The 115,343-nt window shown below is 38.5% G+C and carries 106 protein-coding genes, 2 tRNA genes and 5 pseudogenes (1 of these 113 running past the window's edge); 52 read left to right on the top strand and 61 right to left on the bottom strand.

Annotated features, from left to right (window positions below):
* Together EAL44_RS05115 and EAL44_RS05110 are read left to right on the top strand one after the other, a co-directional pair.
* Nucleotides 1-320, top strand: partial view of a hypothetical protein gene (locus EAL44_RS05115; protein ID WP_001973467.1) — the 3' portion only. The gene continues 19 nt to the left of window position 1, outside the view; 320 of the gene's 339 nt are visible here — the last part of the coding sequence; its start codon lies off the left edge, out of view; the stop codon is at nt 318-320.
* Nucleotides 304-864: a hypothetical protein gene (locus EAL44_RS05110; protein WP_121075441.1), complete on the top strand. Its 561-nt coding sequence runs from the start codon at nt 304-306 to the stop codon at nt 862-864. The genes EAL44_RS05115 and EAL44_RS05110 overlap by 17 nt, the downstream gene beginning before the upstream one ends.
* 101 nt (nt 865-965) lie before the next feature.
* Here the strand turns inward: EAL44_RS05110 and EAL44_RS05105 are convergent, their stop codons facing one another.
* The 3 genes from EAL44_RS05105 to pyrG are packed head-to-tail and all read right to left on the bottom strand — an operon-like array spanning nt 966 to nt 5,022.
* Entirely contained in the window at nt 966-1,847 is an 882-nt protein-coding gene (locus tag EAL44_RS05105; protein WP_121075438.1) for an RluA family pseudouridine synthase, read from the bottom strand.
* Nucleotides 1,847-3,397 carry a single-stranded-DNA-specific exonuclease RecJ gene (gene recJ / locus EAL44_RS05100; RefSeq protein WP_121075435.1) on the bottom strand — a complete coding sequence of 517 codons (1,551 nt, stop codon included), beginning with the start codon at nt 3,395-3,397 and terminating at the stop codon, nt 1,847-1,849. The genes EAL44_RS05105 and recJ overlap by 1 nt, the downstream gene beginning before the upstream one ends.
* An 8-nt stretch (nt 3,398-3,405) precedes the next feature.
* Nucleotides 3,406-5,022 (bottom strand): glutamine hydrolyzing CTP synthase, encoded by a 1,617-nt coding sequence (gene pyrG / locus EAL44_RS05095; RefSeq protein ID WP_000373200.1) that lies wholly within the window; start codon nt 5,020-5,022, stop codon nt 3,406-3,408.
* A gap of 258 nt (nt 5,023-5,280) precedes the next feature.
* Here pyrG and EAL44_RS05090 point away from each other — a divergent pair, with 258 nt between their 5' ends.
* The 8 genes from EAL44_RS05090 to EAL44_RS05055 are packed head-to-tail and all read left to right on the top strand — an operon-like array spanning nt 5,281 to nt 14,167.
* Entirely contained in the window at nt 5,281-5,943 is a 663-nt protein-coding gene (locus tag EAL44_RS05090) for a phosphatase PAP2 family protein (protein WP_121075431.1), read from the top strand.
* A 43-nt stretch (nt 5,944-5,986) separates the two neighbouring features.
* Complete coding sequence (gene fliF / locus EAL44_RS05085; RefSeq protein WP_121075428.1) at nt 5,987-7,690, top strand: flagellar basal-body MS-ring/collar protein FliF; 1,704 nt, start codon at nt 5,987-5,989, stop codon at nt 7,688-7,690.
* Nucleotides 7,691-7,702: 12 nt separating this feature from the next.
* Nucleotides 7,703-8,734, top strand: a complete 1,032-nt coding sequence (gene fliG / locus EAL44_RS05080; protein WP_000201859.1) for a flagellar motor switch protein FliG — start codon at nt 7,703-7,705, stop codon at nt 8,732-8,734.
* Complete coding sequence (fliH, locus tag EAL44_RS05075; protein ID WP_078267759.1) at nt 8,721-9,497, top strand: flagellar assembly protein FliH; 777 nt, start codon at nt 8,721-8,723, stop codon at nt 9,495-9,497. The genes fliG and fliH overlap by 14 nt, the downstream gene beginning before the upstream one ends.
* Before the next feature lie 2 nt (nt 9,498-9,499).
* The gene (gene dxs, locus EAL44_RS05070) at nt 9,500-11,350 is read left to right on the top strand and encodes a 1-deoxy-D-xylulose-5-phosphate synthase (RefSeq protein WP_162970367.1); all 1,851 of its coding nucleotides are present in this window, start codon (nt 9,500-9,502) and stop codon (nt 11,348-11,350) included.
* 14 nt (nt 11,351-11,364) lie between these two features.
* Nucleotides 11,365-13,155, top strand: coding sequence for a translation elongation factor 4 (lepA, locus tag EAL44_RS05065; RefSeq protein WP_162970371.1), 1,791 nt, complete (start codon nt 11,365-11,367; stop codon nt 13,153-13,155).
* Nucleotides 13,156-13,169: 14 nt separating this feature from the next.
* Entirely contained in the window at nt 13,170-13,928 is a 759-nt protein-coding gene (locus tag EAL44_RS05060) for a protein NO VEIN domain-containing protein (protein ID WP_121075418.1), read from the top strand.
* Between the two features lie 2 nt (nt 13,929-13,930).
* Nucleotides 13,931-14,167: a hypothetical protein gene (locus EAL44_RS05055; RefSeq protein WP_121075415.1), complete on the top strand. Its 237-nt coding sequence runs from the start codon at nt 13,931-13,933 to the stop codon at nt 14,165-14,167.
* A gap of 475 nt (nt 14,168-14,642) precedes the next feature.
* Here EAL44_RS05055 and EAL44_RS05045 read toward each other — a convergent pair whose 3' ends face one another.
* The 8 genes from EAL44_RS05045 to EAL44_RS05010 form a co-directional block, all read right to left on the bottom strand.
* Nucleotides 14,643-15,452, bottom strand: a complete 810-nt coding sequence (locus EAL44_RS05045; RefSeq protein ID WP_121075412.1) for a flagellar hook-basal body protein — start codon at nt 15,450-15,452, stop codon at nt 14,643-14,645.
* A 54-nt stretch (nt 15,453-15,506) separates the two neighbouring features.
* The gene (locus EAL44_RS05040) at nt 15,507-16,793 is read right to left on the bottom strand and encodes an MFS transporter (protein WP_121075409.1); all 1,287 of its coding nucleotides are present in this window, start codon (nt 16,791-16,793) and stop codon (nt 15,507-15,509) included.
* A 183-nt stretch (nt 16,794-16,976) separates the two neighbouring features.
* A complete protein-coding gene (locus EAL44_RS05035) occupies nt 16,977-19,562 on the bottom strand; it encodes a DNA translocase FtsK (RefSeq protein WP_162970365.1) in 2,586 nt (861 codons plus the stop codon).
* Nucleotides 19,559-21,895 carry an ATP-dependent deoxyribonuclease AddB gene (addB, locus tag EAL44_RS05030; RefSeq protein ID WP_121075402.1) on the bottom strand — a complete coding sequence of 779 codons (2,337 nt, stop codon included), beginning with the start codon at nt 21,893-21,895 and terminating at the stop codon, nt 19,559-19,561. Before addB ends, EAL44_RS05035 begins: the two co-directional genes overlap by 4 nt.
* Nucleotides 21,892-23,817, bottom strand: coding sequence for a transketolase (gene tkt / locus EAL44_RS05025; protein WP_121075399.1), 1,926 nt, complete (start codon nt 23,815-23,817; stop codon nt 21,892-21,894). Before tkt ends, addB begins: the two co-directional genes overlap by 4 nt.
* 46 nt (nt 23,818-23,863) lie before the next feature.
* The gene (locus tag EAL44_RS05020; RefSeq protein ID WP_121075396.1) at nt 23,864-24,706 is read right to left on the bottom strand and encodes a bifunctional riboflavin kinase/FAD synthetase; all 843 of its coding nucleotides are present in this window, start codon (nt 24,704-24,706) and stop codon (nt 23,864-23,866) included.
* Entirely contained in the window at nt 24,672-25,379 is a 708-nt protein-coding gene (gene tlyA, locus EAL44_RS05015; protein ID WP_121075393.1) for a 23S rRNA (cytidine-2'-O)-methyltransferase TlyA, read from the bottom strand. Before tlyA ends, EAL44_RS05020 begins: the two co-directional genes overlap by 35 nt.
* Nucleotides 25,379-25,894: a hypothetical protein gene (locus EAL44_RS05010; RefSeq protein ID WP_000523510.1), complete on the bottom strand. Its 516-nt coding sequence runs from the start codon at nt 25,892-25,894 to the stop codon at nt 25,379-25,381. Before EAL44_RS05010 ends, tlyA begins: the two co-directional genes overlap by 1 nt.
* Nucleotides 25,895-25,960: 66 nt before the next feature.
* Between EAL44_RS05010 and pyrB the strand changes: the two genes are divergently transcribed.
* The 8 genes and pseudogenes from pyrB (at nt 25,961) to EAL44_RS04970 (ending at nt 34,524) form a co-directional block, all read left to right on the top strand.
* On the top strand, nt 25,961-26,884 hold the full coding sequence (gene pyrB, locus EAL44_RS05005; RefSeq protein ID WP_121075390.1) for an aspartate carbamoyltransferase: 924 nt from the start codon (nt 25,961-25,963) through the stop codon (nt 26,882-26,884).
* Nucleotides 26,885-27,161: 277 nt separating this feature from the next.
* On the top strand, nt 27,162-28,601 hold the full coding sequence (gene hofB, locus EAL44_RS05000; RefSeq protein WP_121075387.1) for an outer membrane beta-barrel protein HofB: 1,440 nt from the start codon (nt 27,162-27,164) through the stop codon (nt 28,599-28,601).
* Nucleotides 28,602-28,691: 90 nt separating this feature from the next.
* Entirely contained in the window at nt 28,692-30,347 is a 1,656-nt protein-coding gene (locus EAL44_RS04995) for an ABC transporter ATP-binding protein (protein WP_121075384.1), read from the top strand.
* A complete protein-coding gene (locus EAL44_RS04990; protein ID WP_121075382.1) occupies nt 30,341-30,964 on the top strand; it encodes a neuraminyllactose-binding hemagglutinin family protein in 624 nt (207 codons plus the stop codon). The genes EAL44_RS04995 and EAL44_RS04990 overlap by 7 nt, the downstream gene beginning before the upstream one ends.
* A gap of 3 nt (nt 30,965-30,967) precedes the next feature.
* Nucleotides 30,968-31,537, top strand: coding sequence for a restriction endonuclease (locus EAL44_RS04985; protein WP_121075379.1), 570 nt, complete (start codon nt 30,968-30,970; stop codon nt 31,535-31,537).
* Nucleotides 31,538-31,669: 132 nt separating this feature from the next.
* Nucleotides 31,670-32,781: pseudogene (locus tag EAL44_RS04980) on the top strand (ATP/GTP phosphatase).
* A 28-nt stretch (nt 32,782-32,809) separates the two neighbouring features.
* Entirely contained in the window at nt 32,810-33,472 is a 663-nt protein-coding gene (locus tag EAL44_RS04975) for a DUF3226 domain-containing protein (RefSeq protein WP_121075376.1), read from the top strand.
* Nucleotides 33,473-33,528: 56 nt separating this feature from the next.
* The gene (locus EAL44_RS04970) at nt 33,529-34,524 is read left to right on the top strand and encodes a HoxN/HupN/NixA family nickel/cobalt transporter (RefSeq protein WP_121075373.1); all 996 of its coding nucleotides are present in this window, start codon (nt 33,529-33,531) and stop codon (nt 34,522-34,524) included.
* Between the two features lie 3 nt (nt 34,525-34,527).
* Here the strand turns inward: EAL44_RS04970 and EAL44_RS04965 are convergent, their stop codons facing one another.
* On the bottom strand, nt 34,528-35,043 hold the full coding sequence (locus tag EAL44_RS04965) for a flagellar FLiS export co-chaperone (RefSeq protein ID WP_121075370.1): 516 nt from the start codon (nt 35,041-35,043) through the stop codon (nt 34,528-34,530).
* Between the two features lie 134 nt (nt 35,044-35,177).
* Between EAL44_RS04965 and csd4 the strand changes: the two genes are divergently transcribed.
* Both csd4 and EAL44_RS04955 read left to right on the top strand, forming a co-directional pair.
* Nucleotides 35,178-36,494: a DL-carboxypeptidase Csd4 gene (gene csd4, locus EAL44_RS04960; protein ID WP_121075367.1), complete on the top strand. Its 1,317-nt coding sequence runs from the start codon at nt 35,178-35,180 to the stop codon at nt 36,492-36,494.
* A 217-nt stretch (nt 36,495-36,711) separates the two neighbouring features.
* Nucleotides 36,712-36,993: a hypothetical protein gene (locus EAL44_RS04955; RefSeq protein ID WP_121075498.1), complete on the top strand. Its 282-nt coding sequence runs from the start codon at nt 36,712-36,714 to the stop codon at nt 36,991-36,993.
* Nucleotides 36,994-37,148: 155 nt separating this feature from the next.
* Here EAL44_RS04955 and copP read toward each other — a convergent pair whose 3' ends face one another.
* From copP to EAL44_RS04920, 7 genes are read right to left on the bottom strand one after another with little or no spacing between them, the layout of a single operon-like run.
* Entirely contained in the window at nt 37,149-37,349 is a 201-nt protein-coding gene (copP, locus tag EAL44_RS04950; protein WP_121075364.1) for a copper-binding metallochaperone CopP, read from the bottom strand.
* Nucleotides 37,350-39,575, bottom strand: a complete 2,226-nt coding sequence (gene copA / locus EAL44_RS04945) for a copper-translocating P-type ATPase CopA (RefSeq protein ID WP_121075361.1) — start codon at nt 39,573-39,575, stop codon at nt 37,350-37,352.
* The gene (gene pssA / locus EAL44_RS04940; protein WP_001122188.1) at nt 39,572-40,285 is read right to left on the bottom strand and encodes a CDP-diacylglycerol--serine O-phosphatidyltransferase; all 714 of its coding nucleotides are present in this window, start codon (nt 40,283-40,285) and stop codon (nt 39,572-39,574) included. The genes copA and pssA overlap by 4 nt, the downstream gene beginning before the upstream one ends.
* The gene (locus tag EAL44_RS07900; RefSeq protein ID WP_121075358.1) at nt 40,275-40,529 is read right to left on the bottom strand and encodes a hypothetical protein; all 255 of its coding nucleotides are present in this window, start codon (nt 40,527-40,529) and stop codon (nt 40,275-40,277) included. Before EAL44_RS07900 ends, pssA begins: the two co-directional genes overlap by 11 nt.
* 2 nt (nt 40,530-40,531) lie before the next feature.
* A complete protein-coding gene (gene ftsH / locus EAL44_RS04930) occupies nt 40,532-42,430 on the bottom strand; it encodes an ATP-dependent zinc metalloprotease FtsH (protein ID WP_121075355.1) in 1,899 nt (632 codons plus the stop codon).
* Between the two features lie 8 nt (nt 42,431-42,438).
* Nucleotides 42,439-43,428 carry a 50S ribosomal protein L11 methyltransferase gene (gene prmA / locus EAL44_RS04925; RefSeq protein ID WP_162970369.1) on the bottom strand — a complete coding sequence of 330 codons (990 nt, stop codon included), beginning with the start codon at nt 43,426-43,428 and terminating at the stop codon, nt 42,439-42,441.
* A 12-nt stretch (nt 43,429-43,440) separates the two neighbouring features.
* A complete protein-coding gene (locus EAL44_RS04920; RefSeq protein WP_000772146.1) occupies nt 43,441-43,815 on the bottom strand; it encodes a chemotaxis response regulator CheY in 375 nt (124 codons plus the stop codon).
* A gap of 246 nt (nt 43,816-44,061) precedes the next feature.
* On the opposite strand from EAL44_RS04920, the gene EAL44_RS04915 reads away from it, so the two are divergent.
* Entirely contained in the window at nt 44,062-44,706 is a 645-nt protein-coding gene (locus EAL44_RS04915) for an outer membrane protein (protein ID WP_000348854.1), read from the top strand.
* A 15-nt stretch (nt 44,707-44,721) separates the two neighbouring features.
* On the opposite strand, the gene EAL44_RS04910 is transcribed toward EAL44_RS04915, so the two are convergent.
* From EAL44_RS04910 to panB, 9 genes are all read right to left on the bottom strand, one after another.
* Nucleotides 44,722-44,809 (bottom strand) — tRNA-Ser (locus EAL44_RS04910).
* A gap of 42 nt (nt 44,810-44,851) precedes the next feature.
* Complete coding sequence (locus tag EAL44_RS04905; RefSeq protein WP_120924369.1) at nt 44,852-45,259, bottom strand: hypothetical protein; 408 nt, start codon at nt 45,257-45,259, stop codon at nt 44,852-44,854.
* A gap of 2 nt (nt 45,260-45,261) precedes the next feature.
* The gene (locus tag EAL44_RS04900; protein ID WP_162970364.1) at nt 45,262-45,504 is read right to left on the bottom strand and encodes a PP0621 family protein; all 243 of its coding nucleotides are present in this window, start codon (nt 45,502-45,504) and stop codon (nt 45,262-45,264) included.
* On the bottom strand, nt 45,498-46,034 hold the full coding sequence (gene rsmG / locus EAL44_RS04895) for a 16S rRNA (guanine(527)-N(7))-methyltransferase RsmG (protein ID WP_121010633.1): 537 nt from the start codon (nt 46,032-46,034) through the stop codon (nt 45,498-45,500). Before rsmG ends, EAL44_RS04900 begins: the two co-directional genes overlap by 7 nt.
* The gene (queA, locus tag EAL44_RS04890; protein WP_121075346.1) at nt 46,031-47,068 is read right to left on the bottom strand and encodes a tRNA preQ1(34) S-adenosylmethionine ribosyltransferase-isomerase QueA; all 1,038 of its coding nucleotides are present in this window, start codon (nt 47,066-47,068) and stop codon (nt 46,031-46,033) included. The genes rsmG and queA overlap by 4 nt, the downstream gene beginning before the upstream one ends.
* Complete coding sequence (gene tatC / locus EAL44_RS04885) at nt 47,069-47,803, bottom strand: twin-arginine translocase subunit TatC (RefSeq protein WP_121075342.1); 735 nt, start codon at nt 47,801-47,803, stop codon at nt 47,069-47,071.
* The gene (tatB, locus tag EAL44_RS04880; protein WP_121075339.1) at nt 47,796-48,278 is read right to left on the bottom strand and encodes a Sec-independent protein translocase protein TatB; all 483 of its coding nucleotides are present in this window, start codon (nt 48,276-48,278) and stop codon (nt 47,796-47,798) included. The genes tatC and tatB overlap by 8 nt, the downstream gene beginning before the upstream one ends.
* A 67-nt stretch (nt 48,279-48,345) precedes the next feature.
* Complete coding sequence (ruvB, locus tag EAL44_RS04875; RefSeq protein WP_000664471.1) at nt 48,346-49,356, bottom strand: Holliday junction branch migration DNA helicase RuvB; 1,011 nt, start codon at nt 49,354-49,356, stop codon at nt 48,346-48,348.
* Nucleotides 49,357-50,169 (bottom strand): 3-methyl-2-oxobutanoate hydroxymethyltransferase, encoded by an 813-nt coding sequence (gene panB / locus EAL44_RS04870; protein WP_121075336.1) that lies wholly within the window; start codon nt 50,167-50,169, stop codon nt 49,357-49,359.
* A 148-nt stretch (nt 50,170-50,317) separates the two neighbouring features.
* Between panB and EAL44_RS04865 the strand changes: the two genes are divergently transcribed.
* From EAL44_RS04865 to hsrA, 14 genes are all read left to right on the top strand, one after another.
* Complete coding sequence (locus EAL44_RS04865) at nt 50,318-51,040, top strand: hypothetical protein (protein ID WP_000523303.1); 723 nt, start codon at nt 50,318-50,320, stop codon at nt 51,038-51,040.
* Nucleotides 51,030-51,872 (top strand): outer membrane beta-barrel protein, encoded by an 843-nt coding sequence (locus EAL44_RS04860; protein ID WP_121075333.1) that lies wholly within the window; start codon nt 51,030-51,032, stop codon nt 51,870-51,872. Before EAL44_RS04865 ends, EAL44_RS04860 begins: the two co-directional genes overlap by 11 nt.
* A gap of 11 nt (nt 51,873-51,883) precedes the next feature.
* Entirely contained in the window at nt 51,884-52,825 is a 942-nt protein-coding gene (locus tag EAL44_RS04855) for an outer membrane beta-barrel protein (RefSeq protein WP_205585220.1), read from the top strand.
* A gap of 9 nt (nt 52,826-52,834) precedes the next feature.
* Nucleotides 52,835-54,157: a M23 family metallopeptidase gene (locus EAL44_RS04850; RefSeq protein ID WP_162970363.1), complete on the top strand. Its 1,323-nt coding sequence runs from the start codon at nt 52,835-52,837 to the stop codon at nt 54,155-54,157.
* A gap of 2 nt (nt 54,158-54,159) precedes the next feature.
* Complete coding sequence (gene minC, locus EAL44_RS04845; protein ID WP_162970362.1) at nt 54,160-54,747, top strand: septum site-determining protein MinC; 588 nt, start codon at nt 54,160-54,162, stop codon at nt 54,745-54,747.
* Nucleotides 54,744-55,631, top strand: a complete 888-nt coding sequence (gene lpxC, locus EAL44_RS04840) for a UDP-3-O-acyl-N-acetylglucosamine deacetylase (protein WP_114991999.1) — start codon at nt 54,744-54,746, stop codon at nt 55,629-55,631. The genes minC and lpxC overlap by 4 nt, the downstream gene beginning before the upstream one ends.
* 21 nt (nt 55,632-55,652) lie before the next feature.
* Nucleotides 55,653-56,126 (top strand): tRNA threonylcarbamoyladenosine biosynthesis protein TsaB, encoded by a 474-nt coding sequence (locus EAL44_RS04835; protein WP_162970361.1) that lies wholly within the window; start codon nt 55,653-55,655, stop codon nt 56,124-56,126.
* 53 nt (nt 56,127-56,179) lie between these two features.
* Nucleotides 56,180-57,061 (top strand): homoserine kinase, encoded by an 882-nt coding sequence (gene thrB / locus EAL44_RS04830; protein ID WP_121075324.1) that lies wholly within the window; start codon nt 56,180-56,182, stop codon nt 57,059-57,061.
* Nucleotides 57,048-57,302, top strand: a complete 255-nt coding sequence (locus EAL44_RS04825) for a DUF448 domain-containing protein (protein ID WP_001232480.1) — start codon at nt 57,048-57,050, stop codon at nt 57,300-57,302. Before thrB ends, EAL44_RS04825 begins: the two co-directional genes overlap by 14 nt.
* The gene (gene infB / locus EAL44_RS04820) at nt 57,299-60,142 is read left to right on the top strand and encodes a translation initiation factor IF-2 (RefSeq protein WP_121075321.1); all 2,844 of its coding nucleotides are present in this window, start codon (nt 57,299-57,301) and stop codon (nt 60,140-60,142) included. The genes EAL44_RS04825 and infB overlap by 4 nt, the downstream gene beginning before the upstream one ends.
* Entirely contained in the window at nt 60,142-60,477 is a 336-nt protein-coding gene (rbfA, locus tag EAL44_RS04815) for a 30S ribosome-binding factor RbfA (protein ID WP_121075318.1), read from the top strand. The genes infB and rbfA overlap by 1 nt, the downstream gene beginning before the upstream one ends.
* Complete coding sequence (locus tag EAL44_RS04810; protein ID WP_121075315.1) at nt 60,470-60,910, top strand: ribosome maturation factor RimP; 441 nt, start codon at nt 60,470-60,472, stop codon at nt 60,908-60,910. The genes rbfA and EAL44_RS04810 overlap by 8 nt, the downstream gene beginning before the upstream one ends.
* 164 nt (nt 60,911-61,074) lie before the next feature.
* On the top strand, nt 61,075-62,187 hold the full coding sequence (locus tag EAL44_RS04805; protein ID WP_121075312.1) for a metallophosphoesterase: 1,113 nt from the start codon (nt 61,075-61,077) through the stop codon (nt 62,185-62,187).
* A gap of 339 nt (nt 62,188-62,526) precedes the next feature.
* Nucleotides 62,527-63,198, top strand: coding sequence for a response regulator-like transcription factor HsrA (gene hsrA / locus EAL44_RS04800; protein WP_108310527.1), 672 nt, complete (start codon nt 62,527-62,529; stop codon nt 63,196-63,198).
* A 797-nt stretch (nt 63,199-63,995) separates the two neighbouring features.
* Here hsrA and EAL44_RS04795 read toward each other — a convergent pair.
* Together EAL44_RS04795 and flhA are read right to left on the bottom strand one after the other, a co-directional pair.
* The gene (locus EAL44_RS04795; RefSeq protein WP_162970360.1) at nt 63,996-65,039 is read right to left on the bottom strand and encodes a 3',5'-cyclic-nucleotide phosphodiesterase; all 1,044 of its coding nucleotides are present in this window, start codon (nt 65,037-65,039) and stop codon (nt 63,996-63,998) included.
* Nucleotides 65,040-65,068: 29 nt separating this feature from the next.
* Nucleotides 65,069-67,270, bottom strand: a complete 2,202-nt coding sequence (flhA, locus tag EAL44_RS04790) for a flagellar biosynthesis protein FlhA (RefSeq protein WP_121075306.1) — start codon at nt 67,268-67,270, stop codon at nt 65,069-65,071.
* 135 nt (nt 67,271-67,405) lie between these two features.
* On the opposite strand from flhA, the gene rpsO reads away from it, so the two are divergent.
* The 13 genes from rpsO to EAL44_RS04725 all read left to right on the top strand — a co-directional run bounded on the left by rpsO (nt 67,406) and on the right by EAL44_RS04725 (nt 77,515).
* Nucleotides 67,406-67,678, top strand: a complete 273-nt coding sequence (gene rpsO / locus EAL44_RS04785) for a 30S ribosomal protein S15 (RefSeq protein ID WP_053577092.1) — start codon at nt 67,406-67,408, stop codon at nt 67,676-67,678.
* Nucleotides 67,679-67,707: 29 nt separating this feature from the next.
* Complete coding sequence (locus EAL44_RS04780) at nt 67,708-68,997, top strand: O-antigen ligase family protein (RefSeq protein ID WP_121075303.1); 1,290 nt, start codon at nt 67,708-67,710, stop codon at nt 68,995-68,997.
* Nucleotides 68,998-69,126: 129 nt separating this feature from the next.
* Entirely contained in the window at nt 69,127-69,630 is a 504-nt protein-coding gene (gene aroQ, locus EAL44_RS04775; RefSeq protein ID WP_000699284.1) for a type II 3-dehydroquinate dehydratase, read from the top strand.
* 13 nt (nt 69,631-69,643) lie between these two features.
* On the top strand, nt 69,644-70,717 hold the full coding sequence (locus tag EAL44_RS04770; RefSeq protein WP_121075300.1) for an aminopeptidase: 1,074 nt from the start codon (nt 69,644-69,646) through the stop codon (nt 70,715-70,717).
* Complete coding sequence (gene folK / locus EAL44_RS04765; protein ID WP_001923620.1) at nt 70,717-71,205, top strand: 2-amino-4-hydroxy-6-hydroxymethyldihydropteridine diphosphokinase; 489 nt, start codon at nt 70,717-70,719, stop codon at nt 71,203-71,205. Before EAL44_RS04770 ends, folK begins: the two co-directional genes overlap by 1 nt.
* Nucleotides 71,202-72,578 carry a flagellar biosynthesis GTPase FlhF gene (gene flhF / locus EAL44_RS04760; RefSeq protein ID WP_162970359.1) on the top strand — a complete coding sequence of 459 codons (1,377 nt, stop codon included), beginning with the start codon at nt 71,202-71,204 and terminating at the stop codon, nt 72,576-72,578. Before folK ends, flhF begins: the two co-directional genes overlap by 4 nt.
* Nucleotides 72,575-73,459, top strand: a complete 885-nt coding sequence (gene ylxH / locus EAL44_RS04755) for a flagellum site-determining protein YlxH (protein ID WP_121075294.1) — start codon at nt 72,575-72,577, stop codon at nt 73,457-73,459. The genes flhF and ylxH overlap by 4 nt, the downstream gene beginning before the upstream one ends.
* Before the next feature lie 4 nt (nt 73,460-73,463).
* Nucleotides 73,464-73,778: a hypothetical protein gene (locus EAL44_RS04750; RefSeq protein WP_001265941.1), complete on the top strand. Its 315-nt coding sequence runs from the start codon at nt 73,464-73,466 to the stop codon at nt 73,776-73,778.
* Nucleotides 73,756-74,526, top strand: a complete 771-nt coding sequence (locus EAL44_RS04745; protein WP_121075291.1) for an RNA polymerase sigma factor FliA — start codon at nt 73,756-73,758, stop codon at nt 74,524-74,526. The genes EAL44_RS04750 and EAL44_RS04745 overlap by 23 nt, the downstream gene beginning before the upstream one ends.
* On the top strand, nt 74,519-75,583 hold the full coding sequence (fliM, locus tag EAL44_RS04740) for a flagellar motor switch protein FliM (protein ID WP_121010574.1): 1,065 nt from the start codon (nt 74,519-74,521) through the stop codon (nt 75,581-75,583). The genes EAL44_RS04745 and fliM overlap by 8 nt, the downstream gene beginning before the upstream one ends.
* 3 nt (nt 75,584-75,586) lie before the next feature.
* Entirely contained in the window at nt 75,587-76,450 is an 864-nt protein-coding gene (gene fliY, locus EAL44_RS04735; protein ID WP_121075288.1) for a flagellar motor switch protein FliY, read from the top strand.
* Nucleotides 76,451-76,478: 28 nt separating this feature from the next.
* Nucleotides 76,479-77,015 carry a NanQ anomerase/TabA/YiaL family protein gene (locus EAL44_RS04730; RefSeq protein WP_121075284.1) on the top strand — a complete coding sequence of 179 codons (537 nt, stop codon included), beginning with the start codon at nt 76,479-76,481 and terminating at the stop codon, nt 77,013-77,015.
* A complete protein-coding gene (locus EAL44_RS04725; RefSeq protein WP_121075281.1) occupies nt 77,012-77,515 on the top strand; it encodes a DUF2147 domain-containing protein in 504 nt (167 codons plus the stop codon). The genes EAL44_RS04730 and EAL44_RS04725 overlap by 4 nt, the downstream gene beginning before the upstream one ends.
* Before the next feature lie 20 nt (nt 77,516-77,535).
* Here EAL44_RS04725 and fur read toward each other — a convergent pair whose 3' ends face one another.
* The 4 genes from fur to EAL44_RS04705 form a co-directional block, all read right to left on the bottom strand.
* Entirely contained in the window at nt 77,536-77,988 is a 453-nt protein-coding gene (fur, locus tag EAL44_RS04720; protein ID WP_021177510.1) for a ferric iron uptake transcriptional regulator, read from the bottom strand.
* 161 nt (nt 77,989-78,149) lie between these two features.
* Complete coding sequence (locus EAL44_RS04715) at nt 78,150-79,325, bottom strand: replication-associated recombination protein A (RefSeq protein ID WP_121075278.1); 1,176 nt, start codon at nt 79,323-79,325, stop codon at nt 78,150-78,152.
* Nucleotides 79,322-79,693 carry a heat shock protein transcriptional repressor HspR gene (locus EAL44_RS04710; protein ID WP_000332999.1) on the bottom strand — a complete coding sequence of 124 codons (372 nt, stop codon included), beginning with the start codon at nt 79,691-79,693 and terminating at the stop codon, nt 79,322-79,324. The genes EAL44_RS04715 and EAL44_RS04710 overlap by 4 nt, the downstream gene beginning before the upstream one ends.
* Nucleotides 79,694-79,702: 9 nt before the next feature.
* Nucleotides 79,703-80,569, bottom strand: a complete 867-nt coding sequence (locus EAL44_RS04705; protein ID WP_121075275.1) for a DnaJ C-terminal domain-containing protein — start codon at nt 80,567-80,569, stop codon at nt 79,703-79,705.
* A 167-nt stretch (nt 80,570-80,736) separates the two neighbouring features.
* Between EAL44_RS04705 and EAL44_RS04700 the strand changes: the two genes are divergently transcribed.
* Complete coding sequence (locus EAL44_RS04700; RefSeq protein WP_121075272.1) at nt 80,737-81,987, top strand: hypothetical protein; 1,251 nt, start codon at nt 80,737-80,739, stop codon at nt 81,985-81,987.
* 63 nt (nt 81,988-82,050) lie between these two features.
* Here EAL44_RS04700 and EAL44_RS04695 read toward each other — a convergent pair.
* The 26 genes and pseudogenes from EAL44_RS04695 to EAL44_RS08115 all read right to left on the bottom strand — a co-directional run bounded on the left by EAL44_RS04695 (nt 82,051) and on the right by EAL44_RS08115 (nt 111,362).
* A pseudogene (locus EAL44_RS04695) lies at nt 82,051-82,886 on the bottom strand (5'-3' exonuclease).
* A gap of 255 nt (nt 82,887-83,141) precedes the next feature.
* Complete coding sequence (locus EAL44_RS04685; RefSeq protein ID WP_000697559.1) at nt 83,142-84,038, bottom strand: OriC activity response regulator; 897 nt, start codon at nt 84,036-84,038, stop codon at nt 83,142-83,144.
* Nucleotides 84,039-84,059: 21 nt separating this feature from the next.
* Nucleotides 84,060-85,280, bottom strand: a complete 1,221-nt coding sequence (locus tag EAL44_RS04680; RefSeq protein WP_121075269.1) for a bifunctional 2-C-methyl-D-erythritol 4-phosphate cytidylyltransferase/2-C-methyl-D-erythritol 2,4-cyclodiphosphate synthase — start codon at nt 85,278-85,280, stop codon at nt 84,060-84,062.
* Nucleotides 85,281-85,301: 21 nt separating this feature from the next.
* Complete coding sequence (locus EAL44_RS04675) at nt 85,302-86,732, bottom strand: DegQ family serine endoprotease (RefSeq protein WP_121075267.1); 1,431 nt, start codon at nt 86,730-86,732, stop codon at nt 85,302-85,304.
* Nucleotides 86,733-86,775: 43 nt separating this feature from the next.
* Nucleotides 86,776-88,218: an amino acid permease gene (locus tag EAL44_RS04670; protein ID WP_121075264.1), complete on the bottom strand. Its 1,443-nt coding sequence runs from the start codon at nt 88,216-88,218 to the stop codon at nt 86,776-86,778.
* 197 nt (nt 88,219-88,415) lie between these two features.
* A complete protein-coding gene (gene pgsA, locus EAL44_RS04665; RefSeq protein ID WP_162970358.1) occupies nt 88,416-88,955 on the bottom strand; it encodes a CDP-diacylglycerol--glycerol-3-phosphate 3-phosphatidyltransferase in 540 nt (179 codons plus the stop codon).
* The gene (locus EAL44_RS04660; RefSeq protein WP_121075258.1) at nt 88,952-89,560 is read right to left on the bottom strand and encodes a hypothetical protein; all 609 of its coding nucleotides are present in this window, start codon (nt 89,558-89,560) and stop codon (nt 88,952-88,954) included. Before EAL44_RS04660 ends, pgsA begins: the two co-directional genes overlap by 4 nt.
* 9 nt (nt 89,561-89,569) lie before the next feature.
* Nucleotides 89,570-90,358: an enoyl-ACP reductase gene (locus EAL44_RS04655; RefSeq protein ID WP_021177352.1), complete on the bottom strand. Its 789-nt coding sequence runs from the start codon at nt 90,356-90,358 to the stop codon at nt 89,570-89,572.
* Nucleotides 90,355-91,257: a 4-hydroxy-tetrahydrodipicolinate synthase gene (dapA, locus tag EAL44_RS04650; RefSeq protein WP_121075256.1), complete on the bottom strand. Its 903-nt coding sequence runs from the start codon at nt 91,255-91,257 to the stop codon at nt 90,355-90,357. The genes EAL44_RS04655 and dapA overlap by 4 nt, the downstream gene beginning before the upstream one ends.
* Nucleotides 91,258-91,271: 14 nt before the next feature.
* Entirely contained in the window at nt 91,272-92,606 is a 1,335-nt protein-coding gene (gene pqqE, locus EAL44_RS04645) for a zinc protease PqqE (RefSeq protein ID WP_121075254.1), read from the bottom strand.
* Complete coding sequence (locus EAL44_RS04640) at nt 92,603-93,658, bottom strand: quinone-dependent dihydroorotate dehydrogenase (protein ID WP_121075251.1); 1,056 nt, start codon at nt 93,656-93,658, stop codon at nt 92,603-92,605. Before EAL44_RS04640 ends, pqqE begins: the two co-directional genes overlap by 4 nt.
* 37 nt (nt 93,659-93,695) lie before the next feature.
* On the bottom strand, nt 93,696-95,723 hold the full coding sequence (locus tag EAL44_RS04635) for an RNA degradosome polyphosphate kinase (protein ID WP_121075248.1): 2,028 nt from the start codon (nt 95,721-95,723) through the stop codon (nt 93,696-93,698).
* Nucleotides 95,724-95,817: 94 nt separating this feature from the next.
* A tRNA-Pro gene (locus tag EAL44_RS04630) sits at nt 95,818-95,895 on the bottom strand.
* A gap of 265 nt (nt 95,896-96,160) precedes the next feature.
* Nucleotides 96,161-97,411: pseudogene (locus EAL44_RS07855) on the bottom strand (restriction endonuclease subunit S).
* Nucleotides 97,404-99,044: an N-6 DNA methylase gene (locus EAL44_RS04615; protein WP_121075239.1), complete on the bottom strand. Its 1,641-nt coding sequence runs from the start codon at nt 99,042-99,044 to the stop codon at nt 97,404-97,406. The pseudogene EAL44_RS07855 and the gene EAL44_RS04615 overlap by 8 nt, the downstream one beginning before the upstream one ends.
* Nucleotides 99,037-102,165 (bottom strand): type I restriction endonuclease, encoded by a 3,129-nt coding sequence (locus tag EAL44_RS04610; protein ID WP_121075236.1) that lies wholly within the window; start codon nt 102,163-102,165, stop codon nt 99,037-99,039. Before EAL44_RS04610 ends, EAL44_RS04615 begins: the two co-directional genes overlap by 8 nt.
* A gap of 47 nt (nt 102,166-102,212) precedes the next feature.
* Complete coding sequence (locus EAL44_RS04605) at nt 102,213-104,108, bottom strand: motility associated factor glycosyltransferase family protein (RefSeq protein WP_121075233.1); 1,896 nt, start codon at nt 104,106-104,108, stop codon at nt 102,213-102,215.
* 25 nt (nt 104,109-104,133) lie between these two features.
* Complete coding sequence (locus tag EAL44_RS04600; protein WP_003014567.1) at nt 104,134-104,901, bottom strand: TerB family tellurite resistance protein; 768 nt, start codon at nt 104,899-104,901, stop codon at nt 104,134-104,136.
* Between the two features lie 9 nt (nt 104,902-104,910).
* Nucleotides 104,911-105,225: a hypothetical protein gene (locus EAL44_RS04595; protein WP_001861281.1), complete on the bottom strand. Its 315-nt coding sequence runs from the start codon at nt 105,223-105,225 to the stop codon at nt 104,911-104,913.
* A gap of 1 nt (nt 105,226) precedes the next feature.
* Nucleotides 105,227-106,714 carry a DUF5644 domain-containing protein gene (locus tag EAL44_RS04590; protein ID WP_121075230.1) on the bottom strand — a complete coding sequence of 496 codons (1,488 nt, stop codon included), beginning with the start codon at nt 106,712-106,714 and terminating at the stop codon, nt 105,227-105,229.
* 11 nt (nt 106,715-106,725) lie between these two features.
* Nucleotides 106,726-107,214 (bottom strand): hypothetical protein, encoded by a 489-nt coding sequence (locus EAL44_RS04585; protein WP_121075227.1) that lies wholly within the window; start codon nt 107,212-107,214, stop codon nt 106,726-106,728.
* Nucleotides 107,199-108,935, bottom strand: coding sequence for a M3 family oligoendopeptidase (locus EAL44_RS04580; protein ID WP_121075224.1), 1,737 nt, complete (start codon nt 108,933-108,935; stop codon nt 107,199-107,201). The genes EAL44_RS04585 and EAL44_RS04580 overlap by 16 nt, the downstream gene beginning before the upstream one ends.
* Nucleotides 108,936-109,032: 97 nt before the next feature.
* Entirely contained in the window at nt 109,033-110,283 is a 1,251-nt protein-coding gene (locus tag EAL44_RS04575) for a cation:proton antiporter (RefSeq protein ID WP_121075222.1), read from the bottom strand.
* A gap of 148 nt (nt 110,284-110,431) precedes the next feature.
* Nucleotides 110,432-110,614, bottom strand: a pseudogene (locus EAL44_RS08125) (hypothetical protein).
* Complete coding sequence (locus EAL44_RS04570; RefSeq protein WP_000595776.1) at nt 110,598-111,158, bottom strand: outer membrane beta-barrel protein; 561 nt, start codon at nt 111,156-111,158, stop codon at nt 110,598-110,600. The pseudogene EAL44_RS08125 and the gene EAL44_RS04570 overlap by 17 nt, the downstream one beginning before the upstream one ends.
* Nucleotides 111,159-111,201: 43 nt before the next feature.
* Nucleotides 111,202-111,362 (bottom strand): annotated as a pseudogene (locus tag EAL44_RS08115) (orotate phosphoribosyltransferase).
* Nucleotides 111,363-111,380: 18 nt separating this feature from the next.
* Here EAL44_RS08115 and modA point away from each other — a divergent pair.
* Genes modA through EAL44_RS04550 form a run of 3 tightly spaced genes read left to right on the top strand, consistent with a single transcriptional unit; the run spans nt 111,381 to nt 113,611 of the window.
* Complete coding sequence (gene modA, locus EAL44_RS04560; protein ID WP_121075218.1) at nt 111,381-112,121, top strand: molybdate ABC transporter substrate-binding protein; 741 nt, start codon at nt 111,381-111,383, stop codon at nt 112,119-112,121.
* Nucleotides 112,122-112,142: 21 nt separating this feature from the next.
* Nucleotides 112,143-112,817 (top strand): molybdate ABC transporter permease subunit, encoded by a 675-nt coding sequence (gene modB / locus EAL44_RS04555; protein ID WP_121075215.1) that lies wholly within the window; start codon nt 112,143-112,145, stop codon nt 112,815-112,817.
* Nucleotides 112,814-113,611: an ATP-binding cassette domain-containing protein gene (locus tag EAL44_RS04550; RefSeq protein ID WP_121075211.1), complete on the top strand. Its 798-nt coding sequence runs from the start codon at nt 112,814-112,816 to the stop codon at nt 113,609-113,611. Before modB ends, EAL44_RS04550 begins: the two co-directional genes overlap by 4 nt.
* Nucleotides 113,612-113,726: 115 nt before the next feature.
* On the opposite strand, the gene gltX is transcribed toward EAL44_RS04550, so the two are convergent.
* The gene (gene gltX, locus EAL44_RS04545; RefSeq protein WP_121075208.1) at nt 113,727-115,118 is read right to left on the bottom strand and encodes a glutamate--tRNA ligase; all 1,392 of its coding nucleotides are present in this window, start codon (nt 115,116-115,118) and stop codon (nt 113,727-113,729) included.
* Between the last annotated feature and the right edge of the window lie 225 nt (nt 115,119-115,343).

The raw sequence follows: 115,343 nt of genomic DNA, 5'->3' as shown, positions 1-115,343 counted from the left end.
TCAAGGATTTTTTAGATTTTTGCAAACAAACGATCCACAAAAATTCTAATGAAGCGTTTCAAAAAACCAAACGAGCGCTTTTTAAAGAAAAATCTCAAAAAATCAGGGAGCAAGCGGTTAAAATCGTAGAAAAACGCCTGATAAAAGAGAGCATGCAATTGAGCGATTTCAATGAAGAAGAATTAAAAATCATGTTTGAAGCTGAAGAAAAAAGGTTGTTAGAGCAAATCCACGCTAAAGAATTGAAAGAAAAACAAGAAAAAACCACCAAGCATTTTAAAGAAGTTTGGGAAAAGGGCGAGAATGAACAAGAAAAATAGCGTAATTTCTAGCTTAATGAATTTTTTTAGCGAAAAGAATGAACGCTGGCTGTTAGCCCACAGGCACACGAGAGGGTTTGTGATAGTGGCGTGGCTTTTTAGATTTAAAAGCATTGCGTTTTCTATTTTGATCACTTTGTTGGTTATTTTAGTGGATATTTGGGTGTATAGCGATGTGCGCCAGTTTTTATTGGACACTTCTAGCTCTTTTATTTGGCTTTTGATCGCTTTATTGATCAAGTGGGGCGTGATTGTCATAAGCGTGCGTAAATGCTACCAATTCAGCCAAAAAATGTTTGCGCTCATTCAAAGAAAAAGGCAAATCAGAGAGAATTTAAAAAACCGCTCCAACTACAAAGACACCAAAAATGCGGAAAAACTCTCTAGCATCGCTGAAGAAATCATTTTAAAAAAACAAGAAGAGTCCCGCCACAAAGAAGATTCTAATCATGAAAACCATAAAGAAAAGCTTTCTAGTATTACCGAAGAAATGATTCTTAAAAAACAAGAGGAATTGAAAGCTAAAAAGGATAAGGGGGATTAAAAAAGCATATAAAAAATCTTAATCAAAAAAACCCCCCCAAAAAAAAATAGTCAATAAAAATAATCAAAAAATAATCAGGGGATAATCAATAAAAAAGGGGGTCAATCTTTTAAAAAGGGCATGAAGCGTTTAGGCATGGGGGAAGCGATTTTATAGATCGCTCCTTTAAATTCAAACTCTAAACTAGCGGCATGGAGCATGAGTAAAGGGGCGTTATTTTCACGCTTTGATTGAAGGTATTCTCTAGCGTTTTCATCTGCCACCCCATAAAGCCCCTCGCCCACGATCCTGTGATTTATACTGCTTAAATGCAAGCGGATCTGGTGCGTGCGCCCGGTGAGTGGGGTTATTTTAAGCAAGCTTATATCCAAAAAAGGATTATAGCTTAAAGGCTCAACAAGGGTAATTGAAGACTTGCCTAAAGGAGAAATTTGAGATCGAATGCGCAAATCTTTTTGAATGTTTTGTGGCGTTAGAATGGGCTTATCTATTATGATACTTTTACCCACCAACCCATGCGCTAGCGCTAAATAAGTTTTTTTCACTTTTTTTTGCATGAAAAGCGCTTTTAAATCCTTAACGCTTTGTAAGGTTTTGCCCGCTAAAACTAATCCGCTCGTTTCATAGTCCAGCCTATGGGCTGGGTGGGCGTTTTTGCCCAAATGAGATTGGATACAATCTAATAAGCTTTCATGGTAAAAATAGCCTTTAGGGTGGGTATAGACTTGAGTGGGTTTGTCAAATGCGCCAAAATCCTTAGCCTCAAAAACAAGCTTTTCTTGTTTTTCATTAGGCTTGAAATAAATCAAGCGAACGACCCCTTGAATGATTTGAGATTTACGCACGGCTTGTTGGTTTTGTTTTAAGCGTTGCTTGTCAAGGTGCCGTTGGGCTTCTTTTAAAGAACATTTTAAAACGTCGCGCACCAAAAACAAGGCTTTGGTGGGTTTTAAAATTTCAAATTCTTCTTCAACAAAAGGCACTACAACAAACTTTTAACAAACATTTTAGGCTCATTAGAACACTCATCTAATTCCACGCTAAAAAGCACGCTCACCTTTTCGCCCGCTTTCAAAAACTGCTCAGCGTTAAAATAAATAGCCTCTTTGACGCATTCTTTATCCTTAAAACGCAAAACCTGGTGGCTTTCTTTAATGATTTTCTCTTCTATGACTTCTAAATTGTGCGCTTGGAATAAGGGTTCAGGGTTTTCTTGCCCATAAGGTTCGCCCATCTCTATAATCTCTAAAAGCTCTCTGTCAATGTCTTTTAATTTGAGCGTTAAAGGGGGTTCTTTTTCATAAAAGGGCAAGACTTTAAAATCAAAATTTTCTAAAGTTTCAAAGAGCGAGATCATGTTATTTTTTTCAACGCTCAAACCGCACGCTTGCCTATGCCCCCCATAGCCGAGTAATAAAGAAGAAACCCCATTCAAAGCGTCAATCAAGTCAATATTTGGAGAGCTACGAGCGCTCCCTTTATACACCCCTTCTTTAAAAGTGAAAACCAGGCTTGGCTTTTGGGTGGCTTCCACTAATTTTGAAGCCACGATCCCAAGCACGCCCTCATGCCAATTATCCTTAAAAGCGATGATGATTTTTTCTCCAACCATCGCATGCTTAAAGGCTTCTTCAAAAACCTGCTGTTGGATCATTTTACGCTTCAAATTGCATGCTTTCAAGCGTTCATACAAAGAATAACCATCTTGAAAATTATTCGCGCTTAAAAAATCTAAAGCCATTTTAGCGTCTTGCATGCGCCCTGCGGAGTTGATTAAAGGGGCGATATTAAAAGAAATGTCGCTCGCTTTCAAAGAGCGTTTTCTAAAAACTTCTCTTTGGCGTAAAAACCCCATCGCCCCTAAGGATTCTTTTTGCAAAAAATACAAGGCTTTAGAAACTAAAAAGCGGTTAAAAAAAGTCAAAGGCATCATATCAGCGATAGTCGCCACGCCCGCTAAACATAACAATTCACTAGAATGGCTTTTTTCTTTTCCTAAAAGTTGGTGGATTCCATAGCACAAATAAAACGCCACCAACGCCCCGCACACTTCCTTTTGGATAAAATCACAATCCGGTTGCTTGGGGTTGATTATTGCATAAGCGTCTGGGACTTCATCATTATTTAAGCAATGGTGATCGGTGATGATTAGGGTGTAGTTTTTTTCTTTACAAAATCGCGCGGCTTCAAAGGCGCTAATCCCATTATCCACCGTGATGATTAAAGGGGCGTGGTGTTTTTCTAAAAATTTTTTAGAAATCCCATAGCCATCCATGAAGCGATTAGGGATTGCAATGCGGACATGCTTGTAGTTTAGACTTTCAAAGAATTTTGCCATGATAGCAGAGCTAATCACGCCGTCAGCGTCATAATCGCCCACCACTAAAATTTCTGTGTTTGCGCGCATGGCTTCTATGATTTTGAGCGCGGCTTTTTTCAAGTCTTTAAATAAAAAGGGGCTAGGAAACCCTTTTTCATTATAAGCGATAGAAGCCAATCGCTCTTTGATTTGAGCTTTAAGCTTTTGTTTCATCTTTTAGATTAGGATTTATGAAGAGCGCTCTTAATGAAATCCAAAATAATAGGGTTAGGGCTTTGCAACCTAGAGGTAAATTCCGGGTGGAATTGCACCCCCACAAAGAATGGGTGATCTTCTAATTCAATCGCTTCAATCAAATGATTCGCCCCAAAACCCACCACTTTCAAGCCCTTATTTTCCCACTCTTGGCGGTATTTAGGATTGATTTCATAACGATGGCGGTGCCTTTCTTTAATGCTAGGCTTTTTATAAGCTTTTTCTAACAAGCTGTTAGGCATAATTTCGCATTCGTATTCGCCTAATCGCATGGTGCCTCCTAAAGGCGAATTATAGGTGCGCACCTGTTTTTGGTGGTTTTGATCCATAAAATCTTCAATCAAATACACCACAGGATATTCGCAGCGTTGGTTAAACTCCGTAGAGTTAGCCCCTTTTAAGCCTAAAACATTGCGGCAAAATTCCACGATCGCTAATTGCATGCCCAAACAAATCCCTAAAAAGGGGAGTTTTTCTAGTCTCGCCCTTTGAATGGCGCAAATTTTGCCCTCAATCCCCCTTTCTCCAAAGCCCCCAGGCACTAAAATCGCATCAACGCCCTCTAAATCAGTCTTTTCGTTAAAATTCTCGCTATCCAGCCATTCAATATTGACTTGCACATCCAAATGCGCGCCCGCATGGATTAGGGCTTCAATTAAGGATTTATAAGATTCTTTTAAGCTTAAATACTTGCCCACAAAACCAATTTTGACTTTGTGTTTAGGAGCGATAATCTTTTCTACTAAAGTGTTCCATGCCGCCATTTTGGGGTGTAGTTTATTCAAATTAAAGCGTCTGGCAATGGGGGTTAAAATGCCTTCTTGCAAGAAAAGAATGGGGCATGCGTAAATGCTTTTAGTGTCTGTGGCCACAATCACGCTGTCTTGCTCCACATCGCAACTCAAAGCGATTTTCTTTTTCAATTCTTTATCCAAAGGCTTAGGCGATCGCGCCAAAATGATTTGAGGGGTTACGCCAAGGCGCCGTAATTCCTGGACAGAATGTTGCGTGGGTTTGGTTTTTAGTTCGTTAGTGGTTTGGATATAAGGGATCAAGGTTACATGCACATTGATGACTTTTTCATTCCCTAATTCCAATTTAAGCTGGCGGATCGCTTCCAAATAAAACATGCCCTCCATATCGCCCACGGTTCCGCCCACTTCCACGATTAAAAAATCCAACCCCTTAGCCGCGCTTTTAATGCGCCTTTTAATCTCATCGGTTACATGGGGGACGATTTGAATGGTTTTGCCTAAATATTCCCCTTTCCTTTCATTTTCTATCACGCTTGAAAAAATCTGCCCGGTAGTGAAATTATTCAACCTGGTTAAATTCCTGTTCAAAAAGCGTTCATAATGCCCGATGTCTAAATCCGTTTCAGCGCCATCGCTAGTAACAAACACTTCCCCATGCTCTAAAGGGCTCATGGTGCCTGGATCAATATTAATATAAGGATCAATCTTCAAAATAGAAACCTGGTAATTGCAATGCTGCAAAAGCGTAGCGATTGAAGAAGATGAAATCCCTTTCCCTAGAGAGCTTAACACACCCCCTGTAACGAATATAAATTTGGCTCTATCCATAAGTTATTGCGTTCCTTTGATTTTTACTTCTTAAAATTGTAGTCTAAAAAGGGTTAAAAAGCTTTAAAAGAGGGCAAAAATTAAAACGATTTCAAAAAAAAAAAAAAACAATTTCAGTTTCTTATTAGCTAGGTTTGATTAAAATGAAAAGCTTTTATGTGTTTAAACTTCGTTGTCTTAAATTTTTTAAGAGCGATTTTAAAGTTCGTTGGCGTATAGTATCAAATTTGAATGAACTGACTAAAAGGGTTTTAAATAATGGCTGAAAATTCTTTCAAAAATGTTTCCACACAACCCAAAGCATTTTTTTTATTACCAGTGAAAACCCTGTTTCTTCTAGGAGGCGTTTTTAGCGCGTTTTTTATTATGATTGCTGGTTTAGTCCTTTTTGGTTACACCAACCCCATGGATAATGCGATTTTTAGCTGGATGCGTTCAAATTCTTCTAACCCTATTTTAGATCAAGCGCTCCAACGCATCGCTTTTTTAGGCTCTTCTCAATTCGTGTTGCCTTTGAGCTTGTTAGTGGGGGTGTTTTTAAGCCTTTATCGCAGAAATTTAGCGCTTGGGGTGTGGTTTGTGCTAAGCGTGGTTATATTTGAAGCCCTTTTAGAATCTTTAAAACACCTTTTTTTGCATTCTGTTCAATGGCTTTCGCACAGCGCTAATTTCCCTAGCACTATTGCGCTTTCTTTAGCCCTTTTTTATGGGTTGCTTGTTTTATTGATACCCCATTTGATCACGCATCAAATATTTCAAAACATTCTTTCTTATAGTTTGCTTGGTTTGATTCTTTTAATAGGCTTAGCGCTGATTGTTTTAGGGGTGTCTTTTAGCAGTGTTTTAGGAGGGGTTTGTTTAGGAGCGTTAGGGGCTTGTTTTTCCATAGGGATTTATTTGAGCGTGTTCCAAAAGATCTAAGCGAACGGCTTAAAAGAATGAAAATTTTATCAAGGTTTTAATATTGGATTTAAAGGTATTATTGCAACGGATTGTTGATTTTTTCATCAAGCTCAATAAAAAGCAAAAAATCGCCCTAATCGCAGCGGGAGTTTTGATCACCGCCTTGCTTGTGTTTTTGTTGCTCTATCCCTTTAAAGAAAAAGACTACGCGCAAGGGGGCTATGGGGTTTTATTTGAAGGATTAGACTCTAGCGATAACGCTTTAATCTTACAGCACCTCCAGCAAAACCAAATCCCTTATAAAGTCTCCAAAGACGACACCATTCTCATCCCTAAAGATAAAGTGTATGAAGAAAGGATCACTCTGGCTTCTCAAGGGATCCCTAAAACGAGTAAAGTGGGCTTTGAAATCTTTGACACTAAAGACTTTGGGGCGACTGATTTTGATCAAAATATCAAACTCATTCGCGCCATTGAGGGGGAATTGTCGCGCACGATTGAAAGCTTAAACCCCATTCTTAAAGCCAATGTGCATATTGCAATCCCTAAAGACAGCGTGTTTGTGGCTAAAGAAGTCCCTCCTAGCGCTTCGGTGATGCTCAAACTCAAGCCTGACATGAAGCTTTCACCCACTCAAATTTTAGGGATTAAAAATTTAATCGCTGCAGCTGTGCCTAAACTCACGATAGACAATGTGAAAATCGTGAATGAAAACGGCGAATCAATAGGCGAAGGCGATATATTAGAAAACTCCAAAGAATTAGCCCTAGAGCAATTGCATTACAAACAAAATTTTGAAAACATTTTAGAAAATAAGATTGTCAATATCTTAGCCCCTATTGTGGGGGGTAAAAACAAGGTGGTCGCAAGGGTCAATGCGGAGTTTGATTTCAGCCAAAAGAAAAGCACTAAAGAGACTTTTGATCCCAATAATGTCGTAAGGAGCGAGCAAAATTTAGAAGAGAAAAAAGAAGGCGCTTCTAAAAAACAAGTTGGCGGTGTGCCTGGGGTTGTGAGTAATATCGGGCCTGTGCAAGGATTGAAAGACAATAAAGAGCCAGAAAAATACGAAAAGTCTCAAAACACGACCAATTATGAAGTGGGTAAAACCATTAGCGAGATTAAGGGCGAGTTTGGCACTTTAGTGCGTTTGAATGCGGCGGTTGTGGTGGATGGCAGGTATAAAATCGCGCTTAAAGACGGGGCAAACGCTTTAGAATACGAGCCTTTGAGCGATGAATCGCTTAAAAAAATCAACGCTCTGGTGAAACAAGCCATTGGCTATAATCAAAATAGAGGTGATGATGTGGCGGTGAGTAATTTTGAATTTAACCCTATGGCACCCATGATTGACAACGCCACTTTGAGCGAAAAAATCATGCACAAAACTCAAAAAATCTTAGGCTCATTCACGCCTTTAATCAAGTATGTTTTGGTGTTTATAGTGCTATTTATTTTCTATAAAAAAGTGATCGTGCCTTTCAGCGAACGCATGCTGGAAGTGGTGCCTGATGAAGATAAGGAAGTGAAATCCATGTTTGAAGAAATGGATGAAGAAGAAGATGAATTGAACAAACTGGGCGATTTGAGGAAAAAAGTAGAAGATCAATTAGGGCTTAATGCAACCTTTAGCGAAGAAGAAGTAAGATATGAAATTATTTTAGAAAAGATTAGAGGGACTCTTAAAGAGCGCCCTGATGAAATCGCCACGCTCTTTAAACTCTTAATCAAAGATGAAATCTCTTCAGACAGCGCGAAAGGTTAAAAAAGGTTAAAAATGGCAACCAAGCTTACCCCCAAACAAAAGGCTCAATTAGACGAACTTTCCATGAGTGAAAAAATCGCTATTTTACTCATTCAAGTGGGCGAAGACACCACAGGCGAGATTTTAAGGCATTTAGACATTGACTCCATTACAGAGATTTCTAAGCAAATCGTGCAATTAAACGGCACGGACAAGCAAATCGGCGCGGCGGTTTTAGAGGAATTTTTTGCGATTTTCCAGTCTAACCAATACATCAATACCGGCGGTTTGGAATACGCTAGAGAGCTTTTAACCAGGACTTTAGGGAGCGAAGAAGCCAGAAAAGTGATGGACAAGCTCACTAAAAGCTTGCAAACGCAAAAAAACTTCGCTTATTTAGGCAAAATCAAGCCCCAACAACTCGCTGATTTCATCATTAACGAACACCCTCAAACCATTGCCTTGATTTTAGCCCACATGGAAGCCCCTAATGCGGCTGAGACTTTGAGCTATTTCCCTGATGAAATGAAAGCCGAGATTTCTATTAGAATGGCGAATTTAGGCGAAATATCGCCCCAAGTGGTTAAAAGGGTTTCCACGGTGTTGGAAAACAAACTAGAATCGCTCACCAGTTATAAAATTGAAGTGGGCGGTTTGAGAGCGGTGGCTGAAATCTTTAACCGCTTGGGCCAAAAGAGCGCTAAAACCACGCTCGCTCGCATTGAAAGCGTGGATAACAAGCTTGCCGGCGCGATTAAAGAAATGATGTTCACTTTTGAAGATATAGCCAAACTAGACAATTTCGCTATCAGAGAGATTTTGAAAGTAGCGGATAAAAAAGACTTGTCTTTGGCGCTAAAAACTTCTACTCAAGATTTAACCGATAAATTCTTAAACAACATGAGCAGTAGGGCTGCAGAGCAGTTTGTAGAAGAAATGCAGTATTTAGGAGCGGTTAAAATCAAAGATGTGGATGTGGCCCAAAGGAAAATCATTGAAATCGTGCAGAGCTTGCAAGAAAAAGGCGTGATCCAAACCGGTGAAGAGGAAGATGTCATTGAATAGCCGTAAAAACTTGATCCAAAAAGACCATTTGAATAAGCATGACATTCAAAAATACGAATTTAAGAGCATGGCAAACTTACCCCCTAAAACTAATCCTAATGGCGCGTCTTTAGAAACGCCTAACCCAGAAGAGCCTTTGGAAAAAAAAGCGATAGAAAACGATTTGATTGATTGCTTGTTGAAAAAAACCGATGAGCTTTCAAGCCATTTAGTGAAATTGCAAATGCAATTTGAAAAGGCCCAAGAAGAGAGTAAAGTTTTGATTGAAAACGCTAAAAACGACGGCTATAAAATCGGCTTTAAAGAGGGCGAAGAAAAAATGCGTAACGAACTCACTCACAGCGTGAATGAAGAAAAAAACCAGCTTTTGCATGCGATCACGGCTTTAGATGAAAAAATGAAAAAATCACAAGATCATTTAATGGCTTTGGAAAAGGAATTGAGCGCGATTGCGATAGATATCGCTAAAGAAGTGATTCTTAAAGAAGTGGAAGACAACAGCCAAAAAGTGGCTCTCGCTTTAGCTGAAGAGCTTTTAAAAAACGTTTTAGACGCAACGGATATTCATTTAAAAGTCAATCCCTTGGATTACCCTTATTTAAACGAGCGTTTGCAAAACGCTTCCAAAATCAAATTAGAGAGCAATGAGGCTATTTCTAAAGGAGGCGTTATGATCACTAGCTCTAACGGGAGCCTTGATGGGAATTTAATGGAGCGCTTTAAAACGCTCAAAGAAAGCGTGTTGGAAAATTTTAAGGTGTGATTTTGCAAAATAAAACTTTTGATTTAAACCCTAATGATATTGTAGGCTTGGAGTTGGTGTGCCAAACGCTACGGGAGCGTATTTTAGAAGTGGTGAGCGCTAATGGGGGGCATTTAAGCTCTTCTTTAGGGGCTGTGGAGCTGATTGTGGGCATGCATGCCTTATTTGATTGCCAAAAAAACCCTTTCATTTTTGACACTTCGCACCAAGCTTACGCTCACAAGCTCTTAACCGGGCGCTTTGAAAGCTTTAGCACTTTAAGGCAATTCAAGGGTTTGAGCGGCTTCACTAAACCCAGCGAGAGCGCATACGATTATTTCATCGCCGGGCATAGTTCCACTTCGGTGTCTATAGGCGTGGGAGTGGCGAAAGCTTTTTGTTTGAAACAAGCGTTAGGCATGCCTATCGCTTTACTAGGCGATGGGAGTATTAGTGCAGGGATTTTTTATGAAGCCTTAAACGAACTGGGCGATAGGAAATACCCCATGATCATGATTTTGAACGATAATGAAATGAGTATCAGCACGCCTATTGGAGCTTTGTCTAAAGCCCTTAGCCAGCTGATGAAAGGCCCATTTTACCAGTCTTTCCGCTCTAAAGTTAAAAAAATCTTAAGCACCTTACCTGAAAGCGTGAATTACTTAGCGAGTCGTTTTGAAGAATCTTTCAAGCTCATCACCCCGGGCGTGTTTTTTGAAGAATTGGGCATTAACTATATAGGGCCTATTAACGGGCATGATTTGAGCGCGATTATTGAAACCTTGAAATTAGCCAAAGAGCTTAAAGAACCGGTGTTAATCCATGCGCAAACCTTAAAAGGCAAAGGCTATAAAATCGCTGAAGGGCGCTATGAAAAATGGCATGGGGTGGGGCCTTTTGATTTGGATACCGGTTTGTCTAAAAAATCCAAAAGCACAATCTTATCGCCCACTGAAGCGTATTCTAACACCCTTTTAGAATTAGCCAAGAAAGATGAAAAAATCGTAGGCGTAACCGCAGCGATGCCTAGCGGCACAGGATTAGACAAACTCATTGACGCTTACCCTTTGCGCTTTTTTGATGTCGCTATCGCTGAACAACACGCTTTAACTTCTAGCAGCGCTATGGCTAAAGAGGGGTTTAAACCTTTTGTGAGCATCTATTCTACTTTTTTACAGAGGGCTTATGATTCCATCGTGCATGACGCTTGCATTTCTAGCTTGCCGATTAAATTAGCCATTGACAGGGCTGGGATTGTGGGTGAAGATGGCGAGACGCACCAAGGACTTTTAGACGTGTCGTATTTGCGCTCTATCCCTAACATGGTCATTTTTGCCCCACGAGATAACGAGACTTTAAAAAACGCCGTGTATTTTGCTAATGAGCATGATTCAAGCCCTTGCGCGTTCCGCTACCCTAGGGGGTCGTTTGCGTTAAAAGAGGGGGTTTTTGAGCCTAGCGGTTTTGTTTTGGGGCGAAGCGAATTATTGAAAAAAGAGGGCGAAATTTTACTCATAGGATATGGTAATGGCGTGGGGCGGGCGCATTTGGTCCAACTGGCTTTAAAAGAAAAAAACATAGAGTGCGCGCTTTTGGATTTGAGATTCCTTAAACCTTTAGATCAAAATTTAAGCGCGATTATTGCCCCTTATCAAAAGCTCTATGTTTTTAGCGATAATTACAAGCTTGGGGGGGTGGCTAGCGCGATTTTAGAGTTTTTGAGCGAACAAAATATTTTAAAGCCTATTAAAAGCTTTGAAATCATGGATGAATTTATCATGCATGGGAATACCGCTTTAGTGGAAAAATCCTTAGGCTTAGACACAGAGAGTTTGACTGACGCTATTTTAAAAGATTTAGGACAAGAGAGATGAAATCAAAAGTGCCAATGAAGAATATCCGCAATTTTTCCATTATCGCTCACATTGACCATGGTAAAAGTACTTTAGCGGATTGTCTGATCGCTGAATGCAACGCTATCAGCAACAGAGAAATGACGAGCCAAGTAATGGACACTATGGATATTGAAAAAGAAAGGGGCATTACGATTAAGGCTCAAAGCGTGCGCTTAAATTACACTTTTAAGGGGGAGGATTACGTTTTAAACCTCATTGACACCCCAGGGCATGTGGATTTTAGCTATGAAGTGTCTCGCTCTTTGTGTTCGTGCGAAGGGGCGTTATTAGTGGTGGATGCCACTCAAGGCGTGGAAGCGCAAACCATCGCCAACACTTATATCGCTTTAGATAACAATTTAGAGATTTTACCGGTGATCAATAAAATTGATTTGCCTAATGCGAATATTTTAGAAGTCAAACAGGATATAGAAGACACGATAGGGATTGATTGCTCTAACGCTAATGAAGTGAGCGCTAAAGCTAAGCTAGGTATTAAAGATTTGTTAGAAAAAATCATTACGACCATTCCTGCCCCTAGCGGTGATCCTAACGCTGCTTTAAAAGCGCTCATTTATGATTCATGGTTTGACAATTATTTAGGGGCGCTAGCGTTAGTGCGTATTATGGATGGGAGCATCAACACCGAGCAAGAAATTTTAGTGATGGGGACGGGTAAAAAACATGGCGTTTTAGGGCTATACTACCCTAACCCTTTGAAAAAAATCCCCACTAAGAGTTTAGAATGCGGCGAGATTGGCATTGTGAGTTTAGGGCTAAAAAGCGTTACTGATATTGCGGTGGGCGATACGCTCACAGACGCTAAAAACCCTACCCCTAAACCCATTGAAGGCTTTATGCCGGCTAAACCCTTTGTTTTTGCGGGGCTTTACCCTATAGAAACGGACCGGTTTGAAGATTTAAGAGAAGCGTTATTGAAACTCCAGCTTAACGATTGCGCTTTAAATTTTGAGCCTGAAAGCTCTGTGGCGCTTGGTTTTGGCTTTAGGGTGGGCTTTTTAGGGTTATTGCACATGGAAGTGATCAAAGAAAGGTTGGAAAGGGAATTTGGCCTTAACTTAATCGCTACCGCTCCCACGGTGGTGTATGAAGTGCATTTAACGGATAATAGCATCAAATACGTCCAAAACCCTAGCGAATTGCCCCCTGAAAACCATATCGCTTGCATCAAAGAGCCTTTTGTGAGAGCGACAATCATCACGCCGAGTGAATTTTTGGGCAATTTAATGCAGTTATTGAACAATAAAAGAGGCATTCAAGAAAAAATGGAATATTTAAACCAGTCTCGTGTCATGCTCACTTATTCCTTGCCGAGCAATGAAATTGTGATGGATTTTTATGACAAACTCAAATCTTGCACGAAAGGGTATGCGAGCTTTGATTATGAGCCTATAGAAAACAGAGAGGCTCATTTGGTGAAGTTAGATGTGAGGGTGGCAGGCGATGTGGTGGATGCGCTTTCTATCATTATAGATAAAAATAAGGCGTATGAAAAGGGGCGCGCTTTAGTGGAAACGATGAAAGAGCTTATCCCAAGACAGCTTTTTGAAGTCGCTATCCAAGCGAGCGTAGGCAATAAAATCATCGCCAGAGAGACGATCAAATCTGTCGGTAAGAATGTAACGGCTAAGTGCTATGGGGGCGATATTACACGAAAAAGAAAACTCTTAGAAAAGCAAAAAGAGGGCAAGAAACGCATGAAAGCTATCGGTAAGGTGGAACTTCCCCAAGAAGCGTTTTTAGCGATATTAAAGATTGATTAGGGCGTTTAGCTTCTATGGCAAAACATAAGAACTATGAAATTTTAAATCTCATAGGCTATGCTTTGGCAAAATTTGATAATGACTTTATTAAAGAATTTGATTTTTCTACTAAAAATGCTTTTTTTGAATATTGTGTCCAAATCGGCTTGGCTGACACGATTGGTGTTATCAAAAATCGCATGGATTTATTTGATTATTTTTTTCCTAACAAACGCAAAGGTTGGTGGCAAAAAGGCGGTGCCTATATCCATAGAAAATTATGGATTGATAGTTTGTTTGGAAATGAAAGCGTTAAGGGTTTTAGCCATATTGTGAAATTGTTTTTGCAAGAACAATACGGAATCAAAGATTTAGGCATTACCCCTAACGCTTACCTTAAAACCCGCTATAAAAGCATGCAAGAAACAGGTTTAGAAGCCGAATTGTATTTTTTAAACCACTATAAAAACATCAAAATATTTTCTTATGGGCATTTAAAAGACATGCGTCTTTTTGGCGATGGGTATGATTTCTATATTCAAACCAACAAGCAGGCGTTTTTAGTGGAAGTTAAGGGCATTAGAGAAAAGCAAGGGACATTGAGATTGACCCAAAAAGAATACGAACAAGCGCAAACTTATAGCCATGATTATGTACTTGTAGTGGTATTGAATTTGAGTGAGAAACCCTATCTTTTATCTATCGCTAACCCCTTAAAGCATTTAGAGTTTAAGGCATGCGAGAGGAAGCAAAAAAGCATTTTAGAATACCACTTAATAGGGCAAATAAAATAACTTTGAATTTTATAGGGGGCTATAGGAGTGGGGTTCAAATTGATAGGAATGCCCCTAAACGCACTTACAAATACACCAAAAAAGATTGCGATTTGATTTTAGGGATAGACACTCGCACGAGCGAATGCTATATTATCCCTATTGAAGACACACAAGAATGGGGCAACACAAAGAGCTTGTCGCAACTCCAACGCTACAAAGAGAATTGGCAAATTTTGATTGACTTGGCGTTGGAGTAAGAATATAAGATTACATCAATGAACAAGAAAATTCATAATAAAGAAGCTTGATTTTAATGGGGCGATAAAAACATTAAGGGAATTAGAAACCATTGCGATACTCTTTAACCATTACAGAAACGGCATCAACCGTAGCACCTCAAACCTTAATGAGAATATCCTACCACAAACGAGCTTAAAACGCAAGAGCCATAACAAGAAAAATGGGGGCGTTTGCTTACAGAATACCACAATAAAGAGCGTTTTAAACAACAAACGAAATAATTAAAATTGAATCATTGTTGAATAGTTAGTGGCTATAAAGAGAAGCTTGCGTTACCGTCTACTTTGCAAGCGATTACAAAAGAAAAGGCATTTAATTCTTTAAACTCTTTTAAAACTAATGCTATACAAAAAAGATTAACAAGGCTTTTAAAAAAGCGTTATTAGGGAGTTAGGGTAAAACCCTCCTATGGATTTTAAAATCGCCAAAAGTTTAAGCTTTTGTAGCGAGTTTGTTGATCGCTTCAGCGTTCATGTCGTCTTGATGGGTTTTTAGCACTTTAGAATACATGTCCAAAAAGCGGTTGATTCCAATCAACGCGCTCATCTCGCGCACCGCATTGACATTGCTTTTTTCTAGCATGTATTGTTTTAGCGCGCCAGAGTCAGAGACTTGATGGACGCCTTCGCCCTGATAAGTGTAAAGGTTTTGCCCTATTTTTTTAAGGTTTTTAGGTTCGCTAAAACCCACTAAAGCTAACGCACCCGCTTGAATTTGGGCTTCATTATCCCTAAAAGTAATTCCGCCATTTTGATCCACTTCAATTTCAGCGTCAGGCATGAGCATGATCCCTCCTTGTTCGTTCAAGCCAGAGCGTGAAAGCACCTTAAAGCCATTAAGAGTAACTAAAAAGCCGTCTTTATCAATGCTAAAATGCCCGTCTCTGGTATAGGCGACGCCCTCATTAGTTTGTATCGCAAAATAGAGGTTAGGGCTTGTTAGGGCAAAATCTAGGGGGTTATGCGTTTCTTCAAACGCGCCAAGACTCCTATCGGTATAGATTTCTGATAGAATAGGCACACGATTGAGGTTGCGGTTTAAATACTTCGCGCTCGCTTTGGTTTGATCTTCTAAGGGCAGTTGCTCTCGGTATTGTTGGTAAAGCCTTAAAAAATCGCCTGTAATCGCATCGTCTCTTTTAAAGCTGTTGGTATTTAGGTTAGCTAAATTATTAGAGGTTAAATCCAAGCGGTTAAATTGTGTCGCCATTGCCCCTGTGGCCGCATAATACCCATTTTGCATGCAAAGAATCCTTTTAAAAGGAAAAATTATAGCAAAAATTAAATAAGAACCCATTTATTCCAAATAGGTTTTTTTAGGGAATAGGATAACCATAACCATAAAGATAACAATACTCAACATGACATAGCCCACAAACCCCGCTTCAAAACCATGCTGTTTGAACTCTAACGCTACATAGCTCGCGCTCCCTCCAAAAAGCGCATTGGCGATCGCATAGGCCAAACCCACGCCAAGCGCTCGCACATGTTCAGGGAATAATTCCGCCTTAATGACCCCAGCAATGCAAGTGTAAAAACTCATGCTGCTCAATGCAAGCATTTCATAAAATAGGGCTTCATACACGCTAGTGGCATGCTTGATACCATAAAAGACAACAGGCGTTACAATAAGCCCTGTGATAGCAAAAACCATCAGCATTTGGGTGCGCTTGATTTTATCCGCAAGCATCCCGCATAAGGGCTGTAAGAAGATGAAATAAGAGAGCGCTAAAAGCATGATGAAACTACTTTCTTTAGGGCTGAATGATGAGCTGTTGGTTAAAAAGATCTTTAAATACACCGTAAAAGTATAAAAGCACAAACTCCCTCCCATAGTTAGCCCAAAGACTATCATTAAGGCTTTTTTATGGTGGAGCAATTCCTTTAGGCTGCCTCTTTGGGTTTCTTCTTTAATAGTGGTTTTGGAAGTTGTTTTGCTATCCATAGTTTCTTCCATGATATTTCTTAAAAAGAGCGAGAGTAGGGCTAATATACCCCCTAAAGCGAATAAATAACGCCAAGCAAACGCGCTGATTTGCTCATGCGTGTAAATGTTTTCAACGATAAAGAGCGAAAAAATAGCTAAGAGTTGCCCTCCCACTAAAGTTACATATTGGAAAGAGCCATAAAAACCTTTTTTGCCATTCTTGCCTAATTCAGAGAGATAAGTAGCGACCACGCCATATTCTCCTCCCACGCTAAAGCCTTGTAAAAGCCTAGCTAACAACAAAAACAAGAACGCCCATTCCCCCACGATTTCTTTAGTGGGGAGCAATGCGAGCATGAAAGAGCCTAGCGCCATAAGGATAATGGAATACACCATAGAAGTTTTACGCCCCTTTTTATCCCCCAATTTACCAAAAAACAAACTCCCCAAAGGGCGCATGAAAAACCCTAGCATGAAAACCAAAAAAGCTGAGATGAGTGCTAAAGTGGGGTCATTGGTGTGGGTAAATTCCTTAGCGAAATAAGGAGCGAGGAACGCATAAGCGTAAAAGTCATACCATTCCACTAAATTGCCTGAACTAGCAGCTAAAAGGGATTTTAAGGGTTTTTTGGTGGCGGGTTGAATCTGGGGGTTCATGGCTATCCTTGAATATAAAATTTTTAGGTAATTTTACTAGGAGTTAGGGAAACCACAGATAATATTTGATTAATGGGTTAAAGGATTATGGTGTTTGTGTTATTGAGAAAAGTTTTTTAAAGAAAATGAATTTTAAAAATTAAAAATAATGTTTTTATTGCCAATATCCAATGAAAACAAAGCTTAAAAGTTTTGCAAAATCTCTCTGTTGCCTTTGGCGTTTCTTGGGGATAAAAAGCCTTGAGCTTCTAATTCGTCAGTAATGGTAGCGGCTTGGTTGTAGCCGATTTTTAATTGGCGTTGTAAAAAACTCGTAGAAGTGATCTTTTTTTCTAAAATCACCGCTTTAGCCCTTTCTAAAATGTCATCGCCTTGATAGTTAGGGGTGTCTAAAGGCATGCGCGATTCTTCTAGCAAGAAATCTTTATCATATTCCACTTCTTTTTGGGCTTTAATAAAATCCACGATTTTTTTGATTTCATCTTCAGTGGCAAAGGGGGCATGCAAGCGCACTAACCCGTTTGTTCCTGGGGGGGTAAAGAGCATATCGCCCCTTCCTAACAAGCTTTGCGCCCCATCGGTGTCTAAAATCACTTTAGAATCAATCTTAGTGCCTACCCTAAAACTCACCCTTGAAGGCAAGTTGGTTTTAATCAAGCCGGTTACAACATCCACGCTTGGGCGTTGGGTCGCTACAATAAGGTGCAATCCGCTCGCTCGCCCCATTTGAGCGATTCTAGCGATAGGAAACTCCGCTTCTTTTCCCCCTGTCATCATCAAATCCGCTAATTCATCAATCACCACAATCAAATAAGGGAACGCTTCAACGCCATTATTTGGGGCTTGCTCATTATAAGAATCAATGGTTTTAACCTTGTATTCGCTCATTAAAGAATACCGGCGCTCCATTTCTTTAGCCACGCTTTGTAAAGCCCCAATAGCTTTTTTAGGGTCGGTGATAATGGGCGTGAGTAAATGAGGGATGTCCGCATAAATGCTAAATTCTACCATTTTGGGATCGATCATCACTAATTTGAGTTGTTCAGGGGGGTTTTTATAAAGTAAGGATAAAATCATCGCATTCACGCCCACGCTCTTACCGCTCCCTGTCGTGCCGGCAATGAGCAAGTGAGGGAGCTTTTTTAAATCCGTGATGAAAGGGTTACCCACAATGTCTTTGCCTAAAGCTAGAGTTAGAGGCGAGCTGGATTTTTGAAACAATTCGCTCTCTAAAATTTCTCTTAAATAAATAATTTGGCTTTGGCTGTTAGGGATTTCAATGCCAACGACATCTTTACCTTTGATAGGGGCTTGAATGCGAATGGATTCAGCGCATAAAGTCATCGCTAAATCATCGCTCAAGCCTAAAATACGACTCACCTTAACATTGGGAGCTGGGCGGAATTCAAAAGTGGTTACAATAGGGCCTGAATAAGTACGGATAATATCGCCATCAATTTTAAAGGTGTGCAGTTTGCTCAATAAATCCTGGATTTTTTGGTCAATCTCGTTTTCGTCTAAAGAAGTTTCTTTCAAACAAACCGCATTCAATAATTGCGTGGTGGGAAGCTCATAATCTTTGGGTTTTTCTACTTCGCCATAATCCAACCCGTCTAATATCTCTTTATTTTCGCTCAATTCTTTAACCATAACGGGTTTTTTAGCGCTTGTGGGGGTTAGTGGGCTAAAGCTTGGAGCGTTTTGCGTCTCTTTTTCTTCTTCTTTGAGATTTTCTTTTATCGTTTCTTTTATCATTTCTTCTTGCGCGTTTTCTTGTGGGCTTTCTTCTTTTTTAGGGTGGTTGGGGGTTTTGTCATTTTCTGTTTTGTTGTCATTTTCTGTGTTGGGTGCAGATGCGGGCATGATGGGTGCTGACATGATAGGTTTGAGTGTGGCAGGTTTGGGCGTGGTGGGCGTAAGAGTTTCTTTTGTAAGCGTGGGTTCTCTTTCTTTAGCTTCTTGCTTAGGTTCTTTTAAAGGGGGGTTAGTGGGGTTAGTCAAATCATCAAATCGGTTTCTTTTAGGATAAATAGTGTAATGAGTGGGGGGGTGAGAGGAAATTTGAACCAAGCCTTCTTGCGGCTCTAGATCATTTAAAGTCGTGTTATAGGGGGTAGGGATCGCTAAAAACGATTCTTCGTTGGGGGTTTTGTGGTTTTTATCAATGGGGTTTTCTTTGAGATTTTCTTTTTCTTTATCGTTGTTGGTTTCTTTTTTTTGAAGATCTGATAAGGTGTTTTCAAAACCCTCTTTTTTCAGGCTAAAATTAGGGCTAAAGGCCTGTAAGCATTGTTTGTAAATCTCTTTTAAAAGGTTTTGTGTCTTGTTCATATAAGGATAAAAAACGCTTTTAGGGGGCAGTTTGAATAAAATCAAATAAGAAATAACTACCATAAGCGTTATCAGCGCATAAAGCCCAAAGTCCCCTATAAAAGGGCGTAAAAACAAACGCGCGCTGTTGCCGATTTCCCCTTGATTTAATAGGCTAGATTGTAAAAAGAGCAAAGATAAAATGCCTAATAGATGCCCTAAAGTTTTTTCTAAAACGATTTCTGTAAAAGGGTTTTTAGTCTTGTATAAAAGGAATAAAACCCACGCTAAATAAGGTAAATTAATGAATGAAAGATACCCAAAATATTTTTTATTGATTGCGGCAAACCACACCCCAAAACGCCCCACTAAACCGCTATTACCCAGCCATGAAGATAGGGTTAAAAACGCTAATAAAACCCCTATGATTAAAGCTAAATAAAGTTTTTTAGATTTCATCGGTTGCACATGTCTTTAAAAGAGCAATACTCACAATCTTTAACTTCTAAAGTTTTTTTAAAATCAATTTCTTGCTTGAGTTTGGGGATAAGAGAAAATTCCAAATGATCCATTTTAGCCTGTAAAACAAGCTCATCTTCTTTCACTAATTCGCCCTTTCTCAAATCATAAAAAAAGGCTTTTATAGGATCTTTGTAACCCAGATTTTTAAGGGCAAACGCATAGATAGCCATTTGGTAATCGGTGCTGGTTTGAGCGATTTCTATGGGGCTTAAGCTTTTTCGTTGTTTTTCGCTCATGTTGTCTAATTTCAAATCGTTTTTGAATTTGTAATCCAATAAAATAATCTCATTGTCAGCCGTTTTATCAATCCTGTCTATACGCCCTTTAAACGCAACGCCTTGAATGGCCGTTTCAAAGCTTTTTTCAAGATCAAGGATTTTGATTTTTGTATTAAAGCGTTCTTTTTCTTTAAGATAAAAAGCCTGGATTTTTTTGAGCGCTACAAGAGTGTCTAAACGCTCTTTAGGGGTAATGTTTTCTCTTGTTTTTAACAGCCAAATGAGCCTCTCTTCTAATACATAAGGGTTTTTGTCTTTTTCATAAGCTTCTTTTAAAAGTTCATGGAGCAAACTGCCCACAGCGCTATTATTTTCGTCTTTAGGACTTTCTTTGAAGCGCTTCATGTAGTGGTAGTAAAAACGGCGCTTGCAAGTTAAAAAAGCGTTTAATGAGCTAGCGCTAAAGCTAAAATCTTTAGGGATAGCGGCTTTGATTTCTTCTTCTTGGTAGTCTTTTAAAGGAGTTGGTGCAAAAAGCGTGTAAGCGTCTTTGATGGGTTCTATATGCAAATTTAATTCCAAAAGCATGTTAGAGGCTTTTGAAGTTTCGCTCTCTATATAAGAAAGCGTTATTTCTTTAGAATTTTTAAAGAGCTGGTAGTAATAGTGTTTTTGCAAATTTTTCTTATCCAATAAAGTGGGGAGGTTGAGCGATTTCCTTAAGGCAGAGTTTAAAAACAAATCGCAATCTTTAAGGCTTGGCACACAGGTTTCATTAAAATCTACAATAACGATTTTATCAAATTGCATGCCCCTTGTCTCTAAAGTGTCCATGACTCGTATTTTGCCCCCACTAGAATCGTCTAAGCGGAAGTTGGCTTCAAATTCTTGCAAATACAAATGCAATAAATCTTTAAGGCTGTAGTTTTGAAGCGTGTCTTTTAAAAGATGATACTGGTGCATGATTTGAGAATGCGCTTCTTTTAATGGCGCTTTTTCTTTAGAGCTTTGTTGTTCTAAAAGCGCAATGGTAATATTTTCCAAATCCAATAACGCAGATCCGCTTAAATTACAATCGCTTGTTTGTAAATCTTCTAAGATTTTGACAAGCTCTGTATAATAAGGGCTGTTTTTAGCCCCTAAACCCATTGCGAAATTCAAATTGTTGTTTTGGTCTAAAAGTTTTAAAAAAGGTAAAAAATCCGCATTAGGCGTGATGATCGCCATTTTATTAGGGTCGTTATCTTTTTGCAAATATTCTTCTATGGTTTGTAAAACTAAAGCGCCTTGTTTTAAATAACTGGAGTTAGCATAAAGCTTTGGCTCTATTTTTTGATCATTGAAAGTTTGAGAAAGGATCTTTTGGGTTTTAAAATCAATGGAATAATCGCAATCCGTCTCCAACTTGAGATTTAAAAATTCCAAGAATTTTTGGTTGTATTTATCGCATGATAAGTGTAAAGTGATAGGCACTAACTTGGCCACTTCTAATAGGCATTGCCTTTCAAAAACGCTCATAAAGCCGTCTAAATGCCATTCAATGGAGGAAAAATGCTCAAAAAATTCTTTTAAAATGGTGGGCTTTTCTTGCATGATTTTGTCATAAAAGCCTAATTTTTCTAGCTTTTTAATGTAGCGATCATAAATCATTTCTAAGACTTCTAAATGCTTTTCATAATCCAAGTAAATGTCTTTAGAAGAAAGTTCATTGAGTTTGATACAAGCAGAGCTTAATTCATCAAACAAATCAAACAAAAAAGAAGTGCTTTCCAAATACCCTAAAAAGCTGTTTTCAAAAAGCAAAAGCCCTTCAAGAATGGATTTTTTTTCTTTAGCGATGACTTTAATGGTGTCTATCATTAAAATTTGGCGCACGCTGTTAGGGATTTTCTTTTTATTAGGGATGTAAAAAGCCTGTTCAAAAAAATTCCCCATGCTCATCGCACTAGGCAAAAACCCTTCGCCTTGCTCTAAATAGAAATGCTTTAAACGCCTAGTGGAGCTAAAAACAAATAGGGGGGTTTTTTCTAAAAAAAGTTTTTCTAAGTTCATGCGTTGAGTAACCTTTTAGCTTGAGCGGTAACATTTTCAACGCTAAAGCCAAATTTTTCAAAGAGTTTATTGCCCTTTGCTGAGCCCCCAAAAGAATCCATGCCAATGATTTTATCCGCAAAACGATACCACTCTATCGCACGGCTCGCTTCAATCACTAAAACTTTGCCCTTAAAGAGTTCTTTAAGATAGCTTTCATTTTGTTCTATTAATAAATCAAAGCATGGCGCACTCACCACTTGCGTGGGAATATTTTCTCGCTCTAAAATTTGAGCGCTCTCTAAAGCCAAAGAGACCTCGCTCCCGCTCGCAACGAGCGTGATAATGGGATCTTTAGAGTGGTGTTTAACATACGCCCCTTTTAAAACCTGCTCTTTAGAGACCTCATCAAGCACGGGTAAATTCTGTCGTGATAAAATAAAAGCACTAGGAGCGTTCAAACTTAACGCTACTTGCATGCAAGCGGTATTTTCAAAAGCATCGCTAGGCCTGAAAGCATAGAAGTTGGGCAAAGCGCGTAAATGACTCAATTGCTCTATGGGCTGGTGCGTCGCCCCGTCTTCGCCCACCCCAATGCTGTCATGCGTGAAGATAAAAAGGGCTTTTAGTTTCATTAAAGCGCTCAAACGCATGCTTGGCATTAAATAGTCGCTGAACACAAAAAAGGTCGCGCAAAAAGGCAAAAGCAAACCATACGCCGCTAAAGCGTTAGTGATAGCCCCCATGGCATGCTCTCTGATCCCAAAATGCAAGTTTTGCCCTAAAGGGAAATCGTCAGAGTGTTTTAACTGCGTGTTATTGGATGGGGCTAAATCCGCGCTCCCCCCTAAAAAGCCTTCGCATTCTTTAGCGATAGCGTTTAAAATCATGCCGTTACTCACTCTCGTGGCTAGAGATTCGCCTTTTTTAAAGGCGGGGTAATGGATGGTGTTAAAATCAAAATTCTTTAACGCATGGATTTTTTCTTTTGTTTTAGGGCTTAAGGATTTTTCCCATAAGGCTTCTAAACTAACGCCCCTAACTTTCACTTCTTCAAAATGCATTTTGTTTTTTGGGCTAATTGTAAAGCTTTCATCAGGGTTGATTTGAGCGTTTTCTTTGGATTGTTTCAACACTTCTTTATTTAAAGGCGAGCCATGCGTTTTTTCACTCCCCTCTAAGCCAATAGCCCCCTTACCAATAATCGTATGAGCGATTAAAAGCGTGGGTTTATGGGATTTTTTGGCTTCTTTTAAAGCATTGTGAATTGCTTGATAGTCATGCCCATCGCATTCTAGCACTTCCCAATTTTGCGCTAAAAAACGCATTTTAACCTGTTCGCTAAAACTAATATTAATAGCGCCTTCAATGCTTATCTGATTACTATCATAAATCACGATGAGGTTATCAAGGCGAAAGTGTCCGGCTAAAGAAGCGCTCTCATAGCTAATGCCTTCTTGCAAATCCCCATCCCCACACAAGCAATAGACTTTATGAGAAATCACTTCTTTATCTAAAAGGGTTTGAGCGTATTGACTCGCCATGCTAAAGCCTACAGCGTTAGCAAAACCTTGCCCTAAAGGGCCTGTGGTGATTTCAATGCCTTCAGTGTGGTGCAATTCGGGGTGTCCTGGGGTTTTAGAGTGTAATTGCCTAAAACGCTTTAAATCTTCTAAACTCAAATCAAAGCCCCACAAATGCAACAAACTATACGCTAACGCGCTCGCATGCCCTCCGCTAAAAACCAACCTGTCCCTATTGAGCCATTTAGGGTTGGTGGGGTTTATATTAAGGTGCAAGCTTAAAACCACCATCACATCAGCTAGCCCCAAGCACACGCCCGGATGCCCGCTATTAGCCTTATCTATCATGTCTGCGCACAAAAAGCGAAGCGTGTTGGCCATGCTTTTTAATCGTTCTAAGTCAGCGTTACTCAATCGCATCAAATTTTTCCATTTTTAAGGTTTTTAAAAGCCATTTTAACACAAATTATCTCAAAATCTCTTTGGCTCTTAAGATGTCTTGTTGGATCTGATTTTTAAGCTCTTTTAACGAAGAAAAACGCATGTTGTCTCGTATTTTTTGAACCCAACGCAAAGCGATTTCTTTGGGCGGGTTTTCTATGATCGTATCAAGGACATGGCATTCTATGGCGAAGTTTTGATCCGCACTTAAGCGATTGCCTATAAAACTCACGCTTTTTTGATAAATTGGATCCTTTATTTTCACTAAACTCGCATACACCCCAAAACTAGGGAGAATAAAATCTTTGGTTTTGATATTTAAAGTAGGAACTAATTCTTTATGCCCTAAACCTTGATCGCTAATGACTTCCCCACACACTTCATAAGGCCTGCCTAAAAGCTTGTTAGCTAAAAGCAAGTCGCCATGACTTAGGGCTAGTTTGATGATTTTAGAATGCACGCTAATTTCTTGGATTTTCACTTCAGGCACAATAATGGTTTTTTCAAAACGCTCTTTTAAAAATAAAGCGTCATTTTGTCTCTCATGCCCAAACCTGAAATCATAGCCCACCACCAGGCGTTCTAAATTGGGGAATTTCTTTTTTAAAAGATCTAAAAAATCTAGGGCGTTTAAGCGTGAAATCTCTTCTAAATATACAACAAATAAAGGCATGCCCACGAGTTTAGCGCGGTATTTTAGGGGGGTTAAATAGCCTTTAGTGTAATGTTTTTTTTCTATGATTAAAAGGGCTTTAGGATCTTTTAATTCTTTAAAAAGGGCTTGATGCCCTAGATGCAAGCCATCAAATTTACCGATAGCTAAGCTTTTAACCTCATGCTCGCTTGAAATGGATAAAAAATTCAACATTCCCGTTTTTCCCTTTCACTAAGCTTTCTTGGATTGTTAAGATTTGAAAATCCTTTGTTTTTAAATGGTTTTTAAAGTTTTCTAAAGCGTTTAAAATGGCTTCTTTATCCATTACCACCCCCTTTTTATTGCGTTTTATTTTTCTGCCCACTTCAAATTGCGGTTTGAAAAGCGCTAAAAATTCACCGCTTAAAGGCAAAACCGCTTCTAAAATACCATATAAAGAAATAAAGCTCACATCACAAAGCACTAAATCAATTTTTTCTGGCGTTTTAAACGCTCTAATATCACATTCTTCGTAACATTCTATGCGTTTGTCTTGTTTCAAACTTTCATCTAATTGCATTTTCCCCACATCCACGCAAAGCACCTTTTTAGCCCCTTTTAAAAGAGCCACTTGACTAAAGCCCCCCTTGCTCGCTCCCACGTCTAAAACAACCTTTTCTTTAAAATCTATCAAGTGGTTTTCTAAAAAAGCCCCTAATTTTTCCCCGGCCCTGCTAACGAATAGATTGGTAGCGGCTAATTCAATTTGATCATCCTCTTTAACGATAAAAGAGGGTTTAGAAACCACCATTTTATTGACTAAAACCTGATTTTTTAAAACCAGTGCTTTCGCTTTTTCTCTGCTATTTGCTAAATGCTGGTTGAATAAAGCGTAATCTAGGCGCATTAAAATTGAGGTAAGGGGACTTGGTAAGCGAAATTAAAAACAATCTTGCCTAAACTATAAGCATCAAGCTCTAATTTGGCTTCTTGCACCGCTAAATAATCCAATTTGTCAAAAGCGAGTAGAAAAGCTCTGCTCCACCGGTTCGTGGTTTCTAAAATGCCATCAAATTCGTCTTTTGTGATTTCTCGCACCCATAAAGGCTCTGAGCCTGTAGGTTTTGTGCCAAAAAGTTCATAAGAAATATAGCCATCATCTATCCAGTCGTTATTTTGCGTGAAAATCTCCACTAAAAAATACTCATGATCGTAGTAAGTGCCGCTATCCACATCGTTTAAATGCGTAGCGATAGCCGTGATGATAGGCACATTATCTTGGGTGATTTCGCCTTTCCTGCTGGCTTGGATCTTTTTTTCTAAAACTAAGTCTAGCGTGTAAGTGTCTTCATTAAAATTGCTCACACACCCCAAACAAAAGAATAAAAACACCAGAAGTATTGAGAGATTTTTCAAGCCCATTCCTTGCTAAAACCCATGCCATTTTTAGCTAAAATAAAACCGATATTATAACTAAAAGGGGGTTTTATGCCAAAAAAATGCCGACACTTGCTCCAAACCAGCGATTTAAGCTTGGATGAAATCAAGCTTTTATTGAACAAAGCGAGCGTTTATGCGAACGATTTTAACGCCGTGTCTTTAGAGACAAAAGAAAAAATGCAAGATAAAATCATCGTGGCGTTGTTTTTTGAAAATTCCACCAGAACGGTGTCTAGTTTTGAAATCGCAAGCCTAAGGTTGGGGGCAAAAATAGTGAAATTAAACATGCAAACAAGCTCCACTTCAAAGGGTGAAACTCTGATAGACACTTTTAAAAATATCCATGCCATGCAGCCTGACGCTATCATCACACGGCATGCTTTTTCAAGCGCGCCTTTTAAATTAGCCGAATTTTCACAATGCCCTTTGATTAACGCAGGAAGCGGCGTGAGCGCTCATCCTACCCAAGCGTTATTAGACTTGCTCACCCTTTATCAGCATTTTGGCGGTTTAGAAAATTTGAAAGGGAAAAAAATCGCCTTCATAGGCGATGTGAAAAATTCCAGAGTGGCTAATAGCAACATTAAATTACTCCAAAGACTAGGGCTTGAGATCATGCTGTGCGCGCCAAGCTCCATGCTCCCTATCACTCCTTTAAGAACGACGCATAACATTGAAGAAGCGATAGAATTTGCTGACATCTTAATGAGTTTGAGGACCCAAACCGAACGGCACAACGCGCCCATTTTTGCGAGCTTGAAAGATTACGGCAACGCTTATTGCATCACCCAAAAACGCCTAGAGGCTCATGCTAAAAATAAAGAGATCATTATTTTACACCCAGGCCCGGTGCATAGGGATATTGATATAGAAAGCGCGGTGTTAGAAGACAAGCGATCTAAAGTTTTAGAGCAAGTCAAAAATGGCGTGGCAATGCGCATGGCGGTGTTGGAGTTTTTGCTACTAGATTGATTGTCAAACTTAAAAAATGCTTTTTGGCATTTTTTACAATCAATATGAGAACTTTTGTGTTAAAAATGGGTTTGGTTGTAAAACGGCACAAAAACCCCACTTTGATTAAGTTTTGATTTACTTTATCTCATTTTATGATGAAACTAAAAAAATTTCGTTATAATCTAAAATAGTTGAGTTAATTAAAAGTAAATAAATAGCTTGATTATGCTTCTTTGTTTTTAGATCAGTTAAGAATTGTAGTCTTTAAGATGTATTGGCTATTAAAAGGAAAAAAATGAAAAATAGCGCGCTTTTAAAGAATCAAGTTTTTCGTGGGTTATATGTTTTAAGTTTGAGCGCTTCTTTGCAAGCGTTTGATTATAAAATTGAAGTTTTAGCGGAGTCCTTTTCTAAAGTTGGCTTTAATAAAAAAAAGATTGACATAGCTAGGGGGATTTATCCTACAGAGACTTTTGTAACCGCTGTAGGTCAGGGCAATATTTATGCGGATTTTTTATCCAAAGGCCTTAAAGATCAAGGGCATGTTTTAGAGGGAAAAGTTGGCGGCACGCTAGGAGGGATCGCTTATGATGACACCAAATTCAATCAGGGCGGATCGGTTATTTATAACTACATCGGTTATTGGGATGGCTATTTAGGGGGTAAAAGGGCCTTGCTTGATGGCACGAGTATCCATGAGTGCGCGCTTGGTTCTGATGGCAAGGTGATTGATTCTATAGCGTGCGGGAACGCTAGGGCTAATAAAATCCGCCGTAATTACTTGATGAATAACGCTTTTTTAGAATACCGCTATAAGGATATTTTTTTAGCTAAAGGAGGGCGTTATCAATCCAATGCTCCTTATATGAGCGGTTACACGCAAGGCTTTGAAATCAGCACTAAAGTTAAGGATAAAAATGAAGCAAGCCATAAATTATGGTGGTTTAGCTCATGGGGTAGGGCGTTCGCTTATGGGGAGTGGATTTATGATTTTTATTCTCCAAGAACCGTGATTAAAAACGGGCGCACTCTAAATTATGGTATCCATTTAGTGAATTACACTTATGAAAGAAAAGGAATTAGCGTCAGCCCTTTTTTCCAATTTTCGCCCGGGACCTATTATAGCCCTGGGGTGGTTGTAGGCTATGATAGCAACCCTAATTTTGATGGCGTGGGCTTTAGATCTGAAACAAAAGCTTATATTTTGCTCCCTGTCCATGCCCCCTTAAAAAGGGATACTTATCGTTACGCTGTGAAAGCGGGTACTGCCGGGCAAAGCTTACTTATTAGGCAACGATTTGATTACAATGAATTTAATTTTGGGGGAGCGTTTTATAAAGTGTGGAAAAACGCAAACGCTTACATAGGCACGACAGGAAACCCTTTAGGCATTGATTTTTGGACCAATAGCGTTTATGATATAGGGCAAGCCTTAAGCCATGTGGTAACCGCTGATGCCGTCTCTGGTTGGGTTTTTGGTGGGGGCGTGCATAAAAAATGGCTGTGGGGGACTTTATGGCGTTGGACTAGCGGCACTTTAGCCAATGAAGCGAGCGCGGCTGTTAATGTGGGCTATAAAATCAGTAAGAGTTTGACAGCGAGCGTGAAATTAGAATATTTGGGCGTGATGACGCATTCAGGCTTTACGGTAGGGAGTTACAGACCCACGCCCGGCTCTAAAGCGCTTTATTCAGACAGGAGCCATTTGATGACAACTCTTAGCGCTAAATTCTAATCAATCGCTTTAAGCTGTTTATTAAAGCGTTAAAAATCCCCTGGTAAAAACACTATAATACAAGTTTAATCAAATCCAAAGGTTAAGCATTTGAAACTCTTTTTCAAGCGTTATTCTAAATACCTTAAAGAGCATTATAAAAGTTTTATAGTGGTTTTATTTTCTTCTTTGGTGGTGGCTTTAAGCACGGCTTGGGGGACTTATTTAGTCAAGCCCACTTTAGATGAAATTTTTATCAATAAAGACACTCACATGCTCAAAATCTTGCCTTTTTTAGTGATTTTGGCGTATTTGGGTAAGAGTGGAGGCATGTATTTAGGCACTTATTTCACTAACTTTATCGGGCTTGATATTGTCAAAAAAATACGCAACACCATGTTAGAAAGCCTTCTCAAAATGGAAATGGATTTTTTTAACAGGACTAAAAAGGGCGAATTGATCGCAAGGATCACCAATGATATAGGATTGATTAGAGCGAGTTTGTCCAATTACCTTTCAGAGAGCCTAAGAGAGGGGCTAACCATTGTTGGGTTAGTGGGGGTGGTGATCTATCAAAGCCCTAAATTAGCGCTAGTGGGGCTAGTGATCATGCCACTAGCTGCTATTCCTATCAGCAAAATCATTCGTAAGGTTAAAAAACTCGCTAAATCCTATCAAGAGAGTAACGCCAAAATCACCGCTCGTTTGAGCGAAGTTTTTAACAATGTGGAAGTGATTAAAATCTCTAATGGCGAAAAGTTAGAGCATAAGGCTTTTGTGAAAGAAAATGAAGCGTTTTTTAAAATCGGTATCAAAAACATCGCCGTGGCTGAAATTTCTTCGCCTTTAATGGAGTTTTTGGGATCGATTGCGATAGCGTTAGTGATTTATTTAGGAGGGAATGAAGTGATTAGGGGTCATATTAGCGTGGGGGCGTTTTTTTCTTTCATCACAGCCCTTTTTATGCTTTATACGCCGATCAAACGATTGACTAGGATTGTTTCTAATTTTCAAGAAGCCTTAGTCGCTAGCGACAGGATCCATGAAATTTTAGAAAGAGAGCCGGCTATTATTGATGGAGTCTTAACGCTGGATGACGCTATACACACCATAGAATTTAAAAAGGTGTGGCTCGCTTATGCACTAGACAATCAAGAGCGTTATGTTTTAAGCGATATTAGTTTGAAATTCCAACAAAATGAAATCATCGCTTTAAAAGGCGAAAGCGGGAGCGGTAAAAGCTCATTAGTGAATCTGATCTTACGCCTTTATGAGCCAAGCAAGGGCGAAATTTTCATCAATGATCAAAAAATAGAGAGCATCACTCAAAAATCCTTGAGGGAAAAGATTAGCGTTGTCACTCAAAGGGTGTTTATCTTTAACGGGAGCGTGGCTGAAAATGTGGCGTATGGTTTAGAAATTGATGAGGTAAAAATCAAAGAATGCCTAAAAAAAGCTCAAGCCTTAGATTTTGTGGAAAAAATGCCTCATGGGATAGAGAGCGTTTTAGATGAATTTGGCGCTAATCTTAGCGGCGGGCAGCGCCAAAGAATCGCCATTGCAAGAGCTTTGTATAAAGACGCTCAAGTTTTAATCTTTGATGAAGCCACTTCCGCTTTGGATAATCACACAGAAGAGAGTATTAAACAAAGCATTTTAGAATTGAAACAAAACCGCTTGATCATTCTTATTTCGCACAACCCAAGCACGCTTAAATTAGCCACTAAGCATGTGAAATTAGAGCATGGGCGTTTGATAGAATGCTAAGGGTTTTAAGCGTTGGTGTTGCTTTTATTTTACTGGGGTGTCAGTTTTTCAATAAAACGACGCTCCACTTAAAATATAAAGATTACCCCAAAAACAGCCCTTTAAAAACCGCTTCCACTTTAACCCCCCCTAAAATTTTTTTTAACGCTCATTTTGTGCCGCCCTTTTACCAAAAAGAATTTAAAAAAGCCCTCACCCAACAAATCGCTTATTTTTTAAAAGATAAAAGCGCTTTCACTTTCAATGTTTCAGGCAATGTTTTTTTTTCTTTTGAAGAGAGTCCTAAAGATTTAAAAGCCATTAAAGAAAGGCTTAAAAAGACGATTGAGCCTAACGCTGACCCAAAATCCGTCATGCGTTTTTTAAACCTTCAAGCGAGCTTGATTTTAGAATGCGTCCCGCAAACCACTTGCCCGTTTGACACCCTTTTAATCCCCACCGCTTTCAGCGTGCCTGTTTATTACGCTAATCGTTTGGGCGATAACCCCTCTCTTTTTTCCCAAGAAGACAAAACCTATCATAACGCTTTAATCAAAGCCCTTAACAAAGCTTATTACTCTCTTATGGAGGGTTTAGAAAAGCGTTTGAACGCTATAGAAAATGCCGAGTGGCTTTAAGGCATGAAAAAGATTTTATTTTTTATTTTTGTCATTTTGTTTTCGGTAGGGATTTATTTAGCTTGGCATGTTTTGTTGGAAAAAGCCCTAGAATTGAAATTAGTAACCTCAGCTAATGATTTGCTTTTAAAATTGTTCGCGCTTCTTGGCGTTTTTTCCATGTTAGTGCTTTTTCAAGGCGTTATTTCTTCGTATAAGGAGCGCCAACTCAAACGCATTTTGCAAAAAATAGACGCCATGAACGGCTTTGAATTTGAAGAATATTCCAAAATCTTTTTCACTTCAAAGGGTTTTGAAGTTACAATCACTCAAAAAAGCGGCGATTATGGAGCGGATTTGATCATAGAAAAAGACGGCGTCAAATGGGCGGTTCAAGCCAAACGCTACTCGCATAAAGTTTCGCCCAAAGCCATTCAAGAGGTGGTCTCTTCTAAAGCTTACTACGCTTGCGAAAAAGCTTGCGTGATCACCAACAGCTACTTCACGCAAGCGGCTCAAAAACTGGCTCAAGCTAACGGAGTGCTTTTGATTGACAGAGACGAATGGATCAAATTTTTGGGTGGGAAAAACTAATCCAAGCAAGATAATTTATACAATGCTTTTATTTTTATGATTTCTTATTTATTTCCTATTAAATTTTTTCGTAATCGCATGCGTTATAATGTGAAAATTTAGCATCAATTTTTGTTTGGATAAAGGGGTTCAATGATTCAGTCTGTTCGCATTAAAAATTTTAAGAATTTTAAGGACATTCAAATTGATGGTTTTACCAAACTCAACATTATTACTGGTGGGAACAATGCGGGCAAATCCAATTTGTTAGAAGCGTTGTATTATTTGGTAGGTAAATCCATGCACCCATGCGCTAATCTAACAGAAATTTATGACAATATACGCAAAGAGCCTTTAACATCAGAATCAAAAAGCTTAATGTTTTATGGTTTAGACACTAAGGAAGAAATACAAATTGTTACAACTTTAGATAGCAATCAGACCTTGGATTTGCAAATAAAATTCATAGCCAGTGAAAACCAAAAGGTAATAGAGTCGCAAATAATACCCACAGCAGAACAAACTCAAATGTCCTCTCAGCTCAATTTCACTCTTAAAAAAATAATGAAGAAATCTATAACGATCATTTAAATATTGCTAAAGCTTATAATTTCCCACCAATTCCTAATCAGTCAGGCTACAATAGGCAATTTAAGAATTTTGAACCCAGTCAATTGCAAAAACTTTCACCCTTTAAAAGCACTACCATAATACCTAGCGATGTTGTTTACAGGCAAGCTCATATGATTCAAGCGGTGAGTAAAATTTGCAGTAACAACCAATTAGAAGAAGAATTAAATAAACATCTTAATCAATTTGATAACAATATCCAATCTATTAGCTTTAATACCAACAACCAACTCAAATTAAAAGTGAAAAATATCAAAGAAAAAGTCCCACTATCTGTATTTGGTGATGGTTTGATTACATATTTGCATATTGTAAGCGCTTTTATGGCTGATAATGCAAAAACGATTTATATTGATGAAGTGGAGAATGGCTTACACTTTTCTCGCATGAAATTATTATTAAGGTGTGTTATTGATTTTATCAACGACAACAAAGATGGTAATTTGCAAGTGTTTATGACTACCCACAACCAAGAATTTATAGAAATTTTAGATCAAGTTATCAGAGAAAAGGATTTTGCGCATCAAACTAAGTTGTTTTGTCTTAAACAAGACGATCAATATGTTATTCCAAGAACTTATTATGGAGAAAATTTAGAATATTATTTTGAAAATGAAGAGAATCTTTTTGGCTAAAGCATCATACTAAGATTAGGATCATTCAATGACAGATAAAGAAATACTGATTTTTGTAGAAGGTCCAAGCGATAAGGTGTTTTTAGAAGTTTATCTGTATTTTCTAGAAGATCTTCCAATCAAAAATTTTAAGGTGCAAAATATAAAAGGAAAAGATAACCTATCTAAACGATTGATTGAAATTGAAAAATATGATAAAACACTTATCATTTTTGATGCGGATAAAAACTATGAGAGTAATAAAAAAGAGATTTTATCAAAAACACAACAAAAGATTACAAAAGAACAAATCTTTTTATTCCCTAACAATCAAGATGATGGCGATTTAGAAACCCTATTATTAGAAATTGCTAAACACGATGAATTTCTTAAATGCTTTGAAGGATACTTAGAATGCATTAAAAGTAAAGAACATTATAGACCGATTAAAAACATAAGAAAAAATATGCTGTATGCCTATTTAGAAGTGTTTGAACTACAGAAATTTTTCCAATACAAGTGGGATACAAGTAACAAGAATGAGAAATACATTATTATTGATGATAAAGGTAAAATAAAGGAAGAACACCAAGAAGAATATGAAAAACTAAAAGAAGCGATTGATTTTAACTCAAATTCTCTCATTCCCCTTAAAGATTTTCTAGGGCAATTCGCAGAAAATAATCAAAAAACAAATCTTAAGATCTTCTAATTTAACAAAATATATTACAATTATCTAAAAAATATTATTTTATAAAAAGGCGTGCTGTGAAATTGTGGTTTCCTTATTTTTTAGCGATTGTGTTCTTGCATGCATTGGGTTTGGCGTTGCTCTTTATGGCTAATAACGCTTCGTTTTATGCGGCGGCGTCTATGGCTTACATGCTAGGGGCAAAGCATGCGTTTGATGCGGATCACATCGCTTGCATAGACAACACTATTAGAAAGCTCACCCAACAAGGCAAAAACGCCTATGGCGTAGGGTTTTACTTTTCTATGGGGCATTCAAGCGTGGTGATTTTAATGACCATCATCAGTGCGTTTGCGATCGCTTGGGCTAAAGAGCATACGCCGATGCTAGAAGAAGTAGGGGGGGTAGTGGGGATTTTGGTTTCTGGACTTTTTTTGCTCATTATAGGGTTATTGAATGCGATTATTTTAATAGATTTATTAAAAATATTCAAAAAATCGCACTCTAACGAAAGCTTGAGCCAACAACAAAATGAAGAGATCGAACGGCTTTTAACGAGTAGGGGCTTACTCAACCGCTTTTTTAAGCCCTTATTTAATTTTGTTTCCAAGTCGTGGCATATTTATCCTGTGGGTTTTCTTTTTGGGCTAGGCTTTGATACCGCTAGTGAAATCGCGCTTTTGGCCCTTTCTAGCAGTGCGATTAAAGTGAGTGTGGTGGGCATGCTTTCTTTACCCATTCTTTTTGCCGCTGGCATGAGCTTGTTTGACACATTAGATGGGGCGTTCATGCTCAAGGCGTATGATTGGGCGTTCAAAACCCCTTTAAGGAAAATCTACTACAACATCTCCATCACCGCTTTAAGCGTGTTTATCGCGCTTTTTATCGGGTTGATTGAGCTTTTTCAAGTCGTTAGCGAGAAACTCCATTTAAAATTTGAAAACCGCCTTTTAAGCACCCTACAAAGCCTGGAATTTGCAGACTTGGGCTATTACTTGGTGGGCTTATTCGTAATAGCGTTTTTAGGCTCGTTCTTTTTATGGAAAATCAAATTTTCTAAATTAGAGGGCTAGATTTTAAGCTCTCAAGTTATCGCTCAACAAATCTTTAAGGCTTTTATTTGAAAAACCTGGCATAAAGGCTTTAGGGTTTGAAAGGCTTTCGCTCAAATAACCTAATAATCCCTTAATTTCATTTAATTTTTCTTCCAAATAAGCTTGAAACCCACCAACATTTTCCAATAAATTCAACGGATTAGCCACAATCATGGAAAAAACTTCATCGTTAATGGCAATGTTGAGCTGAGTGTCAAACAAAGGAGAGGCTAAAAACTGGCAATTTTCTACGATTTCTCGCAATTCTTGTTTGATGATAGAAGCTTGTAAAGCGTCTTTATCTTCTAAACCCATGCTCTTATTGAAGAGTTTTTTGCAAGCGATTTGCAAGACTTGCAATGCTCCAACGCTCTCGTTTATATTTTTCATGTCCCTACTGAATTGGGCGATTTGTTGGGATTTATTCATCACATTGGTTTTAAAATCGCTTGTTTCAACACCGCCCAAATGCTTTTGAAGAGTTTTTAAAATATCCATAAAAAACCTTTTAAATAGAATTGATCATTCACAAGCATTTTTCGTTCCTTTTTTATGCAAACTTCAAAAACACCCTTAAAAAGGTTTTTAGGTATAATTAACGATCTTTTAGTTTCAAAGAGTAGAGAGATTGGATGAAAAAAATATGGCTTTTGGTGTGGGGCTTGTGTTCTTGGGTGTTTTTGCATGCGATAGAAACGATAGAAAAAGCCCCTACAAATGTAGAGAATAGGGACAAAGCCCCCCATTTGTTGCTTTTAGCAGGGATTCAAGGCGATGAACCTGGAGGGTTTAATGCAACTAATTTGTTTTTAATGCACTATAGCGTTTTAAAAGGCTTGGTTGAAGTGGTTCCCGTATTGAATAAGCCTTCCATGTTAAGAAATCATAGGGGCTTGTATGGGGATATGAACCGCAAATTTGCCGCTTTAGACAAAAAAGACCCCGAATACCCCACTATCCAAGAAATCAAATCCTTGATTGCAAAACCCAATATAGACGCTGTCTTGCACTTGCATGATGGTAGCGGGTATTATCGCCCTATTTATATTGATGCGATGCTCAATCCTAAGCGCTGGGGGAATTGCTTTATTATTGATCAAGATGAAGTTAAAGGGGCGAAATTCCCTAACCTGCTTGCTTTCGCCAACAATACGATTGAGAGCATCAACGCCCATTTGTTGCGCCCCATTGAAAAATACCATTTAAAAAACACGCACACCGCGCAAGGCGATACAGAAATGCAAAAAGCCCTAACTTTTTATGCAATCAACCAAAAAAAGAGCGCTTTTGCCAATGAAGCCAGCAAAGAACTCCCTTTGGCATCAAGGGTGTTTTACCATTTGCAAGCCATTGAGGGCTTACTCAATCAACTCAATATCCCTTTTAAGCGCGATTTTGAGCTTAACCCTAATAGCGTGCATGCCCTAATCAACGATAAAAATTTATGGGCAAAAATCAGCTCTCTGCCTAAAATGCCCCTTTTTAATTTACGCCCTAAACTCAATCATTTCCCTTTACCTAATAACACTAAAATCCCACAAATCCCCATAGAGAGCAACGCTTACATTGTAGGGCTAGTCAAAAATAAACAAGAAGTGTTTTTAAAATACGGCAACAAGCTCATGACACGATTATCGCCCTTTTACATAGAGTTTGATCATTCTTTAGAAGAAGTGAAAATGCAAATTGACAATAAGGATCAAATGGTTAAGATAGGGAGCGTGGTTGAAGTGAAAGAGAGTTTTTATATCCATGGCATGGATAATATCCGCGCGAATGTGATTGGCTTTAGCGTTTCTAATGAGAGTAAGCCTAATGAAATGGGCTATACGATTAGATTTAAAGATTTTCAAAAACGCTTTTCACTGGACAAGCAAGAAAGGATCTATCGCATAGAATTTTATAAAAACAACGCGTTTAGCGGGATGATTTTAGTGAAATTTGTGTAGGGATGGGATAAACCTTGCCAAAAGATCTGATAGTGTTTTAAGGCAACGCCTAATAAAATACGATAGTCGCAAATAAAGGATAGTGATGCCAGACATTAGAAATCTTTATTTATCATTACATGACTTAACAGAGAGACTATGCAAAACAAGCAATAGACTTCGCATCATGCATTCATCTTATTCTTTTTCAGCAAGGGAACATCGTATTTTAGAAAGAATGCATGAGATAATTCAAGAGGGTATAGATGGCTTAATACAGCGACTAGACAATGACTTAAAGGATGATTGCTCTCGTATTCTTGTCCCTATTAAATATATACAGGGCTTATGCCTTGTTGGCAACATGAAACCTGACGAGCTATACATATTGTTTATTAAAATCTGTGAACTTATTCGTTCGCAATGCAGAAGTAATCTATCTCGCAGCTCTCTTTCTTTTATTGGTGGTGCAATCAGCGGCTTGAATAAGCAGATCCGTTTGTATCAAAAATGGAAATGAGAAAAGGAAAATGCGATAATTTCTTTCCCTTATTGTTATGGTAAATCACCATTGAGAGGCGTAAAAACACCCAAACAAACCCAAGTATTAAAAGACAACAACCCTTTTGAATGTTGCGGTTTTTAACCCGCTACTTCTATATCGCACTACCTTTATTATATTACTTCTTGCCCCGCATCCAATAAGGCTTCTTTAATCAAATCCTGTGTCGCTGGAGCGTCAAATTCTACAACCACGCTCTTTTTTTCCACGCTCACATCAATAAAATTCACGCCTTCAATTTCGCCCACAAATTTTTCAATTTTATCCACGCAATGGTTACAAGTAATGCTTGGCACTTGAAAAGTTGCTTTCATTCAATGATCCTTAATTTTAAAATTCCTTAGCCTTTGGGAGTTTAAAACCACACTCACAGAGCTTAAGCTCATCGCTAAACCTGCAATCGCCGGGCTTAACATGAGATTAGCCTTATAAAGAACCCCACAAGCTAAAGGGATAAACACGCTATTATAACAAAAAGCCCAAAACAAATTTTCTTTGATATTTTTAATGGTCGCCTGGCTTAATTTAATCGCGCTATAAACCGATTTAATATCGTTATTAAAGCTCACAATATCCGCTGCTTGCACGCTCACATCGCTCCCTTTAGCCATCACCACCGCCACATCGCTCATAGCAAGGCTAGGAGCGTCATTCAAGCCATCGCCCACCATCATAACGATCTGCCCTTTTTCCTTAAGCTCTTTGATCTTATTGAGCTTGTCTTGTGGCTTAGCGTTACTGATATAGCTATCAATCCCTAATTCAAGTGCGCATTTTTGGACATTCTCTCTATTGTCCCCGCTTAAAAGAAAGGTGTTAATGCCTAATTTTTTGATTTGAGCGATATGCTCTTTCACGCCTTTTTTGGGCAAATCTTCTAAAACAAACGCCCCTAAAAGCTCGTCTTCTTTTTCATTGATTACTCTACCCACAAACACTAAAATCCCGTTTTCTTGAATTTCTAGCGTGTTAATAGGGTTAAAAAACTCGCTATTGCCTACTTTGATAATCTCTTTAGCACTTTGATAATCTGTTTTAGCGCTGATGCCAAAACCCGTTTTCACTTTAACTTCACTCATTTCTTTTAAGGGAGCGTCATGCTCTTTGGCGTATTCTACAATCCCTTTAGCAATGACATGCTCGCTATTATGTTCAATGCTGCTCGCTAAACTCAATAGCTCTAATAATTCTATGTTAGAATGAACGCTTTTAACGACAGGCTTGCCGTTAGTGAGCGTGCCGGTTTTATCAAAAACGATCGTATTAACTAACCTTGCTTTTTCTAAACTTTTAGCGTCTTTAAAGAATAAGCCTAAAGAACTCGCTTTTTGGTTCGCTACTAAAATACTCATAGGCGTAGCCAACCCCAAAGCGCAAGGGCAAGAAATCACTAAAACCGATACAAACACTTCTAAAGCAACCCCAAAATTCCACCAAAAATCAGGTTTAGGCGCGATGATGAGCCACACCACAAACGCTAAAATAGCGATAGCGATCACGCTTGGCACAAACACGCTTGAAACCTTATCCGCTAAGTGAGAAATCTCTGCCTTTGAGCTTTGAGCGTTATGGATCATTTCTATAATTTGAGATAAGGTGCTGTTTTTGTTATTTTGCGTGGCTTTCATTAAAAAACTCGTGTTGCTATTGAGCGTCCCTGAAAAGACTTTATCGCCGACTTTTTTATAAACCGGCAACGCTTCGCCGCTTAACATGCTCTCATCTAATTCCCCTTCGCCCTCTATGATTTCGCCATCTACCGCAATCGCGCTTCCAGGAAGGACTTTCAAAATATCCCCCACCACAATGCTATCCACTAAAACCTCAATCTGTTGGTTATTGTGCATTTTAAGGGCGGTTTTTGGGGAGTTTTTCATCAAGGCTTGCATAGCGTCTAAAGCTTTGTCTTTAGAAACATTTTCAATGCGTTTGCCCACCATCACAAACATTAAAATCACGCACACGCTCTCAAAATAATAATGCCCATAAGACCACTGGCTTGTATAAACGAAATACAATTGCCACAGGCTTGAAATTAAAGCAGCGCTTGTGCCTATGGCGATAAGGCTACTCATGTTGGGTTGTCTGTGCCATAAGGCTTTAAACCCTTGAATGTAAAAATCCCTCCCTAAATGCATGACAATGAGCGCACCTATAAGCTGTAAGCATGCGTTTAAAAAATTACTATGGTTGTTAATCGTAAGCAAGCTTTCAGGTAAAAGGCTAGGACTAAGCATCGCCCCCATAGAAAGATACACCACAAAAATCGTGAAAATAACCGCTAACGCTAATTTAACATTAGGGCTAAAAAATTCTTTTTTTTCTTCCGCTAGAGTTTTTTTAGGGCTATAGCCCAGTTTTTCAATGAGTTTAAAAATTTCGTCTAAATTGGTTTCGTTTTCGTTAAATTCAATATTAGCGCTCTTATTCAAAAGGTTCACTTCTATTTTTTTCACAAAACTCTTACGCCCTAAAGAGCGTTCAATCCCACTAGAACATGCCGTGCAAGTCATTCCCTCTATGTAAAAAGATTCTTTCATGCGCTTTTATTTTTATTAAAAATAATTTTTACCATTAAAAAGAGCCACCGAATGATGCCATAAATCAAATACAACCCCATAAACACGCTTAAAGCCTCTAAAGGGCGCACAAACACTAACGATAAAAAAATCAACACTAAGATGAAAAGCTTGAGATTCCATTTGACTTTTTTAAAATTAGGGTAGCGGATATTGCTCACCATAAGCACCCCCAATAAGACAATAAAGCCTAAAAATAACTTTTCGGTATTGCCTTCTAAAAAATGGTATTTGTTATCCAATAACACACAAAGCACCACCAATACCGCCGCCGCAGGAATAGGGATACCAATGAAAGAATAGGGATCGCTTGTGTTGGTGCTGATATTGAATCGCGCTAATCGTATCGCTCCAAAAATCACAAACAACGCGCTCACCGCCATGCCTATACGCCCAAAATTATACCCCACATAAAAGTAAGTAATAAGGCTTGGGGCGACTCCAAAAGCGATTACATCAGCTAAAGAGTCAAATTCAATACCAAATTTGCTAGTGGTGTTGGTAAGCCTTGCGACACGCCCATCAAGCCCATCTAAAATAAGACTCGCTACCACTAACCAGCATGCCATGACAAATTGGTAACTGGAAGCGTAAAAAATACTCATCATGCCTAAAAAAATACTGCTAGCGGTAAAAAGATTGGGGAACAGATAGAGAGGGTTAATAGGCATTAGAGACTCTTTGAATGGGCTTGATGGGGTATTTTAGAATGAGAATAATCCTAAAATCAATTATGGGAATTAAAACCTTACAAGCGTTAAAAAATGCATAAAAAATGAGCGTTAGAAACAATCCAGAACGCTGTTTGTAAGTATCAAATTTGAGAAAACACAATCTAAGGAAAGATTTCAAACAAACAGAATGTTTATCATAAGGCTTTAAACCCTTATTAAAAATCTGTTTGCAATCTCGCACTTTTAACTCGCTTGCTCTTCTAAAGGGATCAAACGGCTTTCTAAATTGTTGGCGGCTTCGTATTCGCTGATGATTTCACGCACCCTTTCGCCTGTAATGACTTCTTTGTCAAACAATTCTTTGACCATGATTTCAATCGCCTCTCTATAGTCGCTTAAGGTTTGTTTGACATGCTGATAGCGCTCTTCTAGTAGGTTTTTAATGAAAAGATCCATTTCTTCTGCGGTTTTTTCGCTAAATTCCCTACTGCTTCCATAACCGCCTCCTAAAAAGGCGTTCCGTTGCTTTTCTAACACCATAAGCCCGCTGACACTGCTCATGCCGTAGTAACTCACCATGCCTTTAATAATATCAGTCGCTCTTTCTAAATCGTTGCTCGCACCGGTAGAAATTTCTTCCAAAAAGACTTCTTCAGCCGCCCTCCCGCCTAAAAGCACATCAATTTCAGCGATGAGTTCATGCTTTTGCATCAAGTATTTGTTTTCTTCAGGCGTGTTAAGGGTGTAGCCCAAAGCCGCCATGCCCCTTGGAATGATAGAAACTTTATTCACCCTAGCACTCCCTTTAGTCATTTCAGAAATCACGGCATGCCCGCTTTCGTGGTAGGCGACGATTTTCTTTTCTTTAGGACTGATACGCCTGCTTTTCTTTTCTAGCCCTGCAATCCCTCTTTCAACCGCTTCTTTTAAATGCTGTTGTTTGACTTCTTTTTGGTTGTTTCGTCCCGCTAAAAGCGCGGCTTCATTGATGATATTCGCCAAATCCGCCCCTGCAAGCCCTGCGGTGAGTTTGGCGACTTCTTGCAAATTCACATCATTAGCGAGTTTCACGCCTTTAATATGCACTTTTAAGATTTCTACCCTGCCATTAAAATCAGGCTTATCCACTAAAACCTGCCTGTCAAAGCGCCCTGGACGCATTAAAGCCGGATCCAAGATTTCAGGGCGGTTCGTTGCGGCTAAAACAATGACAGGTGCGTTTTCGCTCCCAAAACCATCCATTTCGGCTAAGAGCTGGTTTAAGGTTTGCTCTCTTTCATCATTCCCACTTATCATGCCTCCAGCCGCTCTGCTCTTGCCTATGGCATCAATTTCATCAATAAAAATGATGCTAGGGGCTTGTTTTTTAGCGGTTTCAAACAGATCTCTAACCCTGCTTGCCCCTAAGCCCACAAACATTTCAATGAAACTGCTCCCTCCCATAGAGAAAAACGGCACATGCGCTTCGCCAGCCACCGCCTTTGCCAAAAGGGTTTTACCGGTTCCTGGAGGCCCTATTAACAGCACGCCTTTAGGGATTTTAGCCCCTAAATTGGCGTATTGTTCAGGGTATTTTAAGAAATCTACGATTTCTACCACCTCTTCTTTGGCTTCTTCATTGCCTGCCATGTCATTAAAACGCACATTGGGTTTTTCAGCGTTAATGAGTTTTTTCGCGCTCCCCATGCCAAAAATACCCCCACCCATATTTTTTTGCATGCGGTTTGCCATAAACATCCATAGCCCTAGAATCACTAAAATGGGCATGAGCCACCCTAACATGTCGGTAAAAAAGTTAGACTCGCTAAAACCAGAATAATTGATTTTTTTCTCGTCTAACAAAGGCACTAAGGTTAGATCAGGCACTCGTTTAGCGATATAAATCACACGATTGTTGCCCTCTTTGTGGCTGGCTTTGATCAAAGTTTGACCGATACTCACATTTTCCACTTCGTTATTGCTGATGAGCTGTTTGATTTCATGGTAGCTCACATTTTTAGTGCTAGAAGCTAAGAAATTGTCCGAAAAACTGCCATCAGAATTGAAAGAGCGTAGAAAAAAAATGAGTAAAATCCCTCCAAGAACCGCAAGGACAATGGGACTTTGAAAAAAAGGTTTTTTAGGTTCGTTCGTTGGTTTCATTATAATCCTTAATTTATTGATTGTTTTTTAAGCAATTTTAGAGCGACCCATTCGTTACGCTGTCGTTGCTCTAAAACCTCAAATCCATTATAATAGATCTGTAAAACAGAGTTTAAATGGGTTTCTAAAATCCCTGATAAAATAAGAGTGTGGTTACAAAGCCGCACAAATTCACTATACAAACTCTTAATCACATCAGCGACAAGGTTCGCCACAATGATATCAAAACGCCCTTCAATTTTTTGCGTGGATCCATAAATAACTTTATCTTGCGCTAATAGGGGTATTTGATTCAAGCTAAAATTTTTTAGGGTTTCTTCAACGGCTAAACTATCCGTATCGCAAGCTACTAAAGCGCTAACGCCTTGTTTTTTTAAGGCGATGCTTAAAATCCCGCTCCCACAGCCCACATCTAAAGCGTTTTTGCGTTTTAAATCAAGATCAGAGAGCAATTCCAAACACATAGAAGTGCTTTCATGATGGCCTGATCCAAAGGCCAAAGCCGGATCGATCATTATGCAATCGTCTATAGCGGCATGGCTTGGTTTTTGGTGCCAGCTAGGGTGTATGTAAAATTTGGCGCATCGCACCGGTAAAACAGCCTGTTTGTAGGCTTCTAGCCAGTCTTTTGAAGCCAGATTGCGTGAAAGGTAGAAAAAATCAAACTCGCTTTGCAAGTTTTGCTTTAAGTTCAAACAAAACGCTTTTAACGCCGGAAAAAGCGAATCGCTCAAATTTTTTTCAGAGCGTAAAATAACGAAATTTTTGAGGTGTGGGGGTTTTTCTTTTAAATTTTCTTTTAAATTTTCCTTTAGGGGGTCATGAGTGGCGAAATAACGCCAACTGGATTGGCTTATAAATTCAATGGTTTCTTTATCGTCAAACGCTTTTAAATTTTCTAAGCTTGATTCTTCTAAGGCTAGGTGTGTGGTGTCTAAAAGAAAGCTCTCAAAAAGCTCTCGCTCCTTAGGGAAGATAAAGAAAAACTCATAATACATTGATTCTAACACTCAATCGTTTGTCCCTAAAACAACCTCTAATTTTTCTTTCAAAACTTGGGGGGTAAAAGGTTTCACAATGTAGTTATTCACGCCCGCTTTCAAAGCCGTAATGACCTCAGCTTTACCGCCCTCTGTGGTGATCATAATGATAGGGATTTCTTTAAATCGGTTATCCGCACGCACCTTTTTAACGAGATCCAACCCGTTCATTTCAGGCATGTTCCAATCCGTAATAAGCACCTTAGTGTCCGCATTAGCGTCTAGTTTCTCCCAAGCCTCCACCCCATGCTCAGCTTCTAAAACGTCTTCATAGCCTAAGCGTGAAAGTGTATTTTTAATAATTCTTCTCATAGTTGAGCTATCATCTACTACTAGTAGTTTCAAAGCGCTTCTCCTTTTAAGATTGCATTTAAATTAGGCTCTTTTTAAACAGCCAAAGCGTCTCTAACGCCTTATAATAATAAATCATTCCAAATAATAGCATGTTTTGATTAAAATTACCTTGACCGACAATAATCATTGGCTAAATGGAGCGTTCAATGAGCGTTCTCATTTGTAAAAAAATTCAGTTTGTTTGCTATCATAATAGTTTAAAAGTAATAAAATAACTTTTGAGCGCGATAAAGGGTATTGGATGGTTTGAAAAAAGAAAGACAAGGATTTTACAAGCAAGTGCATTATTTAAGAATTTTAATACTGGGTATAAGTTTTTTAAATATTTTAAATGCTGAAAATTTGAGTTACATGTCTTCTTCTTATCAAATAGGCACGGTGTTTATGCGCCCCTTAAACACCAACAAACTTTTACAAGGGGCTTCAATCCTTCAAGGCTATGAAGTGAATCCTAAAAACGATTGGGCTTATTCTAGGTATTATTTCTTTATAGATTATGGTAATGTGCTTTTCAATAATGATTCCACTTTGCAAGCGAACATGTTCACTTATGGGGTGGGAGGGGATTTTATGGTCGCTTATGCTAAAAACCCTATCAACCGCTGGGCTTTTTTCTTTGGTTTGCAATTGGCCGCTAACACATGGATACTCAATAATAAAGTCAAAGATTTGGTGGTGAATACTTGGGATTCATTGAAAGATTTCAATTTTCATAACACTTATTTTAGGGCTATCGGGAAATTTGGGGTGCAGTTTCGCACGATCGTTTTGTATCATAAGGTGGATGTGGAAATTGGCATGAAAATCTTTTTAACGCCTGAAAGGCGCAGCTTGTTTGAAAGGAGTTTTTTGTTTTTTGTTTCGCACTCGTGGCATTTTTAAGTGGCATTTTTAAAATGGCGGAGAGAGAGGGATTCGAACCCTCGAAGGCTTGCACCTTACACGCGTTCCAGGCGTGCTCCTTCAACCACTCGGACATCTCCCCTTAAAAAGGGCTTATTATAACTAAGATTTGTTTAAAAAGGGCTTATTTTAAAAGGAGTGAATCTTTAGAAATGACGCCATCTATTTGATTTTTAGCGCAAATTTCCCACGACTCTGTATCGTTTAAATCCATAGAAAACAAGATTTTGCTATCTAATAAGTAATTAGTGGCGTGTTGTTGGGCGAGTATGGCTTGCTTAATATCCTTAAAAATACAATAGAGCGGTTTGAAAGCGTTGAATAAAAAAAAGGCGTCCGTCTCTATCTTGTGCGATAAAAAGATCACGCTAAAATGGACGCTATTTTCACAGCAATATTTAGCTAATTCCAAATTTTTTGGGTTTGCTTCAAAACACACTATATCGTTATTGGTGCTGGAATGAATAGCATCGGTGTTTTTAATGAAAACAAAACGAGCGCTAGGGATTAAAGGGTGTCCTAAAATAAGCATTTTTACCTCTTATCCTTCAAACAAGTTTCACTGCAATAGGCTACCGCTCCACTATAAATAGCGTCTTTGCTAGAGACATAGGTTTGGCATTTAGAACATACAATCATGTGATCTTCTAATTCTTTGGGGCTTTGTTGCGTGTAAGAGTGGTTGCCTTTGTGGTTGTCCTTAAGGGGTTTTTGCCTCAAAAACAAACGCCATAAAATCCATGCGATAATGAGTAGGGGGATTAAAATTCTTAACATAAACTTTCCTTTGATTTGTAAAAATAAACTCGTTTTTGATGCATAAAGCATTCAGTGTCTTTACAAACGATTTCATCTTTTAACTGCTCGCCTTTATAGAATAAAAAATACCCCTTATCTTTTAGGAAGCGTTGGCTTTTTTCTATCAAAAAAGAAGAGCTAGCGACCGCTCTAGAAGTGATTAAATCCACTTGTAAAAGATTTTGATAATCTTCTAAACGCTTTTTAATGATTTCAATGTTTTTTAAAGGCAAAACGCTTTTAAGGTAGTTTAAAAAAGCCGCTCTTTTTATTCTTGGCTCTAAAAGAATGAATTGCGTTTCAGGTTTTTCAAGGGCTAAAGGGATAGCAGGAAGACCCGCCCCGCTCCCAATATCCAAGCAGCTTTTAAAATCTTTGACAAATTCTAAAGGCTTTAGAGCGTCTGTGATCTGGGGTTCTAACTCGCTTAACTTTTTTGCGCCGCTCAAATTGTGCGTTTGATTCCATTCTAAAAGGATGCGCGCGTAATCTTGCAATAAGGGGTTCATAAAATCAGCATCCCATCGCCATAAGAATAAAAACGATACTTCTTTTCTATAGCTATTTGATAGATTTCTTTGGTTTTTTCTAAGCCTATCATCGCGCTCACAAGCATTAAAAGGCTAGATTTGGGCAAATGGAAATTAGTGAGCAAATAATTAACATGCCGAATAGGATTAGCAAGATGCAAGAATATATCGCATTCAAACGCCTCTTGATTAGGGTTTTTTAAACGCTTAAAGTACTCCACGCTCCTTAAAGCGGTCGTGCCGATGCATAAAATCTCTTGGGATTCTTGCAAAATTTCTTGGCTCTTTTTAGGAATATGCAAAACTTCTGTATGGATTTGATGCTCTCTAATATCCTTAGTTTCTACGCCAAGAAAAGTCCCAGCCCCCACATGCAAGGTTAAAAAAGCGTGCTTGAAATCTTTCAATAATTTTTCTAAGCCGTGTTGAGAAAAATGCAATGACGCCGTAGGGGCAGCCACCGCGCCAATGTGTTTAGCGAACACGCTCTGGTATTCATGCGCATCCAAACTTTCATCGGCTCTTTTAATATAAGGGGGTAAGGGCATATGCCCGTATTGCTCTAAAAGCTTTAAGATATTTTCTTGATTTAAGGGGGTTTGATTGTCATAAAAAGCGATCAAACGCTGGCCATTATGGAGTAATTCCAAAACTTCAGCGTAATAATTTTCATCAAAAAAGATCTTATCCCCCACTTTGATCTTACCCTTAATTTGAGTTAGGGCGGTATTGTCTTTAAAAAAGCGGTGGAAAAACACTTCGGTCGTTTTTGATGGCAAAAAGGCATGCTTAGATCCAAAAAGCCTAGCTTTCATCACTTTAGTGTCGTTCAACACCACAAGGGCGTTTTTAGGGAAAAAGTCTAAAACATGTTCAAAAGTGGTGTGCGTGATTGTTTGTGAACGCCTTTCATATACGAGTAATTTAGCTTTTTCTTTAGGCAAAATGGGGTAGTTTGCGATCAATTCCCTAGGCAAATAATAATCATAGCTTTCTAGATCAAATTCTTTCAACTACGACTCGCTCTTTGTATTCTCTTTGTTGTCTTCTTCGTCTTTGGGAGCCGGATTGACCATTTTTGCAATCAAAATAGAAAGCCCATAAAGCCCCACTAAAGGCAACGCCATAAAGATTTGACTCACCACATCAGGGGGGGTGATAATCGCTGCTACAATAAAAATCACTACAATAGCGTATTTAAAATACGCTTTCAAGCTCGCATCGGTAATCAAGCCCACTTTAGCTAAAAAATACGCCAAAACGGGCAATTCAAACGCCACGCCAAAGCCTAAAATCAAGCGTGTGAAAAAGCTCACGTAACTGGACGCAGAAATATTGGCCGCAAACACATCGCTCCCAAAAGTGGCCAAGTATTCAATAATGAAAGGAAACACCACATAATAAGAAAACGCCGCCCCAATCAAAAACATCCCACTCCCAAAAAACACAAAAGGCAAAATCACTTTTTTTTCATTTTTATAAAGCCCTGGAGCGATAAAAAGCCACAATTGCCAAAAAATAATGGGCATGGAAATGACGATAGCGGCTGAAAAACTGATTTTAACCGCTACCATGACCCCTTCAATAGGGGAGAGCTGAATGAGCGTGCCTTTATAAGAATTTTTAACGAATTCAAAAATATTTTTCCAAAAATGAAAGCACCCCAAAAACGCCACTAAAATCGTTCCTACAGAAACCATCAAACGCTTTCTTAATTCCTGTAAATGCGGTTTTAAATCTTCAAACATGCTCTTTTTCTTTGTCGTGTTCTTTAGGGTTGCTATTGGTTGCTAATTGGACTTCTTTAGGAGGTTCATCGCTTGAAACTTCTTCATTTAAGGCTTCTTCATTGGAAATTTCTTTATTGGAATGGTTAGGGGGTGCGTTGTTTTCTAGGCTTTGTTTGTAATCTTGCATCAAATCCTGAATGCTTTTAATCTCCTTTTCTGCAGTTATTTTAGCGTCTTCTAATTCTTCAATCTTAACGCCCTTAAGACTCTCTACTTTGTTTTCAAAGAGTTTTTGATACTCTAGGGTTTCTTTTTTGATTTCTTCAATATTGATTTCTTTATCTAAAGTGTCCTTAGCGTCATTGAGCGTTTTTTTAACCGCACGAAAAAATTTCACTACATCCACGACAGCCTGGGGGAATTTTTCTGGCCCTAAAAAAATAATCGCCACAATCAACACCACAAGGATTTCAAAAAAGCCCATGCCAAACATAATAATCTACTTTCACACCCTTTAAAATTTTATCGTTATTGTAGTGTAATTTTCTTTCTAAACAAGATTAAAATAAAGTTTGAGACTTTAAAGTGGGGATTTTTAAAAGCGCATGGGTTTTAGGCGTGGCGATCCTGCCTTTAGCGGTGCGTTCTAAATAACCATTAGCGAGTAAAAAAGGCTCAATCACATCTTCAATCGTGCCTTCATCTTCTCTCATAGACGCTGCAATCGTGTTCAAACCCACCGGCCTTCCTTGAGCGTTAGCCAACAAAGATAAATACGCCAAATCCGCTTCATCAAAGCCCAATTCATTCACGCCTAATTCATTCAAAGCATGCAAAGTGATGTTTAAATCCATCAAGCTTGAATTTTTGACTAGCGCAAAATCGCGCACCCTTTTTAAAAGCCTTAAAGCGATCCTTGGCGTGCCTCTGCTCCTTTTAGCGATTTCATCAGCGCTTTCTTCTTTGATGTCTTGGTTGAGTTTAGCGGCGGCTTTTTTGATGATGAGAGCTAGTTCGCTAGGGCTATAAAACTGCATTCTAAAACTCATGCCAAATCTGTCTCTTAAGGGGTTGGAGAGCATTCCGGCTCTAGTGGTAGCGCCGATGAGGGTGAAAGGGGGTAAATCAATTTTAATGGTTTGAGCGGCTGGGCCTGAGCCTATGATAATATCCAGTCTAAAATCTTCCATAGCCGGGTATAAAACCTCTTCAATCGCTGGGCTGAGCCGGTGGATTTCATCAATAAAAAGAATGTCTTTAGCTTGCAAATTCGTCAAAATGGCGGCTAAATCACCGCTTTTTTCTATCATGGGAGCGGCAGTGATTTTGATATTGGTTTCCATTTCTTTAGCGATGATATGGCTGATTGAAGTTTTACCCAAACCGGGCGGGCCAAAAAAGAGCATGTGATCCAAACTTTCTTGGCGTTTTTTAGCCGCGCAAATAGAAATTTGCAAGTTGCTTTTAATCTTTTCTTGACCGATAAAATCTTCCCAAAGATTAGGGCGCAAACTCACTTCTTGAGAAGTTTCAAAATCCAAAGTTTCTAAATTGACTATCCGTTCTTTCATTTAATGATAACTTTCTAACTCGTTAGGGAAGTTTCCCTTTTTCACATCGTCAGCGTATTGTTTGATAGCGTTTTGAATCAATTCTTTCCCCTTAAGGTATTCTCGCACGAATTTAGGCTTAAAGCTATCAAAAAAGCCTAACATATCGCTCCACACTAAAATCTGCCCGTCGCAATCCTTGCCGCTCCCTATGCCGATCGTGGGGATTTTGATTTTTTGCGTGATCGTTTGAGCGATAGGGGTGGTTATACCCTCTAAAACCAATAAACCCGCTCCGGCTTCTTCTAAACTCAAGGCGTCTTCTAAAAGCTTTTTTTGCTGCTCTTCATTTTTGCCCTTAATCTTATAGCCTCCATCAAGGCGCACGAATTGAGGCATTAAGCCGATGTGTCCTACCACAATAATACCCTCATTAGTGAGCGTTTTAACCAGTTTCGCTTTTTCTTTCCCCCCCTCTAGTTTGATCGCGCTCGCTTGGGTTTCTTTATAAACTCTAATGGCGTTTTTTAGGGCTGTTTTTTCATCTTTATAGCTTCCAAAGGGCATGTCTGTGATGATAAAAGGAGTCTTAGCGCCTGCGCACACGGCTTTAGTGTGATAGAGCATCATTTTTACACTCGCACTTAAAGTGTCGTTTTGGTTGAAAAAACTCATATTCAAACTATCGCCCACTAAAATCACATCCACTAGCGGATCAAATATTTGAGCGAACAGCGCATCATAAGCGGTAATAGCAATGATTTTTTCTTGATTTTTTTTAGCTTGGAGGTGGTTGAGAGTGATCTTTTTAATTGGGGCGGTTTGCATGCTCATTAAAAATCCTAAGTGTTAAATATAGTGGCATTGTAGCATGACTTTATTAGGGTGGGTGAAAATTTTACTCCATTTTAACCGGTCATTTTAATTATTTTAGTATAATCGAAAGAAACTTTTAACAAACAATTCAAGGGATTTAGCGATTTTGGGTCTTAAAAAACATGTTATTTTATGGTCTTTAATGGGGTTTTATGCGGGATTGAGTGCGCTTGATTATGACACCCTAGACCCAAAATACTACAAATATATCAAGTATTATAAAGCTTATGAAGATAAAGAAGTTGAGGAATTGATCAGAGACTTGAAAAGGGCGAACGCTAAAAGCGGGCTTATTTTAGGGATCAATACCGGGTTTTTTTACAACCATGAAATCATGGTTAGAACCAATAGCTCTAGCATCACGGGGAATATTTTAAATTATTTGTTCGCTTATGGCTTGCGTTTTGGCTATCAAACTTTCAGGCCGTCGTTTTTTGCGCGCTTGGTCAAGCCCAATATCATTGGCAGGCGCATCTATATCCAATATTATGGAGGGGCTCCTAAGAAAGCGGGCTTTGGGAGCGTGGGGTTTCAATCGGTTATGCTGAATGGGGATTTTTTATTGGATTTTCCTTTGCCTTTTGTGGGGAAATACCTTTATATGGGGGGGTATATGGGTTTAGGCTTGGGAGTTGTAGCGCATGGGGTGAATTATACGGCGGAATGGGGGATGTCTTTTAACGCAGGCTTGGCTCTAACGGTATTAGAAAAAAACCGCATTGAATTTGAATTTAAAATTTTGAATAATTTCCCTTTTTTACAATCCAATTCTTCAAAAGAGACTTGGTGGGGAGCTATAGCAAGCATTGGGTATCAATATGTGTTCTAAAAAAATAAGAAATTTCATTTTATGCTTTGGTTTTATTTTAAGCTTGCGCGCTGAAGAAAATACAGCTCAAGAGAATACGACTGAAGAAAATACCCCTAAAGACGCTCCCATTCTTTTGGAAGAAAAACGCGCCCAAACGCTAGAGTTTGAAGAAAACAAGGAAGCTAAAAAGAATATTGATGAAAAAAGCCTGCTTGAAGAAATCCATAAGAAAAAACGCCAGCTTTACATGCTCAAAGGGGAATTGCATGAAAAAAATGAATCTCTCTTATTCCAGCAAATGGCTAAAAGTAAGAGCGGTTTTTTTATAGGTGCAATCCTTGGCGACATAGGGGTTAGCGCTCATTCTTATGAGAAGTTTGAGTTTTTAAGCGGCATTCAAGCTTCTCCTTTATTGTATGGATTAAGGAGTGGCTATCAAAAGTATTTTGCTAACGGGATTAGCGCCTTACGCTTTTATGGGGAGTATTTAGGGGGAGCGATGAAAGGGTTTAAAAGCGATTCTTTAGCCTCTTATCAAACGGCGAGTTTGAATATTGATCTATTGATGGATAAGCCTATTGATAAAGAAAAAAGGTTTGCGTTAGGGATATTTGGAGGCGTTGGAGTGGGGTGGAACGGGATGTATCAAAATTTAAAAGAAATCAAAGGGTATTCGCAGCCCAATGCGTTTGGGTTAGTGTTAAATCTAGGGGTGAGCATGACGCTCAACCTCAAACACCGCTTTGAATTAGCCCTAAAAATGCCTCCCTTAAAAGAAACTTCGCAAACTTTTTTATATTATTTTAAAAGCACTAATATTTATTATATTAGTTACAACTATTTATTGTAAAGGCTAAAATATTGAAATTTAAATATTGTTTGATTTATATCGCGCTCATACTAGGACTTCAAGCGACAGATTATGACAATTTAGAAGAAGAAAACCAGCAATTAGACGAAAAAATAAACAATTTAAAGCAACAGCTCACCGAAAAAGGGGTTTCGCCCAAAGAGATGGATAAGGATAAGTTTGAAGAAGAATATTTAGAGCGGACTTACCCTAAGCTTTCTTCAAAAAAGAGAAAAAAATTACTCAAATCTTTCTCCATAGCCGATGATAAGAGTGGGGTTTTTTTAGGGGGTGGGTATGCTTATGGGGAACTTAACTTGTCTTATCAAGGGGAAATGTTAGACAGATATGGCGCGAATGCCCCTAGCGCGTTTAAAAACAATATTGAGATTAACGCTCCTGTTTCTATGATTAGCGCTAAATTCGGGTATCAAAAATACTTTGTGCCTTATTTTGGGACACGATTTTATGGGGATTTATTGCTTGGGGGAGGGGTGTTAAAAGAGAATGCAAGCAAGCAATCTGTAGGCTCGTTTATTTATGTTTTAGGGGCTGTCAATACCGATTTATTGTTTGATATGCCTTTAGATTTTAAAACTAAAAAGCATTTTTTAGGCGTTTATGCGGGTTTTGGGATAGGGCTTATGCTTTATCAAGACAAGCCTAATCAAAACGGGAGGAATTTGGTGGTGGGGGGTTATTCAAGCCCTAATTTTTTATGGAAATCTTTGATTGAAGTGGATTATACTTTTAATGTGGGCGTGAGTTTAACGCTTTATAGGAAACACCGCTTAGAGATTGGCACCAAATTACCGATTAGCTATTTGAGAATGGGAGTGGAAGAGGGAGCGCTCTATCAAAATAAAGAAGATGATGAACGATTGTTGATTTCGGCTAACAACCAGTTCAAGCGATCCAGTTTTTTATTAGTGAATTATGCGTTTATTTTTTAAGGCTTGATCTTGGAGTTAAGGTTTAAAATTTTAGCGTTAGTCGTTTTGATTTTAGGGGGTTATTTGATTTTTAACGCTTTAATCACAAAAACCAAAGCTTTAAGTTTTAGTTTGAATAGCAAAGAGGATGCGCTCAATAACAATAATGAAGTGCTTTTTTGGGATTTAAAAAAACCCATTAAGATTAAAATAGCAGCCCCAAAGGGCATCAAACGCTACGATTTAAAAGTAACCACACAAGATAATTTGATTCTATATGAAAAAGAAAATCTGGTATTGGATAAACCCAAGTCTTTAGAAGTGCCTTTGATCAAGCCTGAAATCATTGGGTTAGAAGACAAGTGCCTTTTATATGAAATTCAAGCTAATGATTGGAGCTATGCTAATTTTTTCAATGGCAATAAGGCGTCTTTCAAACAAGAAGTGTGTATTGATACGATAAAACCCTCAATTACTATTTTATCTCGTTCCCCAAGCATCGCTTATGGAGGGAGTGCGGTAGTTGTTTTTGAAGCTTTGGATAAGAATTTGTCTCAAGCGTTTGTTCGCGTCAAAAAAAAGGATTTTAAAGCTTTCAGGCTTGTAGAATTCAAGCAGCGTAATGTCTTTATCGCTCTAGTGCCTTGGCCTTATGAGAATAAGGATTTTAAGGCGTTCATTGTCGCTAAAGATAAAGCCTATAACTCTAATACCACCCCTTTATTACTCAAGCGAAAAACCCGTCATGTGAGGGAAAAAGATACAGACTTAAGTGCCTTAAAAGACAAGATTGCAAAGCAAGAAAAATTTCAAAATCACACTGAGCAAACTTTATTAGAAATATTTTCCAACGCGCGCTTAAAAGATTTAGAAAAAATCCAAAAGATCGCTTTAGATCAAGGGGATTTTTATAAGGATTTTTCCCATTTTCAAGCGCTAAAACCCTTGAATGGGCCTTTTAAAATGGTAAGCAATTTTTTAGAAAATCGGCGGTTTTTAAAGGACAATCAGGTGTTGTTTAAATTCTTGCATTTAGGGGTGGATTTGATACCCAGTAAGGATTTATCTTTAGCGTTTGATCCATCTGTTGAGAGAGTTTTTAAGGGGGAGTTGGATTTTTATGGTAATAGTTTAATCAATTGCTATGGGCTGGGTTTGTGCGTTTTTTTAGCGCATTTAAAAGATGATGAAAGCGTGGGGAGTAGTGGTTTGAAATTAGGGAGCGGGTTGCATTTAGGGATGCTTTTGCAAGGGGTTTTTGTCCGGCCCAATGAATGGCTTAATGAGCAATGGATAAAAACCAATATCATCACCCCCATAGAGCAAGCCAAACGGCTTTTAATGAAAGGATAGTCATGTTAAAAACCAATCAAAAAAATGTGCATGCGTTTGAAATTGAAAAGCAAGAGCCTGAAGCGGTCATAGAATTTTTAGAAAAAAACCATGCCCTTTTGCAATATTTTCTTATTATTTTTAAATACGATATTGAACCAGAAGTCAAAGCCATTTTGCGCAAACACCAGCTTTTATTTTTGGAAACGAATCGCGCTTTAAACGGGCGCCATATCAAAACCATGCCTTTAAAAGAAGAAACCAATCATTCAAAACCCAATCATTCTAAAACAGAACCTAAAACAACGATTTATGAGCGCCACATCAGGAGTGGGGAAGAGATTTATAGCGCTAATCATCTTATTTTTTTGGGGAATATCCACAATGGAGCGAAGATTATTTCAGAGGGCTGTGTGTCGGTTTATGGGGTGTGCGAAGGGGCGATTGTGTGTTTTGGAGAGTGTTTGATTTTGAAAGAAGTCAAGAGCGCTCAAATCGTTTTTCAAAATAAAATTTTATCTCTAACAGAGGTTGAACGGCTTTTGGTAAATAAAAATATTAAAATAATCACTAAAAATGACGATATACTAGACATAAAGGAAGTATTATGAAACAAACAACCATTGACCACTCTGTGGAATTAGTAGGGATAGGCTTGCACAAGGGCGTTCCTGTGAAGCTTGTTTTAGAGCCTTTAGGAGAAAATCAAGGCATTGTTTTTTACCGCTCTGATTTGGGCGTGAAGCTCCCCTTAAAACCTGAAAACATCGTGGATACCAAAATGGCAACCGTGTTGGGTAAAGATAACGCTAGGATTTCTACGATTGAGCATTTGCTTTCAGCTGTCCATGCGTATGGTATTGACAATCTTAAAATCTCTGTGGATAACGAAGAGATCCCTATCATGGATGGGAGTGCTTTGACTTATTGCATGCTTTTAGATGAAGCAGGGATTAAAGAATTAGACGCTCCTAAAAAGGTGATGGAAATCAAGCAAGCCGTTGAGGTGAGAGAGGGCGATAAATTTGTTAAAATTGAGCCAGACAGCCAACTTTCTTTGAATTTCACGATTGATTTTAACCATCCGGTTATCGCTAAGCAAGCCCATCATTTCGTCTTTAGTAAAACCGCTTACAAAGAGCAAGTCGCTAAAGCCCGCACCTTTGGGTTTTTACAAGAAGTGAATTACTTGCGATCCATTGGTTTGGCTAAAGGGGGGAGCTTGAATAATTGCATCGTGCTGGATGAAAACAGCATTTTGAATAAAGAGGGCTTGAGGTGCGAAAAGGAATTCGTGTGCCACAAGATTTTAGACGCTATGGGGGATCTAATGGTTTTAGGCATGCCTGTGATGGGCAAATACACTTCTTTTTCAGGGAGCCATAAACTCAATTCCATGTTGGTTAAAGCCATTTTAGCGGACGCTAAAAATTACGAAGTTTTGATCGCTACGGATCCGGCTAAAGAATTTGCGTTGCAAAAGGCTTTCGCTTAATCCTAAATTAGGGTTTATTTTTTGGAATTGGATTTAGCACTTATTTCTTTAGGCGAGGGGGTCTTGCTTGGGGTGTATCAAAACAATTTTTTATGCGTTTCTTACACTTCCAAATCAAAAACAAGCGAAGCTTTAGTGGAAGTTTTTTCGCAATTATTTGAAGATTTTAAAAACCCTACTTTACCGGCGATTAAAGGGGTTTATTACGCTAAAGGGCCAGGGAGTTTCACTAGCCTAAAGCTCACGCATGTTTTCTTACACACTTTGGCTTTAATCCATGACTTTGAACTCTATTCCACCACAGGCTTTGATTTTAACGACAACACGCCCATTTTAGCGTATGCCAATAAATACTTTGTTTCAAAAGAAAGGGAAAGCTTAACCGATTTTAAAGATTTGAAAATTGCGCCAAAAGATTTCATGCTGCCCTCTTTTTTAGAGAAAGACAAATTCACCCAATTGAACACGCCGTTTTACATTTTGCCTCCTATTTAGTGTATAATGCTAGTTTTAAAAATGAAAGGGTATCAACAATAGGGGTTTAAAATTTGGTAGTGAGTGTTCCTGCAACAAGTGCGAATTTAGGCCCCGGTTTTGATTGCTTGGGTTTGAGCTTGAATTTACGCAATCGTTTTTTTATTGAGCCTAGTAATATCCATGCGGTGAAATTGGTTGGGGAGGGTGAAGGGATTCCTAAGTTTTTAACCAACAATATTTTCACTAAAGTGTTTTATGAGATTTTAAAAAAGCATGGGAATGACGGCTCGTTTAAATTTTTATTGCATAATAAAGTCCCTATTACAAGGGGCATGGGGTCTAGCTCGGCGATGATTGTGGGGGCGGTCGCTTCAGCGTTTGCGTTTTTAGGGTTTGCTTTTGATAGAGAAAATATTCTTAATACCGCTCTAATTTATGAAAACCACCCGGATAATATCACCCCGGCGGTGTTTGGGGGGTATAATGCAGCGTTTGTGGAAAAAAAGAAAGTGATAAGTTTAAAAACCAAAATCCCTTCTTTTTTAAAAGCGGTGATGGTGATCCCTAATAGGGCCATTTCCACCAAGCAATCGCGCCACCTCTTGCCCAAGCGTTACAGCGTGCAAGAAAGCGTGTTTAACCTTTCGCATGCGAGCTTGATGACGATGGCGATTGTGCAAGGGAAGTGGGACTTGTTGCGTTGTTGCTCTAAAGACAGGATGCATCAATATAAGCGCATGCAAACTTATCCCGTGTTGTTTGCGATCCAAAAGCTCGCTTTAGAAAATAACGCCTTAATGAGCACGCTTTCAGGGAGCGGTTCGTCGTTTTTTAACATGTGTTATGAAGAAGACGCCCCTAGATTAAAGCAGGTTTTGAGCAAGAAATTCCCTAAATTTAGGGTAGCGGTTTTAGATTTTGACAATGATGGAGTCCTTATTGAGAAAGACTGAAATTAAAATCCGCATGTGTGTGGCGTGCAGAATGCGCCAACCTCAAAAGGATTTGTTGCGCTTGAAAAGTTTTGACAATCAAATCATGGAATTTGATGGCAAAGGCCGTAGTTTTTATGTGTGTGGAAATTGTTTGAAAAATGGAGAAAAAAAGTTGTTGAAAGCGGTTTCAAAAATAAAGAATGCCCCAAAAGATACCAAAAATATCATTACTTGGATTAAGGAGAGAAGCATAGCATGAGTGGTATGGTTGATTTAAAAGAATTTTTAGCCGAGCTTGGTAAGACCCAAAAAGAGCTTAAAAATGTGATCGAGCAAGCCAAAGACATTGGTTTAGAGCTTAAGACAAATTCTAAAATGACCCCAGAGCAAGCAGGCAAGCTATACAAATACATTGTGGATGGCATCAAAGAACAAATACAAGCCAATCAACCCACTAAAAATCCTGAACAAGACAATAAAGACGATTTGAATACAGCCGTAGCGTCTAAATCCCTTAACAAAAAGGTTTCCAAAACGCCTAAAAAAGAAGAAACAAAAAGCCAGTCAAAGCCCAAAAAAACTAAAGAAAAGAAAAAAGAAGCTCCCGCACCCATTGCCAAAAAAAAGGGAGGAATAGAGATTGTCAACACTTTTGAAAACCAAACGCCCCCTATAGAAAACACCCCCAAAGTGGTTAGCCACTCTCAAATAGAAAAAGCCAAGCAAAAGCTCCAAGAAATCCAAAAAAGCCGAGAAGCCCTAAACAAGCTCACCCAAAGCAACGCTAACAACGCTAACAGCACCAATAACGCTAACAACGCTAAAAAAGAAATCAGCGAAGTTAAAAAGCAAGAGCAAGAGATCAAACGCCATGAAAACATTAAAAGACGCACCGGTTTTAGGGTGATTAAACGCAACGATGAAGTAGAAAATGAAATTGAAAACAGCGTAACAGAAAGCAAAAAACCCACTCAAAGCGTGGCGGCTATTTTTGAAGACATTAAAAAAGAATGGCAAGAAAAAGACAAACAAGAGGCTAAAAAAGCCAAAAAACCCAGTAAGCCCAAAGCCACCCCCACAGCCAAAAACAACAAATCCCATAAAATTGATTTTAGCGATGCGAGGGATTTTAAGGGCAATGATATTTATGATGATGAAACCGATGAAATCTTATTGTTTGATTTGCATGAACAAGATAATTTCAATAAGGAAGAAGAAGAAAAAGAAGCGCGCCAAAATATCAACGACAGGGTGCGCGTCCAAAGGAAAAACCCTTGGATGAATGAAAGCGGGATCAAACGACAATCCAAGAAAAAGCGTGTGTTCCGTAACGATAACAGCCAAAAAGTGATCCAAAGCGCGATTGCAATCCCTGAAGAAGTGCGCGTCTATGAATTCGCGCAAAAAGCGAATTTGAATCTGGCTGATGTGATTAAAACCCTCTTTAATTTAGGGCTTATGGTGACTAAAAACGACTTTTTGGATAAGGATAGCATAGAAATTTTAGCCGAAGAGTTCCATTTAGAAGTTTCTGTTCAAAACACTTTAGAAGAATTTGAAGTAGAAGAAGTGCTAGAGGGGGTGAAAAAAGAGCGCCCGCCTGTGGTGACTATTATGGGGCATGTGGATCATGGTAAAACTTCATTACTGGATAAAATCCGTGATAAAAGAGTCGCTCACACGGAAGCTGGGGGGATCACTCAGCACATTGGCGCTTACATGGTAGAAAAAAATAACAAATGGGTGTCTTTCATTGACACCCCAGGGCATGAAGCCTTTAGCCAGATGCGTAATCGTGGGGCTCAAGTTACAGATATTGCAGTGATTGTGATAGCGGCTGATGATGGCGTGAAACAACAGACGATTGAAGCTTTAGAGCATGCAAAGGCGGCTAATGTGCCTGTGATTTTTGCGATGAATAAAATGGATAAGCCTAATGTGAATCCGGACAAACTCAAAGCCGAATGCGCTGAGCTTGGTTATAACCCTGTGGATTGGGGCGGAGAGCATGAGTTCATCCCTGTTTCGGCTAAAACGGGCGATGGCATTGACAATTTATTAGAAACCATTCTCATTCAAGCGGATATTATGGAATTAAAAGCCATAGAAGAGGGCAGCGCTAGAGCGGTTGTTTTAGAAGGGAGCGTGGAAAAAGGGCGTGGGGCAGTAGCCACGGTGATTGTCCAAAGCGGGACTTTGAGCGTGGGGGATAGTTTTTTTGCTGAAACGGCGTTTGGTAAAGTAAGAACCATGACTGACGATCAAGGCAAGAGCATTCAAAGTTTAAAACCCTCTATGGTGGCTCTCATCACAGGCTTAAGCGAAGTGCCTCCTGCAGGATCTGTTTTAATAGGGGTAGAAAACGATTCCATCGCGCGCTTGCAAGCTCAAAAGAGGGCGACTTATTTACGCCAAAAAGCCTTGAGTAAAAGCACTAAAGTGTCTTTTGATGAGCTTTCAGAAATGGTCGCTAATAAGGAATTAAAAAATATTCCTGTAGTCATTAAAGCGGATACGCAAGGAAGCTTAGAAGCCATTAAAAACAGCTTGTTAGAGCTTAATAACGAAGAAGTGGCGATCCAAGTGATCCACTCAGGGGTGGGGGGCATTACTGAGAATGATTTGAGCTTGGTTTCTAGCAGTGAGCATGCCGTGATTTTAGGCTTTAATATCCGTCCTACCGGCAATGTGAAAAATAAGGCTAAAGAATACAATGTGAGCATTAAAACTTACACAGTGATTTATGCCTTGATTGAAGAAATGCGCTCACTCTTATTGGGCTTAATGAGCCCTATCATTGAAGAAGAGCATACCGGACAAGCGGAAGTGAGAGAGACCTTTAATATCCCTAAAGTAGGCACGATAGCTGGGTGTGTGGTGAGCGATGGGGTGATCGCTCGTGGCATTAAGGCGCGTTTGATTAGGGATGGCGTGGTGATTCATACCGGCGAAATCCTTTCTTTGAAACGCTTTAAAGACGATGTGAAAGAAGTTTCTAAGGGCTATGAGTGCGGGATCATGCTAGAAAATTATAATGAGATTAAAGTGGGCGATGTGTTTGAAACCTATAAAGAAATCCATAAAAAAAGAACCCTCTAATGAACGCTCATAAAGAACGCTTAGAATCCAATCTTTTAGAATTATTGCAAGAGGCTTTAGCGAGCTTGAATGATGGCGATTTGAATTCTTTAAGCGTTACTAAAGTGGAATGCTCTAAAGGGAAGCATCATGCTTATGTGTTTGTGCTTTCATCAGATCATAAAATCCTTTCTAAACTAAAAAAAGCTGAGGGCTTGATTAGGCAGTTTGTTTTGCAAGCGAGCGGGTGGTTTAAATGCCCAAAACTCAGTTTTGTTTTAGACAATAGTTTAGAAAAGCAGCTCCGCCTAGACGCCTTATTTAATGAAATCGCTAAAGGGAAAGATAATGACTAAAAGAATAGAAGAGAAAATAGAAGGCGTGATTGAAAGCTTGGGTTACTTGCTTTATGATGTGAGCTTGGTTAAAGAAAACGAGCAGCATGTTTTAAGGGTGAGCCTTAAAAACCCTAATGGGGCGGTCAGCTTGGATATTTGCCAACAAGTGAGCGAGGTGATTTCGCCCTTATTAGATGTGTGCGATTTTATCCAAGACGCTTATATTTTGGAAGTGAGCTCCATGGGGTTAGAAAGAACGCTTAAAACCCCCAAACACTTCAAGCTTTCTTTAGGCGAAAAAGTGGGAGTCAAACTCATCAATAAAGAAAGCTTTCAAGCTATCCTTAAAGACGCTAACGATCTGAGCGCGGATTTTGAATTAGAGAATCACGCTATCAAAAGCGTGGAGTATAGAGACTTAAAGAAAGTTAAAACGCTTTTTGAGTGGTGAGGTTATTTTTGAATATTAAAAATAGCGTTAATCGTAAGAATAATTTGGATTATAAAAGCCATTAAATTGAGAATGATAAGGCGTTAAAAGGATATTAGCCCTAAAGGGGATATTAGCGTTAATATGCTAATATAGTAGAACATTATGACTACAAAAAGGGTGATATGCTGATCTCCATAGCGTTTTTATTGGTTTTATGTTTTTTGAATTATAGTTCTTTTAGGATGTTAAAATCGTTTTTAACCTTAAAGAAAATCTCTCGATACGCTTATTTGGGGTTTTTTATCCTTTTGAGCATAGGCGAGGCGGCTTTTGCTTTTTATAGAAATATCATGCCTAGCCATTTGTTTGTTTTGACTTCGGCGTGTTCGTTTGTATCCTTTATTGTGTTTGTTTTTTCTTTAAGTTTTTATGGGTTTTCCTACTCCATAGAAAAAATAGATTTTTTGCACTCAAGGCGTAAAAGTTTAAAAAACTTTTTAAAATTAGGGTTTTATCTGGCGTTATTAGGGTATTTTTGGCGCGGCTTTTATGAAGGGTTGGCTCGCCCTAAAATCAAAGAAACCCCTATTTATTTGGATAAGCTGGATAAAGAATTAAAGATTATTTTACTCACAGACATGCATGTGGGGAGTTTGTTGCAAAAAGATTTTATTGATTACATTGTAGAAGAAGTCAATCAAAAAGAAGTGGATATGGTGCTGATTGGGGGGGATTTAGTGGATGAAAACATTGAAAAAGTCAAATCTTTTTTACTGCCCTTAAACAACCTTAAAAGCACGCATGGTACTTTTTATGTGCCAGGAAATCATGAGTATTATCATGGCATAGAGCCGATTTTATCGTTTCTTGACACGCTTAATTTGACGATTTTAGGGAATGAGTGCGTGCATTTAGGGGGGATCAATTTGTGCGGTGTGTATGATTATTTCGCAAGAAAGCATCAAAATTTTGCCCCTGATATTGACAAAGCTTTAAAAAAGCGTGATAGTAGTAAGCCCACGATCCTTTTGGCCCACCAGCCCAAACAAATTAGAAGCGTCAAAGAAAGCCACTCTGTAGATTTAGTCCTTTCAGGGCATACCCATGCAGGGCAAATCTTCCCCTTTAGCCTTTTAGTCAAGTTGGCGCAAACCTATTTACATGGTTTATACAAGCACAGCGACACTACTCAAATTTATGTGAGCAGTGGGGCAGGGTATTGGGGGATTCCTTTAAGGTTTTTAGCCCCTAGCGAGATCGCATACCTTAGGCTTTTACCTAAAAATCAAGCTTAGTTAAACAAAATCTTAAAATCGTAATCAAGCGGTTAAAAACAAGGAGTTAAGAAACAACCGCCAAGACAAAGGGAAAGGAGGGGGAGGTGACCCTTTAATCTTAAGCGGTGCCAACCAAACCATAAGGAATGGTTGGATTTGTAATTATACAATAAAATGGTGATTTTTAGCAAATGATTTTAAAAATTATCCATAAAAACGCTCAAAGGCATTTTTACAACCAATAATCAAGGGCTGATTTTAATCAAGCGATAACTTTTATTAATATTTTCTTAAACTAATTTAAAATTATGATATAATCAGTGCTTGAATTACTCTTAAATGCAGGAGTCATACACCATGCGCGTTCTACTGATTGAAAAAAATTCTGTTTTGGGTGGAGAAATTGAAAAGGGTTTAAATGTTAAAGGCTTTATGGCTGATATAACAGAGAGTTTAGAGGATGGGGAATATCTTATGGATATTAGGAATTATGACTTAGTTATGGTTAGCGATAAAAACGCTTTAAGTTTTGTTTCTAGAATCAAGGAGAAACATTCTTCTATCGTTGTTTTAGTTTCTTCTGATAACCCTACAAGCGAAGAAGAAGTCCATGCGTTTGAGCAAGGCGCGGACGATTATATCGCTAAGCCTTACCGCAGCATTAAGGCTTTAGTCGCAAGGATTGAGGCTCGTTTGAGATTTTGGGGTTCTAATGTGATTGAAATTGGGGATTTGACTATTAGCCCTGATGAAGAAAAGATTATTTACAAGGGGCGTGAAGTTGAAGTGAAAGGGAAGCCTTTTGAAGTGCTTACCCATCTTGCCAGACATAGGGATCAAATCGTCTCCAAAGAACAGCTTTTAGACGCCATTTGGGAAGAGCCTGAAATGGTTACCCCTAATGTCATTGAAGTGGCTATCAATCAAATCCGCCAAAAAATGGATAAACCCTTGGGGATTTCCACGGTTGAAACCGTAAGGCGCAGAGGCTATCGTTTTTGCTACCCCAAACCGGCGTGTGAAGAGTAAATTCCGTGGTTTGCTAAAAAATAGGTCAGAATGAGGGTGTGGAGCGGGTAAAATCAAATATTTTAATAGCGATAATAGAGACACTCATATCATGCTAGTGTCTAGCTAGGAGCATAATCGTTTTATCTGCGATTGGCAAGGTGTTTTGGTTAAAAAACACTCAAATAAATTCGTATCAATTCATGGATTTAAATATTTATCAAAACACAAAATACAAACTTTGGCTTCGTTTTCATTGGATATTGAAAAAGTCTTATTTTTGTGGGATTTTTATGGGATACAAGAAAAATACACAAAGAAAACGCTAGCTAAACTCTAGCTTGCACTAAAATTTTAGTATAGTAGCGTTGTGAGAACCATTAAAACTATGATTGCTAATAGTAATTTCATAGTTGGTTGTTTCCTTTTTAAGATAGCCGCTCACTATTACCCCAAACCCTAACATGCTCCAAATACCTGCAACAAAAAAACAATAAAATAGAGAGATAACTTAAAATGATTATTTGCGTTGGCGTGATGATAATTTAAAAAACCTAAAAATACTAAAAAAGCGTTTTTCACAATCAAATGATTAAAAGAGCTTGATTTTAAGCAAGCGATAGTTTTTTAAAAAAGCGGTTTTTTGGGGGTTAGGGGGATTTAGTTGGAGGTTTGTAGGGAATAGTTTTTAAAATATCCCTTATTCCCTTAAAGAAATGAGTTTATACAAAATGATAGAATGAAAATTTTTAAACCTTATCAAAAAGAGCTTTTAAACTCTTTTCAGTTTTTGTTAGCTTTTTGCAAACGGCTTGGTTTTAAGCGTTATTGAAGATTTCTTCAATTTGTTCTTTAATATCCCTATAATTGAAACTCTCCCTAAAGCCATCAATCTTGCCTCCGCTCGCATTCCTATGCCCGCCCCCATTAAAACACATTTGGCTGAGTTCGCACACATCGCAATTCCCATTCGCCCTTAAGCTCACATTCCCTTTAGCGTTCACATCTATATAAAAATCAAAATCCGGATTTTGCGTTAAAAAAAGGTTAGCCAACACGCTAATACCCCCCATAGAATAACTTAAAAACCCTTTTTTATCCTGGTAATAAACGCTGCAATCATGCTTTTTTAAAGAGAGCAAATGCGTTTGCGCGTTTGAAGAGATATTGTCCATCGTTTCTGTATCAGGGTCGCCCCCTAAAGCGATTTTTTTAAGCCTGAACAAATCGTTATCATAGGCTACAGGGGCATTTTCTAAAAACAAATAGTTTTTAACTTCTTCTAAAAGCTTTAATTTATAATCGCGGTTTTCATCATCAAACATGAAACGATTCAATTCAGAGCTTTGAGTGATCATGCGCATGCACACCTTGCCTAATTCAAAGCCATAACCTTGCGTGTCCCAAATATCCACAGAATTGACCATTTCCACCAAAGGCTCTAGCCATGTTGTGTTTTTTGGCTCTAAAATAGCGTAATGCTTTTTCAAAAATTCATACACGATTTTAGTCGCACAACGGTTCGTGTCTAAAAAATACCAATGGAAACTCTCAGCCACTTCTTTACCGCTGATATGGTGATCCAAGAGTTGGATTTGAATGCTTTTATTTTGCAAGCGGTGTTCTTGGATCTTATCCTGCAAATACTCTGCCTCGTTTAAATTCAAATTCAAATCGCTAACCAAAATAAGGAATTCACTCTCCTTAGATTGAGCGATCGCGTTTAGAATTTCATAAATTCTCGCTGAGACTTCACGCCCGTAATTAGCGTTATAGCATTGGATATTTTTAAAAAATTGTTTTGAAACAAGTTGGCATGCATAGCCGTCTAAATCAATATGTGAAAGGTGGTAAACTCGCATCATTCTCCTTTTTATTAATTATTTATCCATTAAAAGTTAATATGGATCGTGCCTAAGGCTTCAAAATTAGAGTTAGGATCTAATTCCGCATGGCTTAGCACGACCACATCAATCCTAGCCTGCTCCATTTGATTAGAAAGAGCTTTTCTTAAATTAGGCTCTACAATCAAAATCACCGGAGCGATCCCTTTTTGCAAGACTTTCATGGCCTCTTCAGAGACCCCTTCAATGAGTTTTTGCAATTCGCCCACATTGAGTAATAAGCTCTTAGAAGCGCCATTTTCTCGCAATTTATTGAGCAAAAATTGTTCGCTATCGGTAGAAAAGGTTAAAAATTTCAAACGCCCGTCTTCAGATTTAAAAGCGTTGGTGATCACCCTAGAGAGCCTCGCCCTCACTTGTTCGGTTAAGATATTCACATCGTTTTGAACCAATGGGGCAATATCGGTAATCGTTTCTAAAATAGTGAGCATGTCTTTAATGGGGATTTTTTCATGCAACAAGGCTTGCAAGACCGAGCGGATCGCACCGGTGGGGATTTTTTTACTCTCTTCTACAATCGTAGGATAGTCTTTAGCCAAGCGCTCTAAAAGGGATTTCACTTCATCTTTAGTGATAAAATCTTCAGCGTATTTTTTCACTAATTCGCTGGTGTGTGTCGCAATAACGGTGCTTGGATCAATAATAGTGTAGCCTTGAATAATGGCTTCTTCTTTATTTTTAGTTTCAATCCATAAGGCGTCCATTCCAAAAGCCGGCTCTTTAGTAGGAATGCCTTCAATTTCTTTATTCACAAAGCCGGTATTCATGGCTAAAAACTTATCTGGCATCACCATGCCCTCACCAATCACAATACCCTTAAGCTTGATTTCATAGTGCGTGGGGGGGAGTTGTAAATTATCCCTAATCCTAATTTGCGGCATCAAAAAACCATAATCGCTCGCTATCTTTTTTCTAATACCCCTAATCCTTTCTAACAAATCGCCCCCTTGTTTCATGTCCGCTAAGCTAATGAGCTGATAGCCTAAAGCCAATTCTAAAAATTCAATTTTTAACACTTCATCAATGGCTTGTTCTTCTTCTCTTTTAAGCTCTTCTTGGGTTTTAGCCCTTGTGGTGGGGACGTGGGGTTTGATTTTGGAGCTGTGGGGTTTTTCGCTCAAATCCAAGCCGAATTTTTGACTCAAATAATTTTCTAATTTAGTGAGCAACCCGTCTTTTCCCTCCCTGCTAATCAGCCATGCGATGAATAAAAAGAGAGCCCCTACAAACGCTAAGGAGAAAGTGGGGAGTCCAGGAATGGTGGCAAAAAGCAATAAAATCGCTCCCACAATCACTAAAGTTTTGCTTTTATTCGTAAGCTGTGTGATGAGCTTGGAAGCAAAGTCCTCTTCTTCATTTTGCGTGGTGCGAGTGGCGACAATACCGGTCGCTGTCGCAATGATTAAAGCGGGGATTTGCCCCACAAGCCCATCGCCAATGGTTAGGATAGTGAAAGTGCTAGCGCTAAAGCTCAAGCTCATATCCCTTTGGAACACGCCCACTAAAAACCCTCCAATAATATTAATAAGCGTGATGATGATAGAAGCGATCGCATCGCCTTTGACGAATTTAGACGCGCCATCCATCGCGCCATAAAAATCCGCTTCTTGGCTTAGAGCGGCACGCCGTTTTTTGGCTTCCTTATCATCAATAAGCCCTGAGTTTAAATCCGCATCAATCGCCATTTGCTTTCCTGGCATAGCGTCTAGGGCAAATCTTGCCCTAACTTCAGTAACCCTAGTAGAGCCATTAGTAACCACTAATAAATTCACCAGCACTAAAATACTAAAGATAATCGCCCCAATCACATAATTCCCGCTCACGCTAAATTCCCCAAACGCCGTGATAATATCGCTCACCGCGCTAGGCCCTTTATAGCCTTGGGTTAAAATCATTCTAGTGGTGGCGACATTTAAAGCCAAGCGGTATAAGGTTACAATGAGTAATAAAGTGGGGAAAGCGCTAAAATCAGTAGGCTTGTCAATATAAAGCCCGATTAAAATAATCAACACCGATAGCGCAATAGAAATCGTGAGTAAAAAATCCAACACAAAAGGCGGTAACGGCACGATAATGATCGCTAAAATCGCTATCACAAAGACCACAAGGGCTAAGTCTTTGGATTGTAAGAAGCGTTTAAAGACAGGGAAAGTCTTTTTAAAAGCTAATTTGGAGCGTTCGTTTGCCATAATCTAAAATCAATGCCTTATTTTGGTAGGTGTGTTTGTCTCTTATTATAATATAAAGTTTGAAAGGATTTGCTCAAAAAAGCTTATTTTACGCTATAATGCGATCCTTATTAAATTACCAATTAGGAGGTCGTTATGGCTTTGAATCTGGAGAAAAAACAAGAAATCATTAAGGCGTTTGCCACTAAGGAAAACGATACGGGTTCTTGTGAGGTGCAAGTGGCGTTGTTGAATGAAAGGATCAGGCTTTTAACCGAGCATTTAAAAACTAACCCCAAAGATCATTCCAGTCGTTTAGGGCTTTTAAAATTAGTCGCTCAAAGACGCAATTTGTTGAAATACATCAAACGCACTAACCATGCGCGTTATGTGGTTTTGATTGAAAAGTTAGGCATTAAAGACAGATAATTTTATCGGTTTTAGGGTATGGCGAGTTTGTGTTGAAAGAGCGTTTGAAGGCCTTTTTTAGTGCGGACTCTGTTTTCACTTTCATTTTTGCTCTTTTTTTTCTCACTTCGTTTAAAAAACCTTTAACGCAAGTCTTGTTGATTGTTTTAATGGTTTTTTTGTTTTTTAGGTGTTACTTCCAATCGTCTTTAAAAGAAACCTTTAAAATCAATCATTTAAAAACCATGCCCTTTAAATGGCTCACTTTGGCTTTTTTAGGGGTATTTTTAAGCATCTTCCCTAACATGTTTAACATGTATGATAGCCAAACCTTCCGCTACAATTTATTCGCTCTAAACATGTCTTTAACTTATGCTTGCGGGGCGTTATGTTTGCTTTTTTCTAGCCGTTTAAGAATCAAATTGGATCAAAAAATCCTTTTTTATAGCATGGCTGTGGCAAATTTTATCAACGGCTTGCTCTCATTAGTGCAAAAAATTTATTTTAACATGCCCAGAGCGCAAGGGTTTAGCACGGTTAAGGAGTATGTGGTTTTAGTGAGCGTGTCAATCTTAGGCTGTTATATTTATGCGCTTTATTCGCAAAGTCAAAAAGAAAAACTTTTTTTCACCCTTTCTGTTTTTGTGGGGTTTTTAGTCGTTATTTTAAGCGCTACAAGGAGCGCGACAATCGCTTTTGTTATTACTTTTTTGATCCTTTCTTGCTTTATTTTATACGCCAAAAAATCGCTCAAACCATTGGGTTATATGGTGGTTGTGAGTCTTGTTTTGAGCGCTTTGTATATGGGGAGTAACGCTTTAGAAAAAAGGGGGGCAATAGAGCAATCTAGGGTTCAAAATCAAACCTTTGAAGAAGATCTGAAACGCTACGCTAAAAAGGACGCTGATAGCAGTATCGGGTGGCGTTTGGAGCGCTGGAAAGAAGCCCTAACGGTTTTGCGTTTAAGGCCCTTTTTTGGTATGGCCGCTAGCGAGAAATGCCAAAGATTAGAGGAGATTTTATCCTTATCAAAGTCTTATAGGGCAAAAGATTTGATTCTTTGTTATGAAAGATACGACAATCAAATCATTCATGTTTTAGCCACTAGGGGGATCATAGGCTTTTTGATCTGGCTCTTTTTTTTATTAGTTATTGTAAAGATTTTTTGGAGCGGGATCAAGCAAAATTCTTTAATATCATTCTTTATATTAACGGTATTCACTTTTTACCTCATTTTTGGCATTGGGTTTGACCCCTTTGATTTCTTCATTACGGGAAGTTTTTTTGTAGGAATGGTCATGATGGCTGTTTTTTTAAAAAAGGATAAAAGCGCTTTTTAGCATCAAAGAGTTTGATGTTAATCAAGCGGTAGTTTCTTGTGGTGTGCTCTTAGGGGGATTTAAGGGGTAAGATAAAAACTTATGCTATAATGCGGTTTCATTCCATATTCAACAAGGAGAAATAAATTAATGAAAATTTTAGTGATTCAAGGGCCTAATTTAAACATGTTAGGACACAGAGACCCAAGACTTTATGGCATGGTAACCTTAGACCAAATCCATGAAATCATGCAAACTTTCGTGAAACAAGGCAATTTAGATGTGGAATTAGAGTTTTTTCAAACCAATTTTGAGGGCGAAATCATTGATAAAATCCAAGAGAGCGTGGGCAGCGATTATGAAGGGATTATTATTAACCCTGGAGCGTTTTCGCACACTTCTATTGCGATTGCGGATGCGATCATGCTAGCGGGCAAACCCGTTATTGAAGTGCATCTCACTAACATTCAAGCCAGAGAGGAATTCAGGAAAAATTCTTACACCGGAGCGGCTTGTGGAGGCGTGATCATGGGATTTGGCCCGCTTGGCTACAACATGGCTTTAATGGCGATGGTCAATATTTTAGCCGAAATGAAAGCGTTCCAAGAAGCCCAAAAAAACAACCCTAATAACCCCATTAACAATCAAAAATAAAAGGGGGTTACTGATGAGAGGATTAGAGAGAGACGCCCATTTCACGCTCAATGAGAATGCGATGTTTTTTGAATGCGCTTATAGTTGCGATAACGCTTTGTTTTTGCAATTAGACGATCGCTCGTTTTTTATCACTGATTCTCGTTACACTCAAGAAGCTAAAGAAAGCATTCAGCCTAAAAATGGCGTTTTAGCGGAAGTGGTAGAGTCTAGCGATTTAGCGCAAAGCACGATTGATTTGATCGCAAAGAGTTCGGTTAAAAAGCTCTTTTTTGATCCCAATCAAGTGAATTTGCAAACCTACAAGCGTTTGGATTCGGCGGTTGGGAATAAGGTTATTTTAGAGGGTGTGCCTAGTTACCACCGCCAAAAACGCATCATTAAAAACGATCATGAGATCCAACTCCTCAAAAAATCTCAAGCGTTGAATGTTGAAGCTTTTGAAAATTTTGCCGAGTATGTGAAAAAGATTTTTGATGAAAAAGAGTCCTTGAGCGAGCGGTATTTGCAGCATAAGGTTAAGGACTTTTTGACTAAAGAGGGGGTTTATGATCTGAGTTTTGAGCCTATTTTAGCCTTGAATGCGAACGCGAGCAAACCCCATGCTTTGCCCAGCGCGAAGGATTTTTTAAAAGCGGAGCATAGCATTCTTTTGGATATGGGGATCAAATACGAACGCTATTGCTCTGATAGGACTCGCACGGCTTTTTTTGACCCTAAAGATTTTGTCTTCAAAAGAGAGCAGAGTTTCAAGGATAAAGAGCGTCAAAAGATTTATGACATTGTGAAAGAAGCGCAAGAAAAGGCTATTTCAGGCATTAGAGCGGGCATGACCGGTAAAGAAGCGGACAGCTTGGCTAGGGGGGTGATTAGCGATTATGGTTATGGGCAGTATTTCACTCACAGCACCGGGCATGGCATTGGCTTAGACATTCATGAGCTTCCCTATATTTCATCGCGCAGTGAAACCATTTTAGAAGAGGGCATGGTGTTTTCCATAGAGCCTGGGATTTATATCCCTGGATTTTTTGGGGTGCGCATTGAAGATTTAGTGGTGATTAAAAATTCCAGAGCTGAGCTTTTGTGATGCGAGAGATCCTTACTAGCCGCTTTTTCCCTAGCCTTTTTAAAAAAAGGCTTGATTTTTCTAACAGAGTGGTTTTAGGGCTGGGATCTAATCTTAAAAATCCTTTAAAAATATTAAAAAATTGTTTTTTATATTTTAAAAATCATAGTAAGATCGGGAAAATTTTTTCTTCGCCCATTTATATCAATCCGCCTTTTGGTTATACTAATCAACCTAACTTTTATAACGCTACGATTATCCTTAAAACATCTTTAAGTTTGCGCCATTTTTTTGCTCTAGTGTTTTATATAGAAAGGCGTTTTGGGCGCAAAAGGAAGCGCGATTTTAAAGACGCTCCAAGAACTTTGGATATTGATATTATCGCTTTCAATCAAGTCATTTTAAGACAGAACGATTTGACTTTACCTCACCCTAAATGGAGTGAAAGGGATTCGGTGTTAGTGCCTTTGACTTTACAACAAATTCTTTTTAAAAAAGGGGAGTGGTGAAATTCTATACCTATAGTGGGGAGACGGCTGCTGAAGCCTTAAAGATCGCTCAAAGCCACCATGGGGTGGATACGCTGGTGTTTAAAACCCAAGAAATCCGTAAAAAAACGCTCACTTCTTCTGGGCTTTATGAAATCGTTGTGGCGGTTGAAGAAGAGAGCGAAAATAAGCCCCCTAAAGCCCCCCTTATTCCAGAAAGTTTGTATGATGAAGAATTGAATGAAGAAGATGTGGTTATGCAGCTTTCAAGCACCGTAGAAGAAATGCGCAAACTCGCCGGGGTTTCATCTAATCAGCACAACTATAGTTTTTCAAAAAATAAGACCCTTTTAGAAAAAGACACCCCGTTAGAGGATGTGCCTTTAGAGGCTAATAAGCAAGACGCCTTGTTGCAAGCCTTAAAAGATGAAGCCAACCATAAAAAAGAAAGAGAAAAAAGAGAAGTCAAACAAGAAGAAGAAATTAAAGATATTAATCTGCAACTAAGTAAAATCAGAGACAGCTTGAAACTCATTCAAAACATGTTTTGGGATGAGAAAAACCCCAATTCTGTCAATATCCCTCAAGAATTTGCAGAAATTTACAAACTAGCCAAACAAAGCGGGATGAAACCCAGCCATTTAGATGAAATCATGCAATTGAGCTTGGAATTGATGCCTTTACGCATGCGGGAAAATTCCGTAACGATCAAGCGCTATTTTAGAGAAGTGTTGCGTAAAATGATTTTGTGCCGCCCTGAAGATTTGAATTTAAGGCAAAAACGCATCTTAATGCTTGTAGGGCCAACAGGCGTGGGGAAAACGACGACTCTAGCCAAATTAGCCGCGCGCTATTCTAGGATGCTAGCGAAAAAATACAAGGTAGGCATTATCACTTTAGACAATTACCGCATTGGGGCTTTAGAGCAATTGAGTTGGTATGCTAATAAAATGAAAATGAGTATAGAAGCGGTGATTGACGCTAAGGATTTTGCTAAAGAAATTGAAGCTTTGGAATACTGCGATTTTATTTTAGTGGATACGACAGGGCATTCGCAATACGATAAAGAAAAAATTGCCGGTTTGAAGGAATTTATAGATGGGGGTTATAATATTGATGTGTCTTTAGTGCTTTCCGTTACCACTAAATACGAAGACATGAAAGATATTTATGATTCTTTTGGGGTGTTAGGGATTGACACTTTAATCTTTACGAAATTAGATGAGAGCAGGGGGCTAGGGAATTTGTTTTCTTTAGTGCATGAAAGCCAAAAGCCTATCAGCTATCTTTCTGTCGGCCAAGAAGTGCCTATGGATTTGAAAGTGGCTACTAATGAGTATTTAGTGGATTGCATGCTAGATGGCTTTAGTAACCCTAATAAGGAACAAGCATGAACAATCAAGCGAGTCGCTTGGATAATTTGATGAATCTTAAAAACCCTAAAAGTTTTTTTGAAAATAAGGGGAATACCAAATTCATCGCTATCACAAGCGGTAAGGGAGGCGTGGGGAAATCCAACATTAGCGCGAATTTAGCTTACTCTTTATACAAGAAAGGTTATAAGGTGGGGGTGTTTGATGCGGATATTGGTTTAGCGAATTTAGATGTGATTTTTGGGGTGAAAACCCATAAAAATATCTTGCATGCCTTAAAGGGTGAAGCCAAATTGCAAGAAATTATTTGCGAGATTGAACCCGGGCTTTGCTTAATTCCTGGGGATAGCGGTGAAGAAATTTTAAAATACATTAGCGGCGCAGAAGCTTTGGATCAATTCGTGGATGAAGAGGGGGTTTTAAGCTCTTTAGATTATATTGTGATTGATACGGGAGCTGGGATTGGAGCCACGACACAAGCGTTTTTGAATGCGAGCGATTGCGTGGTGATTGTTACCACACCCGATCCTTCAGCGATTACGGATGCGTATGCATGCATTAAAATCAACTCTAAGAATAAAGATGAATTGTTTCTTATCGCTAACATGGTAGCCCAACCTAAAGAAGGCAGGGCGACTTATGAAAGGCTGTTTAAAGTGGCTAAAAACAATATCGCTTCATTAGAATTGCATTACTTAGGAGCGATTGAAAACAGCTCCTTATTGAAACGCTATGTGAGGGAGCGCAAAATTTTGAGAAAAATAGCCCCTAATGATTTGTTTTCGCAATCCATTGATCAGATAGCGGGCCTTTTGGTTTCTAAATTAGAAACCGGCGCTTTAGAAATACCAAAAGAAGGTTTGAAAAGCTTTTTTAAAAGGCTTTTGAAGTATTTGGGGTAGGCTAATGAGAGTTCAAAATTTTATCCATTTTTCTGTTGTGGTGGGGTTTTTTTTAGGGTTAGTGTTTTCGGTGTTGAAATTCAATGAGCCAGAGAGCATTTTATTATGGACGGTGTTATCCACGCTTGGGGGATACTTAATCGCGTTGTTGTTTGCGTCTATTTTTATCGCTTGCACGGATTTAGATATTTGTCTTTTTGACAAAAAAGGCACTGAAGAGAGCTTGCTTCGTTTCAACCATGAGTTTAAGAACAGAGAAAAAGAAGTGGCTAGTATTTTAGAATACATTAGAAGTTATGATTTTGATGATGGAAAATAGAATGTCCCAAGAAATTCAAAAAACTGAAACAAGCGAAAAAAATAATATAGAAAAGGTTTTGAACGCCTATGACAAGCAGCAACACCACCATCAAGACGATCTCGCTATCCAGTATTTACCGGCCGTGCGCGCGATGGCGTTTCGTTTAAAAGAGCGCTTGCCCAGCTCTATTGATTTTAACGATCTGGTTTCTATTGGCACTGAAGAATTGATTAAATTAGCCAGGCGTTATGAGAGCGCGTTAAACGATTCTTTTTGGGGGTATGCGAAAACTCGTGTCAATGGGGCGATGCTAGATTATTTGCGCTCTTTAGATGTGATTTCTCGCTCCAATAGGAAACTCATTAAAAGCATTGATATTGAAATTACCAAACACCTTAATGAGCATGGGAAAGAGCCTAGCGATGCGTATTTAGCGGAAGTTTTAGGCGAAAATATTGAAAAAATTAGAGAAGCCAAAACGGCCTCAGATATTTATGCGCTAGTGCCAATAGATGAGCAATTCAATGCGATTGAGCAAGATGAAATCACTAAAAAGATTGAAACAGAAGAGTTGTTAGAGCATGTCCAAAAAGTGCTGAATCAAATGAGCGAACGAGAGCAAATCCTTATCCAGCTTTATTACTTTGAAGAGTTGAATTTGAGCGAGATCAAAGAGATTTTAGGCATTACTGAATCGCGCATTTCTCAAATCATTAAAGAAGCGATTAAAAAGGTGCGTAAATCTTTAGGGGTGGATCATGGCTGATATTTTAAGCCAAGAAGAAATTGATGCGCTTTTAGAAGTCGTTGATGAAAATGTGGATATTCAAAATGTCCAAAAAAAGGATATTATCCCGCAGCGCAGCGTAACTCTCTATGATTTCAAACGCCCTAATCGTGTGAGTAAGGAGCAATTGCGTTCTTTTAGGAGTATCCATGATAAAATGGCTAGGAATCTTTCTAGTCAAATTTCTTCTATTATGCGTTCTATTGTAGAGATCCAGCTCCATAGCGTGGATCAAATGACTTATGGCGAATTTTTGATGAGTTTGCCTAGCCCTACAAGTTTTAATGTCTTTTCCATGAAGCCTATGGGAGGAACAGGGGTTTTAGAAATTAATCCTAGCATCGCTTTCCCCATGATTGATAGACTATTAGGGGGCAAGGGGAGCGCGTATGATCAAAACAGAGAATTTAGCGATATTGAATTGAATTTATTGGATACGATTTTACGCCAGGTGATGCAAATTTTAAAAGAAGTGTGGTCGCCTGTGGTGGAGATGTATCCTACCATTGACGCTAAAGAATCCAGCGCGAATGTGGTCCAAATCGTCGCTCAAAATGAAATTTCTATCATGGTGGTTTTAGAGATTATTATTGGGCATAGCCGTGGGATGATGAATATTTGCTACCCGGTGATTTCCATTGAAAGCATTCTTTCTAAAATGGGGAGTAGGGATTTGATGCTTTCAGAAACCAACTCCAAAAAGAGCCGTAATAAGGAATTGCAAGCGCTATTGAGCGGGGTGAGCGTGGATATGATCGTGTTTTTGGGCGCGGTGGAATTGAGTTTGAAAGAAATGTTGGATTTAGATGTGGGGGATACTATCCGGTTGAATAAAATCGCTAATGATGAAGTGAGCGTGTATGTGCATAAAAAAAAGCGTTATTTAGCGAGCGTGGGGTTTCAAGGGTATAGGAAAACCATTCAAATTAAAGAAGTGGTCTATAGCGAAAAAGAACGCACTAAAGAAATTTTAGAAATGCTAGAAGAACAGCGCAGAGGCAAAGTGGGCGATATTATGAAAATAGAAGAAGAGTGAGAAATGCAAGATTTTATTAAAATTTTTATTCAAGAGGTTGTCTCTACTTTAGAAGGGTTAGTGGGAAAGGCTCCGAGCGTGGGATTAGAAAAAGAAATTTCTAGTAATGAAGAATCTTTTTTGAAATTAATCAGCATGCCTTATGCAAGAGTTAAGATCAGTGCGATTGAAAAAGAAGAGAGCCACATTGAATTACTGGCCCCAGTAGATTTAGTTACCGCTTTAAGCGATCTGATGCTAGGAGGTGAGGGAGCGAGTAAGGAAGAAATGGATAATGATGATTTGGACGCTTTTAAAGAAATGGCTTCTAATATTTTTGGCGCGATTGCTACAAGCTTGAAATCTCAAGAATTGCTCCCTAAACTCAATTTCACTACCACGAACGCTGAGATCGCTAAAGAGCTTCCTAAAAAAGAAGATTATACTAAGGCGATGGTGTTTTCTTTTAAAATGGAAGCCATCAAAGAAAGCCAAATCATTTTATTGACTACGGAGGCTTTTGAGCACCAATTTGAAAAAACGCATAAAGAAGAAAAAGAAGAAACGACACAGAGCGCTACTGAAGAGATTAAAACCCACGATGCGTCTTTAGAAAACATAGAAATCCGCAATATCAGCATGCTTTTGGATGTGAAATTGAACGTTAAGGTGCGCATCGGGCAAAAAAAGATGATTTTAAAAGATGTGGTTTCTATGGATATAGGGAGCGTGGTAGAGTTGGATCAATTGGTGAATGACCCTTTGGAAATTCTTGTAGATGACAAGGTGATCGCTAAGGGCGAAGTGGTGATCGTGGATGGGAATTTTGGCATTCAAATCACGGATATTGGCACTAAAAAAGAACGCTTAGAGCAATTGAAACATTAAATCTTTTTATCATAAAAAGGAAAGGGATATGGCTATTTTTGGGGAATTAAGCTCGCTTGGGCATTTGTTTAAAAAAACGCAAGAATTAGAAATTTTGCATGCGTATTTAAAAGAGGTCATGCAAAAGGGTAGTGGAGCGAATCAAAGGGTTTTAAACCTCGATCCTAATACGGAATTTCAAGCGCCTTTAGGCCATGGCATCTTTAGCATAGAGCAGAGCTATTGTTTAGAGCATGCTAGAGAAAGCGAGAAAGGCTTTTTTGAAAGCCACCGACAATATGTGGATTTCCAGCTGATTATCAAAGGCGTTGAGGGGGCTAAAGTGGTGGGTATCAATCAAGCCACCATTAAAACCCCTTACGATGAAAAAAGAGACTTGATCGTTTATGAGCCGGTCAGTGAAGCTTCTTTTTTGCGTTTGAGAGCGGGCATGCTGGCTATTTTTTTTGAAAGCGATGCGCATGCGTTGAGGTTCTATGGAGAGTCTTTTGAAAAATATAGGGAAGAGCCGATTTTTAAAGCGGTCGTTAAAGCGCCTAAGGGATTGATCAAATTAAAATTATGAAATGGGTGAGTCTTATTGTAGCATTAGTTTTTTGTTGTTTTTTAGGGGCTGTGGAGTTGCCTGGAATTTATCAAACTCAGGAATTTTTATACATGAAAAGCTCTTTTGTGGAGTTTTTTGAGCATAATGGGAAGTTCTATGCTTATGGTATTTCTGATGTGGATGGCTCTAAAGCCAAAAAAGACAAACTCAATCCTAACCCAAAGCTAAGGAATCGCAGCGATAAAGGCGTGGTGTTTTTAAGCGATTTGATTAAGGTCGGAGAACGATCTTATAAAGGCGGTAAAGCGTATAATTTTTATGACGGCAAGACCTACTATGTAAGGGTTACTCAAAATTCAAATGGGGATTTAGAATTCACTTCAAGCTATGATAGATGGGGGTATGTGGGCAAGACTTTCACTTGGAAACGCTTGAGCGATAAAGAAATCAAAAATCTAAAACTCAAGCGTTTTAACCTGGATGAAGTCCTTAAAACCATTAAAGATAGCCCTATTTAAGCTAGCTTTTTTAAAATCTTTTAATATTCACTCTCTTGGCATTCTTTACACCACACAAACATTTTCATGTCATGGCTAATCAGCTTGGCTTGATATTTTTTAACGACTTCGTTCTGGCGGTGTTCAATTTCAGGGTCTGCAAATTCAATGATCTTACCGCAATGCAAACAAATGATGTGATCATGGTGTTCTTTAGCCGCAATTTCATAACGCCGGCCGCTTTTTGAAGTCTCTAAAACGCAGATAAAATTTTCTTTTTCTAAGAAATTCAAAATGCGATAGACTGAAGAAATGCTGGTGTTTTTGTCCTTTTGGCGGATAGAATGCGTGATTTCTTCAGGGCTTAAGTGTGTGCCGCTGCGATACAAAACGCTCACCACTTCTTCTCTTTGCTTTGAATTTTTGAGTCCGTTTTTTTTGATAGACATCCTCAAGCGCTCTAAAATAGATTCTAGAGTTTCTAATCTTTTCATGTTCAATTTCTTCCTTGTTTTGTAAAATGATTTTCATAATTGAAGTATTATTATACAATAATAATGCGATGAACCATAGATAAAACTCATTATTATTTTAATTTAATCAAAAAATATTGATTTTTTATTACTATTGTCGCATTTTAATGTAACTTATAAGATCAATTTCTTATTTTATCAAGCCATTCTAAAAGGGTTTTTTCAAACCCTATGCCTTGAGAAGAAACCAAATTCAAAGGTTTTTCCAAATAATCTTGTTTGACATAGCCGTTATAATCATGCGGGTAAAGGTAGTCTTTAGCGTTAGGCAATAGGTGTTTAGGAATGGGGTAGAGTGAGCCTTTTTGAACGCAATCCAAAGCCTGATTGATCGCTCTATAAGCCGTGTTAGACTTGGGCGAACAAGCCAGATAAATCACGCACTGGCTTAAAATAATGCGCGCTTCAGGGTAGCCGATTTGTTTGACTGAAAACAAGCAAGAAGCGGCTAAATTAAGGGCGTTTGGGTTAGCGTTACCAATATCTTCGCTCGCAAAAATCACCAGCCTTCTAGCGATAAATTCCGGGTTTTCCCCGCCAGCAATCAAGCGCGCCAGATAATAGATGGAGGCGTTTTCATCGCTCCCTCTTAAAGATTTGATTAACGCGCTAGTGAGGTTATAATGCGTATCATCGCTATAAGATCCGTCATTTAGGCTATGGGGCCGTAAGGATTGGAGCGTTTTTAAAGTGATAGGATCTTCTATTTTAGCGCTCAAATCTAAAAGGTTTAATAACGCTCTGGCATCGCCAGCGCTGTTGTTTAAAAGATAGGTTTTAGCGTCAGGCTCTATTTGTTTTTTTAACAATGCTAAAGCTTTAGCGCAAAGCTTGTCTAAATCGTTCTTATTTAGGGGGGTTAATTCAAAAATAAAACTTCTTGAGCGGATCGCATGGCTTAGGCTGTAATGAGGATCTTGCGTGCTAGCCCCTAAGATTAAAGCGTGATCTTTTTGCATAATGGGGAGTAAAAATTCTTGTTGGGTTTTATTCAATCTGTGGGTTTCATCAATAAAAACAACGGGTTTTAAAAGGGTGTTTTGGTAATTTTTAAGCTTAAGGCGTAAATCTTCTAACTTAAAATCCGTCGCATTAAACAAAAGAATGGGGCGTTCTAGCGAATGAGCGATGATTTGAGCCAGGCTTGTTTTACCCACGCCAGGAGGGCCATAGAAAAAGGCATGGGGGAAGTGTTTGGATTGTAAGGCTTTAAATAAGGGGGCGTCTTTCCCTATTAGATGCTCTTGGCCTAAAAAATCTTCTAGGCTTGTGGGGTTTAAAAGCGCAGTCAGGCTCATTTTTTAAATAAAATCAATTCGTAAAAATTCGTAGGGGTGTTTAAATTTTTCGTTGGGGTTTTGGTGTTTTTAGAGTGTTTTTGCAGAGCGTCTTGCAATTCTTTATTGAGGTTGTCTAATTCATCAAGCTTTTCTTTTAAACGCAAAATAATATCCACGCCCGCCAGATTAACCCCCATATCTCTTGTAAGGCGTAAAATCGTTTTGATTTTGTCCATGTCTCGTTGGGAATACAAGCGCATTTTCCCATCAGTCCTGCTAGGCTCTATCAAACCCTCTTTTTCGTATTGGCGCAAGGTTTGAGGGTGCACGCCTAAGATTTTAGCCACAACGCTGATTAAATAAAGCGGTTCATCATAATCACACACGATTCCTCCTTACAATTCTTTTTCTAATAACGCTTTCAACTCATTAGAAAGCGTTTCAGTTTTAGGCAAGATCAAACGAGCTTGCAAATACAAATCCCCCACATGCGAAGTTTTTCTGTTTTTAATCCCTTTGTCTTTGATGCGGAATTTTTGCATGGCTTTGGTGTTGGGGGGAATGGTTAGGGTTAAGGTTTTATGCCAAGTAGCGATTTCAACCTTCCCTCCAAAAAGAGCCGTTTTTAAGGGTAAATCAAAGATTTGGATAATATCGTCTTTTTCGCGCCTATACATTTCATCTTCTTCAATATGGATCTGTAAGAGCAAATCGCCCCTACCCGTTCGCCCCATTTTCCCTTTGTTACGAACCCTGATTTTTTCGCCCTCTTCTACGCCAATAGGGATTTTAAGGCTAAAAGTCTCATTATTGATGCTCACTTGTTTTTTATTGCCTAAAAGGGTGTCTAAAACAGAGACGTTTAAAGTGGCGGTCATGTCTAAATTTTCAGGGGCGAAATTGGAAAAATTAAAGCCAGAAAAGCCTTGCGAGTTTTGAGAAAATCTTTGCGAAAAGCCTCCTTTCCCAAAAATAGAGCTTAAAATATCGTCTAAATCTTCACTAGGACCACGGCTTCTGGCAAAATCGCTGAAATTCTGCCCGCCAAACATGTTATCGCCAAACTGATCGTATTGGCGGCGTTTTTCTTCGTCGCTTAAAATTTCATAAGCGGCGTTGATTTCTTTGAATTTCTCTTCGGCTTCTTTGGTTTTATTCAAATCCGGGTGGTATTGTCGGGCTAAACGGCGGTAGGATTTTTTGATTTCATCTTGGCTGGCGTTTTCGCTCACGTTTAAAGTTTGGTATAAACTCTTGCTCATGAATCACCTTTAAAATAGTTTTATTAGAATACTATCATAAATCTTTAGTGTTAGTCAATCAAGTTTATTGATAATGTTTAGTGGTAATTGAGATTTTAAACCTGTTTCAGCGCAATTAAAAGGAATTTTAACTAAAATATTGAGTTTAAATCCACGATGAGTTTTTAATGCAATATAAGAAAAATAAGAAAAGATATTATTATTTAGCGTTAGGGATCTTTTTTTTAAATGGTCTGTCTTTGAAAGCTTTAGAAATCGCCGTCAAACCTTTTGGCTATCTGGGGCTATTGTATAATCAAGGGGCGCAAAAAAACCCTCACAGCTATGTGGGGGCTTTAGCGCGTCTTGGGGTGGATTTTTCTTATAGCAATGGGTGGTCCTTTGGTATTGGGGCTATTGGGGCTTGGAATATTTATAACAAACAGCGTTTGGCTAACCTTTACATCAGTCTAGGGAATTTTTTTGGTAACCCTAACAATGTTAAACCTTATTTGAGCGCTGGCGATGTTTCTGATGCGTATCTTCAATACACTAACCAGCGTTTTAAAATCGCTTTAGGGCGTTTCAATACCGATTTTGTGGATTTTGATTGGATAGGGGGTAATATTCAAGGGATCTCTGTGGCTTTTAAGCAAAATTCCATGCGTTATTTTGGGATTTTTATGGATAGCATGCTTTATAATGGGCATCAAATCAATAAAGAGCAAGGCAATCGGATCGCTACTTCCCTAAACGCTCTAGCGTCTTATGATCCCGTGTCTAAACGCTTGTATGTGGGGGGGGAAGTGTTTGTTTTGGGTGCAGAATACAAAAATAAAAATTTGATATTCGCTCCTTTTATTTTAACGGACACCCGCTTGCCTTTGCCCACTCAAAACGTTTTAGTGCAAGTGGGGGGTAAGTTGGAGTATGATGCTTCTTTAGCTAAGGGTTTCACTTCGCGCACTCTAGTGCATGGCATGTATCAATACGGCAACACTGATGCGGCCACAAGCGCTAAAAATGCCGGCTTGTTTTTGATCGATCAAACTTTTAAATACAAAATTTTTAATTTTGGAACGGGTTTTTATATCGTTCCGGCAAGGAACAATAAGGGCTATCTATGGACTTTTAACGACAGAACCAAATTCTATGGCCGTGGGATCAACGCGCCCGGTGTGCCAGCGATTTATTTTGCTAACTCCAGCATTTCAGGCTATGTTTTTGGTGGTCTTAAGACTAAAAGGGTGCGTTTAGACGCGATGGTGGCTTTTGGGGATTACCAAGAATATTCTTTAATGAGCAGTTTTAGGGTTTGGACTTATAGGAGTTTGTCTTTTGATATGGGTGGTGGGTATGTGTATGCTTATAATTCTAAAGCCACGAGAAAAAGCCTTGGAAATAGTTCTTTTGTCTTTTTTGGGAAGTTTTTGTTTTAAAAAATGCCGTTTTTACAATCAATAGCAAAGGGCTTGCCAAAAGTAAGTAGTAATTTTTTTGTTTTAAAAGCTTCTTTTAAAATCAGGTCTTTGGGGTTTTTTAGGGAAAAAAGCTTTTTTAAATTCAGGCTCCCATAGTTTGATCACGCCATGGTGGGTCATCTGGTGCATATTGACTAAACGCATGTTTAAAAGAGCCTTTTCTTTAGCTTCGCTATCGCTCAAATCTTCTTTAATTTTGAACGCTTGAATGATCTGCTCCCACAATTCATGTTCTTTAGCGTCTTCGTTTAAAAAATCTTTATAGTTGAAGCCGCCAATCCCCTTAACCCCTTTAATATTATCCCCCTTATCCCCCACAACGCACTGGTAATAAGCAAAAAAATGAGCCTCTTTTTGACTCACATTGAAAAAAGCGTTCGTTTTGAGGTTGAAATGAGAGCCTCTATTGGAATACAAAATATCCTTATCCATGCTGGCTATCACATAATTGTTGGGGTCTTTCTTTTTGTAAAAAGAGATAATATCATCGGCTTCATATTCAAAACAATGTTCGCCCTGGATTTTAGCCCCTTTTTTTAGGGGGTATTTTTCCACTAAAGCGATCTTTAGAGCTTTTAAAAGGGATCTAAAATCTTCATCAAATTGGTGGCGTTTTTGCTTGTAATGATCGCACAGCTGGTAGCGGAAACTCTCTCTGCCCCTAGTGATAAAAAAAGCGTTTTAGAGCAACGGGTCTTGCGCATGATAGATAAAATTTGAGTGGTAAGGAAGATAATGCCCACTTCTTGCAAGCTGTAAGCGGCGAATCTTTTGGGGAGCGTTTTATTAGAGAGCAAACGCCTAACAATATTAGGGATAACGCAATCAATGTCTAGTAAAAGAGTTCTTGAATGCATGAATCTTGTTTTGTTAAACGCTTGTCTAATGGTTAATCCTTAAGTTGAATTTCTCTTTTCAAAAGTTAAACTATTATAGTAAATATATAGCAAATAATAAGTTATTTTAATAATAATTAGCTCTATTCTCATTAAATACGCTAAATTTTAAGAGATCACCGCTTGTTTTAGCTCTTTTGATTGCAAAAATGCTTTTGGCATTTTTACATTTTATGATCAACGCCCCACAAAAAACAGGGCTTAAGGATTTTTTTGTTATTTGCGCGGTAAGTTATATTTCCGGCGTTTTTCCCAAAGGCTTTTGCGGCTAATGCCAAGCTTATTAGCCAATTCTGTATCGGTGCAAGTAGAAGAAAAATGCCTAATGGCTTCTTTTTCATACTCTTGAATGGAAAGGAAAGTCGTGTTATCGCTAAACAAAGATAGGGGTTTATTGCCGCATTCAATGCTCACAATTTTAGGAAATTCTAGGGGTTCTTTATGGGTATAGGACAAAACAATGGGGCATGAACGGGCCAATTCTAGCAATTTCAATTGCTCGTCTTTTTTAAGCTCTTCTAAATGCATGATGTAAAAAGGGCGTTCTAGTTTGTCTTTATTCTTGTATAGTTCTTTCCAAGTGGTATCCTTTAAAGAGAAAAAAGAAAAATCCATTTGCCTTTCTTTAGCGTATTGCAATAAATAAGCGTTCGCAAGCTCTTGAGAGGGCGTGTGGATGATAAAGGGCGGCCGGTAAGAAAAATCTTTAGGCAAGGGCAATTCCGCATGGATAAAGTCTAAGTAATTTTCATAAAATCCCAAGCGAGCGGTCATTTCTTGGTAGGCTTTGTGGTATTGGATCTTACGCAACAATTCATCCATTTTAAAAGGTTTTAGAATATAATCTCTCGCTCCCGCTTGAATGGGTTTATTCACGCCATCTTCATTGACATGCGAAGCCATCATGATGATGATTTGCTTGGAATTATAACGCACAAAATGTTCGCAACGCCCTTGAGTGCAAACTTTAGAAGAAACTAAAATCACATCATAAGGCTCTTTATTTTCTTCTGAAATGCTAGAGATGATCTCGCAAAAATGCCCCAAATCATGCAAATTATGCGAGATACTCCTAGCTAGCGCTAAATCATCTTCAATGATTAAGATTTTCATCAATTCTTCCTTTTATCGCGTTTAAAGTTTTTGTTTATAACGCATGCTCGCATGCGCTTGGACTAACAGCCCTTCTTGTTTGCCAATGAACCCCATTTTTTCCATTGTAGTGGCTTTCAAGCTGATTTGAGATTTTTCTAAACCTAAAAGTTGGCTCAAACTCTCTAAAATCGCCGGTTTGTAAGGAGTGATTTTAGGGATTTCGCTAAAAATAGTCGCTCCCATTTCAAGCAATTCAAACCCAATGCTTTGAGAAAAATCCAACACGATTTTTAAAAGCTCTTTAGAAGAGGCGTTTTTGTATTTGGGGTCATTATCAGGGAACCATTCGCCAATATCCCCCCCTTTAATCGCTCCTAAAATCGCATCAATAACCGCATGCAACAAAGCATCGCCATCGCTGTGAGCCTTTAACCCAAACTCGCAATCCAAAACAACCCCCCCTAAAACCATAGGCTTATTTTTAACAAACGCATGCGTATCAAAGCCCATGCCGATAAAAGTGTCCTTTGCTGGGTTGAAAAAGAGCGCGAAATGTTTCAAATCATCGTTCGTGGTGAGTTTGTGCAAATTTTTACTGCCTTCAATATAACTCACACGATCAGGGAAAGCTTGTAAAATCGCGCTGCTTTCATCTTTAAAATCCCCTTGATTTAGGGCTGATTGGAGCGTTTTGGTGTGGCTTAATTGCGGGGTTTGAATGAGTTTGATCGCCTCTCTGTCTAAAGTCTCGTTATAATAGATTGCTGTGTCATAGCAAGGCAAGTAAGGGGCGATGCAATAATGGCTCGTTTGTTGGAGGGTTAAAAACAAACTTTTAAGCGCTTCCATATTGGCTAAACCCCTAGCCACATCGCTTGTGAGCGTGTAAGCGCTATCAATTACTTTTAAAGCGTTACGCACGGATTCTTGCCTTGATGCCCCGCCTTTTACAAGCTTGATTTCAGGGTAATGGCGTTGGATATAAATATAATCCAATCCGCTTACAACCAGAATAATTTCTTTAAAGTCTAGGGCTTCTTTAAAGCTCTCATAAACGCTGAGCCATAAGGGGGTATGATTAGAGCGTAACCATTGTTTTTTGATGGTTTGAGAAAAACGCTTAGACTCCCCAGCAGCCAATAAAACAACGCTCGTTTGTTTGATAAGCGTTTCTAGCGTTTCTTTAGTTTCAAAAGGGTCTTCTTCTAAACTTTCTAAAGAGAGTTTAAAAGCTTCCCCATTCACTCTAATCAAAGACATGCGACTAACGACCCACCCCTATCATTTTACCAAAATGATCCTATAACCTTGATTCAAGTCTAAAACTAAGAATCGTTTGGGTTTGCCTTTATACTTTTCTAAAGCATGGTTAAAATCCGCAACGCTTTTCACTTCAATCTCTTCAATTTTTGTGATGATATTGCCTTGCCTGAAGCCGGCTTGCTCTGCTGGGGAATTTTCATTCACTTGAGAGACTAAAACCCCTTGAACATCATCGCTCAAACGCATAGACCTTTTGGTTTTTTGGGTTAAATCTTCCACTTGAAGCCCGTTCAATTGGCCTTGTGCGCCGTTTTGAGCAGAAATGGTTTCTTTTTTGTTAGGGTTTTTCCTTTCAGCTAGAGTGAGGGTGAAAGCGCGTTCTTTTTTGTCTCTAATGACTTTTAAGGTTACTCTTTGATTGGGTAGCATGGAGCCGATTAGATTTCTCAATTCGTTCGTGTTTTTAACCTTTTTCCCATTGACTTCAGTGATCAAATCCCACACCAAAATCCCTGCTTTTTTAGCCGGAGAGTCTTTTTCTACGCTAATGACCACCGCTCCTTCTTTATTGTCGTAAGAATTTTGCAAATCGCCGCTCAAATCTTGCAAGCCCACGCCCAAGTAACCTCTTTCAATCTTACCGGTTTTGATGAGTTGGGTTACAATATCCTTAACCATGTTAGAAGGGATGGCAAAGCCAATGCCGTGGTTGCCCCCGGTCTTAGAAATGATAGCGGTATTGATCCCCACTAACCCTCCACGGCTGTCAATCAAAGCGCCGCCGGAATTTCCAGGATTGATGGAAGCGTCTGTTTGAATGAAATTTTCATAGCTGTTGATCCCGATCCCGCTTTTATTGAGCGCTGAAACAATGCCTTGCGTAACGCTTTCACCCACGCCAAAAGGGTTACCAATCGCAAAAACCAAATCGCCCACTAAAATATCATTAGAATCAGAGAATTTGATCGTGGGCAAGTTGTCTTTAGTGATGCGAATCACGGCTAAATCGCTTTCAGAATCCGTGCCTACTAAAGTAGCGGAATACTCTTTATTGCTCCCTGGAATGGTTACTTTAATCTTGTCCGCGCCATCAATCACATGGTTATTGGTCACGATATAGCCATCTTTAGAAATGATGACACCGCTGCCTAAAGCCCTTTCCATTCTTTCTTTAGGGATCATGCCGCCCAAATCCCCAAAAAATTGTTGGAAAAAGGGGTCGTTAAACATACCACTACCCATAAAATTGTTTTTAATCTTCTTTTCAGTAGAGATATTCACCACCGCCTTAATAGAATCCTTAATAGAATCGTGGTAAGAATAGATCGTATCCTCTTTAGAGGGGACGCTTATTCGCTCTTTCACTTTGGGCATGTTTTGGATTTGGATATTGCCCGCATTCAAGCTTAACGCTAAAGCCAAAGAGATAAAAAGGGTTTTTTTCATCATGGTTACTTCCTTGATTGATGTCAATTTCAAAATTAAAAAAAGATTATATCAAATCTTTTTTGTTATTTTCATTAGCTTTTTGTGTAAAATAGTATCCAATGTAACACACAACAGCAAAAACAATCGTTAAAATCATCCCGATGCGTTGATCCTTATCCATAGCCGAACCAATCACGCCGATAACACACCCCGTGATCCCTATGAGTTGCAAAAAGGGCAGAAAGGGGGCTTTATAAGGCAAATCCTCTAAAGAATGCCCAGCTTTTAAGTATTGCTTGCGGAAAGAATATTGCGAAATGGACACGCTAACCCACACAATAATCACCGTGAAACTGATCACATTAATCAAAGCTTCCACGACATTTTCTTTCGCATAAATTTGGACTAAAAGCCCTATAAGAGAAAAAGAAAGGGAAAAAAACATCGCATAAGTGGGCGTGCCTTGTCGGTTGAGTTGGGAAAAAACTTTAAAAAACATCTTTTGTTTGGACAGCCCATAAATCATGCGGCTCGCTCCATAAAGCCCTGAATTAGCGGTAGAAAACATCGCCGTAATGATAACAGCGTTCATTATATCAGCCACATAAGGGATACCCATGCCAATAAAGGGCAAGTTGATGCGTTCTAAAACGCTCACAAAAGGGCTTTGTGCGATAGAAGAATCGCTCATGGGTAAAAAAACAGAAATGACAAACACAGAGCCTAAAAAGAAAAAGACAATCCGCCACAAAGTCGCTTTAATCGCTTTGGGCATCACTTCGCTAGCGTTTTTAGTCTCTCCTACAGCCACCCCAATGACTTCTGTGCCAGTGAAAGCAAAAATAACAGCGAGCATCGCGCTAAAAACCGCCGCACTCCCGTTAGGGAAAAACCCCCTATCGCCAAAATGGAAGTTATCAAAAATAGAACTAAACCCATGCAAGTAGATTTGATAGATGATCCCAATTACGCCAATGCCTATAAAAGCGATCACCGCTAAAACCTTAATCAGGCTAAAGAAAAACTCGCCCTCGGCAAAAATTTTAACCGAAAAAAAGTTCAATAAAAAAACCAACGCAATGCATGAAATGACCCAATAATGGATAGGAATATTTACAAACCAGCGTTGCATGAGCATGCCTATAGCAATATATTCTAACGCAACCGTGATCACCCAGCCAAGCCAATACATCCAAAAAACCATATAGCCTGTGCCAGGGCCTATGAATTTAGCCGCATAATCCCCAAAGCTTCCCGTAGTGGGATAAACGCTAGCCAATTCGCCTAAAGAGAGCATGATACAATAAACCACAAGCCCTCCAAAACCATAAGCGATCAAGGTCCCTAAAGGACCAGCGTTCGCAATATTACCCCCAGTGCCTACAAAAAGCCCTGTGCCGATCGCTCCTCCAAATGCAATCATTAAGAGATGGCGCATTTTCATGTCTCTTTTAAGCTCGCCTTGTTTTTGCGTGGTATTTTGATGCGTTATCTTTTGATTGTCCATGCGACACCTCCTTAGATTGAAAATAAAAATAGCTTGAATTATAACAAAAATAAAATAAAATGATTTTTTTTAATTGAATATTGAAAATAAAACTTTAAAAAAACGAAAGAATGCTAAAGTTAATGTTTGTCAATATTTGATGAGAGCGGATTTTTAAGGTATTTTTTTAAAGAACGCTAAAAACTCCTTTTAAAACATTAAGATTTATAATATTTAATCGTGTAATCTATCCCCGAATAAAGGGTTAAAAAAACCGCTATAGCCACAAGCGCATAGGAGTAAGTTAAATTGGCTAATAAAGCGCCAATCGCCACGACTTGAGAAACGGTTTTATACTTGCCTAACGCATTGACAGGAATATCCTTTTTTTCATTAGCGGCTAAGACTCTAAGCCCTGAAATAAAAAATTCGCGCCCTAAAATCACAAACGGGATCCACGCATTCACACGATCCAAATAAACTAGCCCTAAAAACGCGCTCAAAATAAGGATTTTATCCGCTAAAGGATCAAAGATTTCCCCAAAGCGCGATTTGGCTTTATAGCTTCTGGCGATATAGCCGTCCAATAAATCCGTGAGCGCGGCAAACAAAAAAACCAATGAAGAGATCATGTTGATGTGAAAGAGGGTTAAAAAACTAAAATAAGTGCGTGTGTTTAACAATAAAAACAATAAAAACAAGGATAAGACAATGCGTAAAATCGTCAAAAAATTAGGCAGGAGTTTTAAAACTTTCATGCTTTCAAAAAGACTTGTGAAAAATTCAAAAACGCACGCCCCAAAAAGCCAAGCGCCACACACATTAAAATCACAGCGATCGTTAAAAAAATGATAACTAAAGCTTGCACTAAAACCCCTAAAAGAGCCAGCATGAAACTAAAAAGCAATAACCTAAACCCGCTTAAAAAAAATCTTTCTTGCGTGTAAAGGCTCAATTCTCTATAGAGTTTGTGCAAATAAAAAATAGAAACACCATTACCGATTAGTGAAAGGGCGTTACTGGCGTTAGGGATAAGATAGCCTAAAATAGCGCATAAAATCACCGCCAAAAAACTGAAAGCAAAATTTTCAAAAAAACTCAGATGGCGTGTGATTTTAGAAAGCTTATAAAAACCAACCGCTCCGGCAATGAACCCAAGCGCGCACAAAAAAAGAGATAGTAAGACGATATAAGCCGATTGACTATTAAAGAGATTAGAAACTTGGAGCGGTTTCGCACCGCTTAAAGCGATAGAAAAAACCAAAAGGATAGCCCCACACAAAGGGGCGAAAAAATAGCCCAACAAGCATTTTTTAATGAATTGCAACTCTTTGCTGTGGTGGATGTGAATAATATTTTGCAAGAAAAATCTTTATTTAAAAGTAGTCCCGCCATCCACAACGATCGTTTGCCCTGTAAGCCAACCGCTTTGGGTCTCATCGCATAAAAAATAAGCCGCTCCGGCTAGATCGTTAGGATTGCCCATGCGTTTTAGGGGCGATTGCTCTTCTACTTTTTCTTTAATCTCCACATAATCAGGGAAGGCTTTCAAAGCGTCCGTATCAATAGGCCCGCCACTAACCGCATTCACTCTAATGTTAAATTCGCCTAAATCCACGGCAGCGTATTTGACCATGGTTTCTACGGCGTTTTTAGAATTGCCATGCCCAGCATAATTGGGCATATAGACCAGATTCCCAGTAGAACTTAAGCTCACGATCGCCCCACCGCCTATTTTTTGCATGCGTTTTGCCGCTTCTTGAGCCCCTACCACAAACGCTAACACGGTGGCTGTGTAAATGTTGTTTAACCCTTTAGGTTTTAATCGCATAAACGGCGCAAATCCGCCCACGACAGAGCGCCCATAAATAATAGCGTTAGAAATAAAAAAATCCACTCTGTCAAAATCCGCGTCAATTTGCTTAAAAAGCTCTGTGTATTGCTCAGGCTCTAAAACATTAAGGGGGTAGGCTTTGGCTTTAATGGAATATTTTTGCTCCACATCTTCTATAATTTTGTTGGCTTCTTCAACATTTTTATTGTAAGTGAAAGCGATATTCACGCCGCTTTGAGCGAAACGATACAATATCGCCTTGCCAATCCCTCTCGTCGCGCCACTAATCACTAGGGTTTTATTTTTCATGTGATTGGAATGATTCATGCAATTACCTCATATTGTTGTAAAGTTTTTTCTAAAAGTTTGATCGTTTCTTTGCTTGGGGCTACTAAAGGCAGTCTGTAGCTTGGGTTTTCAATCAAGCCGGCTAAATGCATGGCCATTTTAATAGGGATAGGATTCGTTTCTACAAAAAGGGCTTGATGCAAATGAAAAAGCTTATTTTGGATTTCTAGGGCTTGTTGGTATTCAAGTTTGAGCGCGCAATTGACCATTTGTGAAATCAAATTAGGCATTAAATTACCGGTCACTGAAATCACGCCGCACCCCCCTGAAAACATGATAGAGTGGTTGAGCGAATCTTCCCCACTAAAAATTTTAAAATCTTTTTCATAATAATGCAATTCTGTTACTCTTTTCAAAGAGCCAGACGCTTCCTTAATGGCTTTAATGTTAGGGACTTCTCTAAAGAGTTTGAGAGCGGTTGGAACTTCAATAGACACGCCTGTGCGGCTTGGCACATCATAAAGCATGACAGGGATTTCCACCGATTGAGCGATGGTTTTATAATGCTCAAACAAGCCTTGTTGCGTGGGGCGGTTATAATAGGGGCTTACGCATAAAATCGCATCCGCGCCGATTTTTTGAGCGAACTTTGCTAAAGAAAGGGACTCGCTCGTAGCGTTACTGCCCACGCCGGCTAACACTTTCATGCGTGAATTGGAAGGCGTTTTAGTGTTTTTGCAAGTCTCTATGGCGATTTCAATGCAACGCATATGCTCTTTGTGGGTGAGCGTGGCGGATTCTCCTGTCGTGCCAACAGGAACGCATGCGTCCATGCCATGAAAAATTTGGCGCTTGATCAAGGATTCATAAGCGGCCTCATCAACGCTCAAATCTTTTTTAAAAGGCGTAATTAACGCACTAGATGAATGAAATTGCATGCTGTAAGGCTCTTTTAAGGTTTCAAAAACACGGTGGTTGATTGGGTGTCTTTAAAATATTCATTAGCCACACGCACCAAATCGCTCACTTTCAAATCCAAAAATTGTTGCTGATAATCGGTCAAGCCTTGAATATCGTTTTGCACTAAATAGTCCGCAAAAAGCCCCGCCACATCGCTAGAACTTTCTAAATTAGAAATAAAATCAGCTTTTTGATTGATTTTGAGCTTGTCTAATTCCGCTTGAGTGATTTCGCCTTTTTTCAGTTTTTCTAAAAGTGCTACGATTTCTTTTTGTAAGGCTTCGGCTTTGACATTAGGGTTACCCCCCGCAATGAATAAAAACACGCTTTCATCTTGTAATTGCATGTTGTGCGAGAAAGCTTGAGAAGCCAGGCGTTTTTTATCCACTAATTCGCTCTGTAACCACGAGCTTTTACCTTCGCCTAAAAGCCTACTCAAAGCGTCTAAAGCGACTTGATCTTTATGCTTGAAAGCAGGCACTTTATACCCTAACGCTACCCATTCTAAATGGACCCCATCTTTATGCACGACTGCCGTTCTCGCCCCATCTTGCTTAGGCTCTTTCATGTAAGGGGTGGGGATAGCTTTTTCATCAAGGTTTTTTAAGGATTCAAAATGCTTTTTACTCAATTCAAAAACCTTTTGGGAATTGATATCGCCCACCACTAAAATAATAGCGTTTTTAGGCTGATAATAGAGCGAATGGAATTTTTTAATATCTTTTAAAGTCCAGTTTTGAATATCGTCCATAAAACCAATGGGCGTCCAATGGTAGGGGTGATAGACATAAGCGGTGTTAAAAAAGCGGAAATAAAGCATGCCGATAGGGGAATTATCGGTGCGCCATCGCCTTTCTTCAGCGACCACTTGACGCTCAGGCAAAAACTCATCTTCTTTTAAATTCAAAGAACCCATGGTTTCAGCGAACAATTCTAAAGACTTATCCAAGTTAGCCTGACTGGTTTTAATGAAGTAGCGCGTAATATCAAAGCTCGTGGAAGCGTTACTCACGCCCCCAAAACGCTTAACGATTTTATCAAATTCGCCGGCTTTAAGGTTTTTGGTGCTTTTAAAATTCAAATGCTCTAACATGTGAGCGATTCCGCTCTTGCCCATGACTTCGTTTCTAGAGCCGACTTTATAAAGCACATCCACTTCTATAACCCCGGTTTTATTTTCTAAGGGGACGCTTACGACTTGCAACCCGTTTTTTAAGGTAACGCTCTCATGTTTGGGTAAGTAAGATTGTGCGTGCATGTTCGCTCCTAAAGTGACTAACAAGACAGAACTAAGCCTCAAAAGTCTTTTAACAGAAAAATATTTCATCTTAAATCCGCTCCTATAGCCTCTTTAACGCTCAAAAATCCATCTTTTTGGAGTAATTTTACCAAATCTTTAAGAATATTTTGGCATAAATTTGGCCCATTGTAAATAAAAGCGCTATAAATTTGTAACAGACTCGCTCCCATTTTAATCCTTTCATAAGCTTCTTTGGCATCGCTAATCCCCCCCACAGAAACAAGAACGCTTCTATTAAAAAAAGCTTTAGCTAATTCTTTAAAGATTTCACGGCTTTTTTTAGTCAAGCATTTCCCGCTCAAGCCCCCCATTTCTTTAGGAGCGAACACCAGGCTTTTATCAATGGTCGTGTTAGTCGCAATAATGCCATGTGCTCCCGCTCCAATAGCGCTATTGACGATTTCTAGCATGTCATCTGTTTCTAAATCCGGGGCGATTTTTAAAAATAAAGGCTTATGGGTCATTTCTTTAGCCATGCAAAAAAGCTCATTCACAAACGCTTTATTTTGTAAATCCCTTAAATTAGGGGTGTTAGGCGAAGAAAGGTTGAAAGTGTAATAATCGCCAATGTTTAAACATTGATTTAAAACCGCCTTGTAATCTTCTAAGGCATGCACTTGTTCTATGTGTTTGTTTTTGCCTAAATTGATGCCAACAGGGGTTTTATAAGGGGCGAAGCGCTTAAACGCTCTTACCCCCAAAATCGCCCCGTAATTATTGAACCCCATCGTATTTTGCAAGGACTCTTCTTCAATGTGCCTGAAAAGCCTTGGTCTTTCATTCCCGCTTTGCGCAATATTAGTCAATGTGCCTGCTTCTAAATAGCCAAACCCAAAAGCGCTTAACGCTCTGAGCATGGAAGCGTTTTTATCAAAGCCGGCGGCTAAGCCTAAGGGGTTAGGGAAATGCAAGCCTAAAATTTCATTTTCAAGCTTTGGGTTTTTATAACCCCATTGAGAATGGATTAAACTACACAAAAAGCTCGATCTAGAAAGCATTTTTAAAATTTGACAAACTTTTTCGTGCGCGTCTTCAGCGTCCAGGCTAAAAAGATATTTTTTACACAATGAATAAAGCATTTCAATCCTTATCTTTTATGATTTGAACGATAACCCTTTAAAAGGTTTTAAGGGCGTGTTTTTCAAAATAATCTTGTGAATTTAAAGGATCGTTAGGGTTTGAAACTTTAGCGTAACGGCCTTTAGAATCTAACTCGTAGCGTTTTAAAGTGTCTTTTAATTGGATTTCTAAAATGTGCAACAATTTATTGGCGATCTTTGGGTTTGTGGCGGGAATGAGCAATTCCACGCGCCTTTCTAAATTTCTGGGCATTAAATCCGCGCTAGAAAAATAAATATTTTCATGTTTAAAATAATAAATGCGTGCATGTTCTAAATATTTCCCCACGATAGAATACACCCTGATATTTTCGCTCAAACCCTTGACTTGGGGCTTTAAACAGCAAATCCCTCTGATAATGAGATCAATTTTAACCCCTTTTTGAGAGGCTTTATAGAGCCATTCAATGATTTCGCTATCCACTAGGGCGTTGGCTTTTAAAATGATATAGCCTTCTTGCTTGTGATTCATTTCGTTTTGAATGAGTTCAATGATTTTAGGCTTGATCTGTTTGGGCGCCATGAAAAGCGTTTCTAATGCGTTACTAGTCGCACTGCTCGTCAGCAAGGAATGGAAAAGCTTGATAATGTCGTTAGCGATTTCATTTTTAGCGCTAAAAAAACTCACATCGGTATAGATTTTAGCGCTCAAAGGGTTGTAATTGCCCGTGCTTAAATGGGTGAAATGGCGTAATTGGTTGTCTGCTTTTTTGGTGATCACGAGCATTTTAGCATGCACTTTGAGCTTGAAAACGCCATAAACGACTAACGCGCCCGCTCTTTCTAAAGCTTTTGCCCAGTGCAGATTGCTTTCTTCATCAAAGCGCGCTTTTAATTCCACTAAAACGCTCACTTGAATCTTGCTCGCCGCTTCAATCAAGGCTTTGACAATGGGGGAATGCTTGCCCACACGATAAAGCGTCATTTTGATAGAAAGGGTGGTCGGATCATTAGCGGCTTGCTCTATTAAATCGATCACAGGCTCAAAACTTTCATAAGGATGGAACAGCAACAGATCTTGTTTTTCTATGGATTTGAAAAGATCGTTTTCATTGAAATGAGGGTGGATTTTGGGCGTGAAATTGGGCGATTTGAGCGCTTTAAAATCGCTATGATTGACTAACTCCCACAAATCCCCTAAATTGAGCATGATCGCACTTTTATAGGCATGCATGCCGGTGAGTTTGTGCTTTTTGTAAGAGTGGGTTTGAAAACTCCTTAAAGACGCTAAAAGGGTTTTTAAAAGCTCTTGACTCCCTTTTTGGGTTTGCAAGCGTACGATTTCGCCTTGATTTCGTTTCCTCAAACTCTTACTCATCAAATCCGCATAATCATGCGCTTCATCTTCAGTGATAGCAATATCCGCATCGCAAGTTACCCTAAACGCCATGCAATCTAAAATCTCATGCTCTAAAAACAATTCTTCTAAATGCGCTTCTACGATTTCTTCAGCTAACACAAACAAGCCCTTTTCTAGCTCCACAAAACGGAAGATAAAAGAGGGGAGTTTGATGAGTGCATGGGAGATGGTTTGGGTTTCTTTGTCTTTAATGCGGGCAAAAAGCGCGAAAGTCAAATTCGCTAAAGGCGGGAAAGTGTGCGAAGAATCCAACTTAAAAGGCAAAACTAACGCATAAAGCTGCTCTTTAAAATAGGTTTTAGCCTTAGCCTTTTGCTCTAAATTCAATTCATTATAGGGGGTGATACAAAGCCCTTTTTTAAAGAGTAGGGCTTGGATTTTTTGGAATTCTAATTCCCTTTCTTCAATTTCATGCGCTAAATAATGCTTGATTTTTTCTAGTTGCTCTTCAGGGCTTGCGCCATCAATGCCTTTAGAGGCGATTTTATGCTCATAGAGTTGTTTAAGCCCTGCCACTCTTATCATGTAAAATTCGTCTAAATTCGTGTCATAAATGGCTAAAAATTTCAAGCGCTCTAATAAAGGCAAGCTCTCATCTTTGGCTTCGTTTAAAACCCTTGTGTTAAAAGCTAACCATGAAAGCTCTCGGTTAAAGAAACGATTCAATAAAAATCCTTTAAATCATCATGTTTAAAAATTGATTTTGTTTGGTGTGATTATATAATGAAATGATAATGATTGAAGCTTTTTTAAAAAGTCATGGTCGGAGTAGCGGGATTCAAACCCACGACCTCACCCACCCCAAGGGTGCGCGCTAATCAGGCTGCGCCATACTCCGCAATCAAAAAGGGGTATTTTAATATAAGTTTTCTTAGTTGTTGCTTATTTTTGGTTTTTATTTGTTGTAGGTTAGACACAAAAACCTAAAAAATGCTCAAAGGCATTTTTTAAAATAAAAATATAAAAGAGCTTGACGCTAGTCAAGTGATAGCTTATTGAAAAAGCGGTCTTGGGGGTTAGGGGGTTTATTAAGGGGGTTAAGGGGGTATTATCGCAAAATACCCCCTATCCCCTTAAGGAAATGAGTTTTACTATAAGATTTTTTATTTAGGTTTGACTTGTTGCTTTAAAAGTAGGGGGAGTAGGAAGTCTCTGAGCGCGGTTAGGGTTTGGGTTGATTGCATGTTGGATACAAGTAATTTAATGATATTTTCGCATGTTTTTGAGTATTGCTTGATTATTTTATGGTTGAAAGGGATTTGAATTTTTAAGGTGTCAATAGGGCTTAAATTTTGTTGAGATGATCCTATAGCGTTTCTCTGCAGTATGGCTGAGAATAGAGGATTTCTTATCAAAGAATAATAAAAGGGGTTTAGCTCTTTTTCTTTTGGTAAAACTACGCCGACACGCTGATTTAAAATACAATTTTTTGAAAACACTAAGGCACAGCGTCCAATATGTCCTGTTAATGTGATTAAAATATTTGTTGGCTCTAATAGGCAATATTTGGGGAGTTTTTTCGGTAAAAATAAAAGGTTAGTTGTAATACTTAAATCAACTAATGAATGTTGAACATTTTTATTTGTGATTAAAATATAATCATTTTTGTTGTTGCTGTATGTATTTGATTGAAAAGAATAACCGCTGAAAATATCCACTAGTTCCCCTAGCGTTTTAACTTCAAAATCGTTGGGGATAAGGCGGTTTAATTCTTTAGAGAATTTCATTTTCCCGCCGCTAGTTTGATAGGGCTTGTTGTTTTCATCTAAAAAATCAAAACGAACGAAGTATTACTCATAAAGAAGCTCTAGGATTTTGTGTAAAAGCTCATTGATTTTATGGTTGTTCTCTATTTTTTGATCCAAGACAGAAAGCGTGCGGGCGATTTTTTGTTGTTCGTAATAAGTGGGGGGTATCTTAACTTGGAATAGTCCTAACGCAATATTATAAATTCCTTTAATGGTAGTTCCTTCGCCCATGTTTATAAAATTGTTTTTATGGTATTTTAATAAGTAATATAAAAATTCAAAATAAATTTTTTTGTTAGGGATAATGCTTTTAAAATCTTGATTGGTGCATAGCCTTTTTTCAGCAATTGCCACATAACCTATAGGAGCTCTTGAAGAAAATAAAATGGCATGTTTTGGGAGTAACACACAAGAACATGATTTAAACCCTAAGCGTGAAATGCTGCGGCTGCCTTTTTTAATGTAACGCCCTTGTAAAGTGGATAAATCTTTAGGGGTAATCCAAGCAATTTTATTGCCATAATTTTTGGGGTTATTGGTAGGTGGGGTAGCGCCGCCGACTATTTTTCCTAAATCTTTTAAACAAAATGTTTGCCACTCACTCAAACCTAACCCCTTTTAAAGTTTCTAAAATTTCTTGTTGCAAGCTCTGGCTTTCATCAAAAAGGCTTGCTAGTTCGCTTGAATACTGTTGCATCAAGTTTTCAAACTCCGCTTGGCTGATTGTTTCGCTTGTGTATTCTATAGTGAAATACTGCCCGGGGTTTAGAGAATAATTTTTTTCTGTGATTTCATCAAAAGAAACCAGAGCGCAAAAATCCGATTTTGGGGCTTTCTTTTGAAAAGTTTCTAAAATCAAATCCATATCGCTTGTCCTTAAGCGCGTTTTTTTGTTTTTGTTTTCGGTGTATTCTTCGCCGAGTTTGGAAGCGTCAATCAAAATGACTTCCTTTGCGCTTGGCGTTTTTTGAAAAAAGATGATGCTCACATTAGTGCCGGTGTTGGCAAAAACCTGACTGGGCATGCAAATCACCCCATAAACGAGCCTTTCATCCACTAAATGCCGGATAATCTTATTTTCTATCCCGCTTTTAGCGCTGATGAATCCGGTTGGCACGACTATAGCCCCCTTACCCTTTGGACTGAGCATGTTTAAGCAATGCTGGAAAAAGAGCGTGTAAATGGGCATTTTGCTTTTATCGTTTTTAGGGATATTAGGCACGCCTAAGAAAAAATCGTTTTTGTTTTGCGAAATCTCGGCATGCTCGTTGGAAAAATCCAGCTTGAAAGGGGGGTTACTCACGATGAAATCCATTTTGATTTCATTCCCACGATCGTCTTTAGAATGGTAGGGGTTAGTCAAGGTGTTTCCCTCAATGGCGTATCTTAAAGAGTGGGTCAAGTCGTTTAAAATGAGGTTAAGTTTGAGCATTCTTAAGGATTTTTGCGAAATGTCTTGGGCATAAAGGGTGCAAGAATCGGTGCCTATTTGGTGGGCTAATGCCATTAAAAGCGTTCCTGTGCCAGCGCTTGGATCATAGATTTTGACGCTTTGAGTGGGTTCGATCACTAAAAGTTTAGCAATGATGCTAGCGATGCTTAAAGGGGTGTAGTATTCGGCGTATGTCTCTCCGTTGTTATTATTGTAATCTTTGATTAAGTATTCAAAAATGGGGGCGAAAAAGTCATAGCCTTGTTGGTTTTGTAAGTTTAAAAAAGCTTGTTTGAAATTAAAATTTTTGAGTTTGTCTAATAAAGATCTTGTAAAATTAGCCCTTTTAGACCCTTCATTAATGTATTGTGAGACGCTTTCAAATAAGGCGATAGTGGTTTTATCCGTGCTTTTGGTGTTAAAAAGCTCGGCATTATTGCTAGAAATGCGATTGAAAATAGCATCTAGCTTTAGGTGTAAATCGTTATCGTAAAAATGTTTTTCAAAAAGATAGTTTAAAAGCTCATCATAAGCGAGTTTGGGGAGTTTATTATCGCTTAAGGTGAGAAAAAAATCTTCTTTTTCTTCCTTTTTAAAATCTTTGTAATCTCGTATCGTTTTGTTGGGGAATTCTTGTTCAAAAAAGAATTCAAACTTATCGCATAAGAATTTATACAAAAAGCATTGCGTGATGATCTTGTATCCGTTGCCGTCGCCCGCTAAACCAGCATCCTTGCAAATGACTTTTAAATCATCAATGAGGCTTAGGGTGTCTTGTTTGATTTGTAATAAAGCGTTATTAGGCATTCAAATTTCCTTGATGGTGGTTTTGCCTGAGTTCGTTAAACAAGGTTTGAACGATAAACTCTTTTTCTTTTTGTAAATCTTTTAAGGAGGGGTTTTTGTTGAAAGCGTCCCTTAATTCTACTTTTATGGCAGTTTTTAGGGTGGTTTCTTCGTTTAAGATTTCTTGACGCTTAAAAATACGCTCATCAAGAGCTTTTTTAAGCGCGCTTAAAAGCGTGAAAATTCCCTTAGAAATGCTTTCTTCCATAAAGCGATCATGAAGGCGCTTATGCGTGATCACATAAGCTCGATCATTATTGTATTTATTTAATAGGTTGGTGGTTTGCTCCTTATGTTGTTTTAGTTGTGAAATGATTACGCTATAAGAATGAGAAATTCCATCAAAATTATGATTGGTTAGGGGTTCTTGGAGCAGTTTTGAAAGCTCTTTAGAAATCTTTTGAACTTCTTTATCTTGTTTGTCCGGGATTTTTTCTAACATCTCTTTAGCTTGCTTGTATTTGGCGCTAATTTCTTCTTTTTCTTTGAAGCGTAATTCTTTTCTTTCTTTAAACTCTATTTTAAAGTCTAAAAGAGCGATGAGGTCTTCTAAGATGATTAAATCGTTTGGGTTTTTAGGCTCATTGATATTTTTTAACGCATGGAGTTGTTTGGCTTTTTTGCCAAGCATTGAAGAGATTTTGCTGATCTTTTCAATATCAATTTTTTCTTTTAAAGAAAGGATTTTTTCATCGTTAGAAGTGCGGATTAAATTGTAGCGCTCTTTGAGCGTGTTAATGGCGTGTGAAACTTTTAAAAGATCGTTCATTTTGCTGATATTGACAATGGCACTAGTCATGGCCTCTATATCATCAATGGGGTAATCAAAAAGATCATCATAAGCGTTTTTAATGTCTTTTTCTAAAATATTGCGATCCGCAAACATGTCTTTGAGATTGTCTTTGATATTAGAATCGCTTTGATTGAATTGGTTTAACTCTTTCAAATAATCATCAGTCGTTTTGTCATAATTTTCTTTAATGCCTACAAAATCTATAAGGTAGCCAAAAGACATGTTTTTATAGGAGCGATTCACTCTGGCCAGGGCTTGGAGCAAATTGTGATCTTTTAATTCTCTGTGGATATAAAGGCGTTTGAGACTGGGTAAATCAAAGCCGGTTAAAAGCATGTTAAACACAAAGACTATATCCGTATCTTTATGTTTGAAAGAATAAATCTTTTCTTTGACTTCTTGTTCGTCATGCAAAATGAGGCTGGATTGGAGTTTTTTTAAAATTTTTAAATTAGGGTTTTCTTGTAAGACTTTTTCTTGGACTTCATTAAAAAGCAAATTGGCTAACTTGGCTTGTGTGCTTGAAAAACAAACCATCATAGCCTTTAAATTTTCATCATTATTTACACGCCTGAAATTCAATAAATCTCTGATGATATAATAGAGCATTTCTTTAATGTATTTCTTATCATTAAAAATAAATTCTTTTTTAACCTCTATGTCTTCAATAGTGATGCTTTCTTGTAAAAGGCGATAGATTGCTTGTAATTTTTCTTTGTAGCTCTTTTCAATGATTTCTAATTGGAGTTTTAGGGTGTGTCTGTCTTTAATGGATTCTGCATAAGAATAGGTGTGCAAGTAGTTGCCAAAAGTTTTTTTAGTGGCTTTATCTTGCGCGTTGTCTTCTAATAGGGGCGTGCCTGTGAGGGCGATTTTTACCGCTGTCTTGTCGCATTCTATCAAATTAGCGTAAAAGCAACCTTTAGGATCATAGCTTCTGTGGGCTTCATCTATGATAAACACCCTTTGTAAATCGTGGTTATCTTTTGTCGCTTCTTGTAATTCTGTTTTAGAAATAATTTCTTTAGGAGCGCTAGAGGGGTCTTCATTGGGGGCTTTTTCTTCATTAGGGGATTTGAATTTCTGGATATTCACAACGATGATTTCATCATTCCCTTGAGGGCCTTCAAACACTCTAGAGTTTTTTAATTTTTGGCTCAAATCCTCTTTATTTTCTGCCTCATGCACACAAAGGCCTCTTTTTAAAAACTCGTTTTTGGCTTGCTCTAATAAATCCAACCTGTCCACAATAAAATAAAATTTAGTCTTTTTGTTTAGGTTGGATTGGCTAAAAAAGTCTCTGATGAGTTTGGTTAAATGGTAGGTTAAGGCGGTTTTACCGCTGCCTTGCGTGTGCCAAATGATGCCTTTTAGGGGGTCTTTTGGGTTGCTTTCATAATGCTTTTGCAATTCTTTTAAAACATTCAAGCTCGCAAACATTTGCGCGTAACGCCAAAGGTGTTTTTTAAACTCTGATTTTTCTTTTAAGAAACTAATGCCGTATTTTAGGATAAAGCAAAGCCTTTTGTGAGAGCAAAACGAAGTTAAAAGGGAGTTTGTGGGGGTGTCTTTGGGGCTTTCTAGGGTGTCGGTGTCTTTAAGGTTAAATTCATCTAAGATCTTTTTTTGGATTTCTTCAAGCGATCTATGATTTTGATGACTTTGATCATTTTCGGGGGGGGGGGTAATATCTAGCCTATTAGCTTCAACAAAGCGTTGGAAAATGGGCGAATAAGAAGCGCTATAAAAGACGCCTTGATCGGGGTTTGTTTCATCATAGGGCAAGTTATCGCTAAAAAGCCAGATTTGCGCGAGATTATAAAAAATTTTGTTTTCGGGGTTTTCGTAGCGTTGGATGTGGCGAACTTTTTCCTCTGTAATGCCTTTTTTGGCAAATGGCTGTTTAACTTCTATATTTACCAAAGGCAAGCCGTTGATAAAAAGGGTTATATCAGTTCTTAGGGATTTGTAGGTTAATTCAGCCATCATTTCGTAAAGATTGTTGTTAGGGTTATCAAAGTCTATGATTTGATGCTCGCTTTTGAGCAAGTATTCATAAAAGCTTTTGCCTAAATCATCGTAATTCAAGCGTTTTTTTATTTCAGTCAGTGTTTCTTGTGCGTTTTTATTGGGGTTCAATCGCTCAAAGGATTGAGTGAAACTATCGGTTAAAATATTGGTGGCGGTGTCTAATTTAGGCTTATTTTTTTGAGGAATGAAGTTATAGCCCAACTTGGCTAAATGCATTAAGGCAGGGACTTGAACCCTTGTGATTTCATTATATGGCATGCACACCCCTTTGATTTAAGGTTGTTATTATAGTGTAAAAATAAAAATCATGGTTGTTTGAGCTGCCTTTGCAATAACAAACAAGCTTCTTTAAGGAATTGTTTTAAGGTGTTTTGAGAGAATTTGATAAAATGCGTCAGCTCATTTTCATTAAGATGCAATGAAACGATTAGAACGCTTTGTAAGATATGAGCGACACTCCCTTCAAATAAAATGCCTATAGTGGGGGTTTTAGCGCTAGTTGTTTGGCAAAACCCGCTCAAGCTGTCCACCCATTCAAATATTTCTTGCTTGGTTTTACAAGGCGTGTTTAAACGCGTGAAAAAACTTTCTTTAAAACTTATAAGATTTTTTTGTAAATTGTTTAAATCTTTAGCATGGTTATTGGGGGGATTAAACATGCTTTTAATGCGAGCGATAGCGTCTTGTTTGTTGATTTGTTTTAATTTCACTTGAGAGTAATTAAGGCTAACAGCATGCTTGATTTTCGCCCCATAACTTAAATTATAGACTTTTTTAGGCTGGTAATAATGAAGGGCTTCTTCAATCCTTTCTTTAGAGAGCAAAAAAAGCGAGTCGCTAAAAGTTTCATAACCTTTAAAATTACCCTCTACGCTGATTAAAGATGAGGTGTCAATTTCTTTTTCATTTTCATAATAGGAATTTTGAGCGTGCTTTTTAAACCCTTTAATATAAGCGCAATCTAAAGCGCACAAATAAATTTCATCGCTCATCAAACCCGCTAAAGCCACCCCGGCATTGCCCACAAAAGGCGCTGCATATTCTATACTTAAAGGGCTTATATACGCACAAGCGCTCCCCCCACGCATAAACATTAACGCTTCTTTGGCTAAATTAAAAGCGTTAGGATTGAGCATGTTAGCCCCCATTAAAGGGGTGTCTTCTAGGGGGGCGTTTTCTAAAACCTCCTTAAGATAATCTATGCGCTCCACTTCTATTTGAAAATCCACTTTAACGCCATGCGTTTTTAAAGGCTTTAAAGCGGTTCCGCATGAAAAAATAATGAAATTATCTTCATTTTCTTTTAAAAAATCCAACAATAAATCCAAGCTTGGCCCATTACCCACCACGCAAATGGGGGCGTTAATTTTTTTAGGTTTGGTTTTTAGGGTTTGGTATAGGGGTAAGTTTTTGAGCGTGTTCTTTAACCCTAGCAATTCATCTTCAAAACTCCCCCAACCCCTTAAGGCTTGTTTGTAATAGCTTTGAATGTTTTCTCGCATGCGCAAATTAAAAGCGCTTTTATAGGGCATGATTTCTAGCTTTAAAAAAGAATGCGTAACAGGGCGTTTTAAAAAATCCATTTTCAATTCATTAGGGTTAAAAAACCCTTGAATAAAGAGTTTAGCCCCTTTTGTAATCAAATCTTCATAACGCGCAAAATAACAACTGATTTTAAACAAATCTAAATTTTCTTCAAACAAATAAAGCGAATGGAAGCGGTAATTTTGAGCCTGTAAAATAGCTAAAAACAAGCCGTCTAAAACGCCATAAATCATGGTAGGGGGTAAGAATTTCTCTAAAGAGCAAGGCGTTTGATGATTGTCTAAAAAGTTTGAGATCGCATGCGTGGCTTTAAGGGTTAGGGGGAGTTTGGGGTTGTTTTGAGTTTTTAAATAATGTAAAGAGAGATGGTTATTGTCTAATGACCATCTGGGATTATTCAAGGGGTTAGAAGCCATGTTGAAAGCGGTTTCTATCATTTGATTTTTAGGGTAGCTTAAAGCGTTTGTGGGCGTGTGTAAGAGATTAAGATGATTTGTTTCAAAAAGCAATTGGTAATTTTTAAAAGGCGTATTGAGAGCGTTAAACAGATTAGGGTGATAGGATTTGAAAAAAACTAAATTGTCCCTAAAACGCTTTGAAATTTCTTTTTCTAAAAAGGGTGCATCAAAAGATTCTAGGGCTTTTAAAAAGGGCATGTAATAGCCTTTTTCATCACACCCCTTATGAGTCTTTTAAATCATTTTCTAAAAGTTGGGAAGCGAGGGCGATTTTTTTCAACGAGATAAAATCTTGTTCGCTGTAGCGTTTGTTGTCATTCATTTTATGGTAGTAGGGGGCACTTAAATCCAAGGCTTTTTTTTCTAAATCTTGCTTAGTGGTGTGAGTTTGGATTTCAAAAAGACTTTTTGCTTCTTCTAAAGACATAGGGATTTCTATTGCATTGAAGCGTTCAAAATTATCATAAAGCTCGTTAAAATCCTGATTGTCTATCTGCAAAAACGCCCCCACATCTAAAAACAATTCTTTTTCTTTGCTATCTAGTATCCCATCAGCATAGGCTAACAGCATAAGAAATTCCACTAATTTCAGGCGTTTGGTGTATTCCCCATGCGTGTGATCGGCGATTTCTTGGCATAAGGATTCAAAATTTTCTTTTTGATCCACAGGCTCATTGAGAAGCTCTTTGGCTAAATTTTGCTGTTCGCTGTTTAAGGGCTGTTCTAATTCATGGATAAAAAGCGTTCTTAAGGCGTTATCCAAAGCGTTTTTTTGAATGTCTAAAAACTTTAAAAGACGCATATACGCGCCCGTTTGGGTTTGCTTGAATTTGTCTAGGGGGCTAGATTGCACCAACAAATAGGGGTCATTTTTCAAGTCGTATTCTTCGGTTTTGGTTTTAGGGTTTAGGGGGTTTTTCAAATATTCTTTGAGGGTGTTGTAAAAATAAAACAACACAACCGCCGCAACAATTAATAAAATGATTTCCATGATTTTCCTTTATGAGTATTTTTTCATTTGTTCTTTAAGGTCTTGTTTTTGCCTGCTTTCTCGCTCTTTTTTGGCTTGATAAAGGCGCATTTGCTCTTCTTTTTGCTTGTCTTGTAAGATCATTTTCCTCTCATGGTTTTTTTTAAGCCGTTCTATGTATTCTTCTCGTTTTTCTGGGTCTTGGAAACTCACAGGGCGGATGAAAAAAACAAACAAAATCAGCACAAAAATCCCTATAGCGACAATCTCAGAACCTTCGCCATTGAAAGCATACCAAAGCCCTCCCATCAAAGAAGCGAGAGCGAGTTTTAAAAAAGCGTTCATTTTAAATGAAAGTAACCTTATGATAATGCATATCAAGCCCTAGAGCTTTTTTGTTTTTTTCCCCCATAGCCATTAGCGCGATTTGAGGTAAAAACAAAGTGGGGGTGTTGTCATTATCTCTTTTATAAACTTTTGAAGCTTTTAAGCTTAAATTTTCAAAAGCGTGAAAAAGCCCTAAAGAATGCGTAATTAAAAAATCCGCCCCCAAATCAATCCCCAAATAGCGTAAATGCGTGCACTGGAGTAAGCCGCTTACTTCATTGACTTCTAAAAGGGGGGCGTAATTTTGAAAAGATTCTAAAAAATGAGGGGCTTTTAAACGGATTTTATTGAAAAAATGATCGCTTTGTTTGATGCGAGAAAATTCAGCCCCTAAAAACGCATCAAAAGGGCTTTTCAATTCCCATGCCAAAAATTCATTAACCCATTCATTAAGATAGACGACCTCAACGCCTTTTTCATAAACAAGCTGGTATTTTTTCAATTTTTCATTGACGGAGTTGATGATTTCAGGGTTGTTGTCTAAAACTTCTTTAGCATGCAAGATATTCAAATACGCATCTTCTTCGCAAAAAATGAGCGAAACGCCATTGGCTTTGGCTAGAGCCAGATTATACGCACAAGCCGTGAGAAAATCATGCGTGCTGATAATCTTCCCATAATAGCCCCCATCATAACAAAAAGGCAGATCAATGATTTTTTGCCCCATTTTTTCTAAATAAAGCTTAGCGCTTTTGAGAAGCGATTGTGCGTTTAAATGCTTCGCATAAGCGTTAAAGAGCGTGCAAGTTTTAGGGGGGTTAGGCGTTTTAGGGGGGTTAGAGTTGTATTGAAAAAGGCTTAAAAGGTTTTTAGAAAAATCTTTCCATGGCTTGATTTTGGAATTGGTTAGGATTTCTTGCAATTCATAGATTTCATGGTCAATGTTGTCATCGTTTTTATAGAGGTAATGCGCCACGCTTAAAAAATTCATCACGCCGCTTTCAGGCTGAGAAATCATCTCTAACAACCGGTCCCGCTCTGTGGGGTAGCGCTTCATCAGCCATTTAACATACAAAAAAAAGCCATCGCCCAAATATTTAGGGTTGGTTTGGGGATTGATGAAATTGATTTGAATAAACTTTTCTAATTCTTCTTTTTCGCCTTTAGTGATATAGGGGACTTGTTTGAAAAAGTCTTCATAGTTTTTTAAAACCGCCTTTTCATCAATCATCAAGTCTTTTAAAGCGTATCGTTTGGATAGGGGATCTAGCACCCATTCTTTAGAAAAAAACGCCACCAAATCGCTCACTTTAGCGTCTTCAAACACCGCAATTTGGTTGATTTTAAGTGCGATATTTTCATTATAACTCACGCCTTTGAGTTGTTTTAAAAGATCCAAAAGGTATTGATCTTCTTGGTATTCTAAAAAATAAGACTCATAAGCAGGGTTATAGTCCTTGTTGGTTTCAAAACGAAAGACTTTTACATGCAATTTCAAAACGCTCATCAATGATTCCTTTAGCTTTTGTGTAAATTTTCTAAAATCGCGCGGTTTTTGGAATTGGAAAAAAGAGCCTCTTTAGAATCCAACCATTCTTTAGACTCTCGCTCGTCTTTCTTTGGCTCTTGAAGGGGTGGTTCTTCTTTTTGGAACAATTCAAGCGAATCGCAACGATTGAATAAAACGGCATTTTCATTTTTTTCTTTGATAAGGATTTGAATGATGCCAGGAAGTTTTACTTGAACCACGCTGCCAATATTGTTAGGGCCAAACCCGGCTTCAAATTGCACGCTTTGCGCATCAATCATCAAGCTTTCTAAGGTGTATCCGGCTAAAACAAACAGCACTAACGCGCCGAATTTTTCATGGATTTCTTTAGGGAGCTTGGGGGAAAAATCAATCGCATCTCTTTCGCACAAAAGGTTGAAACTCAAATGGTTTTTGGACAGAAATCGCAAGTATTCAACGCAATGCTTGTTGTTTAAAAGCCTTAATTCTCTTTGCATGCGAGCAACCTTTCAAATTCTTCTAACAAATAACGCACCTCTTGCATGCCAATTTCCCAAAATTCTTTACTATCAATGTCAAAGCCAAACATGGACACTAATTCTTTAGGGCTTTTTGACCCTCCTAAGCTCAAAAATTCCGTGTAAGTTTTAACAAATTCTTTAGCGTCGCTTTTTTTATAAAGCCCATAAAGCACTAAAGTCAAAAGCTGCCCATAACTATAAGCGTAGCAATAAAAAGGCGAATGGATAAAATGGGGGATATAGCTCCACCACAAATGGTAATTTTTAGTGAGTTTCACGCTTTTTTCAAACATTCTTTGGTTTTCTTCAAACCAGATTTGATCAAAATCTTTGGTGTCTAGTTCTTCATCTATTTCATGGATTCTTCTTTCAAAATTCGTCATCACCACTTGCCTAAAAAGGGTAGAAAAAATATCCTCTAATTTGCCTGCTAGCATGAAAAGGAGCTCGTCAGATTTTAAACCCTTTTTCAAGTGCTCAAAAAACAGCATTTCAGAAAAGACAGAAGCGGTTTCTGCGGTGGTTAAGGGTGTATCCATGTTCAATACGCCTTGTTTTTTGGACAATTCTTGGTGGATCATATGCCCAAATTCATGAGCGATAGTGAAAGCATCTCGGCGGTTTCCTGTGTAGTTTAACAGCACATAAGGGTGAGCGCTAGGCACCGCACCATGGCTAAAAGCCCCGCCTTGCTTAAAGTCTTTAGGGTGTGAATCCACCCAGCCTTCTTTGATCGCTTTAGAAGCGATTTTGTGAAATTCAGGGCTAAAGGCTTTAAGGGTTTTAAGCACTTCTTCTAGAGCTTGAGAGTAAGTCATGGTGATACTCTCATCGTTTAAAGGAGCGTAGCGGTCGTAATCTTTGAGTTTATGCCCTAAAATTTGCGCTTTTTGATGGTAGTAACGATGCACTAAGGAAAAATTAGCGTTCACGATCTCTATCATGCTATCCACGCTCTCTTGCGAGATCTGGTTGTCAATGTGGCGGAAACTCTCTTTTTTGTCGTATTTTCTCAGTTTGGTTTCAATGAGTAAATCCTTACGCACCATGTTTAAAATATAAGTGAGTAAAGGGCGGGATTTTTCTAACGATTTGCTGAAAGCTTTTTGAGATTTTTTACGGATCTTGCGTTTGGGGTTGTGCAAGAGGGCTAAAATTTCTTCTTCGCTTAAATTTTGCTCTTCAAAAGGGATTTTCAAAGAAGAAAAATGTTCATCAAAAAGACGGCTAAACGCGCCCACTCCCACAGGCGAAAGGGCTAGAGCGATCTTTTCTTCATCTAAATTCAAGGTGTGCTTTTTCTTTTCTATGAGGTTGTTTAGATAAAAAGCATGGTCTTTGCATTTTTTAATGAAAGCGAGTTGTTTTTTAGCGTCTAAATTCTTAAATTCAATTTCAAAGAATAAAAGGTGTTGTTGGATGTTTGCGCAAGCCATTTCGCATTGCGAATAAAACTTCGCTTCTTTAGTGTTCTTAGCAAAGAGTAATTGAGCGTAAGTCATCGCTCTAGAGATTTTTTCTAACAAATTTTCGTAATGTTTAAGAGCGTCGGCAAATTTTGTAGCGTCTAAATTCTTAAGGTTATTTTGATAAGCACTCTCAAATTCTTGCGCTTCTGTTTGTAAGGTTTTTAAAAATTCTTCTGCGCTTTCTTTATTTTCAAATAAAGCGCTTAAATCCCATTCTTGTTCTTTCATGAAATCCCCTTTTTATACCAATTTGAAGTTAAAATATGCTTGTATTTTAACATAACACTGACAATACAAGCAAACTTATCATTTGGTTTTTGTGCCATTATTTTTTAGCCGGCTCATTTTCTTGGCTCTTTTGGTGCAAAATGAATTGAGCGATAGACTCTAGGTATTTTAAAATAAAAGGGGTTGCTAACATAGAAAAGACCACCATGAGGATAAGGAGTTGGTGGATGTCATTTTGAGCGATATTTAAGATATTCTTTTGGTGCAAAAAACCAAGAATCCCTTTTTTTTCTTGCAAATTAAAGAGCTGGTGCGAGCCTGAATTTAAAAAGATCACGAAAGAAAACTCCCCGATTTGCGCTAAAGAAAGAGCGGTTTTGATGGCGGTTTTAGCGTCTCTAAAAAAACGCAATAGCGCATAAATGATAAAAGTCTTAAAACTCATCACTAAAATGAGTAAAAAGATGACGACAAAGAATTTCTCCATGAAGAAACTCACATTGATCTGCATCCCTATCGTAATGAAAAAAAGGGCTAAGAAGAGGTTTTTTAATTGCGCGAATTCTTCTTGGACATTGATTTTATAGCGCGATTTAGAAATCGCCATGCCCACAATGAACGCCCCCAAAGACATAGAAAACCCAAAAAAATGGCTCAACCCCGCCGCGCTGCAAACAATCACTAAAATCGTGCCTATAAAAATTTCAGGCAAGCGCGTGTCTTTCGCTTGCTCTAAGATGAGATTAGCCCCTTTTTTTCCAGGCAACAATAAAAGAACTAGAATAATCCCTGCTGAAATAAGGGTTTTAAGAATGAGTAAATTAACATGAGAATCCTTACTGCCTAGAATGGTCAAAATTAAAAGCATGGGAATGGCCGCAATATCTTGGAAAATCAAAATCCCCACCGCACTCTTTCCCATAGGCGTGCTAAGCTGTTTGGAATCTTCAAAGAATTTCAGCACAATAGCGGTTGAAGAGAGCGAAAGCCCCATGCCTAAAACAAGGGAAAAAATGGGCGAAAGACCTAAAATAAAATACCCCAATAAAAAAGCGATTAAAGCGCACAAAACAACCTGTAAAAGCCCAAAAACCAGCACTTCTTGTTTGATGGACTTAAGCTTGTCAAAATTAAACTCAATGCCTATCATAAACATTAAAAAGACGATACCAAATTCACCAATATCAGACAACAAATTAAAATCATTAATTTTAAAAAAAGCCGCTAAGACCGTTCCTGTGCAAATGTAACCAATAATAACGGGCATATCTAATTTCTTTAAAAAGATTCCAAAGCCTACAGCAAGCCATAAGCCGGCAATAACAATATAAAGCGTGCTATTTTCCATAAAAACCCTTCCCCAGCAGGATCGATTCGCTCTAAAGAAATAAAAGCGAGACTATCCTCTTAAAATTAATCCATTAAACAACACCATTAAATAATGTATAATAAATATTTATAAGTAATTTATTATTTAAACCTCACTAAACCCGCCTTCAAACGCCAACGCCAAACACCATATCTAGAAAATAAAAATTCAAACGCCAAGATTATACTGTGCTAAAACAAACTTTCTATTTATAAAAAAGATTTTTTGAACCCCAACCTTTTAAGAGTTGGCTAGGGTTTGATTTGATGAAGAAGAGCGGATGAAAGAACAAATTAGAAAGTGAAGACATAATCCACATACCAAGAATAGTAGCGGATAAGCCCTACATCCTTGCTGCCCTGATTAACCATAGGGAATTTCACGCCCGCTTCAAACGCGCTACGATCCCCAACGCGCATTCTTCCGCCTAAATTCCATAAGAACTGGAATCTAGTTTGATTGACATCATAAGGGAACATCCAAGTGTTTCCGGCTAATTGAACGCCACCGATGAGACCTAGAGCGAATTTATCCAAAGGAATGAGATTGACGATCAAATCGCCACCGCCGCCATAGGTGAGCAAATTGGTTTTGGTGTGTTCAGTCCCTGAAGTGTTAAACCAATCTAAAAAGCCATACACCCTAGCCCCAAACCATTTATTGGCAAAGCCTACAAAACCTAATTTGAAATTCAAACCATAAAGATCATTGCCATGGCGCCAATCAGAGTAATTGCTGTTATAAGGGCCATAGCGACCTTGCTGATAACCCGCACCCATGAAAAACCCATTCACTTCGCCAGCCAGTGCTAAACTCGCACTCAAGCTTAAAATACAAGCAATTCTTTTAATCATAATAAATCCTTCTTGTTGAATTAAAGTTACACCCTAAAATCGGTTATTTTTCTAAAAGATTTAATTTTTTATCAAAGATGAGAGTTTTAGAGTGAAAATATTGATTAAATCATGGATAAGTGGGATACACCTACAAAACCACCTCAAACTTTTAAAATACAAATTTTTAAGATACAAATAGGTATAATCAATAACTTCAATCATTTAATCAAAGGGAGTTCTATGAAAAATACTTTCAAAGCGTTTGCCTTTTTAATCGTATTTTTTTCAAGCGCTCTGTTGGCACAGGATTTAAAAATCGCTGCTGCTGCTAATCTCACACGCGCCTTAAAAGCCCTTGTTAAAGAATTTCAAAAAGAACACCCCAAAGATGCTGTTAAAATTAGTTTTAATTCTTCAGGCAAACTCTACGCTCAAATCGCTCAAAACGCCCCTTTTGATTTATTCATTTCAGCAGATGTTGCTAGACCTAAAAAGCTTTATGATGAAAAAATAACCCCTTTTAAAGAAGAAGTCTATGCTAAAGGCGTGTTGGTTTTATGGAGCGAAAATCTAAAAATGGATTCTTTAGAAATTCTTAAAGACCCTAAAATTGAGCGTATCGCTATGGCTAATCCTAAATTAGCCCCTTATGGAAAAGCCAGCATGGAAGTCTTAGATCATTTAAAGCTCGCTTCCAGTCTTAAATCTAAAATCATTTATGGCGCTTCTGTTTCTCAAGCCCATCAATTTGTCGCTACTAAAAACGCTCAAATAGGCTTTGGAGCGTTATCTTTGATGGATAAAAAAGATAAAAACCTCTCTTATTTCATCATTGATAAAGCCCTTTATAACCCTATTGAACAAGCTTTGATCATCACTAAAAATGGGGCTAATAACCCTTTAGCCAAAGTCTTTAAAGATTTTTTATTCAGCCCTAAGGCTAGAGCTATCTTTAAAGAATACGGCTATATTGTGGATTGAAACGCACAAAAAAGGCGAACAATGGATAGCGAGTTTTTGATTACCATGCGTTTGAGCTTTTCTTTAGCTTTGATTACCACCCTTATTTTACTCCCTATGGGGATTTTTTTAGGCTATTTTTTAAGCCTTAAACGCAATCTTTTAACGAGCTTAACAGAAACGCTTGTGTATATGCCTTTAGTTTTACCCCCAAGCGTGCTAGGGTTTTATCTCCTTTTAATCTTTTCGCCTTCTTCTTTTTTGGGAGCGTTTTTACAAGATGTGTTCAATGTGAAACTTGTTTTTAGCTTTCAAGGGCTTATTTTAGGGAGCGTGATTTTTTCCTTACCCTTTATGGTAAGCCCCATTAAAAGCGCGTTAATTTCTTTGCCCGCTTCTTTAAAAGAAGCCAGTTATAGCTTGGGAAAAGGGGAATATTACACCCTTTTTTTTGTCCTACTCCCCAACATCAAACCCAGTGTGTTGATGGCTATCATTACAACTTTCACGCACACTATAGGCGAATTTGGCGTGGTGATGATGCTTGGGGGTGATATATTAGGGGAAACAAGAGTGGCTAGCATTGCGATTTTTAACGAAACTGAAGCGCTCAATTATTCTAAAGCCCATCAATACGCCTTAACGCTCACGATTATCAGTTTTAGCCTCTTGTTTGTTACCCTATTTTTGAATAAAAAACAAAGCTCGTTTTTATGATAAAAGCGCGGTTTAAAAAACGCCTTTTAGGATCTAGGGGTGCGTTTGATTTGAATATAGACTTAGAAATTAAAGAAGCAGAAGTTGTCGCTTTATTAGGAGAATCGGGTGCGGGTAAAAGCACGATTTTACGCATTTTAGCAGGGCTTGAAGCGGTGAGTAGCGGCTATATTGAAGTCAATCGTTCAGTGTGGCTAGACACTCAAAAAAAGATTTTTTTAAAACCACAACAACGAAAAATCGGCTTTGTGTTTCAAGATTACGCCCTATTCCCTCATTTAAATGTGTATCAAAACATCGCCTTTGCTCACCCTAAAAATACAAATAAAATCCACGAAGTGTTACGCTTAATGCGTTTAGAAAATCTAAGCCAGCAAAAAATTTCTCAACTCTCTGGCGGACAAGCCCAACGAGTCGCTTTAGCAAGAGCTTTAATCGCAGCCAAGAATTTATTACTTTTAGATGAGCCTTTAAACGCCCTAGATAATACCTTAAAAAACGAAGTGCAACAAGGTTTGCTTGATTTTATCAAGCGTGAAAATTTAAGCGTGCTATTAGTCAGTCATAACTCAAACGAAATAACCAAACTCGCGCGAACTTTTCTCTTTTTAAACAATGGCGTTATTGATCCCAATCAAGAAAATCGGCTTTTTTCAAACCGCTTATTGGTAAAACCTCTCTTTGAAGATGAAAATTATTGCCATTATGAGGTCATTTCTCAAACGATTAGTTTGCCCAAAGATTGTCTGAATCCAACTTTTAAGCTTGATTTCAATCAAAACAAAAAATTTTAGAAATATTTTTTCATTTTTCTCTTAAAGCCCTCTTATTTTTCAAAAGGAGTTGTTTAACAACCGCTAAAATCAAACTCTTTTATGATTAGCGTTCAATGAAAACAGAGCCAATTTTTTAGTTTTTCAAAAACTTTTCTATTCTTTTGACGCTCTCTGTTTTGCCTAAAATAAAAAGCGCTTCTTTAAGGCCTATCCCGCCCCCCTTACCCAAAAGGGCTAATCTTAAAGGCTGCATGAAACTACCCGCTTTAATCTTTTCTTCTTCAATGATTTTATGCATGGCGTTTTCTAGCGCGTTTTCATCGTTGAAATTGGTTGTATTTAATTCCAATTTAAACTTTTCTAACAAGGGCATAACGAGCACTTGATTGAGTTTTTTAAAAACCTTTTCTTCATACTCTATGGGAGCGGTTAAAACCTCATCTATTTTAAGGGCCAATTCTTTTAGGGTTTGGGATCTTTCTTTGAGAGTGTCCAACAAGCGATCTAATTGGGTGGGGTTTAAATGCGAAAGATCGCTAAAACTAAAAGGTTTTAAAAGTTTTAATAATTCTTGTACGCTTTGGTTTTTGAGATAATGAGCGTTGAGCCAATTAAGCTTGTGCCAGCTAAAGCAACTGGGCGAAGAATTTAAATCTTTAGGGTCAAATAACTCCAATAATTCTTGCATGCTAAAAATCTCTTTATCTTGATAGCTCCACCCCAAACGCACTAAAAAATTCACTAAAGCTTCCTTAAGATAGCCCCTTTCTTGATAGTCCATCACATTAGTGGCCCCATGGCGTTTGCTTAATTTTTGCCCTTCTTCGTTCAAAATCATCGGCACATGGAAAAAATTAGGGATTTTAAAATTCAAAGCCTTATAGAGAACGATTTGTTTAGGGGTGTTAGAAAGGTGATCATCGCCTCTAATCACATCAGTAATCCCCATTAAAGCGTCATCAATGGTAACCACAAAGTTATAAGTGGGCGTCCCATCGCTCCTGGCGATAATAAAATCGTCTAATTCGTGAGTGTTCACTCTCACTTCGCCTTTAACCCCATCATTAAAAACAATGATTTCATTTTGGGGGACTTTAATCCTTACCACAGGCTCTATGCCTTTAGGGGGCGTGCCTTTAAAATCACGATAGCGATTGTCATAGCGTGGGGTTTCTTTCCTAGCTTTTTGTTCTTCTCTCAAAGCGTCCAACTCATCTTTACTCATGTAACAATAATAGGCTTTGTCTTCATCTAAGAGTTTTTGGATATATTCTTTATAAATCTCAAAGCGTTTGGATTGGTAGAGGATTTCGCCATCGTATTCTAGCCCCACCCATTTGAAAGCCTCTATAATGGCGTTAGCCGCTTCTATAGAGTTACGGCTCAAATCCGTGTCTTCAATGCGTAAAAAAAACTTTCCTTGATTGGCTCGTGCAAAAAGATAATTAAAAATGGCTGTCCTTAAGCCTCCTATGTGGAGGTAGCCAGTGGGCGATGGGGCGAAGCGCGTAACGATCAAACTCATTATTCTAACCTTAAAAATAAAATGCTCTTATTGTATTCAAAAATGGCTTAAAAATGGTTTCACTTTTTTCTATTATAATTAGTGTATCATTGAGATTATTCATAGCAGGATCACCCATGCAATTTCAAAAAACCTTATTTCCTTTATCTTTATTATTTTTATCTTATTGTATCGCTGAAGAAAATGGGGCGTATGCGAGCGTGGGCGTTGAATATTCTATCAGTC

Origin of the sequence: Helicobacter pylori, assembly GCF_003637685.1 — a bacterium.
GTDB lineage: Bacteria > Campylobacterota > Campylobacteria > Campylobacterales > Helicobacteraceae > Helicobacter > Helicobacter pylori_CJ.
Note: the sequence above shows the minus strand (reverse complement) of the source record. Positions and strands in the feature narration are given on the sequence as shown.

Bases quoted from the DNA above. Each gene is read 5' to 3' on its own strand.
- tkt (WP_121075399.1), bottom strand. From the start codon at position 23,817: ATGCGATTGAGTAACGCTGACTTAGAACGATTAAAAAGCATGGCCAAC.
- recJ (WP_121075435.1), bottom strand. From the start codon at position 3,397: ATGAAACAAAAGCTTAAAGCTCAAATCAAAGAGCGATTGGCTTCTATC.
- folK (WP_001923620.1), top strand. From the start codon at position 70,717: ATGCGAGAGATCCTTACTAGCCGCTTTTTCCCTAGCCTTTTTAAAAAA.
- hsrA (WP_108310527.1), top strand. From the start codon at position 62,527: ATGCGCGTTCTACTGATTGAAAAAAATTCTGTTTTGGGTGGAGAAATT.
- EAL44_RS04585 (WP_121075227.1), bottom strand. From the start codon at position 107,214: ATGCAAAGAGAATTAAGGCTTTTAAACAACAAGCATTGCGTTGAATAC.
- EAL44_RS04705 (WP_121075275.1), bottom strand. From the start codon at position 80,569: ATGAGCAAGAGTTTATACCAAACTTTAAACGTGAGCGAAAACGCCAGC.
- EAL44_RS04685 (WP_000697559.1), bottom strand. From the start codon at position 84,038: ATGAAAATCTTAATCATTGAAGATGATTTAGCGCTAGCTAGGAGTATC.
- EAL44_RS04605 (WP_121075233.1), bottom strand. From the start codon at position 104,108: ATGCCCTTTTTAAAAGCCCTAGAATCTTTTGATGCACCCTTTTTAGAA.
- EAL44_RS04810 (WP_121075315.1), top strand. From the start codon at position 60,470: ATGACTAAAAGAATAGAAGAGAAAATAGAAGGCGTGATTGAAAGCTTG.
- rsmG (WP_121010633.1), bottom strand. From the start codon at position 46,034: ATGAACCCCTTATTGCAAGATTACGCGCGCATCCTTTTAGAATGGAAT.
- EAL44_RS04600 (WP_003014567.1), bottom strand. From the start codon at position 104,901: ATGGAAATCATTTTATTAATTGTTGCGGCGGTTGTGTTGTTTTATTTT.
- EAL44_RS04795 (WP_162970360.1), bottom strand. From the start codon at position 65,039: ATGCGAGTTTACCACCTTTCACATATTGATTTAGACGGCTATGCATGC.
- pqqE (WP_121075254.1), bottom strand. From the start codon at position 92,606: ATGAAATATTTTTCTGTTAAAAGACTTTTGAGGCTTAGTTCTGTCTTG.
- EAL44_RS04675 (WP_121075267.1), bottom strand. From the start codon at position 86,732: ATGATGAAAAAAACCCTTTTTATCTCTTTGGCTTTAGCGTTAAGCTTG.
- EAL44_RS04860 (WP_121075333.1), top strand. From the start codon at position 51,030: ATGTGTTCTAAAAAAATAAGAAATTTCATTTTATGCTTTGGTTTTATT.
- EAL44_RS05040 (WP_121075409.1), bottom strand. From the start codon at position 16,793: ATGAACCCCCAGATTCAACCCGCCACCAAAAAACCCTTAAAATCCCTT.
- EAL44_RS04615 (WP_121075239.1), bottom strand. From the start codon at position 99,044: ATGCCTAATAACGCTTTATTACAAATCAAACAAGACACCCTAAGCCTC.
- EAL44_RS04965 (WP_121075370.1), bottom strand. From the start codon at position 35,043: ATGGATATTTTAAAAACTCTTCAAAAGCATTTGGGCGGTGTTGAAACA.
- rbfA (WP_121075318.1), top strand. From the start codon at position 60,142: ATGAACGCTCATAAAGAACGCTTAGAATCCAATCTTTTAGAATTATTG.
- EAL44_RS04725 (WP_121075281.1), top strand. From the start codon at position 77,012: ATGAAATGGGTGAGTCTTATTGTAGCATTAGTTTTTTGTTGTTTTTTA.
- modB (WP_121075215.1), top strand. From the start codon at position 112,143: ATGGATAGCGAGTTTTTGATTACCATGCGTTTGAGCTTTTCTTTAGCT.
- ftsH (WP_121075355.1), bottom strand. From the start codon at position 42,430: ATGAAACCAACGAACGAACCTAAAAAACCTTTTTTTCAAAGTCCCATT.
- EAL44_RS04655 (WP_021177352.1), bottom strand. From the start codon at position 90,358: ATGAATCATTCCAATCACATGAAAAATAAAACCCTAGTGATTAGTGGC.
- EAL44_RS04580 (WP_121075224.1), bottom strand. From the start codon at position 108,935: ATGAAAGAACAAGAATGGGATTTAAGCGCTTTATTTGAAAATAAAGAA.
- lpxC (WP_114991999.1), top strand. From the start codon at position 54,744: ATGAAACAAACAACCATTGACCACTCTGTGGAATTAGTAGGGATAGGC.
- fliY (WP_121075288.1), top strand. From the start codon at position 75,587: ATGCAAGATTTTATTAAAATTTTTATTCAAGAGGTTGTCTCTACTTTA.
- EAL44_RS04700 (WP_121075272.1), top strand. From the start codon at position 80,737: ATGCAATATAAGAAAAATAAGAAAAGATATTATTATTTAGCGTTAGGG.
- tatC (WP_121075342.1), bottom strand. From the start codon at position 47,803: ATGTTTGAAGATTTAAAACCGCATTTACAGGAATTAAGAAAGCGTTTG.
- EAL44_RS04905 (WP_120924369.1), bottom strand. From the start codon at position 45,259: ATGCTTATTTTAGGACACCCTTTAATCCCTAGCGCTCGTTTTGTTTTC.
- EAL44_RS04570 (WP_000595776.1), bottom strand. From the start codon at position 111,158: ATGATTAAAAGAATTGCTTGTATTTTAAGCTTGAGTGCGAGTTTAGCA.
- EAL44_RS04550 (WP_121075211.1), top strand. From the start codon at position 112,814: ATGATAAAAGCGCGGTTTAAAAAACGCCTTTTAGGATCTAGGGGTGCG.
- EAL44_RS05060 (WP_121075418.1), top strand. From the start codon at position 13,170: ATGGCAAAACATAAGAACTATGAAATTTTAAATCTCATAGGCTATGCT.
- EAL44_RS04975 (WP_121075376.1), top strand. From the start codon at position 32,810: ATGACAGATAAAGAAATACTGATTTTTGTAGAAGGTCCAAGCGATAAG.
- EAL44_RS04805 (WP_121075312.1), top strand. From the start codon at position 61,075: ATGCTGATCTCCATAGCGTTTTTATTGGTTTTATGTTTTTTGAATTAT.
- modA (WP_121075218.1), top strand. From the start codon at position 111,381: ATGAAAAATACTTTCAAAGCGTTTGCCTTTTTAATCGTATTTTTTTCA.
- EAL44_RS04955 (WP_121075498.1), top strand. From the start codon at position 36,712: ATGCATGAGATAATTCAAGAGGGTATAGATGGCTTAATACAGCGACTA.
- EAL44_RS05045 (WP_121075412.1), bottom strand. From the start codon at position 15,452: ATGCAAAATGGGTATTATGCGGCCACAGGGGCAATGGCGACACAATTT.
- prmA (WP_162970369.1), bottom strand. From the start codon at position 43,428: ATGTATTATGAGTTTTTCTTTATCTTCCCTAAGGAGCGAGAGCTTTTT.
- EAL44_RS05110 (WP_121075441.1), top strand. From the start codon at position 304: ATGAACAAGAAAAATAGCGTAATTTCTAGCTTAATGAATTTTTTTAGC.
- ylxH (WP_121075294.1), top strand. From the start codon at position 72,575: ATGAACAATCAAGCGAGTCGCTTGGATAATTTGATGAATCTTAAAAAC.
- rpsO (WP_053577092.1), top strand. From the start codon at position 67,406: ATGGCTTTGAATCTGGAGAAAAAACAAGAAATCATTAAGGCGTTTGCC.
- EAL44_RS04680 (WP_121075269.1), bottom strand. From the start codon at position 85,280: ATGTCTTTGATTAGAGTGAATGGGGAAGCTTTTAAACTCTCTTTAGAA.
- EAL44_RS04990 (WP_121075382.1), top strand. From the start codon at position 30,341: ATGCTAAGGGTTTTAAGCGTTGGTGTTGCTTTTATTTTACTGGGGTGT.
- copA (WP_121075361.1), bottom strand. From the start codon at position 39,575: ATGAAAGAATCTTTTTACATAGAGGGAATGACTTGCACGGCATGTTCT.
- pgsA (WP_162970358.1), bottom strand. From the start codon at position 88,955: ATGAAAGTTTTAAAACTCCTGCCTAATTTTTTGACGATTTTACGCATT.
- pyrG (WP_000373200.1), bottom strand. From the start codon at position 5,022: ATGGATAGAGCCAAATTTATATTCGTTACAGGGGGTGTGTTAAGCTCT.
- aroQ (WP_000699284.1), top strand. From the start codon at position 69,127: ATGAAAATTTTAGTGATTCAAGGGCCTAATTTAAACATGTTAGGACAC.
- flhA (WP_121075306.1), bottom strand. From the start codon at position 67,270: ATGGCAAACGAACGCTCCAAATTAGCTTTTAAAAAGACTTTCCCTGTC.
- dapA (WP_121075256.1), bottom strand. From the start codon at position 91,257: ATGCAATTTCATTCATCTAGTGCGTTAATTACGCCTTTTAAAAAAGAT.
- copP (WP_121075364.1), bottom strand. From the start codon at position 37,349: ATGAAAGCAACTTTTCAAGTGCCAAGCATTACTTGTAACCATTGCGTG.
- minC (WP_162970362.1), top strand. From the start codon at position 54,160: ATGTTAAAAACCAATCAAAAAAATGTGCATGCGTTTGAAATTGAAAAG.
- EAL44_RS04730 (WP_121075284.1), top strand. From the start codon at position 76,479: ATGGCTATTTTTGGGGAATTAAGCTCGCTTGGGCATTTGTTTAAAAAA.
- lepA (WP_162970371.1), top strand. From the start codon at position 11,365: ATGAAGAATATCCGCAATTTTTCCATTATCGCTCACATTGACCATGGT.
- EAL44_RS04640 (WP_121075251.1), bottom strand. From the start codon at position 93,658: ATGCTTTATTCATTGTGTAAAAAATATCTTTTTAGCCTGGACGCTGAA.
- pyrB (WP_121075390.1), top strand. From the start codon at position 25,961: ATGCCAAAAAAATGCCGACACTTGCTCCAAACCAGCGATTTAAGCTTG.
- hofB (WP_121075387.1), top strand. From the start codon at position 27,162: ATGAAAAATAGCGCGCTTTTAAAGAATCAAGTTTTTCGTGGGTTATAT.
- tlyA (WP_121075393.1), bottom strand. From the start codon at position 25,379: ATGCGCCTAGATTACGCTTTATTCAACCAGCATTTAGCAAATAGCAGA.
- EAL44_RS04715 (WP_121075278.1), bottom strand. From the start codon at position 79,325: ATGAGCCTGACTGCGCTTTTAAACCCCACAAGCCTAGAAGATTTTTTA.
- EAL44_RS04745 (WP_121075291.1), top strand. From the start codon at position 73,756: ATGATTTTGATGATGGAAAATAGAATGTCCCAAGAAATTCAAAAAACT.
- EAL44_RS05035 (WP_162970365.1), bottom strand. From the start codon at position 19,562: ATGAAATCTAAAAAACTTTATTTAGCTTTAATCATAGGGGTTTTATTA.
- EAL44_RS04770 (WP_121075300.1), top strand. From the start codon at position 69,644: ATGAGAGGATTAGAGAGAGACGCCCATTTCACGCTCAATGAGAATGCG.
- EAL44_RS04900 (WP_162970364.1), bottom strand. From the start codon at position 45,504: ATGTTAAGAATTTTAATCCCCCTACTCATTATCGCATGGATTTTATGG.
- EAL44_RS04750 (WP_001265941.1), top strand. From the start codon at position 73,464: ATGAGAGTTCAAAATTTTATCCATTTTTCTGTTGTGGTGGGGTTTTTT.
- EAL44_RS04590 (WP_121075230.1), bottom strand. From the start codon at position 106,714: ATGAGCGTTTTGAAATTGCATGTAAAAGTCTTTCGTTTTGAAACCAAC.
- EAL44_RS04670 (WP_121075264.1), bottom strand. From the start codon at position 88,218: ATGGACAATCAAAAGATAACGCATCAAAATACCACGCAAAAACAAGGC.
- infB (WP_121075321.1), top strand. From the start codon at position 57,299: ATGAGTGGTATGGTTGATTTAAAAGAATTTTTAGCCGAGCTTGGTAAG.
- fur (WP_021177510.1), bottom strand. From the start codon at position 77,988: ATGAAAAGATTAGAAACTCTAGAATCTATTTTAGAGCGCTTGAGGATG.
- ruvB (WP_000664471.1), bottom strand. From the start codon at position 49,356: ATGAAAGAACGGATAGTCAATTTAGAAACTTTGGATTTTGAAACTTCT.
- tatB (WP_121075339.1), bottom strand. From the start codon at position 48,278: ATGTTTGGCATGGGCTTTTTTGAAATCCTTGTGGTGTTGATTGTGGCG.
- EAL44_RS04985 (WP_121075379.1), top strand. From the start codon at position 30,968: ATGAAAAAGATTTTATTTTTTATTTTTGTCATTTTGTTTTCGGTAGGG.
- fliM (WP_121010574.1), top strand. From the start codon at position 74,519: ATGGCTGATATTTTAAGCCAAGAAGAAATTGATGCGCTTTTAGAAGTC.
- fliG (WP_000201859.1), top strand. From the start codon at position 7,703: ATGGCAACCAAGCTTACCCCCAAACAAAAGGCTCAATTAGACGAACTT.
- EAL44_RS05020 (WP_121075396.1), bottom strand. From the start codon at position 24,706: ATGTTGAATTTTTTATCCATTTCAAGCGAGCATGAGGTTAAAAGCTTA.
- EAL44_RS05010 (WP_000523510.1), bottom strand. From the start codon at position 25,894: ATGGGCTTGAAAAATCTCTCAATACTTCTGGTGTTTTTATTCTTTTGT.
- pssA (WP_001122188.1), bottom strand. From the start codon at position 40,285: ATGCCTATTAACCCTCTCTATCTGTTCCCCAATCTTTTTACCGCTAGC.
- EAL44_RS05090 (WP_121075431.1), top strand. From the start codon at position 5,281: ATGGCTGAAAATTCTTTCAAAAATGTTTCCACACAACCCAAAGCATTT.
- csd4 (WP_121075367.1), top strand. From the start codon at position 35,178: ATGAAAAAAATATGGCTTTTGGTGTGGGGCTTGTGTTCTTGGGTGTTT.
- EAL44_RS04575 (WP_121075222.1), bottom strand. From the start codon at position 110,283: ATGGAAAATAGCACGCTTTATATTGTTATTGCCGGCTTATGGCTTGCT.
- fliH (WP_078267759.1), top strand. From the start codon at position 8,721: ATGTCATTGAATAGCCGTAAAAACTTGATCCAAAAAGACCATTTGAAT.
- EAL44_RS04610 (WP_121075236.1), bottom strand. From the start codon at position 102,165: ATGCCATATAATGAAATCACAAGGGTTCAAGTCCCTGCCTTAATGCAT.
- gltX (WP_121075208.1), bottom strand. From the start codon at position 115,118: ATGAGTTTGATCGTTACGCGCTTCGCCCCATCGCCCACTGGCTACCTC.
- addB (WP_121075402.1), bottom strand. From the start codon at position 21,895: ATGAACTTAGAAAAACTTTTTTTAGAAAAAACCCCCCTATTTGTTTTT.
- EAL44_RS04595 (WP_001861281.1), bottom strand. From the start codon at position 105,225: ATGAACGCTTTTTTAAAACTCGCTCTCGCTTCTTTGATGGGAGGGCTT.
- panB (WP_121075336.1), bottom strand. From the start codon at position 50,169: ATGAGCATGCAAACCGCCCCAATTAAAAAGATCACTCTCAACCACCTC.